The sequence below is a fragment of the Aequitasia blattaphilus genome (assembly GCF_024721305.1).
In the GTDB taxonomy this organism is placed as follows: domain Bacteria; phylum Bacillota; class Clostridia; order Lachnospirales; family Lachnospiraceae; genus Aequitasia; species Aequitasia blattaphila.
Genome location: NZ_JAMXOD010000013.1, coordinates 1 through 104,797, shown reverse-complemented (window position 1 = coordinate 104,797; position 104,797 = coordinate 1). Strand labels below are relative to the sequence as shown.

87 protein-coding genes are annotated in these 104,797 nt (G+C 39.1%); 16 read left to right on the top strand and 71 right to left on the bottom strand.

The features are described 5' to 3' along the window. Positions 1-217: 217 nt before the first annotated feature. From NHH15_RS10155 to NHH15_RS10130, 6 genes are all read left to right on the top strand, one after another. Entirely contained in the window at positions 218-544 is a 327-nt protein-coding gene (locus NHH15_RS10155; RefSeq protein ID WP_262066560.1) for a DUF6664 family protein, read from the top strand. 229 nt (positions 545-773) lie between these two features. Next, positions 774-983, top strand: coding sequence for a hypothetical protein (locus NHH15_RS10150; RefSeq protein WP_262066559.1), 210 nt, complete (start codon positions 774-776; stop codon positions 981-983). Continuing rightward, positions 980-1,939, top strand: coding sequence for a hypothetical protein (locus NHH15_RS10145; protein ID WP_262066558.1), 960 nt, complete (start codon positions 980-982; stop codon positions 1,937-1,939). The genes NHH15_RS10150 and NHH15_RS10145 overlap by 4 nt, the downstream gene beginning before the upstream one ends. Before the next feature lie 9 nt (positions 1,940-1,948). Continuing rightward, positions 1,949-2,437 carry a hypothetical protein gene (locus tag NHH15_RS10140; RefSeq protein ID WP_262066557.1) on the top strand — a complete coding sequence of 163 codons (489 nt, stop codon included), beginning with the start codon at positions 1,949-1,951 and terminating at the stop codon, positions 2,435-2,437. Then, positions 2,424-4,475, top strand: a complete 2,052-nt coding sequence (locus tag NHH15_RS10135; protein ID WP_262066556.1) for a hypothetical protein — start codon at positions 2,424-2,426, stop codon at positions 4,473-4,475. The genes NHH15_RS10140 and NHH15_RS10135 overlap by 14 nt, the downstream gene beginning before the upstream one ends. A 102-nt stretch (positions 4,476-4,577) precedes the next feature. Continuing rightward, positions 4,578-5,573, top strand: coding sequence for a DUF3991 and TOPRIM domain-containing protein (locus NHH15_RS10130; RefSeq protein WP_262066555.1), 996 nt, complete (start codon positions 4,578-4,580; stop codon positions 5,571-5,573). 61 nt (positions 5,574-5,634) lie between these two features. Here NHH15_RS10130 and NHH15_RS10125 read toward each other — a convergent pair whose 3' ends face one another. The 7 genes from NHH15_RS10125 to NHH15_RS10095 all read right to left on the bottom strand — a co-directional run bounded on the left by NHH15_RS10125 (position 5,635) and on the right by NHH15_RS10095 (position 13,298). Then, positions 5,635-6,315 carry an IS3 family transposase gene (locus NHH15_RS10125; protein WP_262066554.1) on the bottom strand — a complete coding sequence of 227 codons (681 nt, stop codon included), beginning with the start codon at positions 6,313-6,315 and terminating at the stop codon, positions 5,635-5,637. A 244-nt stretch (positions 6,316-6,559) separates the two neighbouring features. Then, positions 6,560-6,808, bottom strand: coding sequence for a transposase (locus NHH15_RS10120; protein WP_262066553.1), 249 nt, complete (start codon positions 6,806-6,808; stop codon positions 6,560-6,562). 32 nt (positions 6,809-6,840) lie between these two features. Next, a complete protein-coding gene (locus tag NHH15_RS10115; protein WP_262066552.1) occupies positions 6,841-7,665 on the bottom strand; it encodes a ParA family protein in 825 nt (274 codons plus the stop codon). A 125-nt stretch (positions 7,666-7,790) separates the two neighbouring features. After that, positions 7,791-7,970, bottom strand: coding sequence for a hypothetical protein (locus NHH15_RS10110; RefSeq protein WP_262066551.1), 180 nt, complete (start codon positions 7,968-7,970; stop codon positions 7,791-7,793). Positions 7,971-8,053: 83 nt separating this feature from the next. Then, complete coding sequence (locus NHH15_RS10105; protein ID WP_262066550.1) at positions 8,054-8,974, bottom strand: hypothetical protein; 921 nt, start codon at positions 8,972-8,974, stop codon at positions 8,054-8,056. Between the two features lie 209 nt (positions 8,975-9,183). Further along, on the bottom strand, positions 9,184-11,814 hold the full coding sequence (ppdK, locus tag NHH15_RS10100) for a pyruvate, phosphate dikinase (RefSeq protein ID WP_262066549.1): 2,631 nt from the start codon (positions 11,812-11,814) through the stop codon (positions 9,184-9,186). Between the two features lie 98 nt (positions 11,815-11,912). Beyond that, positions 11,913-13,298 (bottom strand): aminopeptidase, encoded by a 1,386-nt coding sequence (locus NHH15_RS10095; RefSeq protein ID WP_262066548.1) that lies wholly within the window; start codon positions 13,296-13,298, stop codon positions 11,913-11,915. A 145-nt stretch (positions 13,299-13,443) separates the two neighbouring features. Here NHH15_RS10095 and sstT point away from each other — a divergent pair, with 145 nt between their 5' ends. Both sstT and NHH15_RS10085 read left to right on the top strand, forming a co-directional pair. Continuing rightward, complete coding sequence (sstT, locus tag NHH15_RS10090; RefSeq protein ID WP_262066547.1) at positions 13,444-14,685, top strand: serine/threonine transporter SstT; 1,242 nt, start codon at positions 13,444-13,446, stop codon at positions 14,683-14,685. 75 nt (positions 14,686-14,760) lie between these two features. After that, entirely contained in the window at positions 14,761-15,633 is an 873-nt protein-coding gene (locus NHH15_RS10085) for a type II secretion system protein (protein ID WP_262066546.1), read from the top strand. Between the two features lie 80 nt (positions 15,634-15,713). Here the strand turns inward: NHH15_RS10085 and NHH15_RS10080 are convergent, their stop codons facing one another. The 8 genes from NHH15_RS10080 to NHH15_RS10045 all read right to left on the bottom strand — a co-directional run bounded on the left by NHH15_RS10080 (position 15,714) and on the right by NHH15_RS10045 (position 27,625). Further along, positions 15,714-17,105, bottom strand: a complete 1,392-nt coding sequence (locus tag NHH15_RS10080; protein ID WP_262066545.1) for a glycine--tRNA ligase — start codon at positions 17,103-17,105, stop codon at positions 15,714-15,716. Positions 17,106-17,193: 88 nt separating this feature from the next. After that, positions 17,194-18,888, bottom strand: a complete 1,695-nt coding sequence (locus NHH15_RS10075; RefSeq protein WP_262066544.1) for a 2Fe-2S iron-sulfur cluster binding domain-containing protein — start codon at positions 18,886-18,888, stop codon at positions 17,194-17,196. A gap of 12 nt (positions 18,889-18,900) precedes the next feature. Further along, entirely contained in the window at positions 18,901-20,769 is a 1,869-nt protein-coding gene (locus NHH15_RS10070) for an NADH-quinone oxidoreductase subunit NuoF (protein WP_262066543.1), read from the bottom strand. Beyond that, on the bottom strand, positions 20,769-21,245 hold the full coding sequence (locus NHH15_RS10065) for a complex I 24 kDa subunit family protein (protein WP_262066542.1): 477 nt from the start codon (positions 21,243-21,245) through the stop codon (positions 20,769-20,771). The genes NHH15_RS10070 and NHH15_RS10065 overlap by 1 nt, the downstream gene beginning before the upstream one ends. 114 nt (positions 21,246-21,359) lie before the next feature. Next, positions 21,360-22,103, bottom strand: a complete 744-nt coding sequence (gene recO / locus NHH15_RS10060; RefSeq protein ID WP_262066541.1) for a DNA repair protein RecO — start codon at positions 22,101-22,103, stop codon at positions 21,360-21,362. A 2-nt stretch (positions 22,104-22,105) separates the two neighbouring features. Next, entirely contained in the window at positions 22,106-23,002 is an 897-nt protein-coding gene (gene era / locus NHH15_RS10055) for a GTPase Era (protein ID WP_262066540.1), read from the bottom strand. A gap of 8 nt (positions 23,003-23,010) precedes the next feature. Continuing rightward, the gene (locus NHH15_RS10050; protein WP_262066539.1) at positions 23,011-25,932 is read right to left on the bottom strand and encodes an insulinase family protein; all 2,922 of its coding nucleotides are present in this window, start codon (positions 25,930-25,932) and stop codon (positions 23,011-23,013) included. Between the two features lie 85 nt (positions 25,933-26,017). Next, positions 26,018-27,625 (bottom strand): Na+/H+ antiporter NhaC family protein, encoded by a 1,608-nt coding sequence (locus NHH15_RS10045; RefSeq protein WP_262066538.1) that lies wholly within the window; start codon positions 27,623-27,625, stop codon positions 26,018-26,020. 186 nt (positions 27,626-27,811) lie between these two features. On the opposite strand from NHH15_RS10045, the gene gdhA reads away from it, so the two are divergent. Further along, a complete protein-coding gene (gene gdhA / locus NHH15_RS10040) occupies positions 27,812-29,146 on the top strand; it encodes an NADP-specific glutamate dehydrogenase (RefSeq protein ID WP_262066537.1) in 1,335 nt (444 codons plus the stop codon). Positions 29,147-29,270: 124 nt separating this feature from the next. Here gdhA and nifJ read toward each other — a convergent pair whose 3' ends face one another. Further along, entirely contained in the window at positions 29,271-32,807 is a 3,537-nt protein-coding gene (nifJ, locus tag NHH15_RS10035) for a pyruvate:ferredoxin (flavodoxin) oxidoreductase (protein WP_262066536.1), read from the bottom strand. 171 nt (positions 32,808-32,978) lie between these two features. On the opposite strand from nifJ, the gene NHH15_RS10030 reads away from it, so the two are divergent. After that, entirely contained in the window at positions 32,979-34,343 is a 1,365-nt protein-coding gene (locus tag NHH15_RS10030; RefSeq protein ID WP_262066535.1) for a sodium-dependent transporter, read from the top strand. A gap of 23 nt (positions 34,344-34,366) precedes the next feature. On the opposite strand, the gene lgt is transcribed toward NHH15_RS10030, so the two are convergent. The 12 genes from lgt to priA are packed head-to-tail and all read right to left on the bottom strand — an operon-like array spanning position 34,367 to position 47,418. Continuing rightward, a complete protein-coding gene (gene lgt, locus NHH15_RS10025; protein WP_262066534.1) occupies positions 34,367-35,242 on the bottom strand; it encodes a prolipoprotein diacylglyceryl transferase in 876 nt (291 codons plus the stop codon). A gap of 11 nt (positions 35,243-35,253) precedes the next feature. Then, a complete protein-coding gene (ychF, locus tag NHH15_RS10020; RefSeq protein WP_262066533.1) occupies positions 35,254-36,354 on the bottom strand; it encodes a redox-regulated ATPase YchF in 1,101 nt (366 codons plus the stop codon). A gap of 18 nt (positions 36,355-36,372) precedes the next feature. Continuing rightward, entirely contained in the window at positions 36,373-37,029 is a 657-nt protein-coding gene (locus NHH15_RS10015; RefSeq protein WP_262066532.1) for a thiamine diphosphokinase, read from the bottom strand. 2 nt (positions 37,030-37,031) lie between these two features. Beyond that, positions 37,032-37,910: a ribosome small subunit-dependent GTPase A gene (gene rsgA / locus NHH15_RS10010; protein ID WP_262066531.1), complete on the bottom strand. Its 879-nt coding sequence runs from the start codon at positions 37,908-37,910 to the stop codon at positions 37,032-37,034. 21 nt (positions 37,911-37,931) lie between these two features. Further along, entirely contained in the window at positions 37,932-39,956 is a 2,025-nt protein-coding gene (pknB, locus tag NHH15_RS10005) for a Stk1 family PASTA domain-containing Ser/Thr kinase (RefSeq protein ID WP_262066530.1), read from the bottom strand. Continuing rightward, complete coding sequence (locus NHH15_RS10000; protein ID WP_262066529.1) at positions 39,949-40,695, bottom strand: Stp1/IreP family PP2C-type Ser/Thr phosphatase; 747 nt, start codon at positions 40,693-40,695, stop codon at positions 39,949-39,951. Before NHH15_RS10000 ends, pknB begins: the two co-directional genes overlap by 8 nt. Beyond that, complete coding sequence (gene rlmN, locus NHH15_RS09995; RefSeq protein ID WP_262066528.1) at positions 40,692-41,744, bottom strand: dual-specificity RNA methyltransferase RlmN; 1,053 nt, start codon at positions 41,742-41,744, stop codon at positions 40,692-40,694. The genes NHH15_RS10000 and rlmN overlap by 4 nt, the downstream gene beginning before the upstream one ends. Beyond that, positions 41,731-43,026 carry a 16S rRNA (cytosine(967)-C(5))-methyltransferase RsmB gene (rsmB, locus tag NHH15_RS09990; RefSeq protein ID WP_262066527.1) on the bottom strand — a complete coding sequence of 432 codons (1,296 nt, stop codon included), beginning with the start codon at positions 43,024-43,026 and terminating at the stop codon, positions 41,731-41,733. Before rsmB ends, rlmN begins: the two co-directional genes overlap by 14 nt. Positions 43,027-43,038: 12 nt before the next feature. Further along, positions 43,039-43,734 carry a zinc metallopeptidase gene (locus NHH15_RS09985; RefSeq protein WP_262066526.1) on the bottom strand — a complete coding sequence of 232 codons (696 nt, stop codon included), beginning with the start codon at positions 43,732-43,734 and terminating at the stop codon, positions 43,039-43,041. 14 nt (positions 43,735-43,748) lie between these two features. Then, positions 43,749-44,681, bottom strand: coding sequence for a methionyl-tRNA formyltransferase (fmt, locus tag NHH15_RS09980; RefSeq protein ID WP_262066525.1), 933 nt, complete (start codon positions 44,679-44,681; stop codon positions 43,749-43,751). Further along, positions 44,672-45,163 carry a peptide deformylase gene (gene def / locus NHH15_RS09975; RefSeq protein ID WP_262066524.1) on the bottom strand — a complete coding sequence of 164 codons (492 nt, stop codon included), beginning with the start codon at positions 45,161-45,163 and terminating at the stop codon, positions 44,672-44,674. The genes fmt and def overlap by 10 nt, the downstream gene beginning before the upstream one ends. 23 nt (positions 45,164-45,186) lie before the next feature. Beyond that, the gene (gene priA / locus NHH15_RS09970; protein ID WP_262066523.1) at positions 45,187-47,418 is read right to left on the bottom strand and encodes a replication restart helicase PriA; all 2,232 of its coding nucleotides are present in this window, start codon (positions 47,416-47,418) and stop codon (positions 45,187-45,189) included. A gap of 96 nt (positions 47,419-47,514) precedes the next feature. On the opposite strand from priA, the gene pepT reads away from it, so the two are divergent. Further along, positions 47,515-48,735, top strand: a complete 1,221-nt coding sequence (pepT, locus tag NHH15_RS09965; protein WP_262066522.1) for a peptidase T — start codon at positions 47,515-47,517, stop codon at positions 48,733-48,735. Between the two features lie 68 nt (positions 48,736-48,803). Here pepT and NHH15_RS09960 read toward each other — a convergent pair whose 3' ends face one another. The 4 genes from NHH15_RS09960 to NHH15_RS09945 all read right to left on the bottom strand — a co-directional run bounded on the left by NHH15_RS09960 (position 48,804) and on the right by NHH15_RS09945 (position 54,521). Continuing rightward, positions 48,804-49,685, bottom strand: coding sequence for a YitT family protein (locus NHH15_RS09960; RefSeq protein WP_262066521.1), 882 nt, complete (start codon positions 49,683-49,685; stop codon positions 48,804-48,806). Positions 49,686-49,808: 123 nt separating this feature from the next. After that, on the bottom strand, positions 49,809-51,005 hold the full coding sequence (locus NHH15_RS09955) for a Y-family DNA polymerase (protein ID WP_262066520.1): 1,197 nt from the start codon (positions 51,003-51,005) through the stop codon (positions 49,809-49,811). Between the two features lie 2 nt (positions 51,006-51,007). Further along, positions 51,008-53,590, bottom strand: coding sequence for an ATP-dependent chaperone ClpB (gene clpB, locus NHH15_RS09950; protein WP_262066519.1), 2,583 nt, complete (start codon positions 53,588-53,590; stop codon positions 51,008-51,010). A gap of 88 nt (positions 53,591-53,678) precedes the next feature. Continuing rightward, positions 53,679-54,521 (bottom strand): C39 family peptidase, encoded by an 843-nt coding sequence (locus NHH15_RS09945; protein WP_262066518.1) that lies wholly within the window; start codon positions 54,519-54,521, stop codon positions 53,679-53,681. Between the two features lie 117 nt (positions 54,522-54,638). Between NHH15_RS09945 and NHH15_RS09940 the strand changes: the two genes are divergently transcribed. Beyond that, positions 54,639-55,574 (top strand): D-2-hydroxyacid dehydrogenase, encoded by a 936-nt coding sequence (locus tag NHH15_RS09940; RefSeq protein ID WP_262066517.1) that lies wholly within the window; start codon positions 54,639-54,641, stop codon positions 55,572-55,574. A gap of 55 nt (positions 55,575-55,629) precedes the next feature. Here NHH15_RS09940 and NHH15_RS09935 read toward each other — a convergent pair whose 3' ends face one another. The 5 genes from NHH15_RS09935 to NHH15_RS09915 are packed head-to-tail and all read right to left on the bottom strand — an operon-like array spanning position 55,630 to position 60,587. Beyond that, positions 55,630-55,911, bottom strand: coding sequence for a hypothetical protein (locus tag NHH15_RS09935; RefSeq protein WP_262066516.1), 282 nt, complete (start codon positions 55,909-55,911; stop codon positions 55,630-55,632). 14 nt (positions 55,912-55,925) lie between these two features. Further along, the gene (gene clpX, locus NHH15_RS09930) at positions 55,926-57,320 is read right to left on the bottom strand and encodes an ATP-dependent Clp protease ATP-binding subunit ClpX (protein WP_262066515.1); all 1,395 of its coding nucleotides are present in this window, start codon (positions 57,318-57,320) and stop codon (positions 55,926-55,928) included. A 12-nt stretch (positions 57,321-57,332) separates the two neighbouring features. Beyond that, a complete protein-coding gene (gene ligA / locus NHH15_RS09925) occupies positions 57,333-59,300 on the bottom strand; it encodes an NAD-dependent DNA ligase LigA (RefSeq protein ID WP_262066514.1) in 1,968 nt (655 codons plus the stop codon). After that, the gene (locus tag NHH15_RS09920) at positions 59,239-59,994 is read right to left on the bottom strand and encodes a pseudouridine synthase (RefSeq protein ID WP_262066513.1); all 756 of its coding nucleotides are present in this window, start codon (positions 59,992-59,994) and stop codon (positions 59,239-59,241) included. Before NHH15_RS09920 ends, ligA begins: the two co-directional genes overlap by 62 nt. After that, positions 59,991-60,587 (bottom strand): 4'-phosphopantetheinyl transferase family protein, encoded by a 597-nt coding sequence (locus NHH15_RS09915; RefSeq protein ID WP_262066512.1) that lies wholly within the window; start codon positions 60,585-60,587, stop codon positions 59,991-59,993. The genes NHH15_RS09920 and NHH15_RS09915 overlap by 4 nt, the downstream gene beginning before the upstream one ends. Positions 60,588-60,654: 67 nt before the next feature. Here NHH15_RS09915 and NHH15_RS09910 point away from each other — a divergent pair, with 67 nt between their 5' ends. Then, complete coding sequence (locus NHH15_RS09910; protein WP_262066511.1) at positions 60,655-61,134, top strand: DUF5721 family protein; 480 nt, start codon at positions 60,655-60,657, stop codon at positions 61,132-61,134. A gap of 48 nt (positions 61,135-61,182) precedes the next feature. Here the strand turns inward: NHH15_RS09910 and htpG are convergent, their stop codons facing one another. The 8 genes from htpG to aspS form a co-directional block, all read right to left on the bottom strand. Next, positions 61,183-63,171: a molecular chaperone HtpG gene (htpG, locus tag NHH15_RS09905; protein ID WP_262066510.1), complete on the bottom strand. Its 1,989-nt coding sequence runs from the start codon at positions 63,169-63,171 to the stop codon at positions 61,183-61,185. 106 nt (positions 63,172-63,277) lie between these two features. Beyond that, positions 63,278-66,466, bottom strand: a complete 3,189-nt coding sequence (locus NHH15_RS09900; protein ID WP_262066509.1) for an FtsX-like permease family protein — start codon at positions 66,464-66,466, stop codon at positions 63,278-63,280. Between the two features lie 9 nt (positions 66,467-66,475). Beyond that, entirely contained in the window at positions 66,476-67,180 is a 705-nt protein-coding gene (locus tag NHH15_RS09895; protein WP_262066508.1) for an ABC transporter ATP-binding protein, read from the bottom strand. A gap of 51 nt (positions 67,181-67,231) precedes the next feature. After that, the gene (gatB, locus tag NHH15_RS09890; RefSeq protein ID WP_262066507.1) at positions 67,232-68,662 is read right to left on the bottom strand and encodes an Asp-tRNA(Asn)/Glu-tRNA(Gln) amidotransferase subunit GatB; all 1,431 of its coding nucleotides are present in this window, start codon (positions 68,660-68,662) and stop codon (positions 67,232-67,234) included. Further along, positions 68,663-70,108, bottom strand: a complete 1,446-nt coding sequence (gene gatA, locus NHH15_RS09885) for an Asp-tRNA(Asn)/Glu-tRNA(Gln) amidotransferase subunit GatA (protein ID WP_262066506.1) — start codon at positions 70,106-70,108, stop codon at positions 68,663-68,665. 3 nt (positions 70,109-70,111) lie between these two features. Continuing rightward, positions 70,112-70,411, bottom strand: a complete 300-nt coding sequence (gatC, locus tag NHH15_RS09880) for an Asp-tRNA(Asn)/Glu-tRNA(Gln) amidotransferase subunit GatC (protein ID WP_262066505.1) — start codon at positions 70,409-70,411, stop codon at positions 70,112-70,114. Positions 70,412-70,413: 2 nt separating this feature from the next. Continuing rightward, the gene (locus NHH15_RS09875; protein ID WP_262066504.1) at positions 70,414-71,427 is read right to left on the bottom strand and encodes a hypothetical protein; all 1,014 of its coding nucleotides are present in this window, start codon (positions 71,425-71,427) and stop codon (positions 70,414-70,416) included. A 9-nt stretch (positions 71,428-71,436) separates the two neighbouring features. Beyond that, positions 71,437-72,747 (bottom strand): aspartate--tRNA(Asn) ligase, encoded by a 1,311-nt coding sequence (gene aspS, locus NHH15_RS09870; RefSeq protein ID WP_262066503.1) that lies wholly within the window; start codon positions 72,745-72,747, stop codon positions 71,437-71,439. Between the two features lie 435 nt (positions 72,748-73,182). Here aspS and NHH15_RS09865 point away from each other — a divergent pair, with 435 nt between their 5' ends. Continuing rightward, positions 73,183-74,787: a DUF975 family protein gene (locus NHH15_RS09865; protein WP_262066502.1), complete on the top strand. Its 1,605-nt coding sequence runs from the start codon at positions 73,183-73,185 to the stop codon at positions 74,785-74,787. Positions 74,788-74,820: 33 nt separating this feature from the next. On the opposite strand, the gene asnA is transcribed toward NHH15_RS09865, so the two are convergent. Genes asnA through NHH15_RS09840 form a run of 5 tightly spaced genes read right to left on the bottom strand, consistent with a single transcriptional unit; the run spans position 74,821 to position 78,953 of the window. Beyond that, positions 74,821-75,828 (bottom strand): aspartate--ammonia ligase, encoded by a 1,008-nt coding sequence (gene asnA / locus NHH15_RS09860; RefSeq protein ID WP_262066501.1) that lies wholly within the window; start codon positions 75,826-75,828, stop codon positions 74,821-74,823. A gap of 43 nt (positions 75,829-75,871) precedes the next feature. Then, entirely contained in the window at positions 75,872-76,414 is a 543-nt protein-coding gene (locus tag NHH15_RS09855) for a hypothetical protein (protein WP_262066500.1), read from the bottom strand. Next, entirely contained in the window at positions 76,398-77,123 is a 726-nt protein-coding gene (locus NHH15_RS09850; protein ID WP_262066499.1) for an ion transporter, read from the bottom strand. The genes NHH15_RS09855 and NHH15_RS09850 overlap by 17 nt, the downstream gene beginning before the upstream one ends. Continuing rightward, positions 77,120-77,842 carry a hypothetical protein gene (locus NHH15_RS09845; protein ID WP_262066498.1) on the bottom strand — a complete coding sequence of 241 codons (723 nt, stop codon included), beginning with the start codon at positions 77,840-77,842 and terminating at the stop codon, positions 77,120-77,122. The genes NHH15_RS09850 and NHH15_RS09845 overlap by 4 nt, the downstream gene beginning before the upstream one ends. A 22-nt stretch (positions 77,843-77,864) precedes the next feature. Further along, a complete protein-coding gene (locus tag NHH15_RS09840) occupies positions 77,865-78,953 on the bottom strand; it encodes a hypothetical protein (RefSeq protein ID WP_262066497.1) in 1,089 nt (362 codons plus the stop codon). Between the two features lie 141 nt (positions 78,954-79,094). Between NHH15_RS09840 and nagB the strand changes: the two genes are divergently transcribed. Continuing rightward, complete coding sequence (nagB, locus tag NHH15_RS09835; protein ID WP_262066496.1) at positions 79,095-79,820, top strand: glucosamine-6-phosphate deaminase; 726 nt, start codon at positions 79,095-79,097, stop codon at positions 79,818-79,820. Between the two features lie 86 nt (positions 79,821-79,906). Here nagB and NHH15_RS09830 read toward each other — a convergent pair whose 3' ends face one another. From NHH15_RS09830 to NHH15_RS09790, 9 genes are all read right to left on the bottom strand, one after another. After that, positions 79,907-80,764 (bottom strand): ROK family protein, encoded by an 858-nt coding sequence (locus tag NHH15_RS09830; RefSeq protein ID WP_262066495.1) that lies wholly within the window; start codon positions 80,762-80,764, stop codon positions 79,907-79,909. Between the two features lie 15 nt (positions 80,765-80,779). Then, positions 80,780-81,757 (bottom strand): sugar ABC transporter substrate-binding protein, encoded by a 978-nt coding sequence (locus tag NHH15_RS09825; RefSeq protein ID WP_262066494.1) that lies wholly within the window; start codon positions 81,755-81,757, stop codon positions 80,780-80,782. 15 nt (positions 81,758-81,772) lie between these two features. Beyond that, positions 81,773-82,717: an ABC transporter permease gene (locus tag NHH15_RS09820; protein WP_262066493.1), complete on the bottom strand. Its 945-nt coding sequence runs from the start codon at positions 82,715-82,717 to the stop codon at positions 81,773-81,775. After that, a complete protein-coding gene (locus NHH15_RS09815; protein ID WP_262066492.1) occupies positions 82,717-84,225 on the bottom strand; it encodes a sugar ABC transporter ATP-binding protein in 1,509 nt (502 codons plus the stop codon). The genes NHH15_RS09820 and NHH15_RS09815 overlap by 1 nt, the downstream gene beginning before the upstream one ends. 1 nt (position 84,226) lies before the next feature. Beyond that, complete coding sequence (locus tag NHH15_RS09810) at positions 84,227-85,330, bottom strand: hypothetical protein (protein WP_262066491.1); 1,104 nt, start codon at positions 85,328-85,330, stop codon at positions 84,227-84,229. Positions 85,331-85,346: 16 nt separating this feature from the next. Then, positions 85,347-86,375 (bottom strand): ROK family transcriptional regulator, encoded by a 1,029-nt coding sequence (locus tag NHH15_RS09805; protein WP_262066490.1) that lies wholly within the window; start codon positions 86,373-86,375, stop codon positions 85,347-85,349. A 163-nt stretch (positions 86,376-86,538) separates the two neighbouring features. Beyond that, positions 86,539-87,363: a class C sortase gene (locus NHH15_RS09800; protein ID WP_262066489.1), complete on the bottom strand. Its 825-nt coding sequence runs from the start codon at positions 87,361-87,363 to the stop codon at positions 86,539-86,541. After that, positions 87,364-88,890, bottom strand: a complete 1,527-nt coding sequence (locus tag NHH15_RS09795; protein WP_262066488.1) for a SpaH/EbpB family LPXTG-anchored major pilin — start codon at positions 88,888-88,890, stop codon at positions 87,364-87,366. Position 88,891: 1 nt separating this feature from the next. Next, complete coding sequence (locus tag NHH15_RS09790; RefSeq protein ID WP_262066487.1) at positions 88,892-91,168, bottom strand: SpaA isopeptide-forming pilin-related protein; 2,277 nt, start codon at positions 91,166-91,168, stop codon at positions 88,892-88,894. A gap of 151 nt (positions 91,169-91,319) precedes the next feature. Here NHH15_RS09790 and NHH15_RS09785 point away from each other — a divergent pair, with 151 nt between their 5' ends. After that, a complete protein-coding gene (locus NHH15_RS09785) occupies positions 91,320-93,887 on the top strand; it encodes a LuxR C-terminal-related transcriptional regulator (protein ID WP_262066486.1) in 2,568 nt (855 codons plus the stop codon). Positions 93,888-93,936: 49 nt separating this feature from the next. On the opposite strand, the gene hxlB (NHH15_RS09780) is transcribed toward NHH15_RS09785, so the two are convergent. The 12 genes from hxlB (NHH15_RS09780) to NHH15_RS09725 form a co-directional block, all read right to left on the bottom strand. After that, positions 93,937-94,500, bottom strand: a complete 564-nt coding sequence (hxlB, locus tag NHH15_RS09780; protein WP_316044072.1) for a 6-phospho-3-hexuloisomerase — start codon at positions 94,498-94,500, stop codon at positions 93,937-93,939. Then, the gene (hxlA, locus tag NHH15_RS09775) at positions 94,497-95,135 is read right to left on the bottom strand and encodes a 3-hexulose-6-phosphate synthase (protein ID WP_262066485.1); all 639 of its coding nucleotides are present in this window, start codon (positions 95,133-95,135) and stop codon (positions 94,497-94,499) included. Before hxlA ends, hxlB (NHH15_RS09780) begins: the two co-directional genes overlap by 4 nt. 12 nt (positions 95,136-95,147) lie before the next feature. After that, positions 95,148-95,711: a 6-phospho-3-hexuloisomerase gene (gene hxlB / locus NHH15_RS09770; protein WP_262066484.1), complete on the bottom strand. Its 564-nt coding sequence runs from the start codon at positions 95,709-95,711 to the stop codon at positions 95,148-95,150. Between the two features lie 7 nt (positions 95,712-95,718). Then, positions 95,719-96,393 carry a ribulose-phosphate 3-epimerase gene (gene rpe / locus NHH15_RS09765; RefSeq protein ID WP_262066483.1) on the bottom strand — a complete coding sequence of 225 codons (675 nt, stop codon included), beginning with the start codon at positions 96,391-96,393 and terminating at the stop codon, positions 95,719-95,721. After that, the gene (locus NHH15_RS09760; RefSeq protein ID WP_262066482.1) at positions 96,393-97,337 is read right to left on the bottom strand and encodes a ribokinase; all 945 of its coding nucleotides are present in this window, start codon (positions 97,335-97,337) and stop codon (positions 96,393-96,395) included. The genes rpe and NHH15_RS09760 overlap by 1 nt, the downstream gene beginning before the upstream one ends. An 18-nt stretch (positions 97,338-97,355) precedes the next feature. Next, on the bottom strand, positions 97,356-98,351 hold the full coding sequence (locus tag NHH15_RS09755) for an ABC transporter permease (protein WP_262066481.1): 996 nt from the start codon (positions 98,349-98,351) through the stop codon (positions 97,356-97,358). Then, complete coding sequence (locus NHH15_RS09750) at positions 98,352-99,374, bottom strand: ABC transporter permease (protein WP_262066480.1); 1,023 nt, start codon at positions 99,372-99,374, stop codon at positions 98,352-98,354. It abuts the gene before it with no gap. A gap of 19 nt (positions 99,375-99,393) precedes the next feature. Continuing rightward, the gene (locus NHH15_RS09745; RefSeq protein ID WP_262066479.1) at positions 99,394-100,875 is read right to left on the bottom strand and encodes a sugar ABC transporter ATP-binding protein; all 1,482 of its coding nucleotides are present in this window, start codon (positions 100,873-100,875) and stop codon (positions 99,394-99,396) included. Positions 100,876-100,986: 111 nt separating this feature from the next. After that, on the bottom strand, positions 100,987-102,090 hold the full coding sequence (locus NHH15_RS09740) for a substrate-binding domain-containing protein (protein ID WP_262066478.1): 1,104 nt from the start codon (positions 102,088-102,090) through the stop codon (positions 100,987-100,989). A gap of 66 nt (positions 102,091-102,156) precedes the next feature. Beyond that, positions 102,157-102,720, bottom strand: coding sequence for an SIS domain-containing protein (locus NHH15_RS09735; RefSeq protein WP_262066477.1), 564 nt, complete (start codon positions 102,718-102,720; stop codon positions 102,157-102,159). A 3-nt stretch (positions 102,721-102,723) separates the two neighbouring features. Next, positions 102,724-103,179, bottom strand: coding sequence for an RpiB/LacA/LacB family sugar-phosphate isomerase (locus NHH15_RS09730; protein ID WP_262066476.1), 456 nt, complete (start codon positions 103,177-103,179; stop codon positions 102,724-102,726). 64 nt (positions 103,180-103,243) lie between these two features. Beyond that, positions 103,244-104,275, bottom strand: coding sequence for a LacI family DNA-binding transcriptional regulator (locus NHH15_RS09725; RefSeq protein ID WP_262066475.1), 1,032 nt, complete (start codon positions 104,273-104,275; stop codon positions 103,244-103,246). Positions 104,276-104,797 lie beyond the last annotated feature (522 nt).

Below are 104,797 nucleotides of genomic sequence, written 5' to 3'. Positions count from 1 at the left end.
AAAGTATTGACATAGGTCCATGACGATCTCAAGGTGGGAAACAGCTATTTACTGTCCGAATATCAACCAGATCGCCGAGCTTTCGAGTCTTTTTCATGTCACCAGTGATTATTTGCTGGGTTTAGATAATGATAGACAAACTGATAATTTGCATAATTGTAATGCGGCCTTTTCGGGTAATATAATTGAGAAAGATAAAAATATCGGAGGTGCCGGAATGGATGAGAACAATAAATTTGAAACCTTTGTGGATATGTACAATGACGTATTTAAAGAATATCTGAGTTCAGTAGGGACAAAGCTGGCAAAGGATAATCCAGAATATCAGGCGGCTAATGTAAGGATCAAGGAGCTTTATGACCGGTTTCCAAAGGTTTTAGGGGTTCTGGATAGTGAAGAATCGTGTGATCTTAATGAGCAGGAATGTAATGCTTTGATTGAAGTATTGAGATTAAGGAACAAGATTTCAGCTATGGAAGTCGAAGCGGTTTATTTTAGAGGTTGTTATGACGGTGTGGGGTATCTTAGAAAAACAGGTAAATAGCATGTTATTAAATAATGCGGTATTAGCATATGCTGATGCCGCATTTATACACTTTTAAATAGAGAATTTTGCCAAATCATGATATAATGGAAAAACCAATTAGTACCAACAGATTAATACGTGATTGAAATATGTTGAAATGATTTAATATAAAGTGATGTTAATACTGGTTTGTTTTAGTGGTGAGTGGGTTAACATACAAAATGTTGTCAAGAGGGGGGAGAACTGAATGCCTGGATATCTTCCTGAAATAGGCGAAAAATGTTATTTCATGCAAAGAGAAGTAGTGGTCATAGGTATTTGGGATTGCTTTCATCTTGTTAAAATAAAGGATTTGTTTGATGAACATTCATATCTTGTTGACAGATGTACATTATCTCTAAGGCCTAATTTCACAAATTCAATATCATTAAATTATTTTGGAGGCAGAGAAATATGAATGTACTACAGTTTATTGATGGATATTTGAACGGAAATGCTTGGGAAGAACTGTGTGTAATGTGTTACCGTATGCGTTACCAAAATGAACATTATACTCCTATATCAGCAGCACAAGGAGGAGATGGTGGAATTGAAGGATTCACTCAAAATGGGGTTGTCCATCAATGTTACTGTCCTGAGAAAGATTACTCTGATGAAGAAAATTACGAACATCTGCGCGATAAAATGACTAAAGATATTGGTAAACTTCTGAAAGCAAATTATAAGATTAGACTAATAGATTGGGGTGTTCCTCCGATTGTAGAATGGCATTTTGTTATACCTGAGCAAAAGGATTCTCGAATAGTAAAGCATGCTGAAAATAAAAGAAAAGAAGTAGAGGCAGCAAAGAGGGCGAATCCATCCGATTTTCCACATATTAGTGATGATTTTAAAGTGTATATTAAGTGTGCTGATGACTTTTTATTAGAAATCAGCAAAATTGTTCTTTCGCCACATAAAGATTATTTGTTAAATTTAGCGATAAAAGATAAATCCACTCTTGATTACTCACAATGTGATTCTGAAAAGGTGGAGAATATACGGCGTAAAATAAAGGCTATTAAGAATACAGATGATGATTCAGATCCAGATGTGGTCTTTCTGGTTGATCATTTTATAAAATCTTACCTTAGTGGAGTGGCAATTCTCAATGAGTTAAGATTAAGTTTCCCAGAAATTCATCAAGCATTGATTGAATTAGAAGGAAGTTGTAAAGAAGATGTTTCTGTTAAAACGCGACTTACATCAGATACTTCCGTAAATGCACAATTATTTAATAGTTTACTTGATGATTTTGAAAAGAAACTAAAAGAGCAATTTTCTACAAGTGTTGATCTAGCCTCAATTGGAGAACTTAAACAGGATTTGGTAGCGAGCTGGTTAGCGGATTGCTCTATGGAATTTAGAATGTAGGAGAAAATTTTGGATAAGAGATTTATTGAAGAACAGGATGTTATTTTTAATGCTAAACCAGATGCAGTGCCCTATAATTATCGCATTAGTTATAAGGTGGCTCAGGTTTGCCTCATCTTAGCCAAATCATGTTGGGGAAAATCTGGTTGTTTACCAATAAAGTTACACATGATATCTTTTGCGCTTTGTTCAAAAGAAGCAATGGATAAACTTTTGATCTTTACGCAAAGTGAATATGCTGAGGTGCCAATTGTTCGCTTCGACCCGGCAGTAAACAGTGCAGTTACTTTTGGTATAGCAGATGGCTTGATTTTTCAGGGGCAAAATGGGAAATATGCACTGACAGACAAAGGTAGATTCTTTGTTTCTAAGATTGAAAAGGAATCAACGGTGCTTTCTGCTGAAAAAAAGGACTTGTCTTTATTATCGACAAAACTGACTGATGCAAAGATAAAACAACTATCAGATATCTGGAGGAATATATATGCTGAGGATTAATAGACTCCGTATTGAAATAAAAACAGCAAATGAATCTCAGGGAGGCGTATATGGATTTGATGAGCGATTTACGAATGGATTAAATTTAATTGCTAGTTACAGCAATACATCAGGAAAGAGTTCAGTCATTGAAGCAATTTTCTATTGTCTTGGTTTTGAAGAAATTATTGGTGGAAGAAATGAGAAAGTCTTAACCTCTGTATATAAAAGCATAATCAATGATGGTGAAAACGATTGGAGCGTTTTGGAGTCCGAGGTGTATTTGGAAATATCTAATGGTAATGAGATAGTTACTGTATTTAGAGCTGCAAAGTCAGATACAAGAGACGCACGTATGATAACATTGTATTATGGAGATTATGATTCAATAGGTAACCAGAAGACTCCACCAGAAGATATGTTTCTTCACGATGGTGGTGCTGCGACTAATGATAAAGGGTTTCATGCATTTTTAGAATCCTTTTTACATCTTCAATTACCATTAGTTCAAACTAATGGTAATGACCAAAAATTATATTTGCAGGTGATTTTTTCGTGTCTATTCATTGAACAAAAACATGGATGGGCGGATATTTTTTCTGGTATGCCGTTTTTCAGTATTAAAGATGCAAAAAAACGTGTTGTTGAGTTTTTATTAGGAATTGACACTTTTAAAAATCAAAAAGAAAGAGATAGGCTAAAGGTGGTTAAAGATTCTATCTCTACTTCATGGAAGGCTGTATTTGATGATATTAATAGGAGTGTTAATCGTGAATCTTGTTCTATGGCTGGTTTTCCGATAAGACCTAAGATCATGGGAGAGAAAGACTATGATATTATTGGTATTACTACGGTTGACGGGAAGGGACTGGAAGAGGCTATATTTGAATTGCAATCGGAACACGACTCGATAAAACGCCTTAAGCCTAAAAATGTTGATAATTTTGAAGCATTAAATAATGAGTTGGAAACAATAACTGAAACAATATCTTCTTTTGAACAAAAAGTATCCGAGTGTGAAAGCCAAATATTAATTTCTCGTAGCGCAATGATACAAGCAGAACGTAGTCTCGAAGTAGTAAAAAAGGATTTGAGAAACAATAAAGATGCAGCTAAATTACAAAGAATGGGATCAGCATCGGGGTGTAAATTCTCGGAAAATGTTTGTCCTACATGCAATCAGAGGATTGAAGATTCTCTTTTAAATGTAAATAAGGACATACCAATCATGAGTGTTGAAGAAAATATTCGGCATCTGGAAGGGCAAAAAAGTGTTCTTGAATTTACGCGTGATAGTCATAAGACAAATGTCGACAGACTTTCTCTTATAAAGAATGATCTGAGTTCACGATTAGTTACACTTCGCCGACTTGCACAAACAATACGTTCTGATATTTACTCAACTGAAACGGAGTGGTCTGAGTCCGTTGTTCAAAAACTTGTTGATATAGAATCAAGAATTAGGTGCTATCAACAATTACAGTCTCTTATGTCAGAGCAATTGCAAGAACTTAGTGAGTTATCTAAGAGGTGGAAGAGGTATAAAGAAGAGTATGCGAATCTTCCTAAAAATGTGAATACTGACTCGGATATCGAAATTATCAATTGTTTAAAAGAGAACTTTATTAAGAATTTACGCAAATACAAATATAAAAGTGCTCCCAACATTGATGCTATTGAAATTCCAATTGATACGTGCCTTCCGACAATTGATGGTTTTGACATGAAGTTTGATTCTTCTGCAAGTGATAATATTCGGATTATTTGGTCTTTTACAATGGCTTTACTACAAACGTCTATTAAGAAAAATGGAAATCATCCAGGTGTGATTATTTTTGATGAGCCAGCTCAACATAGTATTGTTACTTCTGATATGGAAAGTTTGATTCAAAGTATACTTGAACTGAAAACATCATCTCAAGTCATAATGGGAATAACTTTAAATAATGATGATTTAAAGACCTCTATTGAAAACTTACCAGAATCAGATGCCAATATAATTAATGTAGGCGTTCATTCCTTTAAATTGTTTGAAGACGATATAAAGGAAAAAGAATAAAATATTTTGAAATCTAATTTAAAAATAATATTACATAGCCGAGCGACTTTCACCCCAGAAAGCCACTCGGCTAATTTTATTTTCAGGAGGTGATTTTATTGAATGAAAACTAATAATTATGTACCGCTCGACCCAGATGTCATCGAGCAGGCACGAAGAATGGATTTGCTGACCTATTTGCAGCACTATGAACCGGGCAATCTGGTTCGCTTTTCCGGCAATGCCTATGGAACCAAAGAACACTCCAGTCTTAAAATTTCCAATGGAAAATGGTATTGGTGGGCAAAAGGAATCGGCGGTGTTTCCGCACTCGATTACCTGATCAAAGTCAAAGATTACAGCTTTGTCGAAGCCGTCGAGACCATTACCGGCAGATCAGCTGACTGGATACCACCGCCGCCGGTTCAGAAGAAAGAAGAGCCAAAGCAATTGCTCTTACCGCCAAAGAACCGGAATAATGACAGAGTGATTCGGTATCTTTTGGGCCGTGGTATTGACCGCCAGTTGATCGATGAGTGTATTGCTGCCGGAATAATCTATGAAAGTGCTGACTATCACAACACCGTATTTGTAGGCAAAGATGAACAGGGAACGCCTAAATATGCAGCCTGCCGTAGTACGATAGGCAGTAATTTCAAGGGGGATGCATCCGGCAGCGATAAACGCTATTCTTTTCGGCTGTTAGCAAAAGAGCCATCGACAAGCGTGCATCTATTTGAAGCAGCGATTGATCTGTTGTCATATGCCGCGTATCTAAAGTTTGGGGATAGAGAGTTGGGAACGCAAAATCTGCTGTCATTATCCGGGGTGTATCAGCCGAAGCAGGAGGTAAAGGACAGCAAGATCCCAATCGCTCTGGCAACTTTTTTGAAAGCCAATCCTAATATTAAAATCATCGTGCTGCACTTGGATAATGACAAAGCTGGCAGGGTAAGCACGAAAGTCTTATCTGAATTATTGAAAAACAACTATGAAATCATTGATGATCCACCACCTTATGGTAAGGATGTCAATGATTTTTTGTTGTCTTATCTGGGCCGTTCAGTGCCAAAGATTGGCCGTGAGAGGGGGAGGCGCGTTGATTGCCTGATGGTGTGAGTGAAGAAACGAGAGTAGCTATGGACCTATGTCAATACTTTGGACAAAAAAAGTTGAAAGACTATGCCACTTTTTTAACCTCTATATCCTCTTTTTGTTGTGGCGTCATGTAATCAATGGCACTGTGAATCCTTTTTCTGTTATACCAGGATTCTATATACTCAAAGATTGCCTTCCGGGCTTCTCTCGAATCTTGATAAGTATGCAGATAAATCTCTTCTTTCTTTAGTACAGAATGGAAAGATTCGATGCAGGCATTATCATATGGATTTCCCTTACGGCTAAAGGAATGCCGGATTTTTGCATTGAATAAATAGCTTTCAAAGAGGTGACTGGTGTACTGGCTTCCCAAATCACTGTGCAGAATAATGCCTTCTGTATTTTTTGTATTCAAACAGGCTTTTTCCACTGCTTCCAGCGCCAATTCCGCTGTCATAGAGGTTCCATAAGCATATCCGATAATCTTTCGGCTGCATAAATCCATAACAGAAGCAAGATAGGTCCAACCCTCTTTTAATACATGAATATAGGTGATATCTGTACACCATTTCTGGTTTATGGTATCTGCTTTGAAATCACGGTTCAAGATATTTTCCTTATCATTTGGTATGACCCCTTTATTGGTATGGTGATTATATTTTTTCACCATCTTGGAGCGCAGCTCCATTTTCATCATGTGACGTTGAACACGCTTTAAACTGCATGGTATGCCACTGTCATTCAAGGAACGACAGATTTTCACAGCTCCATATATCCCTTTCGATTCGTCGTAGACATGTTTTACTTCCCGGCTGAATTTGTCCTATTCCTTTTGTCTGTCTGAAGGTACACAAACCAGAGCTTTGTAATAAGTGCTTCTGGGAAATTTCAAGGTAGCACAAAGCTGGGTTAATGTATAATACCTTAAATGTTTCTGGATAAAAGTCACAATTTCGGCTATTGTTCTTTTGCGAATATGGCGGTCGCTTTTTTGGCTCTGCCCGCTTTCAGTGTAACATTTCATTCTCAATCTTAAGGCGCTGCATCTCCTTTTGCAAAGCCTTATACTCCTTAAGTGTCACAGTTTCTTCCTCTGATATTCTGATGGGAGAAAGCTGTTTTACCCATCCGCTGATAGTACTCCGACTTACGCCATATTCACGTTCCAGTTGTGGATACGAATACCCTCCTGTGTTATATAAATCAACAATCTGTTGTTTAAATTCTGGAGTATAAGATTTTTGGTTCTTAGCCATGTTGAACATCTCCTTTATTCTTTCATTTGTTATTATAGGTTGTTCAACTTTTTGTGTCCACACTTATATACTAACACCACCATCACCTCCCTCCCGAACTGCTCATAAGCTGCTGCGACCTTGCCTCCTTTGTCATAGGCAAAAATACTCTGCCCCTCAGCGCTGGCCTCTACTGCCCGGATGGAATGCGGTATCGCTGCATCAAATACTTTGATTTTCTGTCCGTATACACTTTTTACCGATGCTGTGATCTCTTTCGCCATATTGGTTCGTGACATGACCATCGTCATTAAGATTCCATCTATCCGCAGCTTTGGATTGATCTGCCGTTTAACCTTGGATATCGAGCGAAGCAGCAGCTCTAAACCTTTCGCCGAAAGATAGTGTGGCTGTGTTGGGATAACCACGCTGTCAGCCGCTGCTAGAGCATTGATCGTCATCATTCCAAGCGACGGCATACAATCAATCAGGATGTGATCGTAATTCTGCCGAACGGTACTAATATAGGACTTTAGAATGCGTTCCCGGCTGATTGCATTAATCAGCCTAACTTCGAGACCTGATAACTCAATGTTTGATGGCATCAGGTCAATGCTCTCATTATGATGCAGAATACCCGCATCTGCCGGAATCGTTTTATCATCCATGATGTTCTGCATGACATTAGCCAGAGTGAATGGCAGATCATCCGGCTTTCTATAGCCCAAAGCCATTGTTAAATTGGCTTGGGCATCCACGTCGATCAGTAAAACTTTTTTCCCTCGTCTTGCCAGATCGACCCCCAGGTTGAGCGTTGATGTGGTTTTCCCGACACCACCTTTCTGATTGGTCAGAGCAATTACTTTGCAATTTGACATGCTGTTAAATCCTCCTTTCGCATAAATTTAGCCACCTTGTCAGGGTGGCTATGTAAATGTTTCTGAACGCAAAAAAACCGCCTACTCTTGTTTATAAGAATAAGCGGCGTATGTCCGGTATAGATTTAACTGTATTTAATTTTAAGTTTCTTCGTTGGTGCTGTCAAAGTCTTATAGAGCAGTTCATCAATCGGGTCGGTGTATCTGCCTTGCTCTATTTGCTGATTTCTTAATTGATTCAGACTATGTATCAGAATCTGTCGTTCTTGGCTATCCAGGTAAACGTGATATGTTTCTGTTCTCATATGTTTGGCACCTCCTTGTGAGTTTATTATAGTTAAATTATTCAGAAACATCAACTGTATAAATCTATTTAAACTCCAGGACATTATTGCACAAAATCGCTAACGCAAACTTTCTTTTTCTCTAATATCGCAACTATTGTAACTTTCGCAGTTTTATAGTTCTCCGGATATATCACTTCACATAATTTCATAAAAGAGCGTATCACTAACTTTAACAATTCTTTATACTGTTCACCAAATCTTTCACTTTGATATGCTAGCCATAGATTAATACAAGCTTCAAGATCATGTTTAAAATGTTGAATCTCAGACTCAAAATCATTTTGCCATATATAGCGGAAAGCTGGCCATAGAATATACTTTGTATCTTGTTCTTTTGCAATGAATCGCTTCATAGTATCTGACAATTTATGATAGAATTGATCATCAATAAAAATTTTAGGGCCTTTTCCTTGTTGTTCTAATCCTACCGCCTGTACAACTCCTTTTCCTATAAGATTAGGAATCTGTAGTACCTCTGACTCCTTAATTATTGAACTATTACTAACTATGACTTCCTCATATGAAATTCCGCCTCTAAATAAGATTGGATACCATTTTTCTACTATATTATGCTGATCACTACCCACTACTATACTTTTCACTTCTTCAGGTTTTTTTTCATTTAACGGATTTCTATATTGTTCGCTATGATAGTAAAAACACTCTGCAACAAATGACGATAATTGCTTGAGAAATTCATCAACTTTAGGAGAAGTTATAAACAGGCTATCACTAAATGATAGCAAATTATCAAAGCTCGAAACACCATTTTTCTCCACTAATTCGCTCAATCGTTCATCACACTCAACACTTTTCATCTTTTTATAATCAGATATTTTTGTTCTAAGTATATGATTTACACTTATCAGCATGTTAGCTGCATAAGCACAATTTTTATTTCCTGTAACATAATTTGAAAAACCCAAAACATCTAAGTAAGCTATACTTTTCTTATTACACATTCCATCACTCCCTTTTCTAGGTAATTCTCACAGAAATCTCAAACTGCAAAAACAACGCTCTGCTTTTACCAAACAGAGCGTTGCTTAATCTTTAAATTATATAAACATCAACCATAAGGTCTGTCCATTGGTTCCGCCGCAGATAGTCGCCATTCGCCTTACGAAAGGCTCTTGCCTGCTCGAAATCTATCTTGAATGAGAAGTATAAATTACTTCCCCTCCCTATTATTGATAGCTGCCTGTGCTGCTGCAAGTCTTGCGATTGGTACTCTAAATGGTGATGCAGACACATAATCTAATCCGATCTCATGGCAGAATTCTACGGAAGAAGGATCTCCACCGTGCTCTCCACAGATACCGAAGTGTAAAGCATCGTTTACTGGACGACCTTTATCAAGTGCCATCTTCATAAGTGAACCTACACCTACTTGGTCTAACTTCGCAAATGGGTCATATTCGAAGATCTTAGCATCATAGTATGAATCCAAGAACTTACCTGCATCATCACGTGAGAAACCATAAGTCATTTGTGTTAAATCGTTCGTACCGAAGCAGAAGAAGTCAGCTTCTTTTGCAATAGCATCAGCTGTTAAACAAGCTCTTGGAATCTCAATCATTGTACCTACTTCATAATCAAGTTTCACACCAGCATTATTGATTTCTTCTTCAGCTGTTGCAATAACGATATCTTTTACAAATTTGAATTCTTTTACTTCACCTACAAGTGGAATCATAATTTCCGGTTTTACTTCCAGATTAGTATTCTTCTTCACATTGATTGCTGCACGAATGATTGCACGTGTTTGCATCTTAGCGATTTCTGGATAAGTTACTGTTAAACGGCAACCACGGTGTCCCATCATTGGGTTGAATTCATGTAAACCTTCAATAATTTCTTTGATTTGTTCAACTGTTTTTCCTTGAGCATCTGCCAATTTCTTGATGTCTGCTTCTTCTGTTGGAACAAATTCGTGAAGCGGTGGATCAAGGAAACGAATAGTAACTGGGTTACCTTCCAAAGCTTCGTATAATTTTTCGAAATCTCCCTGTTGTACAGGTAGGATTTTTTCAAGAGCTGCTTCTCTTTCTTCCACTGTATCTGAACAAATCATTTCACGGAAAGCGTCAATTCTGTCGCCTTCAAAGAACATATGCTCTGTACGGCAAAGACCAATACCTTCAGCTCCTAATTCGCGAGCACGCTTAGCATCCTCTGGAGTATCTGCATTCGTACGAACTTTTAATACTCTGAATTGATCTGCCCATCCCATGATGCGGCCAAAGTCTCCAGAAATCTCAGCTGGAATAGTAGCGATTGCTCCTGGGTATACAGCTCCTGTAGAACCATCTAAAGAAATTGCATCGCCTTCATTGAATACAGTATCACCTAATGTGAATTTCTTATTTGCTTCGTCCATCTTGATTTCAGACAAACCAGATACACAGCATGTACCCATACCACGAGCAACAACAGCTGCGTGAGAAGTCATACCACCACGAACAGTAAGGATACCTTGTGCAGCTTTCATACCTTCAATATCTTCTGGAGAAGTCTCAAGACGAACAAGGACTACCTTCTCACCTTTTGCATCCCAAGCTTTTGCATCAGCAGCAGTAAAGACAACTTTACCAGATGCAGCTCCTGGTGATGCAGCAAGACCACGGCCAAGTTCTTTTGCTTCTTTGATTGCTTTTGGATCAAATTGAGGATGAAGTAAAGTATCTAAGTTACGAGGATCAATCATCTCGACTGCTTTTTCTTCCTTAATCATTCCTTCATCTACTAAATCACAAGCGATTTTAAGAGCAGCCTTTGCTGTTCTCTTACCATTACGTGTTTGAAGCATGTAAAGTTTCTTATCTTCGATAGTAAACTCCATGTCCTGCATATCACGATAGTGATTTTCTAGCTTTTCTGTAATATCAACAAATTCTTTGTATACTTCTGGCATGATTTTTTCAAGTTCAGAAATTGGTTGTGGTGTACGCACACCTGCAACAACGTCTTCACCTTGTGCATTGATTAGGAATTCTCCCATCAATTTATTTTCTCCAGTAGCTGGATCACGAGTAAACGCAACACCAGTTCCTGATGTATCACCCATGTTACCAAATGCCATCATTTGTACGTTAACAGCAGTTCCCCAAGAATAAGGGATATCATTATCACGACGATATACATTTGCACGAGGGTTGTCCCAAGAACGGAATACTGCCTGAATTGCTCCAAGAAGTTGTTCTTTTGCATCTGTTGGGAATTCTTCTCCCAATTTATTCTTATATTCTGCTTTAAATTGTGCAGACAGTTCTTTCAAATCTTCAGCAGATAAATCAGTATCTTCTGTAACCCCTTTGTCCTCTTTCATTTTATCAATGAGTTCTTCAAAGTACTTTTTACCTACTTCCATTACTACATCAGAGTACATTTGGATAAATCTTCTGTAGCAATCCCAAGCCCAACGAGGATTTCCTGATTTCTCAGCAATTACACTAACTACATCTTCATTAAGACCTAGGTTAAGGATGGTATCCATCATACCTGGCATAGAAGCACGTGCACCTGAACGAACTGATACAAGCAGCGGATTCTCATTATCACCAAATTTCTTTCCAGCGATTTCTTCCATTTTAGTAACAGAATCCATGATTTGAGCTAAAATCTCATCATTGATTTTCTTACCATCTTCATAATATTGTGTACAAGCTTCTGTTGTTACCGTAAATCCTTGAGGTACTGGTAAACCAAGTTTTGTCATTTCGGCAAGGTTACAACCTTTACCACCAAGAAGGTTTCTCATTGTAGCATCGCCTTCAGAAAACATATAAACCCATTTTGTCATCTCTGTATGACCTCCTAAAATACTATTTTTTTCTAATTAAAGTCGCACATAATATTGTATCGGTTTTCTATCATTCCGTCAAGGGGAATTATACGCTTTTACATGGTTTTTAAAAAGGCTTTATAGCCTTTATACGCTTCATAGACATCTGCCTTGGATGTTACCTCATAGGGGGCATGCATACTAAGAACTGCCACCCCACTATCAATCACATCCATTCCATAATTAGCCATGATGTAAGCGATTGTGCCACCACCGCCTTCGTCTACCTTCCCAAGCTCTGCAAACTGGTAGGTAACATTGTATTCGTCCATTGCCTTTCTGATTTCGGCAATATACTCTGCATTTGCATCATTCGAGCCACTTTTCCCTCTTGCTCCCGTAAATTTATTAAATACCAGTCCATGACCAAAGAAAGCTGCACTCCTTTTTTCAAAGGCTTCTCCAAACATTGGATCATAAGCTGCACTTACGTCAGAAGAGAGCATTTTTGAATTCATAATGGTTCGTCTCACTAACAAATCTGATTCTCCATACATACTAGACACAATTTCCGCAACTGTGTTTTCAAAAAATCTGGATTGCATTCCCGTGGCTCCAACGCTTCCGATTTCCTCTTTATCCACAAGAATTAAACATGTCGTTTTCTTTTGAATCTCCGTCTCTAAAAACGCCATCAACGATGTGAATGCACAAACCCGGTCATCTTGTCCGTACCCTAAAATCATGCTTCGGTCAAATCCTAAATCTCTTGCCTTTTCTGCTGGTATAATCTCCAACTCAGCCGATTGAAAATCCGCTTCATCTATTCCATATTTTTCATAAAGGATTTTCAGAACATTTCCCTTCACGCTCTTTTCTTTTACATCTGCACTTTCAAGTGGTCTGCTTCCCACTAAAACATCCAGCTTTTCTCCTTCAATTACCACTCTTGCCTTTTTCTCCAGCTGCTTCGCCGCCAAATGAACAAGCAAATCTGAAATCACAAAAACTGGATCATTTTCATCCTCTCCGATGTTAATATTCACAACCTCTCCGTCCTTTTTCACGACAACACCATGAAGAGACAACGGCATTGTAACCCATTGATATTTCTTGATTCCACCGTAATAGTGAGTATCCAAATAAGCCAGCTCCTCCGTTTCATACAAAGGGTTTTGCTTTACATCAATACGAGGAGAATCAATATGAGCTCCTAAAATGCTCATCCCTTTTTCCAACGCCTCTTCACCTATCTGAAACAGAATAAGGCTTTTTTTCATAATCGAAGTATAGATTTTGTCTCCTGCTTTTATCTTCTTTCCTTGACTAAGAATATCAATCAAGTCTATATATCCTGCTTCTTTCGCAAGCTTTATCGAAAGCGCCACACATTCCCTCTCTGTCTTTCCTTGATCCAACATTTGTTTATACCGGTTATTTATTTTGTCCAGTTCATTCAGGTCCTTTTTCTTGTATGTGTTCCACACATTTTCATTCATCATTTATGTTTGCCTCCTTCTTTTTTATCACAATATAACAAGTATACCACATTCTATAAAAAAGTCCTTTTTCTATTGATTAAATATTGTATAATAGTATGGTATCAAAGACGAAAAGTCGTAAATATAAGAGAGAGAGGTATTTTGTATGAAAAATCTAATAGGAAAATGGAATCACTTAAGTCTTGTGAAAAGAATTATCATTGGCCTAATCATTGGTTTGATCTTGGGGTTAATCTTTCCAAAAGCAGAACCCATTGCTATGCTTGGTTCACTCTTTGTTGGAGCACTAAAGGGGATTGCTCCTGTTCTGGTATTCTTCTTGGTTATGACTGCACTGGCTATGCATCGTGAAGGGCAAAAAACAAATATGCGAACGGTTATTTTTCTTTATCTGTTAGGAACATTCTTAGCAGGTACAATAGCGGTTATCGTAAGCTTTACTTTTCCCCTCACATTAACACTTACCGAAAGCACCGAGGAGCTCGTTGCACCTGGGGGAATTGGCGAGGTTTTAACCACACTGCTTCTAAACATTGTAGCCAATCCCATACAGTCTCTTGCCGAGGCTAACTATATTGGAATTCTTGCCTGGGCCGTCATTCTTGGTCTGGCACTTCGAAAAGCATCTGACGGTGTTAAAAATGCCTTGGAAGCATTTTCAAATGCTGTTTCTCAAGTTGTCCGTTGGGTAATCAACTGTGCTCCCTTCGGTATTATGGGGCTAATGTACGGAACCATTGCCACCCAGGGTATCGAAGGACTTTTGAGTTATGGTCAATTAATCATCTTATTGGTTGGTACCATGCTTCTTGTTGCCCTTGTTATCAATCCAATCATTGTTTTTGCAATGACAAAAAGAAATCCTTATCCAATAGTATTCAAATGTTTAAAAGAAAGTGGAATTACTGCGTTCTTTACCAGAAGTTCTGCAGCCAACATTCCAGTCAACATGGAACTTTGTAAGCGCCTTGGGTTGAACAAGGATACTTATTCCATATCCATCCCTTTAGGTGCAACCATTAACATGGGTGGGGCTGCTGTCACAATCTCTGTATTAACTTTGGCAACCTGCCATACCCTTGGAATCCGCATAGATATCCCAACCGCACTTATTTTATGTATCCTTTCTGCAATCAGTGCATGTGGTGCCTCTGGCGTTGCTGGTGGTTCTCTGCTATTAGTCCCCCTTGCCTGCAGCTTATTTGGAATTTCTAATGATATCGCGATGCAAGTAGTTGGTGTTGGATTTATTGTAGGAGTCATTCAAGATTCCTGTGAAACTGCATTAAATTCCTCAACAGATGCCCTCTTCACCGCAACTGCTGAGTACCATAAACGAATTAAAGATGGAGAGGCTCTTCCCAAACTAGGTGTGGAAGTTCGTTGACATCATGGGTAAACACTTATAGAATGTAATTAAGAACGATACAAAACATTCCACCAAGAGAATAGGAGGGATAGAATGACTCAAAAAGAGAATCATCAAAAAAAGGGATTTACCCTTGTAGAGATGATTGTTGTACTAACAATAATCGGAATATTAGCTGCAATTCTTACTCCTTCTCTTGTGAAATACATACAAAAAGCTCAGCAGCAAAGCATTATACACAACGGTCGGCAAGCCTATTTATCCGCTCAGACACTTTCTGCCGAAAAATATGTTTCCTCCCTTTGGACGGAGCCAACAAAAACTGAAGTTCTAACATCTGCAAAGCTGGATGGAGAGATTCTCAATATGACCTTTACAGAGTATGGCTTTGTGGACTCCACAGAGGACAAGCCCTTTCGTTATCTGGAAAAAGGAATCATTGTCAAGTTTGCCGATGGCAAATGGACAATTGATGATGGAACCGGCTCTGATGGTACCGATGGTGGCGATAACTCTGGCGGCAACCCTCCTGAGACTGATGGTTCCGTTACACTGACCGATAGTTCAAATAATACTCATACCATTCGCCCATCTTCAAGCTGGGCTGATATTCAAGCTAAAATAATCAATGGCTGGAATATCACCCCTGGATTGGTTCTTTCCGATGAAACTGGCACCTACGTATGTAATACCTGGTCTAATGGATGGATACGCGATGAAGCTGCAAAAGATTGGACTTTGCAAGATTTCCTGGCTGCCAGACCTGACTATTTTATCAAGTTAAATGAAGACAGTAAGATTTGGACTACCGATGATTTAACGGAAGGACACTGGAAAGATGGAGAAACACCTAAAAAGGGAGATATCTATTTCAATTCAGGACAGTATTACGTAGCTCCAAATGATAAAGGAATGTGGTCTGCCGGAACCTCTGAATGGATTTCAATCAAGGGGCAGAACGAATAAAAGTAAAAAAAGTGCCAAAATATAGCTGAGCTCTTTCGCTATATTTTGGCACTTCAATTTTATAACTTTTTACCTATTTCTTACCAAGCAAACTTCTTTTCAAAGTATGCATCTAAATCTTCAATCTTGATTCGTTCTTGTTCCATCGTATCACGGTCACGAACCGTAACTGCTTGATCTTCTTCTGAATCAAAGTCATATGTTACACAGAATGGAGTTCCGATTTCATCCAATCGGCGATATCTCTTTCCAATATTTCCTCGATCATCAAATTCACAGTAGTATTTCTTGGATAACTTACTAAACACCTTTTCTGCACCTTCATTCAACTTCTTGGAAAGTGGTAAAACTCCAATTTTAACAGGCGCAAGAGCTGGATGGAAATGAAGAACCGTTCTCGTATCCCCACCTTCTAATTCCTCTTCGTCATATGCACTGCAAAGGAATGCTAAGAGCATACGGTCTACGCCCAAGGATGGCTCAATACAGTATGGTACATACTTTTCTTTTTTCTCATCATCAAAATACATCATATCCTGCTTCGAGTGATCCATATGCTGTGTTAAGTCGTAATTGGTACGATCCGCAATACCCCAAAGCTCTCCCCATCCAAATGGGAACATAAACTCAATATCTGTTGTTGCATTACTATAATGAGATAATTCTTCTGGGTCATGGTCTCTTGGACGAAGCTCCTCATCTGTAATTCCCAGAGATTTAAGCCAATTTAGGCAGAACTCTTTCCAGTATGCATGCCATTCTAAGTCTGTACCTGGTTCACAGAAGAATTCCAATTCCATTTGTTCAAATTCTCTGGTACGGAAAATAAAGTTTCCTGGCGTAATTTCATTTCGGAAAGATTTACCAATCTGACCGATTCCAAATGGAATTTTCTTTCTGGAAGTACGCTGCACATTTTTAAAGTTCACAAAGATACCTTGCGCAGTCTCTGGTCTTAAATAAACCGCATTTTTAGCATCCTCTGTAACTCCTTGAAAGGTTTTAAACATCAGATTAAACTCACGGATATCGGTAAAGTTATGGGATCCACAGGTTGGGCATGGCACTTGATTGTCATCAATGAATTTCTTCATTTTTTCATGAGACCAAGCATCTACAGCTTCCCCTAATTCCATTCCTTTTTCTTGTGCAAAATCTTCGATTATTTTATCTGCCCTGAATCGTTCCTTACATTCCTTACAATCCATTAAAGGATCACTAAAACCACCAACGTGACCAGAAGCCACCCACGTCTGAGGGTTCATAAGGATTGCACAGTCCACTCCTACATTATAAGGACTTTCCTGAATAAATTTCTGCCACCATGCTTTTTTTACATTATTTTTTAGCTCTACACCTAAGTTGCCGTAATCCCATGTATTCGCAAGGCCACCGTAAATCTCTGATCCAGGATAAACAAATCCTCTTGATTTTGCCAAAGCTACGATTTTTTCCATTGTTTTTTCTGCCATTTTTATTTCCACCCTTTCTTAAACTATGGATTGATTATAACTTTTTGCGCTATCCTTTGCAAGTCCAATAATGGCTTTCTGGTTGTATTTATCTCGTATGCAGCAATTTATGCTCTCTTCCATTAATCATATCATCATAAACCAGACGAACAAGTGGATTCTCATTTGATGTACGCACTTGAGAGGCAGTATCTACAGAATACAAACCTTTCATTCTCATTTGCTTTGTTCTTGGACCTGCTGGTACCGGTTGTCCACCACCCATAACACATCCCCTTTTACAAGCCATTACTTCTACAAAATCATAGTTTCTTTTTCCCGCCTTGATTTCTTCAATCAGCTTGGAGGCATTTCCAAGGCCATGAACTACGGCAATCTTTACTTCCCGGTCGCCTAGCATGATGCTGGTCTCTTTTACCCCTTCAATTCCACGAATTCCGCTGAATTTTATTTCACCTAACGCCTTATGATTGTGATCCTTATCATAGCTAATTTTACGAAGTACTGCTTCTGTCACACCGCCTGTAACTCCAAAGATTACACCACCACCAGATACAATACCAAATGGCATATCTACCGCTTCTTCTTCTATATCTTCAAACTTAATTGCTGCTCTTCGTATCATTCTCGCAGCCTCTGCTGTTGTTATAGAAGCATCTGTGTCTTGTACTCCGTCGGTCTTATAATCATCACGAATCGCTTCTCCCTTTTTCGCCGTACATGGCATAATAGAAACAACAAATGTTTTCATATCTACACCCTCTTTTTCATCTTGGGTACGATAATAATCTTTTAATAGAGCAGAAAACATTCCTTGAGGTGAACGACAAGTAGAAATATGATCCGTCAGTTCAGGAAACTTATTCTCACAGAACTTCACCCATCCTGGACAACAAGACGTAAAAAGTGGTAACTTCTCATTGTTTTGAATGCGTTCTACCAATTCTTTGGATTCTTCGTAAACAGTTAAATCCGCTCCAAAGGTGGTATCATACACTTTGTCAAATCCCATTCTTCTAAGAGCTCCTACTAGTTTCCCCATAGAATTGGTTCCTTTCGGAATTCCAAAAGAATCACCGATTGCCACACGTACTGCTGGTGCGATTTGAGCAACCACTCTTGTATTGGGATCATCCAAAGCCTCCCATACTCTTTCCTCATCTTTTTTGATGGTAATTGCTCCGGTAGGACAAACCACACGACACTGACCACATCCCACACAGTTCGTTTCTGCAAGAGGTTTATTAAAGGCTGGCATTACCTGCATCTCCGACCCTCTGAAAGCAAAGTCTAAAGCTCCAACACCTTGAACTTCATCACAGGTTCTGACACAATCACCGCAAAGAATACATTTGTTGGGATCCCTGACAATACTGGGTGAGCTTGTATCAAGAGGCAGAGTTTCTTTATTGTTTGTAAATCGTACTGCATCCACTCCAACCTTGTAAGCAAGCTTTTGCAATTCACAGATTCCATTTTTATGACATGTTGTACAGTCTCTGCAATGAGAGGACAGTAATAATTCCATAATTAACTTTCGGTATTTTTGAATTTTACTACTATTTGTTTTAATCACCATGCCTTTTCTTGGTTGTTCCGAGCAAGATGCAAAAACCCTTCCTCTATCGTCTTCTACCACACACATCCGACAGGCACCGTAAATGGAAAGTTCAGAGTGGTAACAAAAGGTAGGCAAATCAATTCCTGCTTTTCGAATAATAGAGAGAATATTTTTTTCTCCTTCAATTGGCACGCTTTGTGAATCTATCGTTATAAAGTCCATTTTCTTAACCTCCTAGTTTGCGATTGCGATTGCTTTGAAAGGACAACTATCAATACAAGCACCACATTTAATACATTTTTCCTGATTAATAACATAAGGGCTTTTAATCACACCCTCTATCGCCTCCACAGGACAGTTTCTCGCACATTTCGAACATCCCTTACAGGCTTCCGGATCAATCACATAGCTGCGCAATTTCTCACAACTTCCGGCAGGACACCGCTTGTTAATATGCTCCTCATACTCATCTCTAAATGTTTTCAACGTACTAAGAACAGGAAGAGCGGCACTCTTTCCAAGACCACAAAGAGCTGTATCCGTGATTGCTTGTCCTAATTCTTCCAACATATCCAAATCTTCCAGTTTTCCTTCTCCGTTTACAATACGCTCTAAAATCTCCAGCATCCTGTAGGTTCCTTCACGGCAAGGCACACACTTTCCACAGCTTTCATTTTGGGTAAAGTTCATAAAGAATCTTGCCACTTCAACCATACAAGTGTTTTCATCCATTACAACCAACCCACCGGAGCCAATCATAGCTCCTCTTTTCTTTAATGAATCAAAATCAAGAGGCAATTCCAAATCCGTATCCACCAAACAGCCGCCTGATGGTCCACCAATTTGTACTGCTTTAAACTTTGCATCATTTTTTACGCCACCGCCAATCGAGAAGATAACTTCCCCTAGCGTCGTTCCCATAGGCACTTCAATCAGTCCAGTATTATTTACACTTCCTGTTAATGCAAAGGCTTTCGTTCCAGGGCTTCCTTCCGTCCCAATTCCCAAGTACCATTTTGATCCATTTTCAATAATCATAGGCACGTTAGCATATGTTTCAACGTTGTTCAAAACCGTAGGTTTTCCAAAAAGCCCCTGTTCTACCGTTCTTGGGGGTTTCGTTCTTGGCATACCACGTTCCCCCTCAATAGACGCTGTCAGAGCACTTCCTTCGCCACAGACAAAAGCTCCTGCTCCTTTATTGATATGTAGTTTGAAGGAAAAATCCGTTCCTAATATATTATCTCCCAAAAGCTGATAAGCCTCTGCTTGTTCAATTGCCCCTTTTAATCTGCTGATTGCAAGAGGATACTCTGCGCGTACATAAACATAGCCTTCCTGAGCTCCTGTTGCATAGGCAGCCACCATCATACCTTCAATCATCTTGTGAGGGTCACCTTCCATAATACTTCGGTCCATAAAAGCACCCGGATCTCCCTCATCTCCATTACAGACCACGTAGCGGATTTTTTCTGGTTGTTTTGCAACTTGTCTCCATTTATACCCTGTTTGGAAGCCACCGCCTCCTCTGCCTCGCAGGTTCGATTCTTCTATCTCATTCACAACCTCACTCGGCTTCATATCAAAAAGGACCTTCTCAAGAGCGGAATACCCTCCAAAGGCTAAGTACTCTTCAATATTTTCCGCATCAATATGTCCGCAATTCTTTAGAACCAATCTGGTTTGCTTTGCATAAAATGGAATCTCCTCTTGACTTTCGTATCGTTTTCCATCTACTTCATATAAAAGTCTCTCAACAGGCTTCCCTTTAAGAATGGTTTCATTGAAAATTTCTTCACAATCTTCTGGTTTTACTTTTATATAAAGATAATTCATTGGCTCAATACGTACCAAAGGCCCCATTTCGCAAAACCCATGACAGCCACTTTTCTTCACCCCTACATGAGCAATTTCTCTTCCAAATTCGCAGGACACACTATCAATATCTTTCGTTAATTCTTCAAAACGATTGTAAATTTCCTGAGATCCTCCTGCAAGACAGCCTGTACCTGCACAAATCAAAATACGGCAATCATCAACCGCCATCTTATTCTGGCTTTCCACTCTTATCTGTTTTAAATCTTCTCTGCTTTTTAAGACCATCACGCTTCTCCTCTCAGTTCCTTTAATAACTCTCCCGCTTTTTCCGGATTCATTGCCGGATAAACCTTGTCATTTACCGTAAGCACCGGTGCAAGACCACAGGCTCCAAGACAGGAAACCGTCTCAACAGTAAAAAGCATATCATCCGAAGTGTTCTTTTCTTTCGACAGATTTAGTTCCTTGTATAGAAAATCCAGAATTGGTATGGATTTACGCACGTGACAGGCGGTACCATCGCAAACCTTAATAATGTATTTTCCTTTCGGGTCAAAAGAAAAGTTTTCATAAAATGTAGCCACACTGTACGCTTTAGCCTCATTAATCTTAAGCTCCTTGGCAACGTAAGTCAGTAGTTCCGGGGGCAAATAGCGATATTCATTTTGAATCTCTTGAATAATCGGAATTAGAGCACTCTGTTGTCTGCCATAATTACCAATAATTTGATCTGCCTTTTCATAGTAAGACTGGTCCAACATATCATTTCCTCCTAAATTACACATGGTTTGTTAATTTTTTATCTATATCATTGTAAAATATAACCAAGAATTATGCAAGACAAAAAAGAGTTTATCGAAAAATAGTACAACCATTTACGATAAACTCTCTAAAATTTCTCTGGAACGAAAATTTTTATCTAAATACTTTTCTAAATATGCCTCCAAAAGAGCGTCCAATTCTCTTTGCACCTCTTCTTTTACCACAAAGCTATACAGCTTTTCCACTGAGGAGCTAACAATATACTGAAGGGCGTATAACGTGGACTGACCGATTCGAAGAGCTGATGGATCATCACCCTTGCACGCACCTAATAACAGCCCACCTTTATCCACACTAAAGTAAACATCTTCATATTCTCTTGATCCACAAGACTGGCACTGAAATACTTGAGGACCTTCTCCATTAATCGTGATAAGCTTCAACTCAAAAACTCTGCGTATTAATGGATTTGGAATTTTGTCACTTTCCAGGGCTCTTAACGTTTGATAAATCAGCTTAAGGCTTTCCGATTCATTCGTGCCCTCCCGGGCATAATAATGAATTAAATCCAGAAAATAAATCCCATAATATGCCCCTTCCAGATCATGCCTCAGGGATTCAAAGTAATTTCCTGGCTTAGCCGAATTTAAAGTATAAGAGGTTCTCCCTTCATATAGAACAAACTCTCCAAATACAAAGGGAGTAGTGGCTGCAATCAACGAACTGTTTGGCTTTCTTGCCCCTCTTGCAAAAGCCGTTATCTTTCCTCTTTCTTTTGTCAAAAGAACAACCCGCCTGTCGTATTCTCCCGCAGGAGCATTGTAAATCACCATTCCTGTAACGCTGATTTGATTCATCTTTACTCTTCTTTCTGATATCCAAAATTCTTCAAAAGAAACTCACTGTCTCTCCAGTCCTTCTTTATCTTTACCCAAAGCTTTAGGTTTACCTGATACCCAAGAAGTTGTTCCAACTCATACCTTGCTGTACTTCCGATTTTCTTAAGCATTACCCCTTGCTTTCCAATAATAATTCCTTTATGTGACTCCTTTTCCGCAATAATTGTCGCCTCAATATGATAAATCTTTCCCTTCTTCTTCATACTTTCAATGGCAACCGCGATTCCATGAGGGATTTCTTCATTCAGACTATGAAGGGCCTTCTCTCTAATAATTTCTGCTACGATCTGTTTCATTGGCTGATCTGTCAACGTATCCTCTTCGTAGAACATAGGACCCTCTGGCAGATAACGGTATATCTCCGTTATCAACGCATCTATATTATCTCCGTTTCGTGCAGATACTGGAATAATCTCTGCAAAATCATACAAATCTTTGTATGCATCAATGGATTTTAATACTTCTTCTTTTTGTACAGAATCCACCTTATTAATAATCAAAAAGACAGGCTCCTTCGTTTTCTTTAATTGCTCTATTATAAATTGCTCACCTTTTCCAATAAAAGTGGTTGGCTCTACTAAAAACAGAACAACATCCACATCCTGAATGGTTCCAGTAGCCGTTTTCACCATGTAGTCCCCCAGACGATTCTTGGCCTTATGTATTCCTGGAGTGTCCAAAAAAATGATTTGCCCTTCTTCTCTGGTTAAAACTGCTTGTATTCTATTTCTGGTGGTCTGTGGCTTATTTGATGTAATTGCAATTTTTTGACCAATTAAATAGTTCATAAGAGTTGATTTCCCCACATTAGGTCTACCAATTAGCGTTACAAAACCTGACTTTTTATTTTCCGACATATTTCCTCCTAAAATCCCTTTACTTCATTAAACAACTCTTTGTTTTCAGTAATCTTCTCTTCACTTCCAATACAGCAAATCTGTTTTGCCGCCAACACCGCTTCTACAACTTTATACAGTTCCCGTATTTCTTCCACCGTAGCGCCTAACACATCTTCTCTTTCCTTTACAAGCATCTCATAGCTGATATTTGATAAGTAAAGGTTCTTGGAGCGCTCCCCTTTGGTAGCTGGTGTCATAGGCTGATCCAGATTACTCATTGTACCAATGATATACTTCGTTAGCTCTCTGTCTGAAGCTTGAAAATTCTTGATATAATCTACCGTATTTTGATAAACTTCATAGGTCTCTTTCAGATTCGGATCACGGTATGAGGTTAAAAATCCCTCCCCAATTCGGTTGAATCCACACATTGCACCGTAGGCACCGCCTTTCACACGGATATTTTGCCACAAATAATCATAGCCAAGTATCACTTTTAATATCTGTAAAGTACCTTTATAGCTCTCTCCCACCTTCATAAAATTCCCACATTGTGCAGCATACTGTACTTTGGTCGCAGATTTAAAGCCTTCATTTTTCTTTTCCAATACAGGCTGAAAAGCTTCCATCTTTCTTTCATCAACAAAAAGAAGATCTGTAAATTCAGGCAGCTTTTTATGAATCCCTTCCAAGCCTTCCCGTTCTGCTGTGAAGCTGATTAATAGATTTTCTTTTCGGAAAACGTGTACTAATATTTTCCTGAGCTTCGAAACCATCTCCTCTTTCCGATTATCATAATCCTCTAATAACGCTGCCAGGAATTGATAATAATCGATTCCAGAAGTTAATTCTTTATATTTACCTATTACAGACGAATACGAAGAAGCTCTGGAAACCGCTGTGGAATGTCCCGCCTGTTGAAACTTCATCAAAAGTCTTGATGTGGACATGGAGATAATCTCTTTAATCCGCTTTTCATCTTCCAGATTCGAATGGAGCAGAATCTCCTTCACCATATCGAAAGAGACCTCCAATTTATCATAAAGAGCCTTTGTTTTCACCTCAAAGGTAGCTTTAAATCCACTATTGACTGGATCATTCACATTGACATAGGTATCTAAATGAGTCCCTACCCCTCCTGTATGAACGTTAATTTCATTGGATAACTCTCCATAAGTATAATTTTTCGTATCAACAAGTCCTAAAATTCCCTGAAGCAAACCAAGATATGGCAAATCCTCTTCCCCAATTCCATTCGTATCAAAAATAAAATTCAAGTAACCAATTCCGTTTGTATTGATTTCGTGAAACAAAAGGGGAACTCCATTAAGCTCCATCTTTTCATTCGCAATTAGCTGAGGCTTTTTCGTCAAATCTTCTCTTTTGAGAAGTGGAATTTTTTCTATATCTTCTAAGGCTTCTTCTTCATTTTGATACTCTTCTAATCTTTTTGTCTTTAGCACCAGCTCTTCCAGCTCTTCTTTTCCAAGGCTTTCTTTATATAGTCTCAGACTCTCTTCCAGCTCTTTTTCTAAGATTGTTGTCCTTCCCTGCTCTGGGATCACTCTTACATTTACTCCATGAGTGTTATCAATGAGATACTTCTGAATCAGGTTTTCATAATAATCCGTACCTATTTTTTCTCTCAAAAAAGCAAAAGTGTCAAGGGCATCCAAATGTGTAAATACGGACTGATCATCATAAAGCCAGCTATCAAAAACCTCCAGTCCATAGATGAGTCCTTTCGGATATCCGCCAAAATCGGCTTCCCGATATTGGAATTCCTGATAATTGATTCCTGCCTCCAGGGCTTTCAACTCAATTTTGTTTTCTACCAACTCTGCCAGCGTATTCTCAATAACCTCTAAAAATCTCTTCTCGTCTTCTTTATTAGCTCCTTTGGCCACAACAGAAAAGAAGGGCTGCAGTACCCCATTGTCATATCCGCCTAAAATATCCTTTCCTATTCCAGCCTCAATAAGATTTTTCTTGAGAATCGCTCCCGGCGAGGAAAGAAGTACATAATCCAGCACCTGAAATGCCAGATACAGCTCTTTATCCAAATTCGTTCCCACAACTCTATTGTAAGACAGATAAGTGTTGTCCTTCATTGATTCCTCTTGTGAAATCGAATAAGGAAATTCTTTGTCCTGTATTTCCTTAAAAGGTTCCTGCATCTGTATTTCTGAATCAATTTTCTTATATTCAAAATCATTTAAGTATTCTTCATCAATAAATTTCAGCTTTTCTTCAATATCCAAATCCCCATACAAATAGATATAACTATTCGAGGGATGGTAATAGGCTCTGTGGAAATCCAGAAATTCTTCATACGTCAGATTTGGGATTTCCTCTGGATCTCCTCCCGATTCGTTGGCGTAGGTTGTGTCCGGAAACAATGCATTGACAATTCTGCGGTCCAGCACTCCCTCTGGTGACGAAAACGCTCCCTTCATTTCGTTATATACTACTCCATTATATTGAAGCGCATCCTCTTCCTTTTCCAGCTTATAGCTCCATCCCTCTTGTCTGAATATCTCCTCCCGCTCATAGATTTTAGGATAAAAAACTGCATCCAGATATACATTCATCAAATTCTGGAAATCCTTGTCATTTTGACTCGCAACAGGATACACCGTTTTATCCGGATATGTCATTGCGTTTAGGAAGGTATTCAGAGAACCTTTCACCAATTCCACAAAAGGGTCTTTCGCCGGATATTTCTTGGATCCACAAAGAACAGAATGCTCCAAAATATGGGGCAGGCCTGTGCTGTCCTTAGGGGGTGTTCGGAATCCAATTGTGAACACTTTATTGCTGTCATTGTTCTCTATATACAAAACACGAGCACCACTCTTTTTATGTCTGAAAACATAACCTGTTGAAGCGATGCCCTTGATTTCTTTTTCCTGTAATAATTCGTATGCTTCTATCTTCTCCAATACCATACCATCTTCCTCCTTTTTGTATATATGGTATTATAGCACAAAAAAGGAGATAAAGACCAATGTCTTTACCTCCCATTTTCTCAATTTAGCTTTCCTGTGTCTTCTTCCGAATAATCAAAAGAACAGCGAACAAAAGAACAATTCCTACAGGCAATGCAATAAACGCACTTCGTACAAATCCCGCCACAATATATGTTACAAACGAAACAGCCGCAACTGTAATCGCATAAGGAAGCTGAGTTGACACATGATTTACGTGATTACTCTGGGCTCCTGCTGATGCCATAATGGTAGTATCTGAAATCGGAGAACAATGATCTCCACAAACTGCTCCTGCCAGACATGCCGAAATCGAAATAATCATCATATTTTGATCATTTCCTGAAAATACTGCAACAACGATTGGAATTAAAATTCCAAAAGTCCCCCATGAGGTTCCCGTGGCAAATGCCAAGAAGCAGCCAATCAAGAAAATAATCGCAGGAAGGAAATTCATCAAATGTCCCGCGCTGCTCTCCATAGCTCCTGCTACGAACTCTGCCGCACCAAGACTATCTGTCATTGCCTTTAGTGTCCACGCAAGTGTCAGTATGAGAATTGCAGGTACCATAGCCTTAAATCCGTCTGGAATACACTCCATACATTCTCTAAACTTTAGCACTTTCCGAAGCCAGTAAAAGAAGATTGTAAAAACAAATCCAAAAAAGCTGCCATATACCAAACCAACAGAGGCATCGCTGTTTGAAAATGCTGTTACAAAATCGGCACCCTCAAAAAAACCACCCGTATAAATCATTCCAATTGTACATGCAACAATCAATACTATAATAGGAAATACCAGATCAATTACCTTCCCTTTGGAAGAAACCACTTCTTCCTTTGCATCTGCATAAGGTCTGTCTGGAGTTGTAAACAAGTCTCCATTTTTCGCATTTTTCTCGTGGAGTTTCATCGGGCCATAATCAAACTTCATCACCGTGATAGAAATCATCATAACAATGCTTAGCAATGCATAAAAGTTATAGGGTATTGCACGGATAAAAATAGAAAATCCATCCTCTCCTTCTACAAATCCTGTTACTGCGGCCGCCCAGGAAGAAATTGGGGCAATAATACAAACCGGTGCAGCTGTTGCATCAATTAAATACGCCAGTTTTGCTCTGGATACATTATGACTGTCCGTTACCGGTCTCATTACACTTCCAACCGTCAAACAATTGAAATAATCATCAATAAAAATCAATACTCCCAAGACCACTGTGGCTAGTTGTGCTCCTACCCGGCTTTTAATATGGATTTTCGCCCATTCTCCAAAAGCTGCAGATCCACCTGCCTTGTTCATCATAGCAACCATGATTCCAAGTATTACTAAAAACACAAGAATACCCACATTATAGCTATCTGAAATTACACTGATAATTCCTCGTTCAAAAACATGGTTAATTGTGTGCTCAAAATTAAAGTTTGAGGCAAAAACTCCTCCAATTAAGATTCCAATAAACAGGGAGCTGTATACCTCCTTCGTTACCAATGCCAAGATAATCGCAACAAGAGGCGGTACAAGCGCCCAAAAAGTCGCATACATATTTGAGACAGGTACATCTCCCTCCTCTGCAGCCATAGCCGTGACAGGCAAAACAAATACCATAAAAAGCATAAATGGAATTGCCCATAGTTTCATTTTTTTTCTCATCTTCTCATCCCTTCTCAATCACTTGTTCTCATAATAATTGATTTTACCTTATAAGTTTTTTCAGGTCAACTAAAAAGGACTAATATCCCATTTTTTTAAACTCAACCTTGCAATCACTTTTGCAGTATTGTATAATCATACTTGCAAAATTAATATTTATACACATCACATTTAGGAGGAAAAGAAATGTCATACATTGATAATGTTATTCAGTCAGTTATCGAGAAAAACCCTAGTGAACCCGAGTTTCATCAAGCTGTAAAAGAAGTACTTGAGTCTCTAAGACCTATCATTGAAAAGAATGAAGAAAAATATCAGAAAGAAGCCCTTCTTGAAAGAATGGTTAACCCAGAGCGTCAATTTAAGTTCCGCGTACCATGGGTAGATGATAACGGACAAGTTCAAGTAAATACCGGTTACCGTGTTCAATTTAACAGTGCAATCGGACCTTACAAAGGGGGATTACGTTTCCATCCATCTGTGAACTTAGGAATCATTAAGTTCCTTGGATTCGAACAAGTATTTAAAAACTCTCTCACAGGACTGCCTATCGGTGGCGGAAAAGGTGGAGCAGACTTCGATCCAAAAGGAAAATCTGACCGTGAAATCATGGCATTTTGCCAAAGTTTCATGACAGAGCTTTGTAAATATATTGGGGCAGACACAGATGTTCCTGCCGGTGATATTGGTGTCGGCGCAAGAGAGATCGGATTTATGTTCGGTCAATACAAGAGAATCCGCGGCGTCTTCGAAGGTGTTTTAACAGGCAAAGGCTTAACTTATGGCGGTTCTTTAGCACGTACAGAGGCTACTGGATACGGTTTACTTTACCTCACAAAAGAAATGTTAAAAATTAATGGAATGGATATTGCCGGAAAGACTTGTGCTGTATCTGGTTCTGGTAATGTAGCAATCTATGCGATTGAAAAAGCTCACGAAATGGGTGCAAAATGCGTTACTTGCTCTGATTCAACTGGCTGGATTTATGATCCGGAAGGAATTGACGTGGCTCTTTTAAAAGAAGTAAAGGAAGTCAAACGTGCCCGCCTGACAGAATACGCTGCTGCACGCCAAAGTGCCCAGTACCATGAAGGTCGTGGTGTATGGAGCGTTAAAGTTGATATTGCTCTTCCATGTGCAACTCAAAACGAGCTTTTAATCGACGATGCGAAAGCATTGGTTGCAAATGGATGCGCTGTTGTTGCAGAAGGAGCCAATATGCCAACTACATTGGATGCAACAGAATATCTTCAGAAAAATGGCGTTATCTTTGCACCTGGAAAAGCTGCAAATGCTGGTGGTGTAGCAACCTCCGCTTTAGAAATGTCACAAAACAGTGAACGGTTAAGCTGGACCTTTGAAGAAGTAGATAAGAAGCTTCAGGATATCATGATTAATATTACACATGCTATGGATGAAGCTGCAAAGCGCTACGGCCAAGATTGCAACTATGTATTAGGTGCAAATATTGCAGGATTCGAGAAAGTAGCTGAAGCAATGAGCTTCCAAGGTATTGTATAGATAAAATAGCAAAGCCAAAAATAAGGGTAGACATCACTTGATTCTGTGATGTCTATCTTTTTTTTATCTTTTCTCATAAAAAACCGGCATCACTCAACTGAGTGACACCGGTATCTTTTTTATCTTATTCTGCTTTATAAAGATCTACCAGTTTGATTAAATGCTGATATTTCTCTTTCGCTTCTTTTGCTGATTTTTCAAACAGTCTTTCTGCTCTTTCTGGATTTGCTCTCATAAGCGCATTGTAACGAACCTCTCCGTTCAAGAATTCAATATAGTCTTCTGTAGGTTCTTTACTATCTACTACAAGCTTATCTCCTTCTGCATCAGGATTAAAGCGGAAGTTATGCCAGTAACCTGCCTTAACTGCTCTTTCTTCCTCTGTCTGAGACATCGTCATACCACCATTCTTAATACCGTGATTAATACATGGTGCGTAAGCAATAACGATTGATGGTCCTGGATAAGCTTCTGCTTCTGCAATTGCCTTTACAGTCTGATTAAAGTCTGCACCCATAGCAATTTGAGCAACATATACATATCCATAACTCATAGCGATTTGAGCCAAATCTTTTTTCTTCACTTCTTTACCTGCAGCAGCAAACTGAGCAGTTGCTCCAGTTGGTGTAGATTTAGAAGATTGTCCACCTGTGTTAGAGTAAACCTCTGTGTCAAACACCATGATGTTGATATCTTGTCCACTGGCAAGTACGTGGTCTAATCCACCGAATCCGATGTCATATGCCCATCCGTCTCCACCAAAGATCCACTGTGATTTTTTCGCCAAGAAGTCTTTGTTCTTCACAACATCTTTGCATACATCACAATCAATTCCTGATAATACACTTACAAGCTTGTCAGTAGCATCACCATTGGTAGCTCCGTCATGGAAGCTATCCATGTATTCTTTACAAGCTGCTTTTACTTCGTCTGTAGATTCTGCTGCTTCTGCAATTGCTGCAACCTTTTCTCCTAATCTCTTACGAATAGCGATTTGTCCAAGAAGCATTCCATAACCAAATTCTGCGTTATCTTCAAATAAAGAGTTTGCCCATGCTGGACCTTTTCCTTCTGGTGTTACTGTGTAAGGTGTAGAAGGTGCTGAGTTCCCCCAGATTGAAGAACATCCTGTTGCATTTGCAATATACATTCTATCACCAAATAACTGTGTGATTAATTTAGCGTAAGGTGTTTCTCCACAACCTGCACAAGCTCCTGAGAACTCTAACAATGGTTGTTTAAACTGACTTCCCTTAACGGTATTTCCTTTGAATTTCGCTACTACTTCTGGTTTTACTGGAATCTCTGTACCAAAATCAAAGATTTCTTGCTCTGCCATGTTCTCTTCAAGGCTTTCCATAACAAGTGCTTTTTCACCCTTCTTACCTGGGCAAACGTTTGCACAAGATCCACATCCCTGACAGTCAAGCGCTGAAATTGTCATGGTAAACTTCATACCTGGCATACCAATCATATCGATTGTCTTCGTTCCTTCTGGCGCCTTTGCAAGTTCTTCTTCAGTAAGTGCTACCGGACGAATAACTCCATGAGGACACACATAAGCACAACGGTTACACTGAATACAGTTTTCAGACTTCCATACTGGAATATCCACTGCAATACCACGTTTTTCGAATGCAGCAGTACCAACCGGAGTTGTACCATCAATATAATCACCAAATGCTGAAACAGGAAGTGTATTTCCTTCTTGAGCATTTACTTTTCTTTGGATGTTTGTAACAAATGCTACTGCATCCTCTTTTCCACCCTTAATATCACGAACAAATAAGCCTTCATCAGCAGCATTCTTCCAAGATTCTGGAACCTCGATTCGAACTGCCTGTTCTGCTCCGGCATCGATTGCATCATAGTTCATTTTTACGATCTTATCACCTTTTCTACCATAAGTAGCTTTGGCTGCGTCCTTCATGAACTTAATTGCATCTTCTTCAGGTATAACATTTGCAAGTTTAAAGAATGCAGATTGAAGCACTGTGTTAATACGTCCTCCGAGTCCGATTTCTTTACCAATTTTAATACCATCAATTGTATAGAACTTAATATTGTGGTTTGCAATGTAAGCCTTTACCTGTCCTGGTAAATGTTCTTCCAAACCATCCATATCCCAAGAACAGTTTAGTAGGAATGTTCCTCCATCTACTAATTCTTGAACCATGTTGTATTTATTCACATAAGATGGATTATGACAGGCAACAAAGTTTGCTTTCTTAATCAGGTAAGTAGACTGAATTGGTTTCTTACCAAATCTCAAATGAGACATTGTAATACCACCTGATTTTTTAGAGTCATAATCAAAGTATGCTTGTGCATACATATCTGTATGATCACCAATAATTTTGATAGAGTTTTTATTTGCTCCAACAGTACCATCTGCTCCAAGTCCCCAGAACTTACAGTTAATTGTTCCTTCTGGTGTAGAATCGATTGATTCTCCGATTGGAAGAGATAAGTTTGTAACATCATCATTGATTCCTACAGTAAAGAGTTTCTTCTCTGTATTGTTAAATACTGCAACAACCTGCTCTGGTGTTGTATCCTTTGAGCTTAATCCATAGCGTCCGCAATTTACTGGAATCTGATCAAACTTCGTTCCCTTTAACGCTGCAACAACGTCTAAGTACAATGGTTCTCCTAAAGCTCCCGGTTCTTTTGTTCTGTCTAATACATTAATGTATTTTACAGAATCTGGAATTGCATCAAGCAATGCTTCGTTGCAGAATGGTCTGAACAAACGAACCTTAACAACTCCGACTTTTTCTCCAGCTTTCATTAAGTAATCAATTGTTTCATCAATCGTTTCGCAAACAGAACCCATTGCAATAATTACCTTGGTAGCATCTTCTGCACCGTAGTAGTTGAACAATTTGTAATCTGTACCGATTTTTTCATTAACTTTGTCCATATATTCCTGAACAATTCCTGGCAATGCATCATAATATACATTACTTGCTTCTCTTGCTTGGAAGAAAATGTCAGGATTCTGTGCAGAACCTCTTTGAACAGGATGATTTGGATTTAACGCATTTTCTCTAAACGCATCAATCGCATCCATATCCATCATGTCTGCTAAATCTTCATAGTCCCAAGCTTCGATTTTTTGAATTTCATGAGAAGTTCTAAATCCATCAAAGAAGTTAATGAATGGTAACTTACCTTTCATTGCTGCACAGTGAGCAACTGGAGCAAGATCCATTACTTCCTGCACACTGGATTCACAAAGCATTGCTGCTCCAGTCTGACGACAGGCGTAAACATCTGAATGATCTCCAAAGATAGAAAGTGCGTGACTTGCAAGCGCACGAGCTGACACATGGAACACCCCTGGCAGTAATTCTCCTGCTACCTTATAAATGTTTGGTACCATCAAAAGCAAACCTTGAGATGCAGTAAATGTAGTTGTCAAGGCTCCTGCTGCTAAGGATCCGTGAACTGCTCCTGCTGCTCCTGCTTCTGATTGCATTTCTGTTACTTGAACAGGCTGACCAAAAATATTTTTTTTGCCCTCTGCTGCCCATTCATCAATATGTTCAGGCATTACAGAAGATGGTGTAATAGGATAGATTGCTGCAACTTCAGTATAAGCATATGCCACATGTGCTGCCGCCTGATTCCCATCCATGGTTTTCATTTTTCTAGCCATTAAATTTTTCCTCCTTTGATTACGTATATAATATTTGACGTGTTCTTTTATTATAGCTCTCCCCACCCTAAAATACAAGGTGTTGGGGTGTTTTATATTGTTCCTTTTTACATACACTTGACACTTTTTCTCATCATGGTATGATTAATACATAAGAAAAGGAGAGAGTATATGGACGAAAAAAAGAAACAAGCTCAATGGGGCTCACGATTTGGTTACATCATGGTTGCCGCCGGCGCTGCAATAGGTCTTGGTAACATCTGGCGCTTTCCATACCTGGCGTACGGAGGCGGAGGTGGGATTTTCATCCTTGTCTACCTCATACTCATTTTTATCATGGGACACCCTATGGTTGAAATGGAAACAGCAATTGGACGTTACGGAAGAGGAAACGTAGCGGCAGCATTTGGGAAGTTTAAGAAAAAGTACAAATTCATTGGTATTGTTGCAATTCTTTGTACAACACTGATTGACATCTACTATATTGTAGTAGGAGGGTGGGTGTTAAAATATGCTGTATCATATGTTATTGGAACAGATTTTGGAGTAGATACTCAAATTTATTTTAACGAATTCACTTCCAGTACGGCATCTCCAATCATATATACAGGAATATTAATGATTATAGTTGCATTCCTACTGTTCTTTGGCATTACAAACCTTGTCGAAAAGGTCACAAAAATTATTATGCCTGCCTTATTTATTCTACTTATCATCTGTGGTGTCTGGGCAATCTTTGCTACTCCCGGTGCAGTCGAAGGTTTGAAGTATTACTTAATTCCAGATTTTAGCAAAATGTCTGTTAAGGTATTTGCTGATGCCGCTACCCAAGTTCTGTTTTCTGTTGGAATTGGATGGGGAATCTTTGTTACTCTGGGCGCCAGTCTTCCAGCAGAAAACAATATCAAGAAGGATTCCATGTGGGTAACCATCTGTGATACTGCAGTCGCAATTTTAGCTGGATTTGTAATCATCCCTTCCGCTTTTGGCGCTGGTGTAGATGTTGCAAGTGGTCCATCCCTTATCTTCGTTGTAATGACACAAATTTTCGACAAACTTCCTGGAGGACGAATCATTGGATTATTCTTCTTCCTCTCATTGATTTTTGCGGTACTATCCACCTTATTTACCATTATTGAAATACCTGTTAAGTGGTTTGAAGAAACAGTGAAAATTTCTCATAAAAAGGCAACGGTTATTGTATCACTAATTATCTTTGCAGGAGGCACCATTGTATCCCTTGGATTTGGTATTCTAAGTCATATTTCACTTCCTTGGCTGGATGTAAGCGGAATTGCCCATTACAATCTGTATGACTGGTTGGATACCTTCACTGCCTATGTGCTTCTTCCTCTTGGCTGTCTTCTGACCTGCTTTTATATTTGGCGCGTTTGGGGATTTGATAACTATGAGAAGGAACTAACAGCTGACGGCAGAGATGGCAAGCTTTCCGGTTACCAAAAAGTATTATCTGCTGTCGTCATTCCAGTATTAATGATTATCATTATTTTGAACTGCTTCGGATTTATTAAATAAGGAAAATTTAGAGGTATTGATTCTTATAATTTAGAATCAATACCTCTTTTTGTAATCTGTATTCGTTTGATAATAATTAGAACCAGAGCCACTAATGCAAAGACTGCCGCAAGCATCTGAGATACCGGTATCTGAGTTCCCGTAATAAATAGTTGATCTGTTCGGATTCCCTCAATCCAGAATCTTCCAATGCCATATCCCAGCATATATACCAAAAACACCTCACCGTTAAATTTTTTATGTTTATAAAAAATCAATAGGATAATCAATAAACCCAGACACCATAGAGACTCGTATAAAAAAGTAGGATGTACTTGTATATACTGAGCACCATCCACTGTCTCCATGTGTTGCCGCATTTTTTCCGATACATCCGAAGCCCTTACTTCGCTTAACGGAAGCCGCATCGCAAAAATATTATTTGTATATTCTCCAAACACTTCCCGGTTAAAAAAATTACCCCATCGTCCTATCATCTGACCGGTTACCAGTCCAACTGATACCGTATCCAGCAAAAGGAAAACAGATATCTTCTTTTTTCTCCCAAATAGAAACGCAACAATAATTGCAGCTATAATCCCGCCATAGATAGCAAGTCCCCCTTGTCTGACGTTGAGAATACTTAGAAGGTCATCTTTGTATTCCTCCCAGGAAAAGGCAACGTAGAAAAGCCTTGCACCTATAACAGATGTAATAACCCCAACAATTGCTAAATCTAAATATGTTTCTGGGTTTTGCTTTGATTTTTTTGCCATCTGCATAGCAATTGCAACACCTGCCAAAACACCTAGTCCAATTAAAATACCGTAATATGCAATTTCAAAACCAAAAACATCGAAATTCATCCCAACATTTTTTAGGTGAATCCCCAGATTCGGAAAATCAATTCTTTTATTCATGCTACCACTTCTTATACATTAAACCGGAAGAGAATAACGTCTCCATCCTTCACAATGTATTCCTTTCCTTCCAGACGAACCAAACCTTTTTCTTTTGCAGCCTGATAAGTTCCATTTCCCACTAAGTCATCATAATAGACTACTTCTGCCCGAATAAAACCTCTCTCAAAATCAGTATGAATCTTCCCAGCTGCCTGTGGTGCCTTCATCCCATCTGTAATTGTCCAGGCTCTTACTTCTTGCTCCCCTGCTGTCAAAAAACTGATAAGACCAAGAAGCTTGTAGCTTGCCCGAATTAATTTCTCCAATCCGGATTCGCTGAGCCCTAAATCCTCAAGGAATTCTTTCTTCTCTTCCTCGTCCAATTCTGCCAGTTCTTGTTCAATCTGGGCACACACAACGAATACTTCGCTGTTCTCTTTCGCTGCATATTCTCGAACTGCCTGTACTCCGGCGTTATCCGCTCCATCATTGGCAAGATCATCTTCCATAACATTTGCAGCATATATGACTGGTTTATAAGTCAAAAGATTATAACTTTCAATCCAGTTTTCTTCCTCTTCATCTGCTATATCTTCAAAGGTTTTTGCCAATCTATCGTCTTCTAAATGATTCTTTATTTTCTCAAGGAAAGCCAGCTCCTTCGCTGCACTTTTATCGTTGCGGGCAAGCTTTGTTGCTTTTGCTATTCGTCTTTCTAAAATTTCCAAATCCGAGAAAATAAGTTCCAGATTTATGGTCTCTATGTCACGCATCGGATTAATGCTTCCATCCACATGTACGATATTCGTATCCTCAAAGCAACGAACCACATGTACAATCGCATCTACTTCTCTGATGTTTGCCAAAAACTGGTTTCCAAGACCTTCTCCCTTTGAAGCTCCCTTTACAAGACCTGCGATATCGACAAATTCAATAGCCGCCGGAACAATTTTTTTCGTTGTGTACATATCTCCTAGCACTTGCAATCTTTTGTCTGGTACCGTTACAACTCCTACGTTGGGGTCAATTGTACAAAAAGGATAATTCGCTGATTCTGCCCCTGCTTTTGTTAAAGAGTTAAATAAAGTGCTCTTTCCTACATTTGGTAATCCTACAATTCCTAGCTTCATATTTGTTCATTCCTCTTTCTATTTATCTTTTGTTTCCATTAATATCATCGTCCCATTCCGAAACGAAACACTTACTTCATCCTCTACAAATTCATTGCTTACACACAGACTGTCATAAGGTGTTAATCTGTGATTATTCAATGGATATTTACAGCCCTCTATTGTAACCCCGTGAATTTCTCCGTCCAAAGAAAAGACCGAAAAATAATTTCCATAAGCCTCTTCCCTTTTCAATGTAAAATCCTGATCTTTTAGGGAAATCCTGTTGTATCCATCTAGAATTACAGCCTTTATATTCTTTTTCATCGGAATACTAAGACACTGCACATTAGCCCAAAGGTGGTCCAGACGCTTTCCTGTGGCTCCCAGAATAATAATGCTCTTTGCACCCAAAGTCATAGCAAGCCGAATCGCCATTTCCGTGTCGGATGCATCTTTTACCGGATTATATTCCTTTACAGCAACATTTTTTTCATCTCTGTAATAAGTGGCAATTTCCTTAGATGCGCTATCAAAATCTCCTACAATGTAGCTGGGAACGATATCATGCTTGTATAGAAATTCAATCCCCTTGTCTACACCAATCACGCAGCCAATATGCTCCTTTTTCAAAATTTTAAGGCCTATTTCATCCTCGAGCTTTCCGCCACTTACAATTACGAACTCACTACTCATCGTTAATACCTTTTCCTATTCTTAACTTCATTGTATATATCCACATAATTTCCATACCGGATCTTTGAAATCATTTCCTCATCCACTGCCTGTTTAACCCGGCATCCCGGTTCCATTATATGATCACAAGTAGAAAACTTGCATGTTCCATTATAGGACTCAAATTCCGGATAACAATACTTAAGCTCTTCCTTTTCCATCTCCATTACAAAAAGAGAGCTAAATCCGGGAGTATCCATGATAAATGTATCTTCTCCTAAGGAAAACAACTCAGAATGTCTTGTAGTGTGCTTACCTCTTTCAATTTTTTCACTAATCGCTCCCGTTTCCATATTTGCTTCTGGAAACAATACGTTTAAAAGGGAAGACTTTCCTACACCAGAGGGTCCGGCAATAACAGTGGTTTTTCCCTTTAATACTTTCATTAAGTCATCCATATGACGTTTTTCCTTTGCACTGGTAAACAGAACCGGATATCCACACTCTTCATACACTTCTTTTAATTCATCCAGGCGTCCTTCTTTGGCAATGTCTTCTTTATTAAAGCAAAGAATTGTGGGAATTTCTTTGTATTCCATCATAACCAGAAAACGGTCCAACAGATTGAAGTGTGGCTTAGGCCTTGCAACTGCAAAAACAACTAAAGCCTGGTCAATATTGGAAACATTAGGCCGAATCAATTCATTTTGTCTAGGCAGAATTTCGATAATGTTCCCTTCCTTGTTCTCTTCATCCAGAACTTGAATTTCAACATTATCTCCTATCAAGGGCTTGATATGATCTTTTCTGAAAATCCCTTTTGCCTTACACTCATAAACACCGGATTCTACCACGTGAACGTAGTAAAATCCGGCAATACCTTTTATTATTTTTCCTGTCATCTTTCCCCTTCAATATGCTTCTTATTCATTCCCTGTCGGGTTTGTTGGTTCCGGATCTGGTGTCGGCGTCGGTGTCGGTGTTTCTGGTCCGTCACTTATCACAATATTAACACTGCTTCCAGCTGGAGCACTTTCTCCACTTTCAGGACTACAAGAAATCACCATTCCTGCCGTCACGGTATCACTTTTCTCATATGTCACTTCCCAAGTCAACCCTACATTGGTAAGTGCAGACTTGGCAGCTTCCAAAGAATATCCAGCCAAACTTGGAACCGTTACATTTTCAGGTCCTGTACTTACTGTAATGGTAACAGTGGTCCCTGGATCTTTCTTCCCACTTGCAGGATCCTGGGAAATCACCAATCCACTTTCCACATCTCTGCTGTTTGCACGTTTAAGATTTACCTTAAGTCCTACATTTTCAATTGCAGCAATTGCACTTGCCTCATCCGTTCCTACAACGTTTGGAACCTCTACCTTATCCGGCTTTTTCGCCCCCAGACTTACCGTCATAGTAATTGTTGCATCCTTTGTAGCTTTGGCACCAGCAGTAGGATTTGTCGAAATAACATTACCGCTTTCTACAGAGTCACTATTGGCACTCTCTTTACTGATTTTCGTAAATCCAGCATTGCTTAAAGCCTGTTCTGCCGCTGACTCTGAGAGTCCTACAACATTTGGTATCTCTATCTCAACCCCTACAAGTCCGCTGCTGATTACAACCTCAACTTTGGAATTCTTTTTAACCTTTTCATCTTTTCCTGGAGTCTGGGCTGATATCAATCCTTCTTCATATTCTGTAGAGCCTTCCTTTTTCGTTATCTTTAGACCCAAATCCTTCTTCTTAAGAGCTGCTTTCGCTTCTTCCTCTGTCATCCCCAATATATTAGGCACTGTAACGTTTTCTGTGGAACTCTCTGTGGAAATGTCTGGTCCAAAATTGAAGAATCCCACCGCTCTGCCAATCACAAAAATTAAGACAATTAATATAATAACTGCTACTGCAATTGTAAGAACCTTCATCACACGATTCATCTTTGGATTGACCTTATTATCATTCTTTTTCTTTAATTTGATATTGTATTCACCGTCTAAGTCGTCATATTCCTCATCGTAATCCTCGTCCTCATCCAAATCGTCATATTGATGCTTGATATCATCTAATTCTTCTTCTGATATCATAATTGTATCTGCATTTCTCAAAGGTGCAATATCTACAAAATCTCCATCCGGGTCTGTCAATGCCAGTTTTAAATCTTCGGCCAACTCTTGCGTGTCAGCATATCTTCTCTCCGCGCTTTTCAAAGTACATTTTAAGATAATCTGCTCCAACGCAAAAGGAATGTTCGGTACCTTATCCGATGGAAGTGGCATTTCTTCCCGCAGCTGCTTCATTGCAACAGCCACCGTTGATTCTCCATCAAAGGGAACCTCACCTGTTACCATCTCATAAATTGTAATTCCCATGGAATAGATATCACTGCGCATATCACTATATCCACCTCTGGCCTGCTCTGGAGAGGTGTAATGAACAGAGCCCATAGCATTGGAAGAAATCGTGTTGGAGGTAATTGCTTTTGCGATTCCAAAATCTGTTACCTTCACTTTTCCCTCTTGGGATATAATAATATTCTGAGGTTTAATGTCTCTATGAATAAGCCCTGCTTCATGAGCCGCATTAATCCCATTACACATTTGAATTGCAATACTAATGGTTTCTTTAAAAGAAAGTCTGCCTTTCTTTCGTATATATTCTTTTAACGTGGCCCCTTCTACCAATTCCATAACCATATAATGAAGTCCTCTGTCTTCACCAACATCATAGACATTGACAATGTTAGGGTTCGTAAGTCCCGCTGCTGCCTGAGCCTCAGAATTAAACTTTTCCACAAATGTTTTATCTTCTCTAAATTCTTTTTTCAATACTTTAATTGCGATAAACCGGTTGAGCATATGGTCTTTTCCTTTATACACATCCGCCATACCGCCGGCACCAATTTTACTAAGTACCTCGTATCGTTTTCCAAGAAATATGCCTTTACTCACTTATTTTCACCTCATCTGCAAGTGGTTCTGCCATTACCACTCCTATATTATCTCTCCCACCATTACTATTCGCTTTCTCAACCAGCATATGAACTGCTTCAACCAGGTCTCTTGACCCTTTGACAATATCAAACATGTCTTCATCTTCTACCATATTACTCAATCCGTCTGTACACATTAAAATAATATCGCCCTTTTTCAAGCTGTATTCATATACATCTGCTTCAACAGAATCCTTTACTCCAATTGCTCTTGTAATGATGTTTTTATCTGGATGATATTTTGCTTCTTCTGCTTTAATACCTCCCAGCCGAACCATTTCTTCTACTAAAGAGTGATCTTTGGAAAGCTGAATAATCTTTTCATTAATTAAGTATAATCTGCTATCTCCCACATTGGCAAAATATAAGGTACTTCCAATCACTGTTGCTACCACCAGAGTCGTACCCATACCCTCTAGCTTTATATCTTCTTGTGCCTGTTGTACTACTTTATCATTTACTGTAATTGCAATAGTTCTAAGTATTTCTTCTGGATTTTTATATGTTGTCTTTGCCAGTTCGCTCTTGAAAACATTGATTGCGTATTTGGACGCAAAATCACCAGCTTTATGACCACCCATTCCATCTGCTACTGCTAATAAGTTTGGGAAGGGTCCAATTTTTTTGTCGGTCACATATACAGAATCCTGATTTATTTCTCTTTTTCTTCCTACATCAGTCATTGCATACTGTTTCATTTATTGTCATCCTCCTCATCAGCCAGGAAACGATGCCTTAGCTGACCGCAGGCTCCATCAATATCCGAGCCTCTTTCCCTTCTAATAGTAACATTTATTCCGTTTTTTTCAAGTTTATTTTTAAAAGCAAGAGCATTTTTAGGGTCTGGCTTCTCATATTGTCTCTCTTTTACCGGGTTCACCGGAATCAGATTTAAATGATAACCCTTCCCTCCTATTAAGCGAATCAAATCTCTTGCTGACTCTTCTGTATCATTAACACCCTTCACTAATGAATACTCCAAAGACACACGTCTCCCTGTTACTTTAAAATAATTTTCACAGGCAGATAATACCTCGTCAATGGAATACTGATTTGCAATTGGCATCAGTTCTTTTCTCTTTTCCTGGGTTGCCCCATGCAGGGACAAGGCCAATGTTATCTGAAAGCCTTCTTTCGAGAGCTTCTTCATTTCCGGAACCAGACCACAAGTGGATACGGTTATATTACGTTGACTGATACACAACCCATTAGAATCACTAATCATTCGAACAAATTTTACAAAATTATCATAGTTATCCATAGGCTCTCCGGTTCCCATAATGACAACATTGGAAATCCTTTCACCCAGCTCTTTTTGTACCTCATAGATTTGCCGAAGCATTTCAGAGGTTCTTAAATTACGTTTCAATCCACCAATTGTCGAAGCACAAAACCGACAGCCCATCTTGCAGCCAACTTGAGACGAAATACAAATAGAATTCCCGTAATCATAACTCATTAATACACTTTCAATTACATTCTTATCTTCCAACTCAAACAAATATTTCCTGGTTCCATCTTTCTTTGAAATCTGCTGAGCAACTTTTTTCATTTTACAAATTTGATAGGACTCCTTTAGCTTATTCCTGAGATCCTTTGAGAGATTTGTCATTTCGTCAAAATCTGAGACCAGCTTAATATGAAGCCATTCATAAATCTGTTTTCCCCGAAAGCTCTTTTCACCTATATTTTTTAGTTCCTGTATCAGCTCTTCTAAATTGTAAGAACATATATCAATCTTCGTCATGTTTCTCCTTTTGAAACTGGGCCAGATAGAATCCATCTCCCATATCAACACCTGGAATACGCTGTTTTTCACGTATTAACTTAAAATCCGAATTGTTTTCAAGAAACCAGCTTGTATTCTCTTCATTTTCTTTTTTATTCACTGTACAAGTAGAATAGATGAGTTTCCCACCTGGTTTTACATATTTCCTTGCATTTTTTAATATCTCTCTTTGCAATTCAACAAGGCTTACCAGCCCTTCTTCTGTTAAATGATATTTTATGTCCGGCTTTCGGTTCAATACACCCAGACCAGAACAAGGCAAATCTGCAATCACAATATCTCCCTTGTCTATAATGTCTTCATCCAGCAGCCTTGCATCAAAGACTTTTACCTTCACATTGTCTATGTGGCTTTTCTTTAGATTCTCTCGAATTAAGTCCACCTTATATTCAGACACGTCTCGGCAATCCACCATTCCACTTCCTTTAAGAAGCTGACTCAAATGTATTGTTTTCCCTCCGGGAGCACCACACAAGTCAATACAGTAATCTCCATTTTGAGGTTGCGCCCATCTTCCCACTTCCATCGAACTAATATCCTGTACGTAGAAAAGACCCTCTTGAAAACTTTTCAGTTTGCCTAAATAATCAATGTTCTTTAGATAAAGAGCATCTGAATACCCTGGAATTTCTTCTGACTCTATCTCTTCTTCTTTGAGAAGCTTAATCAGTTGTTCTTTTTGAATTCTTTCCGGATCAAATCGAATACTAAAAGGCTTCTCCGCAAGAAAGTAGGCACCCATCACTTCAATTTCTTGTTCTGTATAGCTTTCTTCCCACATCTTAACAATCCATTCCGGCAGAGAGTAGCGTACTGCAAGATTTGGATAAGAGATTTCTTCCTTTTTTCTGGCTACATTCCGCAGGACTCCATTCACAAAGCCTTTTAAATTGCGAAACCCTCTTTGATTCGCCAATTTAACCGCTTCATTGCATACTGCACTGTCTGGTATCCCATCCATATACAGAATCTGGAAAACTCCTGTTTCTAAAATAGCTCGGATAACCGGCTTTAACTTATTGATTTTCAAGTTAATAAAAAGAGAAATCACATAGTCTAATTCTATCATGCGTTCAAGCGTGCCATTTACTACTCTTGTAATAAAGGCACGCTCCTTTTTTTCTAAGTATTGATATTTATCAAGCACTCCCCGAAGTGCAATATGGGAATGCTTTCCCTCTTTGGTTATCAGAAGCATTGTATCCAGTATCACTTCTCGATTATTTACTGTATTTGCCACATTTATCTCCTTCTAATCTCGTCTGTTTCCAGTTAAAATCAATAATCTAAGCAACTGTAAAATAGAGGATGCCGCACTTGCAACATAGGTCATTGCAGCCGCCTGTAATACCTTCTTGGTCATAACAACTTCATCATCATACAGAAGGCCTGTACTCCCAACACATTGCAGTGCTCTTGCTGAAGCATTGAATTCCACAGGAAGAGTGACAACTTGAAAAAGCACTGCTCCACAAAATAGCAGGATTCCAAGGTTAATAAACAGCATGGATGACTGACCATTAAAAATCAGACCGATTAAAATCAATGGCCAGGCAAGGGTACTGCCAATATTGGCCACTGGAACCAACGAAGCTCTTAATCGAAGAGGTACATATCCTTTTGCGTCCTGCATCGCATGACCACATTCATGAGCTGCAACGCCAATTGCTGCAACCGATGTAGAGTTGTAGGTGGAATCAGACAGTCTTAAAACCTTCCCTCTTGGATCATAGTGGTCCGATAAATTCCCTCTCACATGCTCAATCTTTACATCATAAATTCCAGCACTTTGCAAGACTCTCTGTGCAGCCTGTGCCCCCGTCATTCCGCTTCTGCTTCTTACCTTCGAATACCTTGAAAAGGTAGCATTCATTTTAGAAGAAGCAATCAGACAAATAACCATTCCAATAATCACTAAAATATACGTTGAATCCCAAAACCAAAACATAAAATCTTCCTCTCTTATTGTGTTAACACTGTATGAACAGGTACTTTATATCCTAATAGGAAAGCTGAAGCCAGCATCCTCTTTTTTCCTGGAACCTGAAGCTCTGTTATCTTAATGCAGCCCTTACCAGTCTGCACCACCAAACCATCTTTATCGACTCTTACAATCTCTCCTGGAGATTTTCCCAAATCCTCTGTTAAGACCTCGCCCTTCCATACTTTCATGACTTTATCCTCTAACATCGTATATGCCGAAGGCCAGGGGTTCAACCCTCTGATTAAGCGGTCAACCTGAATGGCATCTTTGCACCAGTCAATATTTCCCATCTCTTTTTCAATCATACGAGCGTATGGGGTTGGTGTTTCTCCTTGGGGAACTGGCTTTACCTCTCCCTCTTCCACTTGCTTCAATGTTTCAATTAGAGCCTCTGCGCCCAAAGGGCTAAGCTTATCATGAAGGCTTTCATAAGTCTCTGTAGCTGTAAGCTCTACTTCTTTTTTCAAAAGCATATCCCCGGTATCCAGTCCTTCATCCATCTGCATAATGGTGACTCCTGAAACTTTTTCGCCTTCCAAAACAGCCCATTGTATCGGAGCGGCTCCTCTGTACTTCGGCAGCAAGGAAGCGTGGACATTAATACATCCGTATGGAGTCATTTCCAAAATGGCTTTTGGTAAAATCTGGCCAAAGGCCACTACAACCATCACATCTGCTTCGTACTTCTTTAAAAACTCTATATTTTCTTCCTCTCGTATTTTCTTTGGCTGAAATACTGGAATATCACGAGCCAGTGCCTCTTCTTTTACTGGGGAATAAGTCACTTTTTTCCCTCTTCCCCGTTGTTTGTCCGGCTGTGTAACAGCCAAAACCACTTCATGGCCATTGTCCATTAATGCCTTTAATACAGGCACTGAAAAATCCGGTGTTCCCATAAAGATTATTCGCATTCTTCTACCTCCTCCTGAGGCTCTTCTCCTACATCATGCAGGCCGTCTAATACCATATCTACATACATTTTACCTGATAAATGATCCAACTCATGACAGAAAGCTCTTGCCAGGAGATCTTCTCCTTCAATTTCAAATTCTTCCATCTTTTCATTATAAGCTCTAACTTTAACCTTCTGAGGTCTCGTTACGATACCATACTTTCCCGGAACACTTAGGCAGCCCTCTTCACCTGTCTGTTCCCCTTCCGTTTCTATGACCTCCGGATTGATTAAAATAAGGGGACCTTCTCCGATATCAATTACAACGATTTGTTTTAAAATCCCTACCTGAGGTGCTGCCAGTCCAACTCCATGTGCTTCATACATGGTATCCAGCATATCCTCTATTAATTCCTTCACACGAGGCGTTATTTCCTTCACCGGTTTTGCTGCCTTGTTTAATACCGGTTCTCCCAACTCTCTTATGATACGTGTTGCCATTTTATTTTCCTGCCTTTCTTATATTAAAATGCATTTAGAGGATTGAAATCAAATTGAATATAAAGTTCCTGAAAACCTTTGTTGATATCAATATACTCCTCCATTTTGTCTTTTATGTGAATTAATTCGTTATTTGACTCACTTCTTATATAGATTACTTGTCGATAAGTATCTTTGAGCTTTCCTATGTAAGGAGGTGCCGGCCCAATCACTTGGTGTTTCTCAATATTTTTCAGAAGAAATACAAATTCCTTTAAATATTTCGCCGCTACCATCAATTTTTCTTCGTCACTTCCTGTCATCAAAACTGCCATCATATTTTCCACTGGAGGATAAGACAGCATCCTGCGGAATTCCATTTCCTTCTTGTAGAAGCCAAGATAATCCTGCTTTGCCGCCAACTCAATACTGTAATGTTCCGGGCTATAGGTCTGTATAACTACCTCTCCTCCATCCACACCTCTTCCTGCTCTTCCTGCTGCCTGGGTAAGGAGCTGAAAGGTTCGCTCTCCTGCACGGTAATCATTTCCATAAAGGGACATGTCCGCCGCTAAGATTCCAACTAAAGTTACTTTGGGAAAATCATGTCCTTTCACAATCATCTGGGTGCCAATTAAGATATCTGCCTTCTGTTCATCAAAGACTTTTAAAATCTCCTCATAACTATGTTTCTTTCTTGTGGTATCCATATCCATGCGAAGAACTCTGGCTGTTGGAAACTTCTTCTGTATCAATTCTTCCACTTGTTGTGTACCGGCTTTAAATCCTCCAATATAAGGGGAGCCACATTCCGGACATGTATGTACATTTTCCTGTTCATACCCACAATAGTGGCAGATTAGTTTTCCGCTCTTTTTGTGGTAGGACAAGGACACATCACAATGGGGACATTTTACTACATATCCACAGGCTCTGCAAGATATGAACCCTGCATATCCACGTCGATTTAAGAAAAGCATAACTTGTTCTTTTTTCTCCAGCCGATCCTCAATCAGTTCCTTTAGTCTGTCGCTTAAAATCGAGCGGTTTCCCTCTTTCAGTTCTTTTGTCATGTCCACAATTTCGACTTCCGCAAGTTTTGATTTGGTTGCTCTTTTATCGATTTGCATAAGGGAGTATTCACCCTGCATTGCTTTATAGTATGAATCCAGAGATGGTGTTGCCGATCCTAATACTACTCCTGCGCCTTCCTCTTTTGCTCTTTGAATTGCCACTTCTCTTGCGTGGTAGCGTGGCACCTGCTCGCTTTTATAGGTGGGTTCATGTTCTTCATCAATCACAATTAAGCCAAGGTTCTCAAAAGGTGTGAAAAGCGCAGACCGCGGACCTATCATAACATCTACCTCTTTCTGCCTTACACGTTCCATTTGATCCCAGCGTTCTCCTGGAGAAAGCTTTGAATTCAAAATTGCAACTCTCTCTTTAAAACGATTTTGAAATTTTCCAACCACCTGATACGTCAGAGAAATCTCTGGAATCAGAAGAATTGCCTGCTTTCCCTCTTTTACAACCTCATCAATCATTTCCATATATATTTGGGTTTTTCCACTTCCTGTTATTCCATGAATCAAATAGGTTTTTCTTGTACTTTCTTGCCGGTCTCTGCGAAAGGTCTGCATGATTTTTTCTTGCTCTTCATTCAAATGAATCTCTTGCTTTCCTACAGCACCCTCCGGTAATACCTTGCGATAAACTCTGGTTGTCTGCATGGATAAAATCCCCATTTTTTCCATGCTTCTTAAGACCTCAAGAGATACTTGTGCCTTCGTTAATAACGTTTTATGATCCCATTCTTTCTGATCTAATAAAAGAGAAAGTACACGCACCCTCGCTCTTTGATTCTTTCCTAAAAGCTCCTCTAATAACTTTACACCTTCCTCTTTGGAAACCCTTAAAGTAACCTTCTTTACTTCTTTTTCTTTTTCCTTTTTTTTAATGGGAAGGACAGTTTTTAGAGCTGCTATCATCGTACCGCCATATTCTTCTCTTATCCAGGCAGCAAGACGGATGAGTTTTTCAGAAGGATTAATTCCTTCTTCTGAAAGAGCGTGAATTTCCTTAATCTTTGTTGGATCATAACTTGTTTTTTCTCCAAGTCCAATTACATATCCCTGAATCAGTTTATTTCCTTTGCCAAAAGGAATTAAAACCTTTGATCCAATCACAAGATTATTCTTTAGATTTTCTGGAATGGAATATTGAAATATTTTATCTAATTTTTCATGAGTAATATCTACAATAACATCTGCATACATAGTATGGATAGTATACCACTTATTCCCCTCTTGCGCTAGGCGTATCTATGGAGTTACAATGAAACCAGTATATTGTCATAGAGAGGAGATTTTAATATGGATACTTTAGAGAGATTACTCAAATATGTGGTAATTAAAACACCCAGTGACGAGAACAGTGAAACAGTTCCGTCCTCCCAAGTACAATTTGATTTGGCTGGAATTCTCAAGGAAGAGATGATTTCTCTTGGGATGGATGATGTGATTTTGGACGAAAAATGTTATCTCTATGGAAAGCTTCCTGCAACCAAAGGCTATGAACACAGGACTCCCATTGGCTTTATTGCTCATATGGATACTGTCTCCGACTTCGTCGAAGGAAACATCCAACCTATCATTACAGAAAACTATAATGGGGAAGACTTTCCCTTAGGAACCAGCGGACGTATCTTAAGCACAAAAGTATTTCCTCATCTCAAAGCCTTGAAAGGACGTACTCTTATCACCAGCGACGGCACAACAATTTTGGGGGCAGATGATAAAGCAGGAATTGCTATTATCCTCACCATGGTCGAAGAACTGATTCAGCTGGAAATTCCTCATGGTCCTCTTTCTATTGCTTTTACACCAGATGAAGAAATCGGACTTGGGGCACACCATTTCAATGTGGAACAGTTTGGAGCGAAATATGCCTATACTCTTGATGGGGATACCGAAGGAGAAATACAATATGAAAACTTTAATGCTTGTAAAGGAACTTTCTCCATAAAAGGCCTCAATGTACATCCCGGTTCTTCGAAAAACATCATGGTAAATGCCAGCCTTGTGGCAATGGAGATTATTCAGGCTCTTCCAGCTTTTGAGACTCCTCGCGGAACAGAAGGCTATGAAGGTTTTTACCATTTAGTCAGCATGACCGGTGAGGTTGGCGAAGCCACACTCAATTATATTGTACGGGATCATAATCCTCATCTATTCCAGGGAAGAAAAAATACTCTTCGACTAATTGAAAAAAATTTGAACGAAAAATGGGGAGACGGTACCGTTACACTTGTCATTGAAGATCAATATCGGAATATGGCTGAAATCATTGCGGAATCAATGCATCTCATTGACTCTGCCAAAGAGGCTGCCACTGGCGTAGGACTCACTCCTATTATTGAAGCGATAAGAGGCGGAACAGACGGTGCCACCTTAAGCTTTATGGGCCTGCCTTGTCCAAATCTTGGCACTGGCGGTCATGCATACCATGGACCTTTTGAGCATATAACGAAAGAGGGAATGGAAAAATCAAAAGAAATGGCTTTAGAGTTGGTAAAGATTTATAGTACATTTTAATTTATATCACAGGAGCAAAGAAAGGGAAATCACAATAACTATTATCATGATTTCCCTTTCTTCTAAGCCTATAATTCAATATCCTTAATCTCTTCCTTAAAACCTTCTCCTACAACTTCATTGGATTCAACAATCACTGTAAATGCCTTGGGATCCAGCTTATGAACCATTTTTTTTATGACATACATTTGCTTGTTATTACACGCACACATGATAACATCTTTGCCTTTTTTAGAATAGCTCCCTTCTCCCTTCAAAATCGTAGCACCTCTTCCAACATATTCATCTATTTTTTCTGCAATTTCATGTCCTCTTTCCGTTACAATCAAGGTCATTTTTCCTGCATTTACTCCATAAAGCAGCCGATCCATTACCACTGCCAGAAGATACGTTACAAGGATTGCATAAATCAATCCGTCCACATCCTTAAATACAGTTATGAATCCAATAATGATTGTTACCACATCTAACATGAATGTGATGATACCTAACGTAATATGAGGTTTTGCTTTCTTTATTGATACGGATATAAAATCCTGGCCACCTGTAGACGATCCCCGCATAAAGATCATTGCATAACCCACCCCACAAATCACTCCCATGCAGATTGCTGCCAAAAGTCTGCTGCCATCATAAACCGGGAACAGAGGGGCAATATAATCAATCATAACCGATGATATCACCATGGACTTTAAAGATTTCAGGAAAAATGGCAGCCCTAAATACCGAAAACATATGATAACAACTGGGATATTTATCAATAATGTACCAAGACCAATTGGTAATCCTATCAAATGATATAATACAATGGCAATCCCCGAAAAACCTGCCACTGGAAATTCTGCGTTCAGAGCAAAATTGTGCAAACCAATCCCAATCAAAAAACCTGCTATAATATCTACTAATACATCCATTCCCAGTTCTTTAAAATCTAAATTCAATTTTTTCACATGAAAACCTCTCTTTCTCATTAAAATCTCACACGATACAAAAAAAGAGCACTCGCGTCTCAATAAAATGTGATCGCAATTGCTCTTTTCATTTACAAGTATATCCCTTTAGAAGCCCTTTTGTCAAATCCCTTTTTTTATGATGTCATCACCAAATTTCTTATGAATTTCATTCATTGCTTCTTTAATCTTTCTTTCCTTCTCATACTTCTCTTTCAGCTGCAGAACCTCCTCCTCCACCTCAAAAAGCGTGAGCTGAGTCGGTTCATTTATATCTTCCAATTTTGAACTTCTCACACCCAACAGACGAATAGGTTCTTTATCCCACAGCTCCTGAAAAAGTTCCTTTGCAACCTGATAAATACTTTCTCCGTCCGAAACCCCAGTCCGTAGCTGAGTCTGATGAGAGGCAGAAGTAAAGTCATAGTATTTAATCTCCACACCAATGTTATATGCCCTTTGTCCTGCCTTCTGTAATCTTCCTGCAACCTTCACAGATAGCTTATTGATTACTTCTAATGCTTCGTCTTGCAGTACAACATCTTTTGAAAGCGTTGTGGAGTTTCCGATGTTCTTCGCATCCTCCCGTTCAATCTTCACTTCCTGGGTTCCATAGCCATTTGCAAACTCCCACAGCTTTCTGCCGTGACTTTTTAGATGAATACTCACGAGCTCAGGATCTGCTTTTGCAAGCTCTCCTATGGTACGGATTTCCAGCTTTTCTAAGGTCTCCACACTTTTTTTCCCTGCCATATAAAGATCTCCGATGGGCAATGGCCACATCTTCTCTTTGATTTCTTCTGGAAACAAGGTGTGCACCTTATCCGGCTTTTCAAAATCAGATGCCATTTTTGCCAAAAGCTTGTTACTTGATATTCCGACATTTACTGTAAAACCAAATTTCTGCTTCACCTCATCTTTAATCTTTTGAGCGGCCGCTTTATAATCCTCACGATAATCATACGCTTGAGAATAGTCTAAATAGCATTCATCTACGCTGACTTGCTCTAAGACCGGACTCACTTCCAGCAGGAACCTCATTAACTGTCGGCTATACTCACTATACTTCTTATGGTTCGGTGGAACACTGGTTAAATTTCCACACTTACGAAAGGCATTTGCAACAGGCTCTCCTGTCCGGATTCCATACTTCTTGGCCGGAATTGACTTCGCCAATACAACACCTCGTCTGGATTTTTGATCCCCTCCCACAATGGAGGGAATTTCCCGTAAATCCCGACCCTTTCCTTCTTTTAATTCTTCTACCGCACTCCAACTAAGAAAGGCGGAATTTACGTCTATATGGAAGATGATACTCAAATTTATCTGCTCCTTGCTGTTAAGGCTCCATTATCCACATCAATTAGAATTTCACTGCCTGCTCCAATGTCCCCTTGCAGCATTAATTTTGCCGCCAGTGTTTCAACGTGTTTTTGCAGGAATCTTTTCAAAGGTCTTGCACCGTAGGTTGGGTCATATCCACCTTCCAGTACATATTTTTTAGCCTCTTCTGTTAAAGCTATGGAAACCTCTCTGTCTCTTAACCGTTTATTTACATCTGCTATTAATAAATCAATGATGTCATAAATATCATCTTTCGTCAACGGTTTGAAGTTGATAATCTCATCCAGGCGATTTAAAAATTCTGGCCGGAAATGAGCTCTTAAGGAAGTTTCCACCATCTCTTTTGCCTCCTCTGAAACATTTCCATTTTCATCGATTCCATCTAATAAGTAGGAAGAACCAATATTTGAAGTCATAATCAATATGGTGTTTTTAAAATCTACGGTTCGCCCTTGAGAATCAGTAATTCTTCCATCATCCAATACTTGAAGGAGAACATTAAATACGTCTGGATGTGCTTTTTCAATTTCATCAAACAGCACTACACTGTAAGGCTTTCTCCGAACTGCTTCCGTAAGCTGTCCTCCTTCATCGTATCCTACGTATCCCGGAGGTGCTCCAATTAGTCGTGATACGGAGTGCTTCTCCATATACTCACTCATATCAATTCTTACGATATTGCTTTCATCATCAAAAAGATCTTCTGCCAAAGCCTTTGCCAATTCTGTTTTACCAACTCCTGTAGGTCCTAAAAACAAGAATGAGCCAATCGGTTTTGTTGGATCCTTTATCCCTGCCTTTGATCTTAGGATTGCTTCACTTACCAGCTGCACTCCTTCGTCCTGACCAATGACTCTTTTATGTAAATGTTCTGCCAAATGAAGCGTTTTGTTTCGTTCACTTTCATTTAATTTCGCAACCGGTATTCCTGTCCATCTGGAAACAATTTTTGCGATCTCTTCATCGGTTACATTTTCATGAACCAGGGTATTGTCCTCTTTGGAAACCTTTTCTTCCTCTGCTTCTAATTCTTTTTGCAGCTCTGGCAGACGGCCATATTGTAATTCCGCTGCTTTGTTCAAGTCATAATCTCTTTCAGCCTTTTTAATTTCGTTATTTACCTCTTCAATTTCTTCCCTGATTTTTTGAAGACGCAAAACTCCTCCTTTTTCATTATCCCATTGAGCCTTTTTTCCACTGAATTCTTCTCTTAGGTTTGCAAGCTCTTCCTGTAAATGTGTCAAGCGGTCCCTGCTGAGTCGGTCATCTTCCTTTTTCAATGCTGCCTCTTCGATTTCAAGCTGCATAATCTTTCTTTGCAATTCATCTAATTCTGCAGGCATAGAGTCCAGCTCTGTCTTAATTAAGGCACATGCCTCATCCACTAAATCAATGGCTTTATCCGGTAAAAACCGATCCATAATATATCGGTCTGAAAGGGTTGCTGCTGCCACTAAGGCTCCATCTGTAATTTTAACTCCATGGAACACCTCATACCGTTCCTTTAATCCTCGTAAGATTGAAATTGCATCCTCCACTGTTGGCTCTTCTACCATAACTGGCTGAAACCTTCTCTCAAGCGCTGCATCCTTTTCAATATACTTCCGATACTCATCTAAGGTTGTTGCACCAATACAGTGAAGCTCTCCTCTTGCCAGCATTGGTTTTAGCATGTTTCCTGCATCCATTGCCCCATCTGTTTTGCCGGCTCCAACAATCGTATGAAGCTCATCAATAAATAAGATAATCCTTCCATCCGAGTTTTTCACTTCTTCCAAAACTGCTTTCAGCCGTTCCTCGAACTCACCACGGTATTTTGCACCTGCTACCAGAGCACCCATATCCAGGGAGAAAATCGTCTTTTCTTTCAATCCTTCCGGGACATCACCTCTCACAATTCTCTGGGCAAGCCCTTCCACTACCGCCGTCTTACCAACGCCCGGCTCTCCAATAAGGACTGGATTATTTTTCGTCTTTCTTGAAAGAATTCTTACCACATTTCTTATTTCTGCATCCCTGCCTATAACGGGGTCAAGCTTCTGTTCTCTTGCCCTGTCTACTAAATCCTGTCCATATTTATTTAGTGTATCGTAGGTAGCCTCTGGATGGTCACTGGTCACCCGCTGATTTCCCCGGACTGTGGAAAGAACCTGTAAAAACACGTCTCTCGTAACTCCAAACTCCTTAAATAGGACTTTCATATCTGAATCCGCATATTTAATCATTCCAAGCATCAGATGTTCTACTGAGACGTATTCATCTCCCATTTGCTTTGCCTCATCTTCTGCATGAATCAAAACATTATTTAATGCTTGTCCAACATAAGGATTTCCTCCTTGCACTTTGATGCGTTTGCTTATTCCTTCCTCTGCTCTTCTAAGGATACTATCTTTTTCAATTCCCATTTTTGTAAAGAGCTTTAAAATCAAACTATCTTCTTGGGTAAGCAGTGCGTAAAAGAGATGTATTTGGGCTATCTCCTGATTTCCATATTCTGCTGCCAGCCCTTCACAAGTCTGAATTGCCTGCATAGAATTTTGAGTGAATTTATTTATGTTCATATCGTTACCTCCTCGTATAAATCTGTTCTAGATACAATATAACACAAAAATTAGCACTGTCAAGAGACGAGTGCTAATTTGTTGTATCTTAATTATAGGCCCAGATTGCATTGATCTGAGGAATGATATCTGCATATTTCCATTCTTTTATAGTATTTACTTTTCGAAAGGGATCGTGAACGACTACCGTTCCGTCTTCTTTGTATTCTGTAACCACAATAAAATGACCCTCTCCTGTAAAATCACCTGGTCCCATACTGCAGATAATCGGATGACCTTCATTCAGAGTATTCTTAACCCATTCTTCATCGGAGGGATGTCCTTCTGTAACCGTTATGCCATAATCTTCTGGCAAAACACGCATCAGCTGCCATAGTGTCAAATTGTCCTCATCTACAAGACCCCGTTGCATAGAATAGCCTGCAACCCAGCTTGGAACAAAGGAGGGATCACCTGTCACATAAATCATTACCATGGAAAGAGCCGTTGGACCACAACCCGCCCGAACCAAAAGACTCGAACCATAGCTGGCAAGTCCCCATCTTTCATCCCACTGATAAAGAGTCGGAATACTTCCCTCAATATAGTCACTTCCTATATCTGACACAGGTTCCTGATCTTTTAACTTTTCATACTGCTCCACAAGTGGCAGCACCTCCTGAGGATTCATCTCAAATGCTTCCATCAAGGACTCTGGATAACCCTTTTCGATACCCAGCTGCCTTGCCTCTTCAATCCGCTCTTCCGTTGTCTTTTCCTGGGTTTTCTGCTGGATTGTCTTTGCAGCTGTAACATTACTGCTCTCCGATGGCTTCTCATTTTTTTGGCTTTTTTTCGCCCACAAAACACTTCCTAATATGATTACCACTATCCCCAGAGTGGCTAAGACAATTTTATGTCTTAATACTTGTTGTTTTCTTTTTTCGTTCATTGCATACACTTCCTTTTATCGACCTCCATTATACACGAAAGTTGTAAACTCCACAACATTTATGATTGTCTTATGTTATACTAACCTTAAATATATAGATAGAAGGAGGCTTCATAAATGAACATTGTCTTTTTAGATGCAAAAACAATTGGAGATGACATTGATTTAGCAAAATTCGATTCCCTTGGAACCGTAACCAAGTATTCTTTTTCAACAGATACGCAAGCTCGAGAGCGTTTAGCAAATGCAGATGTGGTTATTGTGAACAAAGTAAATATAAACAAATATACATTGGAAAATGCAAAGAATCTCAAACTTGTTTGCGTTACAGCCACCGGAACAAACAACCTGGATAAGGATTTTTTAAAGATGCGAAATATAGAGTGGAGAAATGTTGCCGGGTATTCTACCGATTCTGTTGCCCAGCATACCTTTGCTCTTTTATTCTACCTATTAGAAAAGCTCCGTTACTATGACGAATATGTGAAAAGTGGTTCTTATGTAAATGATGTTGTCTTTACCCATTTTGACCAGGTGTTCTTTGAACTAAAAGATAAAACTTTCGGCATCATTGGATTGGGTAATATCGGAAGAAAGGTAAGTACCATTGCCACTGCATTTGGAATGAATGTTATCTACACCTCTCCTTCCGGAAGCCCACCTCAAGCCGGCTTTACTCAAGTGGATTTAGATACCTTACTTTCTACTTCTGACATAGTTTCCATTCACGCCCCACTGAATGAGTACACCGAGAATTTAATGAATCTTTCCAATCTTAAAAAAATGAAAAAATCAGCTATCCTGCTCAATTTAGGAAGAGGCCCTATCGTTGTCGAGTCGGATCTAAAGATTGCCTTGGAAAAGGATATGATTGCTGCTGCCGGTCTGGATGTGCTTACCCAGGAACCAATGAGCGAAGAAAATCCTTTATTAGCAATCAAAAACAGCGAGAAGCTTTTTATCACTCCTCATATCGCTTGGGCAAGTGTAGAGGCAAGAAACCGCCTAATGGATACTATTTACCATCAAGTAAAGGAAATGTTTTCAATTTGACGAAAAACAAATACTCCCCTCCGCCATTTACATCTGGCCGAGGGGAATTCTATTGTTATTTCATACTATCAATTTCTTCTTCTTTTTTCTCGATTTCTTCTTCCCTTTGCTCAATTCCTTCACAAAGAGTTATGTAATTCAAATCCACTGTTTCTCCATCTTTAAACTTTTCATAAACCATTTTTCCAATGTGTAGAAGGTCACGGTTATTCCCTCTTTCCAGAGAACGAATATCACTTTTTAGCTTTTGAATTCCAATCACTTCTTCCGCCTTTTCTCCTACATCTTTCGCTACACTCATTACCCGTTTTCCTAAATCATCGATAAATTCCTGCATACTCATACCTCCTCCTATCCATGAACATTCTGGTTTCTAAGCTTAATCACTGGACCTCCGGTTCCTTCAATGTATTCCTTTGTAATAACTACCTGCCCAATATTATCATCCTTCGGAATCTCATACATAATATCCAACATAAACTCCTCGATAATTGCCCGAAGGGCTCTGGCTCCTGTATCTTTTTTCATTGCTTTTCGAGCAATTGCATGAAGAGCCTCTTCATTAAACTCCAGCTTTACCTCGTCCAAAGCCAAAAGCTTCTGGTATTGCTTAAGTATGGCATTCTTTGGCTCCTTTAATATTTCAACTAACATATCTTCTGACAAACCTTCTAAAGTTACCACAACTGGCAGTCTTCCCAAGAACTCCGGTATCATACCAAATCCACGCAAATCCTCCATGGCAACTCTGGAAAGAATGTTTTTATCATTCTTGTACTTATCTTTTAAATCCGCTCCAAAACCAATGGATGCCTGCTTTGTAAGACGTTCCTGAATAATATTACTTAAATCCGGAAATGCTCCTCCACAAATAAACAAAATATTTTTTGTACTTACCGTAGTGAGAGGAACCATAGCATTTTTACTATTTGCCCCTACCGGTACCTCCACATCACTTCCTTCCAGAAGCTTTAGCATTCCTTGCTGTACCGATTCACCGCTTACATCCCTTTGACTGGAATTTTTCTTCTTGGCAATCTTGTCAATTTCATCGATGAAGATAATTCCCTGCTCTGCCTTCTGTACATCATTATCTGCAGCAGCCAAAAGTTTGGAAACCACACTTTCAATATCATCCCCTATGTAACCTGCCTCTGTTAGAGAAGTGGCATCCGTAATCGCAAGAGGAACATCTAAAAGCTTTGCTAAAGTCTTTACAAGATAGGTCTTTCCAGAACCCGTTGGACCAATCATAAGCATGTTTGATTTCTCGATTTCAATTTCATCCATCGTGTCTGTTGCCACTCTTTTGTAATGATTATAAACCGCAACAGATATGGCTTTCTTCGCATGTTCCTGTCCGATAATGTATTCATCCAAGCTTCCCTTAATCTTATGAGGTGCCGGCAGATTATTAATGTCAATCAGAGGCTCAACCTCTTCTTCTGTCTTCTTTTTCTTAAGTTTCTGGCTTTTCGGAACATTTTGCTCCATATCCTGCATGCTAAACATTTGGAAATTCTGATTGTTCAGCAGCTGGGAATAATCCATATTCCCACCCTTCATTGCATCAAAGCTTTTTTGCATACAATCATTGCATACGGAAATATTATTGGGAAGATCAATCATTTTCCCTGCTACACTTTCTGGTCTGTGACATATGAAACATACCTTTTCATACTCATCTTCCTGTTTTTCTTCTTTTATATCTTCTACAATAATTTCTTCCTGATCTTTCTCTGACATAGCTCCTCCTAACTACTCATCATCCTGGGCCATCATTTTCAGAAAATCTTCCTCTGATATAATTGGGATATTTAAATCCTTTGCCTTCTTATTCTTTGAAGATGTTGAGTGTGTGTCATTATTTATTAAGTAATCGGTTTTCGAAGTGACAGACCCTGTCACTTTGCCCCCTCGGCTTTCAATTACTTCCTTCATTTCATTACGATTCTGGAAATGATTTACACTTCCTGTAATCACAAAATTCTTTTGTTCAAATATCTGTTCTTTGGGAGCTTCCGGTTTTTCAATCTCCAATTCTTTTATCAAGTCAAAAAAAGCTCTCCTTTTAGTCTCGTCTGAAAAATATTCTACAAAAGCATTTGCCAGTATCTCTCCAATCGTATGTATCGCCACTAATGTATCCTTAGAGGCATCCACTATCTTATCTATGTCATAGCGAAACTCTTTGCAGATTAATTTTGCATTTGCAATTCCAATTCCTGCAATTCCCAAGCCATAAATTAGTCTGGGCAAAGTTGTATGCTTTGCTTTCTGTATACTGTCGATTAAATTCACATAGGATTTTTCTCCAAATCCTTCCATCTCTTTTATCTCATTTTCATATCGATCCAAATGAAAAACATCTCGATATTCTTTGATAAAGCCTTTTTGAATAAACTTGGTCAAGGTTGCTTCTGAAAGACCTTCTATATTCAGCGCATTTCTGCTTACAAACAAAGAAAAAGACTTCACGTGCTTCGCCTGACAGTTCGGATTCGGGCAAAACAGGGTTTTTGCATTCCCTTCCTTCTGAATCTTTGTCTCTCCCTGACAGACTGGACATTGGACTGGTATATCCTTTACACCACTTCTTGTCAAATTTTCTGAAATCTGAGGGATAATCATATTGGCCTTATAAACCTGGATTCGGTCTCCAACCCCCAGCTCCAATTCTTCCATAACACTAATATTGTGGACACTGGCTCTGCTTACTGTCGTTCCTTCCAGTTCAACTGGTTCAAAAATTGCAACCGGGTTGATAAGTCCTGTTCTGGAGGGGCTCCACTCAATGGTTGTCAAAGTAGTCTCTTTCGTCTCGTCTTCCCATTTATAAGCATAGGAATCTCTTGGAAACTTTGAGGTTGCCCCCAAAGAACTTCCGTAGGCTATGTTATCATATGTTAACACAAGACCATCGGAAGGGAAATCATTGTCTGTGATTTTTTCCGAAAACTTAAGAACTTCTTTCGAAAGGGTATCACCAGCCGCACTTTCATATTCCACGATTTCAAAACCCTGCTCTTTTATCCATTGCAGCTGCTTCTCTCTTGAATTGTGAAAGTCAACACCTTCGGCTTTCACCAAGGTAAAAGCAAAGAAACGAACGTTTCGTTTTGCCGTTATTTCATTATTTAATTGACGTACCGAACCACTGCAAAGATTTCTGGGATTTTTATATTTTGCGTCCACATCGTCAATCTCTTCATTTATTTTTTCAAAATCAGAATAAGTAATAATCGCTTCCCCTCTTAACACCAGCTCATCCTTATAAGGGATTTGAAGGGGGAGATTTTTAAATACTCTTGCATTATTCGTCACCACTTCACCTACTTCGCCATTCCCTCGAGTAACCGCTTTATAGAGGACTCCCTCTCGATAGGTCAGTACAATAGTAAGTCCATCTAATTTCCAGGAAACCAGAACTTTTTGATTTCCTGCAAACTCAATCAAATCAGTGACTTCTTTCGTTTTATCCAGGGAAAGCATTGGACTTTCATGTCTTTCTTTGGGAAGCTCACTCATGGTTTCATAACCAACATTTTGCGTTGGACTTTGGGCGAGAACGATTCCTGTCTCTTTTTCCAGCTCCAGTAATTCATCATAAAGCTGATCATAAGCATAATTACTCATGATTTCTTCTGCATCCACATAGTAAGCCTTAGCGGCTTTCGTAAGGAGACTGACAAGCTCTTCCATTCTTGCTTTCTTCGATTTTTTCATATAATTCATCCAACTCCTGTGTTGTTAATTTTCTGTATTTTCCAACTGCCAAATCCTTTAAAGTAATATTCATGACTCTGGTTCGCTTTAACTTCGTGACCTTATACCCCTGGCTTTCACACATTCTTCTAATCTGTCTGTTTATGCCCTGGGTTAATATGATGTCAAAAGTATATTTCCCCACTTTTTTCACCACTGCTTTTCTTGTTATGGTATCAATTTCTTTCTCATCATCTTGAATATGAACTCCTTTAGAGAGATTCTTTATAAATTCATCTGTCACTTCTTCGTTTACCGTGACACGATATTCTTTCTCGTGTTGGTGACCTGCTTTCATAATTTCATGAATCAAATCGCCGTCATTGGTCATAATCATTAAACCTTCTGATTCTTTATCCAGCCGCCCTGCATACGTGATTCGGATCGGATAATTGATGTAACGAATAATGTTTTTTCGTTCTCTGGGGTTTTCGGTACATACAATTCCTCGTGGCTTATAAAAAGCCAACACAATTTTTTCCTTGCGGTTAATAATGCGTTTCTTTCCAATGGATATATCCATTGTATCATCTACCTGCATACCCAAATCGGCTTTTTCCCCGTTTACATATATTTGCCCTGCCTTAATCAGCTTATCAGCCTCTCTTCTGGAGCAGATACCTGACTCGCTTAAATACTTATTTAAACGCATCATATTAAATCCTCCAGTTTCACTTCAACAAACACCATTTCTTTTGGTTCCTTCCTCATACATAAAGTATAGATTGTCTCCTTTGTCTCCTCTGTTTGAAAAAACGCCGGAATACGAAAGGTATTGATTCCCGACAACTCCTTCGTTAAACCTTCTCCTGTCATTTTTACATAGGCTTCCTTTTTTGTCCAGATTTCAAAAAACTTCTTTTTCCCATCTACATATTCTATCTCCTCCGGATGAAAGTATCTCTTCATCAGAGGCAAGGGTGCTTCTCTTTTTCTTTCAATATCCACCCCTATCGCTCCTTCATTGGATACACTGCACAAAAGATGGTTTCCTGAGTGCGAAAGATTGAACTCCAGATTGCTCTGTCTTGCTTTTGGTTTACCATGTGAGTTAAAATAAAATTCCACCCGCTCTTTATCAAGTCCTCTTTGAATCAACAATCCCCCTAATATCGAGGTAATCTTATCACTCTCCTGCAGGTATTTATGTACCTTTTCTCTTCTTTGTTTGGAAAGAAGGATCTCATACTTTTCAACATCACTATAGAGAATATCGGAATTCCACTTCAAATAATAAGTTCTTACCATATATAAATCCCTCTCATTCTAGCATTTGCTAATTGTGAATACAAGTCATCCATGTTAGAATACAGACATGAAAACCTTAACGCTGCAAACAAAAACAACCATGAATCACCTTTTACTAAAGGATAGTTTCGATTTATTTTTATTAATTGAGGGTGAAGTGACCACCTTCAATACCTTCTCATTTAATGGAAGGCTCAAAAAAGAATATCTGGATGAGTTACCCAAAGAGGAATATTCCAAATGGAAGGCTTTAAAGGGGTACTGCCTCAGCTTGATTAAAGGGAAAAAAACTCCACTTAACTTTCGCTTCATCTTCACTCTTAGTAAAAAGGAAATTGCGAACTTTTTAATTGAATATGAGCTTTCTTATGATCCTTCTGAAGTTATTGGCTTATATCTTAATTTTCATTACGAAAATGGACAGCTTAATTGTACAACAGGAACTTCTCTTAAAAGCTTCTCTTTGGATAAATCCATAGACCATGCCTGGGATCACAGGGCTCTTGATTATTTCTATCAGTTGGATATTCCCTTTGATATACTATGATACTAATTGAGGTTGTGGCACTTGCCGCAACCTCATTGTAATTTCTATTTATTTTGTTAATAACATCATTATTTCGTTACTTCTATTGACAAATTCTGTCATCTCACTTGCACTTAATGGCTTATGTGAAAGCATTGCAAGGTCATAGAGCTGCTTACAGATTACAGGAACGCTTTTGCTTCTCTTATGCTCTACTACAAATTTCACTAATGGATGGTTTGCATTTAGTACCAGTGTTTCCTGACCAGACATATCCATTTGATCCATTCCATAGGATTTCATCATTTCCTGCATTCTTCTATTTTCTTCTGAAAGTGTTACCATAGAGGCAATATTTTCATCTTTGATTTTTTCAATACGAATATCCAATTTCTCATTTCCAATTGCTTTACGGAAGATTTCAATCAAGCTATCTGATACTTTTTTAAATTCTTCTTTTTCGTCCTCTTTGATTTCTTCTTTTGCATCCTCTGTAATGCTGGCATCAATTCTTTGGAAACGAACCGTCTTATTTTTTTGCTCCACCATTGTGATGAAAGACGCATCGATTGGATGGGTCAGGACTACAGCATCCTTTTCCTGGCTCTTGAAAAGATTGATATACTGTGCTTGCTGCTGTTCGTCTGTTACGTAGTACACTGTGGTCTTAATATCCTCTGCACTGTCTTCAGTCTCTTCAGTCTCTTTCTTTTCTTCTACTATAACACCGCCATTTGCTTCCACTACCTCTGTCAGAGTTTGATACTTTCCTTCAAGATTTTTATACAGAATTGCATCTTTCATCTTATCTGCAAACTTTTCATCTTTCAGGCTTCCAAACTTGATAAATGGACTAATGTTATCCCAATATCCTTCATACTCTGCCTTCTTTGTTTTGCACATTCCTGCAAGCTTATCAGCAACCTTCTTTGAAATGTAATCTGCAATCTTTTGTACAAATCCATCATTTTGCAATGCACTTCTGGATACATTTAACGGAAGATCCGGGCAATCAATTACTCCCTTTAATACCATTAAGTACTCTGGGATTACTTCTTTTATATTATCGGCAATAAATACCTGATTGTTATAAAGCTTTATGGTACCGTCTAAAGACTCGTACTCTGTATTAATTCTTGGGAAATACAAGATTCCCTTTAAATTGAAGGGATAATCCATGTTCAAATGAATCCAAAACAGTGGCTCTTTATAATCCATAAAAACTTTTCGATAAAAATCCTTATAATCATCATCACTACACTCATTTGGATGCTTGGTCCACAGAGGTGTTGTATCACTGATTGAGACCGGTCTTTTCTCTATTTTAACCTGGTCTTCATCCTTCTCTTCGTCATGGATTCTCTCCACAACCACATCTTCATCCTTTAAGTCTGCTTCGTCGATTGTTTCGTACTCAACTTCTGCATTCTCTTTATTTAAAAAGATTTCAACAGGCATAAAAGAACAATATTTCTCAATGACTTCTCTCATACGGAACTCATTTGCAAATTCAATACTTGCGTCGCTGATGTACAGAGTTATCGTTGTCCCGATTTCAGCCTTTGTTCCTTCTTCCATTTCATATTCCGTACCGCCATCACTAACCCAATGTACTGGTTTTGCTCCCTCTTTATAGGAAAGACTATCGATATGAACTTCATCTGCCACCATAAATGCAGAGTAGAATCCTAATCCAAAATGACCAATCATATCATCTTCAGTTGTCTTGTCCTTATATTTTTCAAGGAATTGTGTTGCACCTGAAAAAGCAATTTGAGTAATATACTCTTCTACTTCTTCTGCTGTCATACCCAATCCATTATCTGTAAAAGTTAATTTCTTTTCTTCCGTATTTACTTCAACTTTAATTTTCCCTTTATAATCATCTGGCAGAGAATATTCTCCCATCATATCTAATTTCTTTAATTTCGTAATGGCATCTGTACCATTTGATATCAGCTCACGGGCAAAAATATCATGATCAGAATAAACCCACTTTTTTATAATTGGAAAAATGTTTTCGCTATTAATTTTTAGACTACCTTTTTTCGTTCCCATTTTTAATACCACTCCTATCTCTTATATATGCTATAACATATAATAATACGGGAATAGATAAAAGTCAACAAAAAATTAGCACTCTTTGAAATCGAGTGCTAACAATTTATTCATTACTCTTAAGTGATTCAACCATGTCAATCTTACGAAGCTTGAAAAACATTACGAAATTGACAAAAAAGGAAAATGCAAAAGTAAATAAAATACTATAGATATAACTTGCTGCCTTCATTCTCCTGCCAAACATTACGTATTCAACCTCTGCCGTTTGAACAATGTATTGATGGAGAAAAATACCGATTCCTATGCCCGCCAAAATTCCAACTATGGTTAAAATAATATTCTCCCGGTAAACATAGGCGCCAACTTCCATATCATAAAATCCAAGTACTTTAATAGTTGCAAGCTCTCTTCGTCTCTCCGAAATATTAATCGTATTGAGGTTATAAAGAACTACAAAGGCCAAAAGTGCAGCCGCTGTTATCAGTACCACAATTACCAAGTCCAAAGATTCTAGCATATGGTCCATCTCTTTTCCCATATCCTTGGTATAACGGATGCTTAAAAGTGGATCCTCCTCTAACAGTCTTTGCCCTGTCTTTTCAATATCCTTTACATCCTTCGTCTTTGCCGTGAAGAGAAGTGTATTATACGTTGGTTCCTCGTTGTAAAGCTTTTGGTACAAGGTCGGTGAGCAGTAGATATAGTGACCCAGATAATTTTCTGCAATGTTACCCACCTTAAGCTCGCCGTCTACACCTTTTATAGTTACGGTGTCCCCTACCTGGACGCCCAACTCCTTTGCTGCCTTTTCTGTTAAAATCACAGTGTCCTTATCTAGCTGGTATTCCTTGTGAGTCACACGGTTGCGAAAATGGACATAATGGGTGATTTCTTCCAGATTTTCCGGAACAAACAAATAGGTTTCCCATTTCTCTTTTCCATTTTTCAATTCAATATTCTTAAGATAAGCATCCATTGACTCCTTAATGTTTCCTTCTTCCTTCATTAAATCATGAAGCTCATCTCTCTCTTCTTTCGTCGTATCATCTTTATAAATACCTTGACCGTCAAACAGCTGTATATCGGAGTATTGAATCTTTGTAATATCAAATATGGAATCCCGCAGTCCAAACCCCGTCATCAAAAGAGCCATACATGCACCAATACCAAAAACTGTCATAAAAAACCGCTTTTTGTAGCGAAGGAGATTACGGATTGTAGACTTCCACGTGAAATTTAATCGTTTCCATATAAACGTTACTCTTTCCAAAAACACACGTGTTCCTTTTTTGGGTGCCGGAGGACGCATCAGAATTGCTGGCTTTTCTCTGAGCTCCTTGTAGCAGGAAAACCCTGTAGCTAAAAGAGTACTAAATACCGCAATCACTGTAGCATAGACTCCCAAATACAAATTGTAAGGTACAATTACATCCGGTAAAGTCTGGTACATCATCTTATAGGCATGAATGATAATATATGGGAATATCTTCTCTCCTATTAGAACTCCAAATATACTTCCAGACACTGTTGCAAGGAGAGCATACCCGATATACTTAAAAGCAATTGCTCCTCTGGAGTACCCCAATGCTTTAAATGTACCGATTTGAGTTCTCTCTTCCTCTACTAATCGTGTCATTGTTGTCAAACTTACTAATGCTGCTACTAAAAAGAAAATTGCTGGAAATACCCGTCCAATTTTTCCGATTCGGATTGCATTGTCTCCATATCCTGTATAATCTGGAAAAACACTTCTGTCTTCAACGTACCACTTTGGCTCCTTTAAATCTTCAATCTCTTTTTTGGCTTTCTTAATCTCATTCTTTGCCTTTTTTTCTTCTTTCTCCAGCTTCTCCGTTCCATCCAGTAATTCTTTTTCCTTTTCCTCCAAAGTAGCTTTGGCATCCTGCAGCACTTTTTCCTGTGTTCCCAGCTCCACCTTTCCTGCTTCCAGCTGCGCCTTTCCATCCTCTAAAATAAGGCTTGTCTCATTCAGCATCGCAGCATTGTCCTGTATCTCAGCTGCTGCCGCCTCTAAGGCGAGATTGGCATCCTCAAGCTGCTTTCTTCCTTGATTGATTTTCTCTGCCTCAATTTGATAGGATTCCTCTCCCTTTTCGGCTTCACCTTTTAGTACTTCTGCTTCCTGGGTTTGTCCGGCATCCACTAACTGTTGATAAGTATTCCACAGACGATCCAGCTCATCCCGCGCTGCACGAAGCTCTACTTCTCCTTGAGCGAGTAATGGTTCGGATGCCTGTCTAGTGGCTTCATACTCTTCCCGTCCTCTTTCGTACTCTGCTATTCCTTCATTAAGAGCATTTCGTCCGTCATTATACTGATTGATTCCGTCATTTAATTCTGCTTCTTTCGCTGCCAATTCAGCTTTTGCAGCGTTTAATGCGGCTTCACCATCTTCGATTTCCTTTTTCCCATCTGCCAGAGCCTTTGCTCCATCCTCAAGCTCCGTTCTCGCTTTTGCAATCTCCTTATTTGCCTTCTTTTCTTCCTTTTCAAGTGTCTTAATTGCTTCATCCTGAATCTCTTGATAGCGCTCTTTCCCAAATTCCTTTGTATCTTTTTCCAGAGAATCAATTTTGTCATCAATCAAATCATCATAAGCATCTGTGTATGCCATTTCATCCTTAGCACCTTCAACTTGCAGATAAACCTCTGTAAAAGCCTCCATATCGAAGGTCTCTTGGGCAACCACACAAAAACCTTGTATGACACCTGTTCCGATCGTAGTATTCCCTCGGTTAAAGGAAATATACTCTGGAGAATCTCCTACTCCTACCACAGTAAGCTCATCTGTTTTTAAAGAATCCAAGACTTTTTCTTTTCCTTCTAAACTTAAGTGTATCTTATCTCCAATTTTGTAATTCATACTGCTGTCAACAAGACATTCTCCCTCCTTTTGAGGAAGCTTTCCCTCCTTGACTTCAATCTGATTCATCGTTGGAAGCAAAGAAAAGATATGGAGAACATACTGCTTATCACCTTTTGAGGATAGAAAATCCATGGCATAACGGCCCTCGGCCTCTTTTATCCCTTCAATTTCACTAAATTTCTTTACTTCATCTTCTGTAACCCCATATGTACTATAGGCCTTAATATCCCCTAAATCGCTTCGATCATAATACGTATCTGCTGTGACACGCATATCCGGTTCACTGGCACGCACACCTGAGAAGAAGGAGGTTCCTAAAGCCACGATAAAAAGGATAGATAAAAATCTACCCGGGCTTTTCTTTATTGCCATAAAAAAGTTTTTTCTACTTGCTTTTGTTTTCATATGACTCACCTACCATTCAATTTCTTCAACAGGTGTTGGAGTGTCATTTAAAATTGTAGAAGATACCTTTCCATTTTTTATCTTTATAATTCGATCTGCCATAGGCGCAATTGCTGAATTGTGTGTAATTAATACAACGGTCATCCCTTGTTCCCGGCAAGTATCCTGTAATAGCTTCAATATTGCTTTACCAGTCTGGTAATCCAGTGCCCCCGTTGGTTCATCACATAATAAAAGCTTCGGATTTTTTGCCAAAGCCCGGGCAATCGATACTCTTTGCTGCTCTCCACCGGATAGCTGAGCCGGGAAATTTCCCATCCTCTGCTCCAGTCCAACTTGAATGAGCGTCTCTTCAGCACTTTTAGGATTTTTCGATATTTGAAGAGCAAGCTCCACATTTTCCAAGGCAGTAAGGTTTGGAATCAGGTTATAGAATTGAAACACAAATCCAATATCATCTCTCCGATAGGTCGTTAGCTGATGCTGGGTATACTTTGCCACATCATTGCCATCGACCATAACCTGTCCACTTGTTGCCGTATCCATACCACCAAGTATATTTAATACTGTGGTTTTTCCTGCACCACTGGCACCTACCACGACCGCAAACTCTCCCTTTTTAATCTCAAAATCAATGCCGTCTGCTGCTGGTATTTCAACCTCACCAACCTTATATATCTTCCTAACCTCTGATAATTTCACAAATTCACTCATCTGCATTCTCCTGATAATCATCTATTTGTCTTAAATATAATAACACAAAAATTATAATATTTCTCTTAAGATTTGATTGACCAGTGTTGGATTTGCCTTGCCTTTCATCACTTTCATTGTTTGACCTACTAAAAAGCCAAATGCTTTTTCTTTTCCGCCTTTAAAATCCTCCACCGACTTTGGATTGTCCTGAAGGATTTTTTGTATCACTTCTTTTAAGGCTTCCGTATCATCAATGGCTTTTAATCCATTTTCCTGCACATACGCTTCCGGATCAATGTTCTTATAAAAAACTTCTTCAAATACTTCTTTTGCAACTGTATTGTTAATTCCCCCATCTAAGGTAAGATTTATAAGCTTTCCAAGATTTTCCGGTGAGAAGCGGATATCCTCTGGCTCCATATTGTTTTCCTTTAACAAACGAAATGTCTCAACCATCAACCAGTTGGATACCTTTTTCGGCTGCCTGCACCACTGAAGTGTCTCTTCAAAAATATCTGCCATTTTTTTGCTTTGGGTCAGAATATCTGCATCATATTCCGGCAATTTATATTCCTCTATATAACGCTTTTTCTTATCTCCCCTTAGCTCCGGCTGACTTTTTTGTATTTGATCAATCCACTCATCTGAAATCAACAGTGGTACTAAATCCGGATCTGGAAAATAGCGATAGTCTTGCGCTTCCTCCTTGGAACGCATTGCATAGGATGTTTCCTTGTTATCATCCCAACGCCGTGTCTCTTGCACAACTTGTTTTCCATCTTCTAAAACTTCAATCTGCCGGTTACGTTCTTCTATAATTGCTCTTTTAATTGCCTTAAAAGAGTTCAAATTCTTCATCTCTGTCCTGGTCCCCAGTTCTTTACTGCCGAGCTTCTTAACGGAAAGGTTTACATCTACACGCATAGACCCTTCCTGGAGTTTACAATCCGAGGCTCCCAAATATTGTATGGTTCTTCGCAGTGTTTCCAGATATGCAACCACCTCTTCCGGAGAAGAAAGATCTGGTTCTGATACAATTTCCACCAAAGGAACACCGCTTCTATTGTAGTCCACTAAAGAGGCGTCCTCCCACTCATCATGGATCAACTTTCCCGCATCCTCTTCCATATGCATTTCATGAATTCCAATTCTTTTCTTTTGATCTTCCAATTCAATTTCAATATATCCATTTCTGGCAATTGGAAAATAGAGTTGTGATATCTGATAATTTTGAGGATTATCCGGGTAAAAATAATTTTTTCGGTCGAAGCGGCTGTTTTTTGTAATTTCACAATTCGTTGCAAGTCCAATTGCCATGGCGTAGTCCACTACTTTTTTATTTAAGACCGGTAGTGCTCCCGGCATACCCATACACACCGGACACACTTGTGTATTCACCTTTTGTCCAAACTTCGTGGAGCAGGAACAAAATATTTTTGAGCTTGTTGCAAGTTCTACATGTACCTCAAGACCGATTACGGTTTCAAACTGATCCCTCATCTATTTTCCACCTCCTGTAAGGCTTTCATAAGTATATGCTGCTTGAATTAATTTTGACTCTTCGAAACAGTTTCCAATCAACTGAATTCCAATTGGCAGTCCTTTGGTGTCCCTTCCAACCGGCATTGATATTCCAGGGAGTCCTGCCAGATTCGCAGAAATTGTGTAGATATCACCAAGATACATTTTCAACGGATCTTTTAGGCTTTCTCCAATTGCCGGGGCAGTTGTTGGTGCTGCCGGAGCCAATATAATATCATATGTTGAAAAAGCCTCATCAAAAGATTTTTTTATCAAAGCCTTTGCTTTTAATGCTTTCAAATAATAGGCTTCATAATAACCGGAGCTTAAGACGTATGATCCTAACATGATTCTGCGCTTCACCTCTTGCCCAAACCCTTCTGTTCTCGTGTGGTTATACATCCCTTCTAATCCACTGGATTTTTCAGTGCGGTATCCATATTTCACCCCATCAAATCTTGCCAGATTTGAACTTGCTTCTGCTGAAGCAACCGTATAATAAGTAGGAATCGCATATTTTACTAAATCCAAATCAAATTCCTCTACCTTTGCTCCCGCCTTTTCATAGGTTTTTGCCATATTGTAAAGAGCTTCTTTTACTTCATCATCTAATCCATCCCCCACATAACCTTTCGGGATTCCTATTCTCATTCCTTTTACATCCTCATGTAGGGCCTTCATAAATTGGTAATCTTTTCTTTGAATTGAAGTGGAGTCTTTCTTATCATAAGAGGCAATCACCTCTAAAATTGCTGCTACATCAGACACATTTGTTCCAATAGGCCCAATCTGATCCAATGAAGAGCCATAAGCAACCAGACCATATCTGGAAACTGTTCCATAGGTCGGCTTCATTCCTACCACTCCGCAAAATGAACTGGGTTGACGAATGGAGCCACCCGTATCACTCCCTAAGGAATAGGCACACTCTTTTGCTGCCACTGCTGCACAAGAACCTCCAGAGGATCCTCCTGGCACATGGTCTGTATTGTGTGGATTTTTCGTCACACCAAAGTATGAGGTCTCTGTTGTACTGCCCATAGCGAACTCATCCATATTTGTCTTTCCAATCAGAACGGCTCCTATACTCTTGAGACTCTCTATTACATTTGCCTCATAAAAGGGGGTAAAATTTTCCAGCATTTTTGATCCACAGGTCGTCTTAAATTCTTTTGTGCAAATATTGTCCTTTATTCCCGCCGGTACTCCTGCCAGCGGATGGGTATATATCCCTTTTTCAATACCTTCCTGCACTTGTGCTGCTCTTTTCATTGCCTGTTCTTCATCCAACGTAATAAAAGCATTTATATCTTTTTCCTTCTGTTCAATTTGATGGTAAAAGGCTTTTACCACCTCCGGAACAGAGACTTCTCGTTTTTGAATCTTTTCTCCTATTTCCAGTGCTGATAACTTAATAATTTCCATTGTCTACGCCTCCGTTCCGATTGTTTTTGGAACTACAATGCAGCCATCTTTTTCTTTTGGTGCATTTTTCAAAAGCTCTGAGGTATCTTTTTCAAAAGATTCATCTTCTCTCATTACATTGTAAATAGGAAAGACATGGGCAGAAGGCTCAATCCCTTCTGTATCCAACTCTTGCAAAACATCTATATAATTCAGCATTTTCTCCATATCTTTTTTTGCTTCTTCTCTTTCTTCTTCAGAAAGAGAAAGTTTTGCAAGTATACTTACATAGTCCATTGTTTCATCGGTTATCTTTTCTGTCATCTTTAATATCCTTTCGCATCTGCTCCATAGTCTGTGGATTGAATCACTTTACTGGGAACAAGTCTTACTTGGGTTTCTCGGCCTTCATCTGTTACAATTGTGTACCCTTCCGGAAAGATATAATTATTAAACCGATCCTTTTCTCCATTCTCCAACTCGTAAAAATAAAAGGACTGGATCAAAGATTCAGCTTCCATACCCTCGGATGAATAAATACCAAATACTCCGTCTCTTCCTTCCCCTTCCATAACAATGTCATAGACTCCTGGTTCAAAGTCTTTTCCAGCGGTCACTCCATCCTCTGTGACTGTCAAAAGCACTTCTTCTGTTAAAGGGTTCTCTATTCCGTGAATTCCATCCTCTTTCACATCATCTGATTTAAATGTAATCGGCTCTTTTCCGTAAATTTCCAATTTCGCCCCCTTAAACAACCGGATATCATCCCGTATGGTGGTCTCCGTATAGGTGCTCTCGTACAGAAATATGCCATTTTCCCGATCGGTTACGCTGATACTTCCACCCTCCGGCAGCTCATCCACTCGATACTGTCCTTCTTCCAAATGGACTCCAACTGTGTACATTCCGGGAGCCAATTCATATTCTACCTCTTTACCATCACCAACAGGGATATCCTGACGATTCATATATGGATCATACTCCTCATAAGTAGAGTCGTTAATAGATTCATACACCTTCTCAAATTTTTTATCTTGGTAATTTCTTATAATTCCTGGAATGAACTTGGATATACTCACGATAATCGCAACAATCGCAATAAATCCTCTGAAATAATTTTTCTTCTTTGCTGGTTTTCTATTTGTTGATTGAGAATATTGGTACGGTTGGGCAGGCTGCTGCATCCGTTGCTGTACTGGTTGTCGTACTGGCTGCTGTACTGGTTGTCGCACTGGCTGCTGTACTGCCTTTGAATTCTCTCGGTTTGTAAATCCACATTCTACACATTTTCCGTCTCTTCCTACTTTTCCACCACAAAGGGTACACTCATTCTTATTCATATTCTTCTCCTAAGGTTCGAGGCGCTTAATATCTCTTGGAAAGAGTGTTGTCTCCCTTACATTTTCTTCGTCTAAGAGCCTCATCGTCAATCTCTCCAGTCCGATTCCAAGGCCACCGTGAGGGGGCATACCATAATAAAAAGTATCCAGGTATGCTTCCATTCCTTCCTTTTCCATTCCTCGTTTTTTTATCTTTTCTATTAGTGTATCATAATTATGGATTCTTTGTCCCCCTGTTGTAATTTCTAATCCTTTAAATAAAAGATCAAAGCTCAAAGTATAGTTTGGGTTTTGAGGATCTTCCATAGCATAAAATGGTCTTTTCTTTGTGGGATAATGTGTAACAAAGACAAAATCTGCATCCCATTTCTCCTTTGCATATTTCCCGATCAAAAGTTCCTCCTCCGGCTCTAAATCATTGGGATTTTTAATCGTCGTTCCATAAGCTTTGGAAACTTCCTCTTTAATTTCCTGAAAACGTACTACTGGAATGTCTTTTACTTTTGGCAGTCTTACCTTTAAGATTTCCAACTCTTTTTTGTATTCCTTTTCAAGCAGCTCCACAGCATATTCCAGATATCCTGCTTCTGTTTTCATAATATCTTCAAACCCATCAATGTATCCCATCTCAAGATCCATACTAATGTATTCATTCAAATGTCTTTTTGTACTGTGCTTTTCTGCACGAAATGCTGGTGCCGTCTCGAATACACGGTCGAAAACACCCACCATCATTTGCTTATAAAACTGAGGGCTTTGAGAAAGAACTGCACTCTTATGAAAGTAATCCAGCTTAAACATGTTAGCTCCACCCTCTGCTCCCTTTCCTGCAATCTTCGGTGTGTGAATTTCTGTAAAACCTTCCCGATATAAATATTCCCTAAAAGCACGAACCAAACCTTCTTGAATCCGAAACTTTGCCCGTTCCTTTATGTTCCGCAAGGAAATAGAACGATAGTTCAGCTTCGCTTCCAATGAGGTGTCTAGCTTCCACTTTGATACAGGGAGTGGCAGCATCTCTGCTTTTGTTGTACTTAAAACCTCCAGATAATCCAGACGAATCTCTACACCTCCTGGTGCCTTCTCGTTCTCTGTCAGTATTCCTCCAACACATACACAATCCTCTGCCCGTCTTTTCTGAACCTCTAATGCATCCGTATCCTTTCCCTCATAGACACACTGTATGATTCCATCTCTGGTGCGAATGAGGAGAAAGATGATATTTCCCATATCACGAATATTGTGTATGGCACCTTTCACCTTTACAGACTCACCTAGTCCTTCTTTCTTTTGCAGCTGCATAATGCTTTTTGTTTCCATTGTAGTACCTCCTTAATTTGTCACTAGAGTTTTTTCTCCCGGGATTCTTTCGCAAAACGAAAAAATCCCGGGGCTGCTGCTAATTGCAACAGTCCCGGGACGGATTATTTTAATAACCCGCGGTACCACCCGCGTTGAACCAAAGGTTCCACTTTAAGAATACTTAACGCGTATTATACGTATTACCCTACTTCACTTTCAGATAATCGGCTCCAGAGTGTTCCCTTTTGTCTTTTTCCCTCAAGAGGTGCTCTCAGTCGGTGGCCTCCTCATTCCTGTCAAGTTTCAAAAACAGAGTCTCTTTCATTGCCTTTGGAATAAATTTAGCCTATCTTATCACATGTTTTTTTGAGATGCAAGTATAATTTGACAGAAAAATTGTTCAATGCTATAGTTTTTTTAGTTATCAAAAAGGGAAAAACAAGGGGAAATACTATGAATTGGAATCGAAAAAATTTAAAATCTCAGGGAAAAATCAGCTTCAAAAAAAATTATCGCCGTTACGTAGTTATCTGTTTAATTCTTCTATTTATTTCCGGAGAATTTGTTGGAACTTACTATTCCTTAACCGATACTGTAACTACCACCACAGATGCTGAGGACGAAATCAACCGTCTTCCCTTAAATAACTCTTCTGGAGTTATAGCTGATTTTGCGGAGGGCGTCGGCACATTGGAAAAGACCAAGGATGATACCGTGAAAAAATTTGCAAGTTATCACCCTACACGAGGGGTTCTTGCACAGTTCTTCAACGGTGTATCAGCCACCGGAAATCTGACAACAGGCGTACTTAACACAGTCAACCATATGGTGTTTAGCTCCCGTATTGGAGAAGGTATTGTCATATTAATCTCTACTCTTTTACAGCTGATGTGGTTTCTTTTTGTGGGACAAGTCTTATCCGTAGGGGGAAGAAGATTCGCCTTAGAAAGCAGACGATACCATGATACAAACACAGAACGTGTCTTTCTTATGTATCACGTAAAAAGAGTGATAAAGGTTGGACTTTCCATGCTTCGCCATACAGTTTACCTTATGCTTTGGATGTTCACCGTAATTGGGGGCGTTATTAAATTCTACTCCTACTATATGGTTCCTTTTATCCTTGCAGAGAATCCTGATATCAACGGAAAGACCGCAATTAAAATATCCCGTCAAATGATGAAGGGATACAAATGGAAACTTTTTATTCTCCAGTTTTCTTTTCTGGGGTGGAATATACTGAATGTACTGACCTTTGGTCTTTTAGGAATCTTTTATCTAAATCCTTATCGTCTGGCTACAGAAAGTGAAGTCTATATGGCGCTTCGGAGAAATTATATCGATAACAATGGCGCATTTTCATATCTTTTGAAAGATGTTTATTTGGATATCCCTATCGCTCAAGATGATACTTATCCAGCGGATGGGTTTGAAATCCCCTCTGCACCTGCAAGAAAATGGCTGGAGATTGACTTTAATCGCAACTATACTCTCTTGCATTTGATTCTAATCTTTTTCATTTTTTCCATGGTTGGCTGGTGCTGGGAGGTAAGCCTCCATCTCCTTCAGGATGGTACCTTTGTTAACCGCGGAACCATGTTCGGACCTTGGCTTCCCATTTACGGCTCTGGTACCGTTCTTGTATTGTTTTTGCTAAAGCCTTTCCGAAACCGGCATATTTTAACCTTTTTCCTTGCCACTGCTCTCTGTGGAATCATTGAGTACAGTACCTCCTACTTTTTGGAAAGAGTTCATCATATGAAATGGTGGGATTATTCCGGGTATTTGCTAAACCTTAACGGCCGTGTCTGCCTGGAAGGATTATTGGTATTTGGGCTAGGCTGCTATGCTATTATTTATATTGCCGCACCGATTATTGATAACTTGATTAGTAAGCTGCCAAGAAAAGTTCTGATTTCGATCGCTCTCATTCTGGTCTGTTTGTTTTGCTTAGACTCTGTTTACTCTCGTTCCCACCCGAATACCGGGAAGGGAATTACGGATTACCAGTCGCAGCCACAAAAAAAATTCTATTTACAAGAGACCCGCTATAGCTAATGGTGGGTCTCTTTTGTAAATAAAATTTTCTATTTAAAGTAAGCGGATTCCTGCTTCCTTACACTTTTCTTTTGTTTCTTTATCCCAAAGAGAAGTCTGCACCTCTCCAATGTGCGCCTTCTTTAAGATTAGCATGCATACTCTGGACTGACCAATTCCTCCACCAATCGTTAATGGAAGTTCCCCATTCAAAAGCATCTTATGGAAGGTTAATTCTCTTCGATTATCACAGCCTGCCTTTGTCAGCTGTTCATCCAATGCCTTTTCATCTACACGGATTCCCATGGAGGATACTTCAAAAGCTCTCCCTAATAAATCATTCCAAAATAGTATGTCTCCGTTTAATGACCAATCATCATAGTCTGGTGCTCTTCCATCATGTTTTTCCCCTGAAGCAAGCTTATCACCTATCTGCATTAAAAATACCGTCTTATACTTTTTCGTAATAAGATCTTCTCTTTCCTTTGGTGAATTATCTGGATACATATCTTCCAATTCCTGGGTTGTAAGGAATTTAACCTCCCGGGTCAAATCATTGGTAAGAGCAGGATATATACGGCAAATTTCGTCTGCTGTATCATAAATAGCTCCTACGATTCGATTCGCTGTATCCTTAAGGAAATCCATATTTCGGTCTTCTTTGGTGATTACTTTTTCCCAGTCCCATTGATCCACGTATACAGAATGGATATTCGAGAGTTCTTCATCTCTTCGTATCGCATTCATGTCGGTATAAAGTCCATTTCCATCATAGAAGTCATACTCTTTTAATGCCATTCTCTTCCATTTCGCCAAGGAATGTACCACCTGAGCAGTCTCTCCGGTTTCCTTCAGCTCAAATGAGACTGGTCTCTCAACACCATTCAAATCATCATTTAATCCGGTAGAAGGATTGACAAAGAGAGGTGCTGAAACTCTTTTTAAGCTGATTGCTGTTGCCAGCTTCTCTTCAAAAATCGTTCGTAATTTTCCAATTGCGACTTGTGTTTCGTATAAATCTAAAGCCGATGTATAATTTTCGGGAATTGTAAGTTTACTCATAACGTCCTCCAATATATTAAAATTCTTTTTTTATGATACTTGATTATTCCGAAAGAGTCAACTTACCCCTTTTCGATAAACCCGCAAAAATCGGAACCAAAACTCCCATTACAATGGTATCTCCAAACTTTAGCACTCCCGTTCCAAAAAAACATGCCACATAAGGATGGAAGCCTCTTCCCACCGCCAAGTCATAAAAATAGCGTTCCCATGCACTATCCGGAATTCCCTTCGTTCTCCATACGGTTAATAAACCCGCCAATAAGGTAGCAAGAAAAAAATAGGACACCATTGCCCTTCCCAGCTTCTTCGATTGAAGACCAAAGCACAGGGCTGCTAACGCACCTACAAAATAGTAGACAATCGAACTGGTTCCGTAAATAAATGCCGATTGAATAAAGTTCGTTACAAAGGCAATGAGAAGACCGGCTACTGGCTCTAACGCAACAGCCGCATAGGCTGTTCCAATTGAATCCAGCCACATAGGTAAATGGAAAAAATGTGCCAAAGCATAAAAACCCAAATTCATAATAATCCCGATTCCCATGATGAGAGCATATCGTTTTGTTTTAGGATTCTTCGTCATGTTTTTCTTCCCCTTCATGAAAATCTTTATTAAGCTCCTCCAAAAATCCAGCTGTCACAATACCTGCCGGCATTGCAATGACCGCCACACCAAAGATAGAGGAAATCATACTAATCACCTTACCCAGCTGAGTGCTTGGATAGATATCTCCATATCCTACTGTTGTCAATGCCGTTGTAGCCCAGTAAAGGGCATCAAAGAAGTTGGGAAAATTCTCCGGTGGTTCCGACACAAACATAATAAGAGCCGAGATGAAAATATATGCAATTGCAATACTTAAAACAGATAATAAGGTTTTCTTTTGATTTTTGAAAACATTTCCAATTCTTTGACAGCTCTTTGAATAACGAATTAGTTTACCCAGTCTAAATAAGCGAAATGCTTTAAAGCTTCCATGAAGAAGCCCCAGAGAAGGTAATATTCCCATTAAATCCATAATTGCAAGAGGTGTAAATGGATACAAAACAAAAGACCACTTACTCGTGCTCTTTCGTCTGTAATCATGGGTAAACCAACGCAGCATATAGTCGAAAAACAAAAGGTAGACCGTCGGTGTCTCAATCCACTCCGTCACCTCTTGAGGGACATCCCGAAACATCATAGGAAGAATACTGAGTATCGACGCTCCCATAATCAGCCAATCATAAAAGAAACTAATCGAATTGTTTTTTTCTGCTTTTTCAACTAGCGAATATAGCTTTTTTCTCATGATTCCTCTTTTTCCCTTCGTTTATCAATCTTTTCCTGCGCCTTTGCCTTTAGCTTTTCACTTTCAGCCAGGAAATCCTCTTCTCCCTGGTTATTTACCACAACTGCCTGAGGAAAATCTTTTGAAATCTCGAAAAATTTCGCAATCGAATCTGGCATTTTTGTAATTAGAAAATATATGATGAAAAGAATAATTCCTTTGTCCAATACATTCGTAACAAAAAAACCTACCAAGCTTGCGAAGGGTGTTAACATTCCGATTCGTCTCATCATGAAAAAGAGACTTTTATAGAGGGAATAATTCTGTGGCTGTGCACCGTAAAGCGCTAAATGCATTGCTGTGATGAAAAACGCTTCCATGAGAGCACATAAAACTGCTCCGATAATCACACCTCTCTTTTTGTAAAAAAATCCCAGTCTTACATAAACACCTACAAAGACCGCTAATGCAATTGCTTCCAATACAAATATAATATTAACTTCATTAATTCCAAATATTATACGGATAATCGTGCTTAAAAGTGCAATAAGTACTCCTAAAATAGGTCCTCCTATACATGCTCCTGCCATCGCTCCAAAGTAATCAAAAAAGAGCGGAAACCCTGAAAGGTTATCAAGAAAGTAAACCATTGCAACATCAATCAAGCTTAACAGCACCAGCAAGAGGATACTTTTAACATCCCAAATAACCGTTAAGATATTTGACTTGTATTCTTTCATTTTTCATAATCTCCCTTCTTTTTTACTGCCACATATAGGCAGCCATTGGCATAAGAACATGTCCTAAAAGGACAATAAACACCAACTCAAAGGTGATAATTCTCCCAAACAATGCTGCGAATTTGTTATCATTGTATCTTGTTCGTATGCGGTTTATATTGATGACAACTAAAGCACCTCCTAATATGGTCAAAATTCCCCATACATTCACGTACTCCAAAAGTCCTATCTCCAATGCATCCGGCAGGAGATTCGCTCCCACCATAATGTTGGATACTGCACCAAAAAGCGCTGCTGGTATCATACTAAGGGGATCCACCCGATGATAGGTACACAAAAACATAGTAATAAAAACCCAAAGGGCCGTTCCAAAAAGGGCAATGAAGCATTTTGTGTATGTCCCCAAACTGTCTCTGTTCAGCTCAATTTGAGTTAGAAACTCTGAGGTAATAGCTCCCTTTTCCACTCCCGGTTCTCCATAGGTTGTATTGTATTCATTTGTATGCACTCCATGATCGTAACGAATCAGATTATATCCTGCAATACTAAAAGAAGGATTTACGGTAGAATGTCCTTCATCCTCCACAAACACCACATAATCAATAACTTGGCTTGGCTCAATATAAAATCTTAGTTGATGTGATTCCAAAGGGAATCGCTTTGTCCAAAAATTCTTAAAGACACTGACATCAATTTTGCATAACTGATAGTGCATATTTCCTTCTGTAATATCTTTCTCCACTACTTTAGAATTCATGGTTCCATTATAAACATGAAAGTTATTAACCATATCCAGGTCGGGATCTCCTTCCCAACTAAACCATACTTTACCTACAATCCTAAAATAGCTGCTTTTCATGTTGATTTCTTTTAGGCTTTCTACATATGTTCCCACTTTAACTTTCGTTGCATTTTCAGATAGCTTTTCAATACGTTCCTGTTCTTCTGGCGTATCTGTTAATTCATTGTTCCAATATGTATTCTCCATAGCCTTATCATTATATAACTGCCAGGTTGAATAGCACAGGTAGCTCCCCCCGATAATTAGTATTAAAACAAACCAGGTTACCAGTTTTTTTACCTGCCATTTTTGAAAGGTTACTTTCTGCATTTTTCCCGCTCCTCTTCTCTCTCGATTTACTAATAATAACACACTAATTCTTCATCTTCAACCATCTAAAAAGAGAGACTTTACAGGCTTTCTATGGTATAATAACTCTATGAAAAAGAAGGAAAGGGAAGGTATGTTATATTGGTAATCAAGAAAGTTACAGATTATGAAGAACTCAGTAAAAAAGGAGCACAATTTATAGCCGCTCAAATCATCATGAAACCGAATTGTGTATTGGGGTTGGCCACAGGAGGAAGTCCTGTTGGAACTTACCAACGATTGATTAAAGCTTACCAGGACGGAAGCATTAGCTTTAAAGATATTACCTCCGTTAATCTGGACGAATACAAGGGTCTTGATGGTACTCACCCACAAAGCTATCGCTATTTTATGAACACAAATTTATTTGACCACGTGGATATTGTCAAAGAAAACACTTATCTCCCTGATGGTCTTGAGCCTGATAGCGAGAAGGCATGCACTGATTACGAAGCAATCATCGATGGTGTTGGTGGAATCGATTTACAGTTACTTGGCTTGGGGCACAATGGACACATTGGATTCAATGAACCAAACACTGTTTTCGAAAAGAATACTCATTGTGTTGAGCTTACTCAAAGTACGATTGATGCAAATACACGTTATTTTAATTCTTCTGACGAAGTACCCAGACAAGCTTATACAATGGGCTACAGGGGAATCTTATCTGCAAAAAAAATCTTAGTTTTAGTAAGCGGAAGTGCCAAAGCTTCTATTTTGGCTCAAGTAGTAAATGGACCCATCACGCCGGAAGTACCTGCTTCTATTTTGCAACTGCATCCTGATGTGACAATTATTGCAGATGCAGAAGCTGCCGCTTTACTGTAAATAAAGTATAATAAATAGCACTTCACCCACTGCCTACGCATTGCATAGTTTGGGTAAAGTGCTATTTTAATTCTTTTATTTTGAAGCTATACAAATGGAGATATCGCCCCAAGAAGATTTGCCATATTATAATGCTTGGCAGGAATTATTTTTGTTTTCCCCTTAAAATCCGGCATTATCTGTCTCTCCAAAGACTCTTGTACCGCATCCGTTAGAAATCGGCCTCTTTCCGATATCCCACCACCTATAATAATGACTCCGGGATCTATGATATAGATAATATCCTTAATCCCTTCCGACACCTTCTCAATCCACTCCTGAAAAAGTGTCTTGTATCGTTCTTCCCCTTTTATGAGACTATCAAATACATGAAGCCCTAAATCCCCTTTGTCCTGTTCATCAATTTGTTCTAAAAAAGCTTTTACTGAAGCCTTCTCTTCATAACGTTCATTTTCATGATTCCATAAGTAACCAGCCTCTCCTGCCATACCATTGGCACCTAAATAGACCTTCTTATTTAAAACTAAAGCACCACCAATACCTGTGCCTAAGGTCAGACAATAGAATGTGTCTAATTGCTTTCCCGCACCAAAGTATGCTTCTCCAAGAGCCGCCGCATTCACATCATTCATTACATAAACAGGCTTTTGGAATAAGTCTTCCAATGCTTTCTTAATATTTAAGTTTTGTAATTCAGGAAAATTATCACAGGCACCAATCACTCGCCCTTCTTCATCCACAATCCCCAGTGTAGAAATCCCAATCCCTTCCACACCTTCAATCCACACCTTTTCAACAATGCTTTGCAAAAAGGAAATCACCTGCCCCCCTGTAACATCATGGGGAGTATCCGCAGAAGAAACCTCACTGGTTTCTCCTGCTTCATTCACCCGGCAATATTTGATTTTTGTACCACCAATATCTATGGCTACATAACATTTCATATTCCCGTCACCAACTTACCATTCGCCTTTAAAGTCATCTACATTTTCTTGATTCACTTCAACCTGCTTTAAAAGTGTTAATTTTTCAACATCTTCTCCCTTTAAATATCGAACACAGGTTTCAATAGCCGTATGTCCTTCTTCTTCCGCTGACATATACGTATTTGCATCCATATAGCCGTCTTTTAATGCCTGAAGCCCCTGGATAGAACCTCCCAGTCCAATTACCTTGATTTTATCACGAACCCCTGCTTCTTCTAAAACCTGGCCAACTCCTGTTGCCATGCCATCATCCTGACAGAAGAAGAGATCAATATCCGTTCCTTTTTGAATCAAATCTTCTGTGATAGACATTGCTTCTTCCTTATCCCAGTTTGCTGTTTGATTGTAAACAACCTTAAGATTGCTGCCTTCAATTCCTTCTTCAAAGCCCTTGCTTCTGTAAATCTGAGGATAAGTACCTGGCTTTCCTTCGATACAAACGACATTCCCGCCATCTGGAAGCAGCTCTTTTGCAATCTCCGCACAAAGCATACCCGTTTCAGTTTCACTTTGTCCAACATAAGATACCACACCATCAACGGTTCCTGATTCATCAGATCCAACTGCATTTGTAAATGTTAAAATCGGGATTTCTGCATCATTTGCTGCCTGGATTCCCGGCAAAATGCCTTCTGCATCCGCTGCACATACGGCAATCATATCTACATTTTTAGAAATAGCATCTTCAATCTGAGAGAGCTGCTTTGCCGCGTCCCAGTTGGCATCAGAGTAACTAAGCTTTACACCCAGCTCTTCAGCCGCCTTATCTGCTCCTGCTCTTGTTGCAGTAAAATATGCTACTGATCCGGGGATTAATACTGCAATATTATACTCTGCATCTTTTTTCTCGGATGAATCCTTTGATTCTTCCTTTTTGCCACACGCTGTAATGCTAACCAATAGCATTGCAAATACCACTAATAATACTACTACTTGTTTCATCTTTTTCATACTTTTTTCCTCCAATTAGTTTTTACCTCTTTTAATTCTGTTGTAACTATCAAACCCTACTGCAAACAAAATGATTAGACCCTTGAAAATAAATTGGAAATAAACATGTACTTCCAGCAGATTAAAGCTATTGGCAATTACACTCATAAACAATACCCCGACTATTGTCTTCCATGCATTTCCTTCTCCACCTGCTACATTTGTTCCTCCTATCACCACCGCTGCAATAGCGTCTAACTCATACCCAACTCCAGCTGTTGCCGTAGCAGTTCCAACTCTGGCTGTTAAAACCACACCTGAAAATGCTGCCAGCATAGAGCTTATAACAAAGACAATAATCTTAATCTTATTTACACTTACACCACTTAATCGACTGGCCTCATCATTGCCACCAACGGAATAAATATGCCGCCCCGTTACGAGCTTTTTTAAAATAAAATTCACAAGAATAATCGAGATTAAAAAGAGATAGATTGGAACCGGAATTCCAAGAACGCTCTCTTTTCCAACAAAGTCAAGCACCCTATTGCTGACGGAAATTGGATATCCCCCTGTTACCAATAGCAAAACACCATTAATAATCTGTCCTGTTGCCAAAGTCGCAATCATTGATGGAATTCCAAACTTCGCAACTGCCACGCCACTGCATACTCCAATTACAGCCCCTGCTAAAAGCGCTGCAAGTATTGCCGCTGGTATCGGTACTCCGATTGACATAAGCTTAGCCATAATTGCACCTGCACACCCACAAATATAGCCTACTGAAATATCAAAATTCCCCGATATAATAACCAATGTCATCCCTGCTGATAAAATCCCCACAACTGCTGATTGACGAAGAAGATTCAGTATGTTTCTACTGGTTAGAAACGTTGGAGAGGCTATGCTAATGGCAACGCATAATACCACAAAACCTATAATTACTCCATAATCTCTTAAATTTATCTTTTTCAACCTCATTAATTCTTCTCCTCCTGATCCGTATACGCCAAAATAGCATTCATAATATCCTTTTGCTCAACATTGTCGTTTTCCATTTCCTTAATTATTTTTCCATCTCGAATGACACAAATCCGATCCGACACCCGTATTACCTCATCAAGATCCGATGAGATAAAGATGATACCTTTTCCTTCCTTTGCCATCTCTTCAATGACACGAAAAATATCTTCTTTTGCCCCAATATCAATCCCTTTTGTTGGTTCATCAAAAATAAGTACATCAAAGTTTTGACTGAGCCACTTTGCAATGACCACCTTCTGTTGGTTTCCACCACTTAATTTCACAACTGCATCTTTTACACTATTTACCTTGATTGAAAGATTTTCAACTGACTCCTGTGCATATACTTTTTCATTTTTCTCATTCAATAACTTGAACTTTCGAAATCTCTTCAACTGTACCAAAGCAGCATTTTTATATATTTCCTGCTTCAGAATTAGTCCTTCTCCCTTTCGGTCTTCCGGAATGAGTCCAATTCCATTTGCAATAGCATCCTTCGGGGAACGAATCTTTACTTCTCTTCCCTTTACAAAGATTTTGCCTGCATCCTTTCGGTCTCCGCCATAGATTGCCTTTACGATTTCCGTTCGTCCTGCTCCAACCAGCCCTGCAAAACCAACCACCTCTCCAGGCAGCACTTCAAAAGAAACATTGTTCACGATTCCATTTCTTTTTAAACTTTCCACTTTCATAATTGCCGTTTTATCATCTTGCTTATAGGAATGAGTCCTTTGTTTTCCAACATACTTTGCTCCAGACATATGCTCACTAATCGATGCCACATTCAGAGATTCTGTTTTATAAGTACCAACAATCTCTCCATTACGCATGATGGTTGCATAATCACTTAATTGAAATACCTCTTCTAGTATGTGGGAAATATACACAATTGTTTTTCCCTTTTTCTTTAAGTCAATAATAATGTTAAAGAGATTCTTTTTTTCGTCCCTCGTCAAAGAAGTTGTTGGCTCATCCATAATAATGATTCTTGCATCCTGACTTAGGATTTTCATTATCTCAACCATCTGCTGCTTGGCTACAGAAAGACTCCCCGCCTTAATATCCGGCTCAATGGAAAATCCAAACTCCTCACAGCTTTCAAAAAAGATCTTCCGCATTCTTTTCTGGTCTAATAATTGTCCTTTTTTTATCTCTCTTCCCAGAAAAAAATTTTCAATCACACTTAGTGTTGGAATAATACTTAATTCTTGATGGACAATACCAATTCCCAGGTTCTTCCCATCCTGTGGGCGATCAATCTGAACCTCTTTTCCCTCCATGATAATCTTTCCAGATGTTTTGGTATACACACCACAGAGAATTTTCATCAAAGTAGATTTTCCCGCTCCGTTTGCCCCAAGCAATGCTCTAACCTCTCCCGTTTCCAGGAAAAAATCAATATTTCGAAGTACTTCTACTCCTGAAAAACTTTTGTTGATTCCTTGCATTTCTAATAATTTTTCCATTTTACCCAGCTTCCTTACTGATACCAATCAAATGCTCCATCGGTGCTTTCATCAAATCCCAGGACAGCACCACTTCCTTACCTCCCCCACTTTTAACCCCACGAATGCTTTCCTGAATATATCCCTCACTTGTCCGGGCTATTTTCTCGTCATAATTCACCTCAATCCCTGGTGCAACAGCGCAATCACAGTGCTCCACCAGTACCCTTACTTGAGCTTCCAGATCTTGAGGGCTTATTTCCTTGTGAGTAAATTTACACCCAAGCGCTTCTTCCATAGTATGATATTCAAAGCTCATACCTGCAGGCGCCCACGTCTTTCGATACATCATCGGTTTGATGAAATCTGCAAACTGTGAAAGCCGATAAATATTTTGTCCTACATACCAAGACATAAAAGGATAGAATACATCCATGCCAATTTTAAGCTCACGCTTGCGAAAGCTTAGAACCAAGCTTTCCAATTGCCTTGTTAATATCTCTTGCTTTCCCCTCATAAACCTTTGGATTTTCTCATCTGCAAATGTAATCCCCCGTGGCTCCTGATAATCAGCTATAGCCATAACTTCTCCGCTGGATTTCTTTGCAAGAGCCTGTCGAATCTCATCCAATTCTACTCCCTCTTTCAAAAAGAGTTCCTGACACTTGTGACAGCAGCAGCTCATCACCCCCGACAAGCCTGCAACAAACGACTGAGAGCGAATCTTATCCAAAAACACTCCGTCAAATCCAATGTCCTTAAAGTTTTCATCAAATACCTTGAGAATACTCTGATGATTCTCCTTTGCAGAGGGACAATAGAAGGTGAAAGATTCTCCTTCCTGAAGATGAAAAGCCGCGACCTGTTTCCCATAAATATCAATTGCCGGCTTCATCTCCTCTACCATGCCAATCTCAGAAAAAACCGGAAGCCAAAGATACAACTCAATTTCATCCCCTATTGCTTTTTTTACCTCTTTATAAATTTCCGTCTCAAGATTCCAGCCAATAATAATTCTTTTTACATCCAACAATTGCGTCACTTCTATAATGCGTTTTAGAATCACATCTTTTTCATAGAGAGGATTCTTCCATCCCCCTGTAAAAAACTGCACCGTGTATTTCATTATTTCCTCCCCTTATCTAATTCAATACCAAACGTATTTCCTCTCTGACTGAGTCAATTGCAACTTGAATTGCTCCCTCAAGATAATATTTTTCCTCATCCTCCACAATCATAAGATTCGGAACCATACCGGAAGGAAGATTCGCAATACAGTACTTTTTAATCTCACCTAAAAGTCCGTCACAAAAATTGCTGCCACCAAAAACCATTAAAGGAGGATTAATCATAGAAATAATGTTTGCAACAATTCGGGACATAATATCTCCCTTTGATTCCTTATTTTCTTTTGCTAAAAGCTGTTCCACATTCTCTTCACCATTCACCCGCATATAACCAATTTCACCGGCGAAGCTGCTAAAACCATTTACCACCTTTTGATTTACAATCAAACTCGCTCCAAGACCCTGCCCTGCATGAATGTAAACCATATCTTCGATTCTCGCGTCAATCCCTTTCCGGTAATATCCATATGCCACTGTGTTAATATCGTTTAAAACATTGATTGACACTTCAAATTGCTTTTGAAGCTCCTCTTTCAGGTTCACACCTTCAAGCTCTGGAATCTGAGGTATTGCAAATAACTGTCCATTCTTGGCAACCGCCGCAGGCACTCCCACTGCAAGCCCCTTTACATGAAAGCTTTTATCCAATATCTTTTCAACTAATCCACTGAGATTGTCCAAATATGTCTTCCCCTCTTGAATCGGAACAACCTCTTTTTCCAATGACTTCCCGCTTAAGTCTCCAATTTCATAAATCATGCTCTCTTTGTTTAAAATCACTGCTGCCACTGAGCTTCGTTCATGATTAAATCCGTAGCGCATCGCTTTTCTTCCACCACTGGAAAATGCATATCCCATCTCAACTACTTCGCCATTCTCCACCATCTTCTTTATGATTGCATTCACCGTTGGCTGGCTTACCTTTGTCGCCTCTGATAGCTCAACTCTGGTTGCTGTCCCTGCAAGAATAAGTGCATTTCTTATCAATCCTTGATTTACCTGTTTCATTGTATTGGGTTGTCCTGTTAATCTCGTCTTCTTCATTTTCAAGTCTCCATTTTTAATCATCTTAATTATGTTTTCGCCTTGATTTTTCAGCCTTTAACCATTCCCTAATCTTGTTTTTCATTCACTTCTTTAAGAATATTAAATAAGTTGTTAAATAAAGAATACCATCCTTTCTCTCCAATTACAATCATCAACTTGTCTAAATTTCATTTTCTATCTTTGTAAGTCTTTCACAATAAACTCGATGTATCTTTATGCCACATCCAATAAGAACCAGTAAAACAAGGATGATTATCCAGAGCTTACTTTTTTCTTTCATCACAACCTCTTGACCCTCAACCTCCCCAACCAATCTTCCTCGAACCAATAATCTATGAGAGTTAATTCCATAGGGTGTGCAAGTAACCAGAGTAATGTACTCTCCATGCTTCAGTTCATGAAAAGAAAACTCCTCTGGTAAAATCACATCTGTTTTGTCCACCTGGTATTCGAATGTTTTATCCAATACCGTTACGTAAAAAACACTTTCTGTTTTCAGCTTATCAAGCTTCGTAAACAAGACCGCATTGGGCAGCCCGGTATGTCCGGTTAAGATGGTATGATCCTCTCCACCGATTGGCAAAGCAGTTCCTTCTATGTGCCCAATGCCCTTTTCTAAATTTTTTTCCTTTGTTCCATGATAAATCGGAAGGTCAACATCAATCTCTGGAATCTTGATTCTCCCCATGACCCCATCCATGTTGAGTGTTGACAAATAATTTTTAGGCAGAACCCTTCCACTGTTTGGTACGAAGGGATCCTCCACCGGTTCCCCTTCCAATGCATGATTGTAGTCCATTGCTTGCTGCCATTCTTTCTCAAGAGTCTCATCACTTAAGAAGCCTGCCTTTCGTTCATATCCCTCTGCGACTGTAGTGAACCGGTATGCATTGTACCATGAACTGATAAATGGATAGGACAATACAATTACTCCTATAACAATAATCGTAATGATAAAAATTTTCCGAAGTCCAGCTTTTTTCATTTACTCTCTTTCTTTCTTCGTTTTCTTAAGAGCAATCACTCCTACTCCTATCAAAAGCACTCCTACAACAGTAAAGAGAATCGTCCCCCTTCCTCCTGTCATAGGAAGCATAAACACTGGCCCGGGACCGTCTTTCCCTACTCTTGTATTCTCAATCGTCACAGTAGCTCCTGGCTCTTCTTCTGGAATCGTCACTTTTATTACATCTGGGCGTAATACATACTTCCAATCCGAATGAGAAGACGGTGCATTTGGTGCTTTTACCTCTACAAGATAAAAGTCTTTGTCCTGCCCACTTACCTCTGTTAGTCCAATAAAAATTCCAAATCCATGCTCTTCCCCGCCGGATCTGCTGTCGGCACCTGAGGTTACCACCCAATCTTCACCTTTGTCATTCTTTATAAACTTCCTGTCCTGAGCATCCTTTAAAGAAGCAGCAATCTTAAATTGGGCTCCATCAAGCTTAATTCCATGATCCTCATGATCCACCTTCATAATTTCCACATAGGCAAGATTTATACCTGGCTTATTTGCCGGATTTGCTTCCTTTGTCTCCGTTTCATCATGGTTGCTCCATTGTTTGGTTACATCATTTTCAATCCTTCCATTATTGGGATTCGTACTAAATGCCGTATCACCAATCATTGTATCCATAATTACTTCAATTCTTCCTGCCCCTCCGTCCAAGAGACGATCAATCCCCTTTTCTGTCAGCTCAAAAGTTACAGTATGACTGCCACTTGTAGAGGTTCCAATATAATCATTTTCAATTATTAATGGAATTGTGGTTCCATCCGGGCGCACTCCCTGCACCGTTTCACTTCCTGGAGTAAAATACAGTCTTGAATCCAAGGTATCCACAAGACGATAGTATCCATATTCATAGGAACCAGCCTCGCCTTTTCGAATTTCCTTATTAATCCTTCCGCTTATTTTCCAGGTAACCGTATCTCCAACAAAATATTTTATCTCCTCGTCTACAACCTCCTTGGTTACTTCCTCAATATTTACATTTTTAGGATATACATGTACATTATAGTTCCAGCCAGAACCAGTCCCTGTGTAACCGTAAGGTACCGATACAATAACCATATCCATTGGAGCATACTCACCCTCTGGAGGTGTTGTCTCTTCTAATACATAGTATCGAACAGAATCCAGATTAGGAAATACAATTTTTCCATTTTCAGCGATTTCTTCATTTCCCACTTTTACGGCATTTGCCTTTGCTTCTTCCGGAGTAGTTGATTGAGTGATTTCGAAATCATCCTTTACCATATAGAGGGTAAAGCCTACTCCGTCTAAGGGTTCTCCAAATTCCTTCAGCTTATCTGCATCGGTAATTTCAAGCCCGTCTCCGGCTTCTGTCGGTTCATTATTTATTCCAAACTTGTGAACCGTAATACTTCCCTTCACACTTGGATCCGGTGTTTCCTCATTGTCAGCCACAGCTACCAGACTAGTGGTGTTAAGCGACATAATAATTCCAAACAACACAATTGCTTTTTTCATCTTTTTATATAGCATACTACTTATTTCTTCCTCTCTTTGTCATAATAATTCCTCCCATAATCAAAGCAGAACCCACCAAAATGAAGCCTCTGATTCCTTGCTTTCCACTTAATGGGAGAGTTACTGTTTTTAGGTTTGGCAGCCGGTATTCTTCCGCTACTTGTTTAAAGGCCGGCGGCTTTTTCCCCTCATCTCCATAACCAATTATTTTAATTTCTCTGTTCCGATTTATTTCAACAACCCAATATCCTTTCGGTGTCTCGTATCCATAGGGAGCTTTTATTTCTCTCAACACATACTCTCCTGGTTCGAGTGCACCAAAATCTACCAAACCATTTTCATCGGATACTCTAGTCAAAATCTCATCATTCAGTTGTTTCTCAAGGGTAAACTCAGCCCCTTGCAAAAATACATCCCTTTCCTCTTCTTCTTTTATTTTCCGAAAGGAAAAGGATGATTGTTGAACTTCCCGATACACCGCGGGCACCATAATCTCTGTAACAATCAAATTGGAATGTAGCCCTGTGTATCCGTTGGCAACAACTCCTGCCGTTCCACCCTCTGGTAAGCTTCCACTCGTCTGAGTCTTATGCATTCGTTTTCCTTCATACTCTTCTTTTACCTGCACTCGATAAGTAAGCTTGTATTCTTTCCCCTCCTGAAACCCTCCCCCCAGATTCCACACAACAGCTCTCTGACTGGGTAAATATCCTGCATAAATCCCGGGTGTGTCAACCCAGTTTTCTTCTCCAATATCGGTACTCATGGCAGAGTCAAAATGGGTAAGTTCTACGTATTGGCTCATGTAGTCTACTAAAACAACATTTTTAAGCTCTTGTACCACTTCCCCATCCTTTTTCTCTTGTTCCCCTCGAAATCGGACTGTTATTGTATAGGTACCATCATAAATATCTATCAACGTTTCATTCTTGTCTCCCTCCAGTTTTGCAGGTTCCACCAGGGGCGTGTAAACAGTTGGTACCAGAACCTCCTGTTCTTCCACAATATTCGAAGTCAGATACGTATACCCATTAGCCACAACACCATCTTGTCCCTCTTCCGGCATTCCTCCACTGGTTTGATCTTTGTGTAATTTTTTCCCGATTCCTGCCTCAGTAATCTGAACGTAATAAGAAAAACGATAACGCCGTTCCGAATGAAAGTTGAAAATCTCACAGCCTAATGTTTTCGTCGTATCATCATAGCTTCCATTCCATTCGTCAGGAGAAACATCTTCCCATGACAGGCCTTGATCTGTAGACATTTCCAGTCTCATCCCCTGTCCTTGATCCCGCTCAAAATAGGTGACATATTCACTCATTGGATCAATCAGCTTTACCCTTGCGTGTTCGATTGGATAGGGTTCTTCCTGTATATCCTGTCCAATAGCTTCAAAGGCAGCCTCCAGATTACTCGTATTCGTACTTACAAATTTTTCCAAATCCGTTGCCACATATTCCAAAAAATCTCTGGAATTTCCAGATTCTCCTGTGTTTAATCCTACCGTATAGACTACGTATCCTAAATCCTTTACTTTTTTCCCCTCATCCTTAGCTTCTTGAAAGGAACTATCTTCCCTTTCTACATAGTAGTCATTCTCTTCGTCCTGAACAATATAGTGTACGGAAGGCTCTCCATCCGTTAAATAAATTACGATTCCTTGTCTGTCTCGCTTCTCTTCCTCACTCCTTCTTTCCAACATCTGTCTGGCACCTATGAATCCCGCCTCTGAATTGGTGCTCCCGGCAATCTTATACTCTCCCGATTCCCGCACTTGTTTTGCCGTTTTACCGGCATATACACTTTTTAACGCTCCGGCATCCGCTGTAAAATCTATTAAGGTCTTGTGGGCTTTCCCTACGTAATTACTGGAATAGGAGGAGCCAAATCCTACCATACCGATTCGTATGTCTCCGCCAGCTCTCGACTCTCCCAATAATTGATTGATAATATGATCCATCGCCCTCATGGATGGTTTCCAGTTTTCAAACTGGTTATTATCCATACTGGAGCTCAAATCCACCGCGAGTACAACATCGACTGGAACATTTTCTGTAACAGTAGTAACCCCTGGTTGCCCTTCTATTTCTACCTGTATCTTATGAATTCGGTCGTCTCCTTCTTCTCTGGAAGCTGTCTTCACTCCTGTAAGGCTTCCCGTAGTATTCCTTGGTTGTATTTCCGACACTGGAAAAAGCTCTTCATCAGACTCAGCGTTAACACGTAGTTGAAATGCACTTAAAAAAAGAAATGCAAAAAATAACACAGCACATATTAGGATTTTCTTTACCATAATCCACCTCACCTTCTTCATTGCTATGTGCAGATTCATTATAGAAAAGAAAACGGAATATATACTGTCTTTTTCTGTAACTTTTTTCTATTGGAGACTGTCTTTTTTTATAGTATTATGGAAATATAAATTATGATGGAGGTAACCTGAAATGAATCGTTCTGACTATCTTCCAAACCAGCCTTTGCCTACTGGTTTTGTGAAATTACCCCGCATCAGTCACAAGCTTTCTCATTCTTTGAATAATTCAATGACTACTATACTTGCAGGACCCGGTTACGGTAAGACTTCCCTGGTTTCCGAGTATGTCAAAAAACTGAAACTGCCTATTATCTGGATTAGCTTATCTGTTCTGGATAACAACCCAGCCTTCTTTTGGAAAACCTTAAGTATTGCTGCACAAAAAGAACTCCCTGAGGTTTCAGACATTATTTCAAGACATACTTTTCCCGAGACAATCGATGAGATGTCTGCTTTTGTAATGGATACGGTATTAGACAAGGTTATTGAGGAAAAATATGGCAAGATTGTACTCATTACGGACAATTATGAACTGATTACAAACACAAAAATATCAAACTTCTTTTTCCAGTTACATACAGTAAATTTGCTATATGCTCCATTAAATATTCATCAAATCATTATTGCAAATGAGAATATTAAAGACCTTACCATTGCACCTTCTAATATTTCCGTTAATCAAATGCATCAAAACCTCATTATCACTGCAAGAGATTTGTCATTAAATATACGGGAAATACAAAGTCTTTTCAGCATATACGGTAAAAATATTAAAGAAGAAGAGGCACAAAGACTTCTGCAGCAGACCGAAGGATGGCCACTAATGCTTCATATTATTGCAGCAGACTCCTCTCAAAATATGGAAAATCTTATTTCTTCTGTGTACAAGCTTTTTGAAAAGTACTATTTTGGAAATTACTCTATAAAAACACAAGAAATTTTGACAAAACTCATTGTGTTTCAATCATTTTCCCACAAAATGATTTCTGATTTAACCATTGATGAGTCAAAAGAGCTTTATGAGCAAACCCTGGAAATTATTATAAAAAATCCTTTTATTGAATATTCCTATGAGATTTTACAATTCCGTTTCCTTATTCCTTATAGAGATTTTTTAATCTCAACATTTTTCTCATTGGAGTCAAGAGAACAAATTCACACTCTAAGCAGCGCCAGCAGCTATCCTTTTGACTCTCTGGACATCCGAACAATTATGACCCTCTATATCCAGACAAAAAATTATGAAGGGCTTTCAAAGTACTTGATTCTTCTGGCACCCTACAATGTAGAATCTTCTTACATACAGGCCTTTCTGCAATTTCTATTGCAAATTCCAAAGGAATACAGAGATACTCATCCCTGGATTGATTTTTTTATTGCCTTGCTGCATTTTAAAGCCCGGGATTTGGAATTATCAAAGTCTGCTTTTTATTCACTCATTGATTCTTTGGATTCTACACAACCTGAATACAAAAGGATTATCGGAGAAAGCTACGTTATGCTTGCAAATATTTCCATTGCTCAAAATAGGCTTTTTGATCTTTCAATCCTAAAAGAACACATCCCTCTTTTAAGTGACGGCAGTATTATGAGTGTTCACAACACTTATTCTATTGTGGAAAATTCGGGATTTTTTCTTCCACCTGATGAAGATATTACTATTCAGGATATGGTGGACTATATTTCCGACTATACTTTTTGTATTTCACAAATCAATAAAGAGCAATTAGCCGGTTATGATTATCTTTTTCATAGTGAAGCTCAGCTAATGACCTGCGACTATGAAAAGGCGTCCTATTACGCAAAACAAGCAGTGTTTAAGGCCTCCATCGAAGGGCAGCATGGAATTGTCTTAAATGCATATCACATACTAGTACGCATTGCATTTGCTTTAGGCAACTATAGCTCTTTAAAGACCTACTATCGCAATGGGAACAAATATTACAAACAGTATACACCTCATATGCTTCATGATTTAAACGATATCTTTCAAGCTATTTATGGATTTTATCTGGAAAACTTTGATTCTGTGCCAGAGTGGATTAAAGAAGGGGATTTGAATCACTATCGGGACAAGCAAGATGCCATTGGCAGAAATATAATTGCCTGTGCTCTCTATGCTCTGTATGAAAAAGACTATCCTAAGTTCCATACCTTAGTAGATGAGTTAAATCAAGTTACAACTACACGTGGCCTTTGGCCCTTAAAAGTACGAAACCATATTTTGTATTCCATCTCCTACCTGCATCTCGACAGGAAAGACAAGGCTCTTGCCGCTTTTAGAGAAAGCTATGACATGGTTTACAAACACAATATATCTTTTTTGTTTATGGAGTTGGGTACACATATACTTCCGATTATCCAACTGGTACGAAGAGAAAATGATCCTTATTATGATGACGAATGGCTGAAATCTCTAGAGAATAAGACAAGAGAATTTGTATCCCATCTTGAATCGATTCAAAAAACATTCTTTCACACAAAGAATAGTAAGGCTCCTGTAAAAACCACTCTGACTCCCCGGGAAAAACAGGTTCTGAAACTTCTTACCCAAGGCTTATCCCGGGCGGAAATCGCACTGAGCTTGAATATTTCCGTCAGTGGAGTTCAAAAGTTTCTGAGTAATATTTATTTAAAGCTCGGGGCAAAAAATGGGGCGGATGCGGTGTCGATTGCTCTTTCAAATCATATTGTGTAGGTGAAGATAGCTAAGAGCGGGCGATTATCGCCCGCTCTTGTCCATAAAATCATTCCAGATTTGCATGTCTCTTAAACATTTCATCTTCTAATATATTGTCTTCTTTCATAAGCATCTTTATCAGTCCATCATACACAATCCAGCTCAGCTGCTCAAATAAATTTCCCATTGGTTGCACTGATTTCACAGAATCTTTTCGTTCACTCTTAGGCGTACCCCCTGGAATGCAGATTGCTGCTTTTGCTAATTTACCAATTGTTGCTTCCGGAAAAATTGTAACAGTCGCTACATCCGCTCCAATTCGTGCAGCTTTTTCTGCCATAACTTTAAGGCTCTCTGTCTCTCCTGAGCCCGAACCAATGATTAGCAAATCCCCCTCTCCAATTGAAGGAGTAGTTGGTTCTCCCACAAAAAACGTTTGCTTTCCTAAATGCATCAGACGATTTGAAAATGCTCTTGCACAAAAGCCCGACCTGCCAGCTCCAACAACAAAAATTTTCGAGGCATTCTGAATCAACTCAACCATTTTGAGCATCTCTAATTCATCTATCTGACGTGTATATCGTGCTATTTCTTCTACAATCTCTATTAACACCTTTGACTCTCTCATCATTTGGTCCTTTCCGCTATGCACTTTGCTATTTTAGCTGCTTCTAGCCTTGGATTCTCCGAATGGCAAATACCTCCCCCTGATATCACCACATCTGCGCCTGCATCTATATAACTTTGAATCGTACCCGAATGAATTCCTCCAGCAACAGAAATCTCTGCTTTCTGCCTGTGTTCAAGCATTAACTTAAGATCATCTATCGCACTACGGCCTGCAGCCTGCTGATCAACCCCAGTATGAACAGAAATACCAAAAACACCTATTTCTTCAATTGCTTTCATACGCGTTGGAATGTCTGGAACGCAAATCATATCCACATATATTTTACGTCCGTATTGTTCAGCTGCATCCTGGCACCCCTGGATAGTAAGTAAATCCGTCACCCCCAATACAGTGGCATAATCTGCGCCTGCACGAAAAGCCAATTCCGCCTCAAAGAAACCTGCATCCATAATTTTCAAATCTGCTAAGATTTCCTTTTCCGGATATCGGTTTTTAAAACTGCGTACAGCTTCCATCCCATACTCCATTAAAAAGGGACTTCCCATTTCAATGATATCAATATATTCCAAAATACTATCCGTAAGTTTTAGGGCTTCTTCCATACTCAAATCATCTATTGCCAATTGTAATTTCATTCATTTCACCTCTTATTCTAGATTTGCATGATACTCCCACAATTGTTCCATATCTAAATCCCGCTGTTTGATAATCATCATAGCAGTCGCATCTCCAAAGAGCAATAAGGATTGTTCAAACAATGAAGTCATCGGTTGACGAGAGGCAATTTCATCTTCTTTTTTTGCTCGACTCTCTACCGGTATACGAAGAAAAAGGTCTGTATACTGACTTAAACTACTCTCTGGATTACTTCCAATATGTACGACTTTTGCACCGAGTTGTTTGGCCTTTCCTGCAATTCCTAACGGAAACAATGTTTCACCGCTTCCAGAGCCCACAATTAAAACATCTTTATCTGTAATAGCTGGCTCCGTAATCTCTCCTACTACTACAGCCTTTATTCCTAAATGACCATAGCGCTTCGCAATTGCTTTTAATGCCAGTAAGACTCTACCAACTCCGACAAAAAACACCTTGTCTGCCTCTTCAAGAATGGTTAGATAAGCTTGAACCTGTTCTTCCGCTACGGCCTCAAGAGCCATTTGACACTCTTCTATTATTGATAAACTGTTTTTCAAATACTCATTTGTCATAACATCTTTACACCGCCTGTATGATTTCCCTTAATTTTCTTGTATTTTCGACAATGGTACCTTCCTTTGAAAAAATGCTAGAGCTTCCACCTACATATATGTTAGCACCCATTTCAGACATACTCTTTGCATGTTCAAAACTCACATTACCATCTACTTCTATTAAAATATCTCCATACCCTCTCTCATCAAGCATATTTCGTAAATTTCGAATCTTATCCAAGGTTGCTGGAACAAGTTTCTGACCAGCAAATCCCGGGTTAACAGTCATAATAATAATGACATCTAAATCCTCGAGCAAATCTTCTACCATGTACAGCGGAGTACCTGGATTTAATGAAACTCCCACCTTTACTCCTAGCTCCCTTACCATACTGAGTGCTCTCTGAATATGTCTTGTTGCTTCACAATGAATGCATACAATATCATTGGCATCTAGCCCTTTGAATGCCAAAAGACTATTCTCTGGATTTTCAATCATAAGATGTATATCCAATGGAATATCGGTAATCTCTCTAACACTGTTGACGAAATCTGTACTGAGGGTAATATTAGGAACAAAATGATTATCCATAATATCGATATGCAGATAATCCACCTGAGCCGCTTCAAGACTGCGAATGTCTCTCTCCACATTCATCAAATCAACACACATCATTGAAGGCGAAATTTTTCTTATCATTACTTCACTTCCTCCTTTTCATAACGTTTCAAGAATGCAATCACTTCCTCTTCTGTTGGGATTGATGTCTGCGCGCCTTTTCGTGATACACAGATTCCGGCTGCAGCATGAGCAAAACGAATCGCTGTCTCCATCCCTTCTCCTTTGCATAGTTGTATTGCCAGTGCTGCTCCAAATGTATCACCTGCCGCTGTAGAATCAAGTGCATTTACTTTAAAGCAAGGTACTATTTTAACGGTATTCTCATTATATAAAAGTGCTCCCCTGCACCCCATTTTTAAGATGACATGCTTGGGCTTTACCTCATCATATAGTTTTTTTGCTGCGGCAATTGCTTTTTCTTCTGTATCTGCATCAATTCCTGTAAGGGCCTTTGTTTCTGCTTCGTTAGGAGAAATAATAAAAATATTTTTCAGTCTTTCTAAAGATATGCTCTGTGCTGGACCAGCATCTAAAAACACTCGAATTCCTTTTTCAGAAGCATACTCATAAGTTTTATATACTGTTTCAAGTGGCATTTCCAGCTGCATCACTACCATATCATAGTCTTTCGCATCAATAGCACTTCTCACCTGATTAAAATCCAACTTATCATTTGCTCCCATCACCACATAGGATACATATTTTCCTGACTCATCTACCATAATCGGGTCAAAACCTGTTTGCTCATCTGGATCAAAAACAATAAATTGTGTATCTACTCCTGCCTTTTTCAAGTCATTTACCAAGGCATAACCATTGTCATCATCACCAACCCGACCAACCATTGTCACATCTGCTCCCTGAAAAGCTGCTGCCATTGCCTGATTTGATCCTTTTCCTCCTGGAACATATGCATAATAACGGCATAAAACCGATTCACCGAAATCAGGAATCTTCGGAACACCATATATCATAGCATCCATATTCATGCTTCCGACTACTAATATTTTTGGTTTTGACATGTTGTTTCTCCTTTTTTACTAACTTAATTTTGCAAGTCTTGCTGTTTTTCTTTTATTAATTACAAAGTTGATAATCAGCACTGCAATTAAGGCTACACCCCAGATCAAGTCTCGGAAATAGTTGCTGATATCTGGAAACATATTCAAATATGACGATAACACCTGAAGAATTACCACTGCAATTGCAACTCCAGGAATAGAACCAAATCCACCGTTTGGATTTACCCCTCCTAATACTACAATCAATATGCACTGCATCGTATAGCTGCTTCCAAAATCTGCTTTTGCTGAGTTAATTCTAGCCAGGCTAACCAAACCTGCAATTGCTGATATCACACCAGATATCATATAAGTACGAATCAACGTACTGTTCTTTTTAATACCGGCAAAAACTGCTGACTTTTCGTTTGTTCCGACAAGATATACTCTTGTACCAAATTTTGTCTTACTCATTATGAAGGACAATACAATTGCCGCAACAAGAAAAACAAGAAACGCCAAAGGAATTCCACCTACCAATGTCGTTCCAAGAGCTGTATATCCCTTGGGAAGTCCACTTACTGTACTACCACCTGATATAACAACTGCAATTCCCATATAAAGCTGATACGTTCCTAATGTTGCAAGCATAGCTGGTATATTCAATTTTGAAATCAGAAAACCATTAAACGCTCCACACAGTGCTCCTATTACGATTGCGGTCAGCATTGCAAGTATCACAATCCCACTATTTTCCTCTCCTTGAGGAATCAATCGCTGCATCATCAGACCCGAAACGATTCCACAAAGATTCGCTATATAAACCGTCGAGAGATCAATACCACCAGAAATCATACAAATTCCGACACCCAATGCCATTAACCCATATTCCGCAAGCTGTTTACCAATCGACTGAAAATTGCCCACCTGCATAAACATGCTGGTTTTGGTCGTACATGCTATCAGCACAAATACAACTAGAACAACCAGTAATCTTAAAATATTATCATCGATTTTCTTTCCTGTACGATTCATTTATGCAGCCTCCTTTTTTATTTTTTTCTTTATAATCGCTCCAGAGCGGCTCTGTAATGCTGATATTGCCGTTCCTATTATAATAATTGCTCCAATAAATACTTTCTGCCAGGATACTGCCACCCCAATTAGAATTAAGCTATTTGATACCATTGTTAAAAGCAACGTTCCCAGTAAACATCCCTTTAGCGTACCAACACCGCCAGTCATACGTGTACCTCCAAGAATTACAGCAGCAATAACAATCATCTCACCGCCAGCAAACTCTGTTGGAAGATATCTCATTGACATAATGCTGTAACACAGACCTCCTATTGCTGCTATTCCTCCATTTACAACGAATACTCCAAACCGAATAGCCTTCACATTAAATCCAGCACGTTCCGCTGAAATTTCATCTCCTCCAAGGGCATATACGCCTCGTCCTACCATCGTAAAATTAAGAATCAAATAGGCAATTACATATAAAATAATTAAGATAATAAAAGTCATGGGCAAAGTAGAACCCAGTCCTGATTTTGCATTGACGACAGTAAGCAGAGATTGTTTACCAAATCGTGCCATACTCTCTGGCAAATCCATACGTTCTGCTTCAAATGCTCCCAATAAAATACCGCTGAAAATGGTAGATGTACCTAGTGTTACTATTAGACTTGGGAATTTATATTTCACTATAATAAATCCGTTCAACGCTCCCATTAGCATCCCAAAAAACATGCCTATTAAAAACACAAAAACAACTGGTCCTTTATAGTTCATTTTGGTTGCAATATCTGTCGCCAAATAACTACTTAATGCTGCGATTAGTGGAAATGAAACATCCGGCCCCGTACTCACAAATGCAAGAAGTGCACACAACGCATATATAGAGGGAACAATCATCGACCTAAGCAGATCAACTAAGTTATTATTTGTAAAAAACAGACCTGAACGTATTTGGATAAAAACAGCTAAAGCAATGATAATCAAAAACACATAAAACTCTGTTTGTTTTTTCAATTTCTTTAAACTAAGACGACTCATCTTTTTCTCCTTTCCTCTTCTAAACATTCATGGCAGCAAGTGAATACGTGTTTAAATCCTCACCGCTCAAGAACCCCGTCACTTTTCCACCTTGCATCGCTATTACATTGTCACAAGTCTCAATCACTTCCGCAGCATCATCTGAAACAACAATAATTGCCATCCCTTTTTTTGCTAACTCTCTAAGCAATTTGTGGATATCATGCTTCGCACCTATATCAACACCTACCGTTGGTCCATTTAAAATGAGTACGTCTGGGTTATTTGCAAGCCATCTAGCAAGCACCACCTTCTGTTGGTTTCCACCCGACAAGGTTTGCACAGGTAAGGAGTGGTCTTTTGTTGCTACTCCAATATCTGCTACCCACTTTGCTGATTCCTCTTCCAAAGTCTTCGTATTAATGATTCCTGCTTTTTTAGCCAATTGATCCAATTTTGTCACTGTAATATTGCGAATAATTGATTGTGGAAGGAATAACCCTTCTGTCAATCTATCTTCTGGTACCAGAGCAATTCCTAGTTTCTGTGCTGCTTGTACACTTGAAATACTAACTTCCTTTCCATTCATAGTGATTGTTCCAGATGTCGTCTTCAGCAGTCCAAACAACGCCAGTGATAACTCGGTTCTTCCTGAGCCTAACTGTCCTGTAATGCCTAGGATTTCACCCTTATGTAGCTGAAAACTCACGTCTTCAAATCCTGGGGCACTTAATTCTTTGACTTCTAGAACCACTTCATCATTCCTTTTATTTACAACTTTTTCGTGCTTTTCAAATTGTCTTCCTGTCATATAATAGGCAAACTTTTCTTCTGTCATCTCACTAGTTGCACAAGAAATCACATTCTCTCCATTACGCAATATTGTAATACTATCTGAAAGTTCAAATACTTCATCTAATTTATGTGAAACGAATAGAATTGTAACGCCGTTTTTTTTCAAATCTGCAATAATCTCAAATAATCTTTCAATTTCTTTTTTCGTCAACGCTGTTGTGGGCTCATCCATAATAATTAGTTTCGCGTTATCTAAAAGGGCTCTCGATATCGCAATCAACTGTTTATCAGCTACCGGAAGAGTCTCAACGAGTGCATCCAAATCAACTTCAAAATTGATTTTCTTCACCGCTTCTTCTGCAATGCGGCGAAATTCTTTTCTATTTACTACCTTTTTCTTATTTGCTAAAACTTGATTGAATGCTAAATTTTCAATCACAGTCAAATTCGGAAAAATCGAAAAATCCTGATAAATCACCTGAATTCCCGCACGAATTGCCTCTGCTGGAGTCATAACAGGATAACCTTTTCCATCAACCTCTATACTTCCTTCGTCCGGCTTATAAAAGCCTGATATTACTTTAATAATAGTGGACTTACCACAACCATTTTCACCCGCAAGACAATGTGTCTCACCTTTCTTAATCACAAGGTCAACACCTTTTAACGCGTGAACACCACCAAATGATTTCTTAATTCCTTTTACTGAAAGAATATTCTCTGCCATATCATTTCCAGCCTCCCACTTTTTTTCATACAATACAGTAACAAAGGCATATCACACATCACTTACAAACTCTCTTTCAGATGTGCGATATGCCTGTCATACTTCTTTTATCTAGAAGTCAAAATCCTCAATATTATCTTTCGTAATTTCGATGTCTGCTTCACCAATCAAGCATCTGTTGTCACCTTCGATTAACTTAACACTCTCATATCCAGCTACACCTAAATCACTTCCATCTCCTACTTCCTCACCAGCAAGAATTTTAGCCGCAATAGAGCACATTGCATATCCTGAATCTTTTGGATCCCATAATTTAATCTTTGAAATTGTACCAGAATTCACATATTCTTTGAATTCATTTGGAGTTCCTACTCCAACAACCTTAACTTTTCCACCTAATCCTAGCTCCTCAATTGCTTTTGCAATTCCTGGGCAATCGGTAGATGCAACTCCAGTAAATCCTGTCATGTCTGGATTTGCCTTTAACACTTCTTTTGCTCTTTCATAAGCGGTATCAATACTTTCTTCTGATTCACAAGTTGGGACTGCACCACCATTAACAAGCTCCATATCTGGATAAGCTTCTTCTTGACGCGCCTTTTGTGCTTCAGCATATTCCATATGGGTTGTACTGGTTGTATATGCTACCATCATACCGTACTTCCCTTTTTCTCCCATCTCTTTTGCCAATGCATCCATGAGTGCTGCACCAAAATCTTCTGATGTAAATGCCTCTACATCAAATAGCGTATTCTTTTGGTTTGATGCTTCGTGAGTAACAACAACTATCCCTTGTTTCATTGCTGACTCTAAGGACGCTTCAATTGCACCTGGATCGATTGGTACAACACAAAGTGCATCTACACCTTGATTAATTAAATCATCAATTACTTGAACTTGTGATGCCGCATCTGCATTTGCTGGACCTTTTTGAATTACTTTGATGGATTGCTCTTCACCAAATTCATTAACACCAATTTCCATTCTTTTGAACCAGTTTGCAGTATTATCCTTTGTTACAACAGCAATCGTCCACTCTGACTTGTCTTTATCTGATTTGTATTGTGCCAAATCAAACAAATCGCTTGATGTGCTACTTTCACTATCGGCTTTACTTGTGTCCTTGGTATCACTCTCATTCGAACACGCAACCATTGATAAACACATGATTGTTGCCAATAATAATGCTACCATTTTTTTCATTTTCTTCATCATACAGTTCCTCCTTAAAATTAAATTATATGTTATCCCGCAGTTCCTTTCTGCGGCCCTTATAGGGCTTTATTCCACATTTCTATGCCGCGCAACCATCTCTTTGGACGAAATGTGTAGCTCCTCTTTTAGAAGCATAATTACTACATCAAAAAAAATAAATAAAGCTTGTTCAAATAAATTTCCCATCAATTGCTGTGTTGGTACAAAATCACCTTGTGCCTTATAAGCTTCAGCTGGAACTTGTACAATATAATCTGCAATTTCCAGTAGGTATCCAGTATTTGCCGGTGTAATAAGCAATAGCTCTGCACCAGCTTCTTTGGCCATCTTACAAATATAATTTTCATGTCCTACATCAGCAGATCCACAGGCACAAATAAAAAGGTCTCCTTCTTGAACTGCTGGTGTCGTTTCATCCCATATCCAATGAACTTCCTTACCTAAATGCATTAAGCGCATTGTGAATGCTCTGACAGCAATGCCTTCTCTACCTGCTCCTAACAAAAAAATTCTGCTCTTCTCCTGAATCTTTTGAAGTAAAATATCAACATCTTTTATCTGTATTCTTTCAAATACTTGTTTCAATTCACTGACTGCTCCTAATGCAGTCTTTTGAAATTTGTCTTCCATCTTTCACCTGCCTTCTCTCTCATACTGCTTCATTAACTGAACACCTTCATCGTTATTTCCTGCATACTTTGCAAAGAGCCACGCCTCTATCATTCTCAATGCATCGGGCACATTCATCATCCAAGCTCCAGTACATAATATATTGCCGTGGTTATGCTCTTTACTTAAAACAGCCGGAAGAACATCGTAGCAAAGGACTGCTCTGATTCCTGGCACCTTATTTGCAGCCATTGCCATTCCCTGTCCAGTTCCGCACAGCAAAATACCATAATCATATTCTCCTGCTGCAACTGCATCTGCAACTTTTTTTGCCACTGGAGCATACAATCCCTCTTTTGAAGAATCACATCCTACATCTACAATTTGATATCCATTTTTTTTCATGTTTTCTAGTATTTCAGTTTTAAAATCGTAGGCCGCAAAATCACACCCTATCACTAATTTCAACTGCTGTTCCATAAACATTCTCCTTTCTTTTCCATGTAACCGGTTACATTTTTGTCAAAAAAGTAAATCGCAACATTTACTTTTTAAATCGTTTCAAGCTCTCCGCATCTTCTCTACTTAAGGGAGCATCTAATATAATACTGGAAATCGGTTTGTCCGGAAATGCCATTCTGCTTATGAGTAATTCCATAGCTTTACGTCCCATCTTAAACGCATCTCTCTTAATATACACAAAATCTGTTTGAAACAACTCTAGCGCCTCAATGCGATCCAATCCTATGCAAACGATATCTTTCGGCATGGATTCTCCTCTTTCAAACAGCGCTTTAAAAAATCCCATACTTGTTCGGTTATTACAAGTCAATACTGCTGTAGGCCGGTCTTCCATGGACAATAGTTGACTGGAAAGTTTATACGACGTACCCATTCGAAAATCTCCAAAAAACATATATCGCTCCTCTGGCTCAATACCTGCATCTCTTAATGCCTCCAGATATCCATCTTGCCGAATCCTTGCCAGTACTCTATCCAATGTCCCATTGATAATACCAATTTTGGTGTGTCCACCTTTAATAAGTGCTTGAGTTGCATCATAGATTCCTTGGCGATCATCGAAATAGACCCCATCAAAATCAAGTCCAATCTTCCGATCGAGTAATACAACCGGTGTGTCAATCTCGTTTAAAAGTTTTTCCAATCTCTTCTTCTGTTTCTTATCACTATAATCTGTTGCCGGTGTGTACAAGAGCCCCCGCACGCGATTCTCTTTCAGCATTTCTAATGCCTTGTAATCTTTCTTGGAATCATCGTCTGAGTTACAGCAGATCAAACTTAGATTATTCCGGTCAATTATCTCTGTCACTCCTCTCAGTATTTCTCCAAAAAAAGGGTTATCCACTTCTGGTACTACCACTCCTATCGTTGAGGAAGTTCGTTTCGATAAGCCTCGCGCCACTGCTGATGGCGAATAATGCCTCTTATCTATAATTGCCTGGATTTTTTCCCGCGTGTCCGGTGCTACCGAACTGGAATTGTTAATAACTCTGGATACTGTTGCCTTTGAAACTCCTGCTTCTTTAGCTATATCATCTATCGTTGTTTCTCCCATTGAACCATCCTCCCGATTCCATGTAACCGGTTCCAACTGATTACACTTTAATACTTTTTTTATTAAATGTCAATAATACTCTTTTCTCTTTATCTTTTTCTGTATGTTTTACAGAATTTTCATTTCTGTTTTTGTGCATTTCTAACAGTTCTTTTTTCATCCCTTCATACTTATATAATTATATCGGACACCTTCTCTCTTGTCTACTAATGGTCGCTTAATTCTTTTCCACTACCATTAATTTAGGATTTTTTTGATATTGATTTTAACAAAAACATCAAGAATTCTCCTTCCTCTATAGGGAGTGAGATGAATTGATTTACTTGCCTGTCGGCAATGAAAAGGATTTTGACTGAAATCTAATTTCGGAAATATCTTGGTGTAGCTACCATAAACTACTACAAAAAATAATCATGACCACCGGCTCAGCCGGTGGTTTGCTCTGTCCCTGTAAGGGACTATTACCAGCTTGGGCCTCAAAGGCCCTACGAAATATGGGCCCCAACCGCACCATATCCACTA

Bases quoted from the DNA above. Each gene is read 5' to 3' on its own strand.
- NHH15_RS10115 (WP_262066552.1), bottom strand. From the start codon at position 7,665: ATGTCAAATTGCAAAGTAATTGCTCTGACCAATCAGAAAGGTGGTGTC.
- NHH15_RS09800 (WP_262066489.1), bottom strand. From the start codon at position 87,363: ATGAAAAAAGCTGGACTTCGGAAAATTTTTATCATTACGATTATTGTT.
- def (WP_262066524.1), bottom strand. From the start codon at position 45,163: ATGGCAACACGTATCATAAGAGAGTTGGGAGAACCGGTATTAAACAAG.
- NHH15_RS10155 (WP_262066560.1), top strand. From the start codon at position 218: ATGGATGAGAACAATAAATTTGAAACCTTTGTGGATATGTACAATGAC.
- NHH15_RS09935 (WP_262066516.1), bottom strand. From the start codon at position 55,911: ATGCAGGAATTTATCGATGATTTAGGAAAACGGGTAATGAGTGTAGCG.
- rpe (WP_262066483.1), bottom strand. From the start codon at position 96,393: ATGATAAGAAAAATTTCGCCTTCAATGATGTGTGTTGATTTGATGAAT.
- gatB (WP_262066507.1), bottom strand. From the start codon at position 68,662: ATGAGGGATCAGTTTGAAACCGTAATCGGTCTTGAGGTACATGTAGAA.
- lgt (WP_262066534.1), bottom strand. From the start codon at position 35,242: ATGAATAAAAGAATTGATTTTCCGAATCTGGGGATTCACCTAAAAAAT.
- htpG (WP_262066510.1), bottom strand. From the start codon at position 63,171: ATGGGAACGAAAAAAGGTAGTCTAAAAATTAATAGCGAAAACATTTTT.
- NHH15_RS09840 (WP_262066497.1), bottom strand. From the start codon at position 78,953: ATGCAGAAAGTAACCTTTCAAAAATGGCAGGTAAAAAAACTGGTAACC.
- ligA (WP_262066514.1), bottom strand. From the start codon at position 59,300: ATGAAAAAATCGAAGAAAGCAAGAATGGAAGAGCTTGTCAGTCTCCTT.
- NHH15_RS09920 (WP_262066513.1), bottom strand. From the start codon at position 59,994: ATGATGCGTTTAAATAAGTATTTAAGCGAGTCAGGTATCTGCTCCAGA.
- NHH15_RS10095 (WP_262066548.1), bottom strand. From the start codon at position 13,298: ATGATGAATGAAAATGTGTGGAACACATACAAGAAAAAGGACCTGAAT.
- NHH15_RS10105 (WP_262066550.1), bottom strand. From the start codon at position 8,974: ATGTGTAATAAGAAAAGTATAGCTTACTTAGATGTTTTGGGTTTTTCA.
- NHH15_RS10070 (WP_262066543.1), bottom strand. From the start codon at position 20,769: ATGGTCTTAAAAAGCAGAGAAGATTTAAAACAGATAAGAGTGGAAAGC.
- NHH15_RS09940 (WP_262066517.1), top strand. From the start codon at position 54,639: ATGAACATTGTCTTTTTAGATGCAAAAACAATTGGAGATGACATTGAT.
- gatA (WP_262066506.1), bottom strand. From the start codon at position 70,108: ATGGAAATTATTAAGTTATCAGCACTGGAAATAGGAGAAAAGATTCAA.
- NHH15_RS09750 (WP_262066480.1), bottom strand. From the start codon at position 99,374: ATGAGTCGTCTTAGTTTAAAGAAATTGAAAAAACAAACAGAGTTTTAT.
- NHH15_RS10130 (WP_262066555.1), top strand. From the start codon at position 4,578: ATGAAAACTAATAATTATGTACCGCTCGACCCAGATGTCATCGAGCAG.
- rlmN (WP_262066528.1), bottom strand. From the start codon at position 41,744: ATGACGAAGATTGATATATGTTCTTACAATTTAGAAGAGCTGATACAG.
- pepT (WP_262066522.1), top strand. From the start codon at position 47,515: ATGGATACTTTAGAGAGATTACTCAAATATGTGGTAATTAAAACACCC.
- NHH15_RS10135 (WP_262066556.1), top strand. From the start codon at position 2,424: ATGCTGAGGATTAATAGACTCCGTATTGAAATAAAAACAGCAAATGAA.
- NHH15_RS09825 (WP_262066494.1), bottom strand. From the start codon at position 81,757: ATGAAAAAGATGAAACAAGTAGTAGTATTATTAGTGGTATTTGCAATG.
- aspS (WP_262066503.1), bottom strand. From the start codon at position 72,747: ATGGAAACAAAAAGCATTATGCAGCTGCAAAAGAAAGAAGGACTAGGT.
- NHH15_RS10015 (WP_262066532.1), bottom strand. From the start codon at position 37,029: ATGAGTAGTGAGTTCGTAATTGTAAGTGGCGGAAAGCTCGAGGATGAA.
- NHH15_RS09805 (WP_262066490.1), bottom strand. From the start codon at position 86,375: ATGAAGAAGACGAGATTAACAGGACAACCCAATACAATGAAACAGGTA.
- NHH15_RS09865 (WP_262066502.1), top strand. From the start codon at position 73,183: ATGAATTGGAATCGAAAAAATTTAAAATCTCAGGGAAAAATCAGCTTC.
- NHH15_RS09725 (WP_262066475.1), bottom strand. From the start codon at position 104,275: ATGGGAGAAACAACGATAGATGATATAGCTAAAGAAGCAGGAGTTTCA.
- NHH15_RS10085 (WP_262066546.1), top strand. From the start codon at position 14,761: ATGACTCAAAAAGAGAATCATCAAAAAAAGGGATTTACCCTTGTAGAG.
- gdhA (WP_262066537.1), top strand. From the start codon at position 27,812: ATGTCATACATTGATAATGTTATTCAGTCAGTTATCGAGAAAAACCCT.
- NHH15_RS10145 (WP_262066558.1), top strand. From the start codon at position 980: ATGAATGTACTACAGTTTATTGATGGATATTTGAACGGAAATGCTTGG.
- clpB (WP_262066519.1), bottom strand. From the start codon at position 53,590: ATGAACATAAATAAATTCACTCAAAATTCTATGCAGGCAATTCAGACT.
- NHH15_RS09755 (WP_262066481.1), bottom strand. From the start codon at position 98,351: ATGAATCGTACAGGAAAGAAAATCGATGATAATATTTTAAGATTACTG.
- recO (WP_262066541.1), bottom strand. From the start codon at position 22,103: ATGAATCAAATCAGCGTTACAGGAATGGTGATTTACAATGCTCCTGCG.
- NHH15_RS10110 (WP_262066551.1), bottom strand. From the start codon at position 7,970: ATGAGAACAGAAACATATCACGTTTACCTGGATAGCCAAGAACGACAG.
- ppdK (WP_262066549.1), bottom strand. From the start codon at position 11,814: ATGACAAAATGGGTTTATATGTTTTCTGAAGGCGATGCTACAATGAGA.
- NHH15_RS09915 (WP_262066512.1), bottom strand. From the start codon at position 60,587: ATGGTAAGAACTTATTATTTGAAGTGGAATTCCGATATTCTCTATAGT.
- ychF (WP_262066533.1), bottom strand. From the start codon at position 36,354: ATGAAGCTAGGAATTGTAGGATTACCAAATGTAGGAAAGAGCACTTTA.
- hxlB (WP_262066484.1), bottom strand. From the start codon at position 95,711: ATGACAAATGAGTATTTGAAAAACAGTTTATCAATAATAGAAGAGTGT.
- NHH15_RS10075 (WP_262066544.1), bottom strand. From the start codon at position 18,888: ATGGACTTTATAACGATAGATTCACAAAGCGTGCCAATTGAAGGAGAA.
- NHH15_RS10050 (WP_262066539.1), bottom strand. From the start codon at position 25,932: ATGGTATTGGAGAAGATAGAAGCATACGAATTATTACAGGAAAAAGAA.
- NHH15_RS10150 (WP_262066559.1), top strand. From the start codon at position 774: ATGCCTGGATATCTTCCTGAAATAGGCGAAAAATGTTATTTCATGCAA.
- NHH15_RS10080 (WP_262066545.1), bottom strand. From the start codon at position 17,105: ATGGCAGAAAAAACAATGGAAAAAATCGTAGCTTTGGCAAAATCAAGA.
- hxlA (WP_262066485.1), bottom strand. From the start codon at position 95,135: ATGAAATTACAATTGGCAATAGATGATTTGAGTATGGAAGAAGCCCTA.
- NHH15_RS09740 (WP_262066478.1), bottom strand. From the start codon at position 102,090: ATGATGAAGAAAATGAAAAAAATGGTAGCATTATTATTGGCAACAATC.
- NHH15_RS09855 (WP_262066500.1), bottom strand. From the start codon at position 76,414: ATGACGAAGAATCCTAAAACAAAACGATATGCTCTCATCATGGGAATC.
- hxlB (WP_316044072.1), bottom strand. From the start codon at position 94,500: ATGATGAGAGAGTCAAAGGTGTTAATAGAGATTGTAGAAGAAATAGCA.
- nifJ (WP_262066536.1), bottom strand. From the start codon at position 32,807: ATGGCTAGAAAAATGAAAACCATGGATGGGAATCAGGCGGCAGCACAT.
- NHH15_RS09985 (WP_262066526.1), bottom strand. From the start codon at position 43,734: ATGTTTTGGTTTTGGGATTCAACGTATATTTTAGTGATTATTGGAATG.
- NHH15_RS09875 (WP_262066504.1), bottom strand. From the start codon at position 71,427: ATGAATAAGAATGAGTGTACCCTTTGTGGTGGAAAAGTAGGAAGAGAC.
- NHH15_RS09785 (WP_262066486.1), top strand. From the start codon at position 91,320: ATGAATCGTTCTGACTATCTTCCAAACCAGCCTTTGCCTACTGGTTTT.
- NHH15_RS09790 (WP_262066487.1), bottom strand. From the start codon at position 91,168: ATGGTAAAGAAAATCCTAATATGTGCTGTGTTATTTTTTGCATTTCTT.
- NHH15_RS09730 (WP_262066476.1), bottom strand. From the start codon at position 103,179: ATGGAACAGCAGTTGAAATTAGTGATAGGGTGTGATTTTGCGGCCTAC.
- clpX (WP_262066515.1), bottom strand. From the start codon at position 57,320: ATGTCAGAGAAAGATCAGGAAGAAATTATTGTAGAAGATATAAAAGAA.
- NHH15_RS09895 (WP_262066508.1), bottom strand. From the start codon at position 67,180: ATGAGTGAATTTGTGAAATTATCAGAGGTTAGGAAGATATATAAGGTT.
- NHH15_RS10030 (WP_262066535.1), top strand. From the start codon at position 32,979: ATGGACGAAAAAAAGAAACAAGCTCAATGGGGCTCACGATTTGGTTAC.
- sstT (WP_262066547.1), top strand. From the start codon at position 13,444: ATGAAAAATCTAATAGGAAAATGGAATCACTTAAGTCTTGTGAAAAGA.
- NHH15_RS09760 (WP_262066482.1), bottom strand. From the start codon at position 97,337: ATGTCAAAACCAAAAATATTAGTAGTCGGAAGCATGAATATGGATGCT.
- NHH15_RS09735 (WP_262066477.1), bottom strand. From the start codon at position 102,720: ATGGAAGACAAATTTCAAAAGACTGCATTAGGAGCAGTCAGTGAATTG.
- NHH15_RS10120 (WP_262066553.1), bottom strand. From the start codon at position 6,808: ATGGCTAAGAACCAAAAATCTTATACTCCAGAATTTAAACAACAGATT.
- gatC (WP_262066505.1), bottom strand. From the start codon at position 70,411: ATGACAGAAAAGATAACCGATGAAACAATGGACTATGTAAGTATACTT.
- NHH15_RS09830 (WP_262066495.1), bottom strand. From the start codon at position 80,764: ATGAAATGTTATGTAGCCATAGATATTGGTGGTACAAAAATCAAATAT.
- NHH15_RS09910 (WP_262066511.1), top strand. From the start codon at position 60,655: ATGAAAACCTTAACGCTGCAAACAAAAACAACCATGAATCACCTTTTA.
- NHH15_RS09845 (WP_262066498.1), bottom strand. From the start codon at position 77,842: ATGAAAGAATACAAGTCAAATATCTTAACGGTTATTTGGGATGTTAAA.
- NHH15_RS09745 (WP_262066479.1), bottom strand. From the start codon at position 100,875: ATGGCAGAGAATATTCTTTCAGTAAAAGGAATTAAGAAATCATTTGGT.
- NHH15_RS09900 (WP_262066509.1), bottom strand. From the start codon at position 66,466: ATGAAAACAAAAGCAAGTAGAAAAAACTTTTTTATGGCAATAAAGAAA.
- NHH15_RS09810 (WP_262066491.1), bottom strand. From the start codon at position 85,330: ATGAAATACACGGTGCAGTTTTTTACAGGGGGATGGAAGAATCCTCTC.
- rsgA (WP_262066531.1), bottom strand. From the start codon at position 37,910: ATGACAGGAAAAATAATAAAAGGTATTGCCGGATTTTACTACGTTCAC.
- NHH15_RS09815 (WP_262066492.1), bottom strand. From the start codon at position 84,225: ATGGAAAAATTATTAGAAATGCAAGGAATCAACAAAAGTTTTTCAGGA.
- NHH15_RS10000 (WP_262066529.1), bottom strand. From the start codon at position 40,695: ATGAAACAGTATGCAATGACTGATGTAGGAAGAAAAAGAGAAATAAAT.
- NHH15_RS09850 (WP_262066499.1), bottom strand. From the start codon at position 77,123: ATGAGAAAAAAGCTATATTCGCTAGTTGAAAAAGCAGAAAAAAACAAT.
- NHH15_RS09945 (WP_262066518.1), bottom strand. From the start codon at position 54,521: ATGAACGAAAAAAGAAAACAACAAGTATTAAGACATAAAATTGTCTTA.
- NHH15_RS10065 (WP_262066542.1), bottom strand. From the start codon at position 21,245: ATGTTGGACCAGTCTTACTATGAAAAGGCAGATCAAATTATTGGTAAT.
- NHH15_RS09820 (WP_262066493.1), bottom strand. From the start codon at position 82,717: ATGAGGTTGAAAAAGATAAATTTAAGAGATTATGGAGTAATTATAGGT.
- asnA (WP_262066501.1), bottom strand. From the start codon at position 75,828: ATGAGTAAACTTACAATTCCCGAAAATTATACATCGGCTTTAGATTTA.
- NHH15_RS10045 (WP_262066538.1), bottom strand. From the start codon at position 27,625: ATGAGAAAAAAAATGAAACTATGGGCAATTCCATTTATGCTTTTTATG.
- NHH15_RS09795 (WP_262066488.1), bottom strand. From the start codon at position 88,890: ATGCTATATAAAAAGATGAAAAAAGCAATTGTGTTGTTTGGAATTATT.
- fmt (WP_262066525.1), bottom strand. From the start codon at position 44,681: ATGCGAATAATCTTTATGGGAACACCGGATTTTTCAGTGCCTGTATTA.
- era (WP_262066540.1), bottom strand. From the start codon at position 23,002: ATGTCGGAAAATAAAAAGTCAGGTTTTGTAACGCTAATTGGTAGACCT.
- priA (WP_262066523.1), bottom strand. From the start codon at position 47,418: ATGTATGCAGATGTTATTGTAGATATTACTCATGAAAAATTAGATAAA.